Source organism: Frigoribacterium sp. UYMn621 (assembly GCF_040549525.1).
GTDB lineage: Bacteria > Actinomycetota > Actinomycetes > Actinomycetales > Microbacteriaceae > Lacisediminihabitans.
This window is the reverse complement of record NZ_JBEPTM010000007.1, coordinates 1-115343: the sequence shown is the minus strand read 5'-3', so window position 1 is coordinate 115343 and position 115343 is coordinate 1. Positions and strand designations below refer to the sequence as shown.

Annotated in this window: 110 protein-coding genes, 3 tRNA genes and 1 pseudogene (1 of these 114 running past the window's edge); 85 read left to right on the top strand and 29 right to left on the bottom strand. The window is 66.4% G+C overall.

Features of this window, described 5'->3' with window-relative positions:
• On the top strand, positions 1–83 hold the final stretch of the coding sequence (locus tag ABIB54_RS12795; protein WP_354575900.1) for an ABC transporter substrate-binding protein. Its footprint begins 844 nt before the window's first position; the window shows 83 of its 927 coding nt (coding positions 845–927); the start codon falls outside the window, past its left edge; the stop codon is at positions 81–83.
• 32 nt (positions 84–115) lie between these two features.
• Here ABIB54_RS12795 and ABIB54_RS12790 read toward each other — a convergent pair whose 3' ends face one another.
• Positions 116–787, bottom strand: coding sequence for a DedA family protein (locus ABIB54_RS12790; RefSeq protein ID WP_354575899.1), 672 nt, complete (start codon positions 785–787; stop codon positions 116–118).
• Between the two features lie 421 nt (positions 788–1208).
• On the opposite strand from ABIB54_RS12790, the gene ABIB54_RS12785 reads away from it, so the two are divergent.
• The gene (locus ABIB54_RS12785) at positions 1209–1601 is read left to right on the top strand and encodes a type II toxin-antitoxin system VapC family toxin (protein WP_354575898.1); all 393 of its coding nucleotides are present in this window, start codon (positions 1209–1211) and stop codon (positions 1599–1601) included.
• Between the two features lie 261 nt (positions 1602–1862).
• On the opposite strand, the gene ABIB54_RS12780 is transcribed toward ABIB54_RS12785, so the two are convergent.
• Positions 1863–2639 carry an aminotransferase class IV gene (locus ABIB54_RS12780; RefSeq protein ID WP_354575897.1) on the bottom strand — a complete coding sequence of 259 codons (777 nt, stop codon included), beginning with the start codon at positions 2637–2639 and terminating at the stop codon, positions 1863–1865.
• Between the two features lie 11 nt (positions 2640–2650).
• Here ABIB54_RS12780 and ABIB54_RS12775 point away from each other — a divergent pair, with 11 nt between their 5' ends.
• From ABIB54_RS12775 to holA, 5 genes are all read left to right on the top strand, one after another.
• Entirely contained in the window at positions 2651–4006 is a 1356-nt protein-coding gene (locus tag ABIB54_RS12775) for an anthranilate synthase component I family protein (RefSeq protein ID WP_354575896.1), read from the top strand.
• 194 nt (positions 4007–4200) lie between these two features.
• A complete protein-coding gene (gene leuS / locus ABIB54_RS12770; protein ID WP_354575895.1) occupies positions 4201–6798 on the top strand; it encodes a leucine--tRNA ligase in 2598 nt (865 codons plus the stop codon).
• A gap of 101 nt (positions 6799–6899) precedes the next feature.
• A complete protein-coding gene (locus tag ABIB54_RS12765) occupies positions 6900–7520 on the top strand; it encodes a helix-hairpin-helix domain-containing protein (RefSeq protein WP_354575894.1) in 621 nt (206 codons plus the stop codon).
• A gap of 64 nt (positions 7521–7584) precedes the next feature.
• A complete protein-coding gene (locus ABIB54_RS12760) occupies positions 7585–9936 on the top strand; it encodes a ComEC/Rec2 family competence protein (protein ID WP_354575893.1) in 2352 nt (783 codons plus the stop codon).
• 168 nt (positions 9937–10104) lie between these two features.
• A complete protein-coding gene (holA, locus tag ABIB54_RS12755; RefSeq protein ID WP_502917129.1) occupies positions 10105–11094 on the top strand; it encodes a DNA polymerase III subunit delta in 990 nt (329 codons plus the stop codon).
• A 55-nt stretch (positions 11095–11149) separates the two neighbouring features.
• Here the strand turns inward: holA and rpsT are convergent, their stop codons facing one another.
• Both rpsT and ABIB54_RS12745 read right to left on the bottom strand, forming a co-directional pair.
• On the bottom strand, positions 11150–11410 hold the full coding sequence (gene rpsT / locus ABIB54_RS12750) for a 30S ribosomal protein S20 (RefSeq protein ID WP_185200841.1): 261 nt from the start codon (positions 11408–11410) through the stop codon (positions 11150–11152).
• A gap of 139 nt (positions 11411–11549) precedes the next feature.
• Positions 11550–12278, bottom strand: coding sequence for an alpha/beta fold hydrolase (locus ABIB54_RS12745; RefSeq protein WP_354575891.1), 729 nt, complete (start codon positions 12276–12278; stop codon positions 11550–11552).
• A 43-nt stretch (positions 12279–12321) separates the two neighbouring features.
• On the opposite strand from ABIB54_RS12745, the gene ABIB54_RS12740 reads away from it, so the two are divergent.
• The 6 genes from ABIB54_RS12740 (at position 12322) to hemW (ending at position 19907) form a co-directional block, all read left to right on the top strand.
• Positions 12322–13461, top strand: coding sequence for a pyridoxal phosphate-dependent aminotransferase (locus ABIB54_RS12740; protein WP_354575890.1), 1140 nt, complete (start codon positions 12322–12324; stop codon positions 13459–13461).
• Positions 13462–13554: 93 nt separating this feature from the next.
• Positions 13555–13899 carry a hypothetical protein gene (locus ABIB54_RS12735; protein ID WP_354575889.1) on the top strand — a complete coding sequence of 115 codons (345 nt, stop codon included), beginning with the start codon at positions 13555–13557 and terminating at the stop codon, positions 13897–13899.
• Between the two features lie 89 nt (positions 13900–13988).
• Complete coding sequence (lepA, locus tag ABIB54_RS12730) at positions 13989–15839, top strand: translation elongation factor 4 (protein ID WP_354575888.1); 1851 nt, start codon at positions 13989–13991, stop codon at positions 15837–15839.
• A gap of 272 nt (positions 15840–16111) precedes the next feature.
• Positions 16112–17908: an acyl-CoA dehydrogenase gene (locus tag ABIB54_RS12725; protein WP_354575887.1), complete on the top strand. Its 1797-nt coding sequence runs from the start codon at positions 16112–16114 to the stop codon at positions 17906–17908.
• Between the two features lie 92 nt (positions 17909–18000).
• Positions 18001–18669: a DUF1990 domain-containing protein gene (locus tag ABIB54_RS12720; protein ID WP_354575886.1), complete on the top strand. Its 669-nt coding sequence runs from the start codon at positions 18001–18003 to the stop codon at positions 18667–18669.
• Complete coding sequence (gene hemW, locus ABIB54_RS12715; RefSeq protein ID WP_354575885.1) at positions 18669–19907, top strand: radical SAM family heme chaperone HemW; 1239 nt, start codon at positions 18669–18671, stop codon at positions 19905–19907. Before ABIB54_RS12720 ends, hemW begins: the two co-directional genes overlap by 1 nt.
• A 2-nt stretch (positions 19908–19909) precedes the next feature.
• On the opposite strand, the gene ABIB54_RS12710 is transcribed toward hemW, so the two are convergent.
• Entirely contained in the window at positions 19910–20278 is a 369-nt protein-coding gene (locus ABIB54_RS12710) for a DUF4870 domain-containing protein (protein ID WP_354575884.1), read from the bottom strand.
• A 57-nt stretch (positions 20279–20335) separates the two neighbouring features.
• Entirely contained in the window at positions 20336–20704 is a 369-nt protein-coding gene (locus ABIB54_RS12705; protein ID WP_354575883.1) for a DUF4870 domain-containing protein, read from the bottom strand.
• A gap of 241 nt (positions 20705–20945) precedes the next feature.
• Here ABIB54_RS12705 and hrcA point away from each other — a divergent pair, with 241 nt between their 5' ends.
• From hrcA to leuA, 15 genes are all read left to right on the top strand, one after another.
• Positions 20946–21968 carry a heat-inducible transcriptional repressor HrcA gene (gene hrcA, locus ABIB54_RS12700; RefSeq protein WP_354575882.1) on the top strand — a complete coding sequence of 341 codons (1023 nt, stop codon included), beginning with the start codon at positions 20946–20948 and terminating at the stop codon, positions 21966–21968.
• Positions 21969–21986: 18 nt separating this feature from the next.
• Positions 21987–23093: a molecular chaperone DnaJ gene (dnaJ, locus tag ABIB54_RS12695; RefSeq protein ID WP_354575881.1), complete on the top strand. Its 1107-nt coding sequence runs from the start codon at positions 21987–21989 to the stop codon at positions 23091–23093.
• 4 nt (positions 23094–23097) lie between these two features.
• Positions 23098–23826, top strand: a complete 729-nt coding sequence (locus ABIB54_RS12690) for a 16S rRNA (uracil(1498)-N(3))-methyltransferase (protein ID WP_354575880.1) — start codon at positions 23098–23100, stop codon at positions 23824–23826.
• Positions 23827–23870: 44 nt separating this feature from the next.
• The gene (locus ABIB54_RS12685) at positions 23871–24227 is read left to right on the top strand and encodes an HIT domain-containing protein (RefSeq protein ID WP_354575879.1); all 357 of its coding nucleotides are present in this window, start codon (positions 23871–23873) and stop codon (positions 24225–24227) included.
• Positions 24217–25266, top strand: coding sequence for a PhoH family protein (locus tag ABIB54_RS12680; protein WP_502917128.1), 1050 nt, complete (start codon positions 24217–24219; stop codon positions 25264–25266). The genes ABIB54_RS12685 and ABIB54_RS12680 overlap by 11 nt, the downstream gene beginning before the upstream one ends.
• On the top strand, positions 25263–25727 hold the full coding sequence (gene ybeY, locus ABIB54_RS12675) for an rRNA maturation RNase YbeY (RefSeq protein ID WP_354575878.1): 465 nt from the start codon (positions 25263–25265) through the stop codon (positions 25725–25727). Before ABIB54_RS12680 ends, ybeY begins: the two co-directional genes overlap by 4 nt.
• A 7-nt stretch (positions 25728–25734) precedes the next feature.
• A complete protein-coding gene (locus tag ABIB54_RS12670; protein WP_354575877.1) occupies positions 25735–27318 on the top strand; it encodes a hemolysin family protein in 1584 nt (527 codons plus the stop codon).
• A gap of 2 nt (positions 27319–27320) precedes the next feature.
• Positions 27321–28232 carry a GTPase Era gene (gene era, locus ABIB54_RS12665; RefSeq protein ID WP_354575876.1) on the top strand — a complete coding sequence of 304 codons (912 nt, stop codon included), beginning with the start codon at positions 27321–27323 and terminating at the stop codon, positions 28230–28232.
• Positions 28233–28262: 30 nt separating this feature from the next.
• A complete protein-coding gene (locus tag ABIB54_RS12660) occupies positions 28263–29492 on the top strand; it encodes a sensor histidine kinase (protein ID WP_354575875.1) in 1230 nt (409 codons plus the stop codon).
• Positions 29489–30154, top strand: a complete 666-nt coding sequence (locus ABIB54_RS12655) for a response regulator (protein WP_354575874.1) — start codon at positions 29489–29491, stop codon at positions 30152–30154. Before ABIB54_RS12660 ends, ABIB54_RS12655 begins: the two co-directional genes overlap by 4 nt.
• A gap of 97 nt (positions 30155–30251) precedes the next feature.
• On the top strand, positions 30252–31013 hold the full coding sequence (locus ABIB54_RS12650; RefSeq protein ID WP_354575873.1) for an ABC transporter ATP-binding protein: 762 nt from the start codon (positions 30252–30254) through the stop codon (positions 31011–31013).
• Positions 31010–32407, top strand: a complete 1398-nt coding sequence (locus ABIB54_RS12645) for an ABC transporter permease (RefSeq protein ID WP_354575872.1) — start codon at positions 31010–31012, stop codon at positions 32405–32407. The genes ABIB54_RS12650 and ABIB54_RS12645 overlap by 4 nt, the downstream gene beginning before the upstream one ends.
• A 151-nt stretch (positions 32408–32558) precedes the next feature.
• Positions 32559–33863 (top strand): alpha/beta hydrolase, encoded by a 1305-nt coding sequence (locus tag ABIB54_RS12640; protein WP_354575871.1) that lies wholly within the window; start codon positions 32559–32561, stop codon positions 33861–33863.
• Positions 33863–36322 (top strand): phosphatidylglycerol lysyltransferase domain-containing protein, encoded by a 2460-nt coding sequence (locus ABIB54_RS12635; protein WP_354575870.1) that lies wholly within the window; start codon positions 33863–33865, stop codon positions 36320–36322. The genes ABIB54_RS12640 and ABIB54_RS12635 overlap by 1 nt, the downstream gene beginning before the upstream one ends.
• Positions 36323–36485: 163 nt before the next feature.
• Complete coding sequence (leuA, locus tag ABIB54_RS12630; RefSeq protein WP_354575869.1) at positions 36486–38246, top strand: 2-isopropylmalate synthase; 1761 nt, start codon at positions 36486–36488, stop codon at positions 38244–38246.
• 1 nt (position 38247) lies between these two features.
• Here leuA and ABIB54_RS12625 read toward each other — a convergent pair whose 3' ends face one another.
• Complete coding sequence (locus ABIB54_RS12625) at positions 38248–39024, bottom strand: SDR family oxidoreductase (RefSeq protein ID WP_354575868.1); 777 nt, start codon at positions 39022–39024, stop codon at positions 38248–38250.
• Between the two features lie 65 nt (positions 39025–39089).
• Between ABIB54_RS12625 and ABIB54_RS12620 the strand changes: the two genes are divergently transcribed.
• From ABIB54_RS12620 to ABIB54_RS12610, 3 genes are all read left to right on the top strand, one after another.
• Entirely contained in the window at positions 39090–39218 is a 129-nt protein-coding gene (locus ABIB54_RS12620) for a hypothetical protein (protein WP_354575867.1), read from the top strand.
• The gene (locus ABIB54_RS12615) at positions 39215–40213 is read left to right on the top strand and encodes a D-alanine--D-alanine ligase family protein (protein WP_354575866.1); all 999 of its coding nucleotides are present in this window, start codon (positions 39215–39217) and stop codon (positions 40211–40213) included. The genes ABIB54_RS12620 and ABIB54_RS12615 overlap by 4 nt, the downstream gene beginning before the upstream one ends.
• 329 nt (positions 40214–40542) lie before the next feature.
• Positions 40543–41616: an acyltransferase family protein gene (locus tag ABIB54_RS12610; RefSeq protein ID WP_354575865.1), complete on the top strand. Its 1074-nt coding sequence runs from the start codon at positions 40543–40545 to the stop codon at positions 41614–41616.
• Here ABIB54_RS12610 and ABIB54_RS12605 read toward each other — a convergent pair.
• A complete protein-coding gene (locus tag ABIB54_RS12605) occupies positions 41611–42294 on the bottom strand; it encodes a trimeric intracellular cation channel family protein (protein ID WP_354575864.1) in 684 nt (227 codons plus the stop codon). The two genes, ABIB54_RS12610 and ABIB54_RS12605, sit on opposite strands and share 6 nt — an antisense overlap.
• Positions 42295–42349: 55 nt before the next feature.
• Between ABIB54_RS12605 and recO the strand changes: the two are divergent.
• The 3 genes and pseudogenes from recO to ABIB54_RS12590 all read left to right on the top strand — a co-directional run.
• Positions 42350–43072: pseudogene (gene recO, locus ABIB54_RS12600) on the top strand (DNA repair protein RecO); the annotation flags it as partial.
• Between the two features lie 128 nt (positions 43073–43200).
• Complete coding sequence (locus ABIB54_RS12595; RefSeq protein ID WP_354575862.1) at positions 43201–44001, top strand: isoprenyl transferase; 801 nt, start codon at positions 43201–43203, stop codon at positions 43999–44001.
• Between the two features lie 201 nt (positions 44002–44202).
• Positions 44203–45267: a Gfo/Idh/MocA family protein gene (locus tag ABIB54_RS12590; protein ID WP_354575861.1), complete on the top strand. Its 1065-nt coding sequence runs from the start codon at positions 44203–44205 to the stop codon at positions 45265–45267.
• 2 nt (positions 45268–45269) lie between these two features.
• Here the strand turns inward: ABIB54_RS12590 and ABIB54_RS12585 are convergent, their stop codons facing one another.
• The gene (locus ABIB54_RS12585) at positions 45270–46220 is read right to left on the bottom strand and encodes a LysR family transcriptional regulator (protein WP_354575860.1); all 951 of its coding nucleotides are present in this window, start codon (positions 46218–46220) and stop codon (positions 45270–45272) included.
• Between the two features lie 70 nt (positions 46221–46290).
• On the opposite strand from ABIB54_RS12585, the gene ABIB54_RS12580 reads away from it, so the two are divergent.
• The 9 genes from ABIB54_RS12580 to ABIB54_RS12540 all read left to right on the top strand — a co-directional run bounded on the left by ABIB54_RS12580 (position 46291) and on the right by ABIB54_RS12540 (position 55897).
• Positions 46291–47358, top strand: coding sequence for an aminotransferase class V-fold PLP-dependent enzyme (locus ABIB54_RS12580; RefSeq protein WP_354575859.1), 1068 nt, complete (start codon positions 46291–46293; stop codon positions 47356–47358).
• A gap of 473 nt (positions 47359–47831) precedes the next feature.
• The gene (locus ABIB54_RS12575; protein ID WP_354575858.1) at positions 47832–48536 is read left to right on the top strand and encodes an NUDIX hydrolase; all 705 of its coding nucleotides are present in this window, start codon (positions 47832–47834) and stop codon (positions 48534–48536) included.
• A 32-nt stretch (positions 48537–48568) separates the two neighbouring features.
• The gene (nadA, locus tag ABIB54_RS12570; RefSeq protein ID WP_354575857.1) at positions 48569–49879 is read left to right on the top strand and encodes a quinolinate synthase NadA; all 1311 of its coding nucleotides are present in this window, start codon (positions 48569–48571) and stop codon (positions 49877–49879) included.
• Positions 49880–49881: 2 nt separating this feature from the next.
• Positions 49882–51441 carry an L-aspartate oxidase gene (gene nadB / locus ABIB54_RS12565; RefSeq protein WP_354575856.1) on the top strand — a complete coding sequence of 520 codons (1560 nt, stop codon included), beginning with the start codon at positions 49882–49884 and terminating at the stop codon, positions 51439–51441.
• Positions 51428–52285 carry a carboxylating nicotinate-nucleotide diphosphorylase gene (nadC, locus tag ABIB54_RS12560; RefSeq protein ID WP_354575855.1) on the top strand — a complete coding sequence of 286 codons (858 nt, stop codon included), beginning with the start codon at positions 51428–51430 and terminating at the stop codon, positions 52283–52285. Before nadB ends, nadC begins: the two co-directional genes overlap by 14 nt.
• Positions 52282–53424, top strand: coding sequence for a cysteine desulfurase family protein (locus ABIB54_RS12555; protein WP_354575854.1), 1143 nt, complete (start codon positions 52282–52284; stop codon positions 53422–53424). Before nadC ends, ABIB54_RS12555 begins: the two co-directional genes overlap by 4 nt.
• Before the next feature lie 56 nt (positions 53425–53480).
• Positions 53481–54866 carry a glycine--tRNA ligase gene (locus tag ABIB54_RS12550; protein ID WP_354575853.1) on the top strand — a complete coding sequence of 462 codons (1386 nt, stop codon included), beginning with the start codon at positions 53481–53483 and terminating at the stop codon, positions 54864–54866.
• A 219-nt stretch (positions 54867–55085) separates the two neighbouring features.
• Positions 55086–55751 carry a DsbA family oxidoreductase gene (locus ABIB54_RS12545; RefSeq protein WP_354575852.1) on the top strand — a complete coding sequence of 222 codons (666 nt, stop codon included), beginning with the start codon at positions 55086–55088 and terminating at the stop codon, positions 55749–55751.
• 8 nt (positions 55752–55759) lie between these two features.
• Entirely contained in the window at positions 55760–55897 is a 138-nt protein-coding gene (locus tag ABIB54_RS12540) for a hypothetical protein (RefSeq protein WP_290514965.1), read from the top strand.
• A 57-nt stretch (positions 55898–55954) separates the two neighbouring features.
• Here ABIB54_RS12540 and ABIB54_RS17900 read toward each other — a convergent pair whose 3' ends face one another.
• The gene (locus ABIB54_RS17900) at positions 55955–56779 is read right to left on the bottom strand and encodes a DUF2510 domain-containing protein (RefSeq protein WP_502917131.1); all 825 of its coding nucleotides are present in this window, start codon (positions 56777–56779) and stop codon (positions 55955–55957) included.
• A gap of 195 nt (positions 56780–56974) precedes the next feature.
• On the bottom strand, positions 56975–57460 hold the full coding sequence (locus tag ABIB54_RS12525) for an aminoacyl-tRNA deacylase (protein ID WP_354575851.1): 486 nt from the start codon (positions 57458–57460) through the stop codon (positions 56975–56977).
• Positions 57461–57493: 33 nt separating this feature from the next.
• Here ABIB54_RS12525 and dusB point away from each other — a divergent pair, with 33 nt between their 5' ends.
• The 18 genes from dusB to ABIB54_RS12435 all read left to right on the top strand — a co-directional run bounded on the left by dusB (position 57494) and on the right by ABIB54_RS12435 (position 75831).
• Complete coding sequence (dusB, locus tag ABIB54_RS12520; protein ID WP_354575850.1) at positions 57494–58663, top strand: tRNA dihydrouridine synthase DusB; 1170 nt, start codon at positions 57494–57496, stop codon at positions 58661–58663.
• Entirely contained in the window at positions 58656–59894 is a 1239-nt protein-coding gene (locus ABIB54_RS12515) for a deoxyguanosinetriphosphate triphosphohydrolase (RefSeq protein ID WP_354575849.1), read from the top strand. The genes dusB and ABIB54_RS12515 overlap by 8 nt, the downstream gene beginning before the upstream one ends.
• A 67-nt stretch (positions 59895–59961) precedes the next feature.
• Entirely contained in the window at positions 59962–61836 is a 1875-nt protein-coding gene (gene dnaG / locus ABIB54_RS12510; RefSeq protein ID WP_354575848.1) for a DNA primase, read from the top strand.
• Positions 61837–62013: 177 nt separating this feature from the next.
• Positions 62014–63642 carry an ABC transporter substrate-binding protein gene (locus tag ABIB54_RS12505; protein WP_354575847.1) on the top strand — a complete coding sequence of 543 codons (1629 nt, stop codon included), beginning with the start codon at positions 62014–62016 and terminating at the stop codon, positions 63640–63642.
• Between the two features lie 139 nt (positions 63643–63781).
• Complete coding sequence (locus ABIB54_RS12500) at positions 63782–64891, top strand: ABC transporter permease (protein WP_354575846.1); 1110 nt, start codon at positions 63782–63784, stop codon at positions 64889–64891.
• Between the two features lie 2 nt (positions 64892–64893).
• Positions 64894–65958, top strand: a complete 1065-nt coding sequence (locus tag ABIB54_RS12495; RefSeq protein WP_354575845.1) for an ABC transporter permease — start codon at positions 64894–64896, stop codon at positions 65956–65958.
• The gene (locus ABIB54_RS12490) at positions 65955–67640 is read left to right on the top strand and encodes an ABC transporter ATP-binding protein (protein ID WP_354575844.1); all 1686 of its coding nucleotides are present in this window, start codon (positions 65955–65957) and stop codon (positions 67638–67640) included. The genes ABIB54_RS12495 and ABIB54_RS12490 overlap by 4 nt, the downstream gene beginning before the upstream one ends.
• Positions 67641–67642: 2 nt before the next feature.
• Positions 67643–68485 carry an ATP-binding cassette domain-containing protein gene (locus tag ABIB54_RS12485; RefSeq protein WP_354575843.1) on the top strand — a complete coding sequence of 281 codons (843 nt, stop codon included), beginning with the start codon at positions 67643–67645 and terminating at the stop codon, positions 68483–68485.
• Positions 68478–68828: a TfoX/Sxy family protein gene (locus ABIB54_RS12480; RefSeq protein ID WP_354575842.1), complete on the top strand. Its 351-nt coding sequence runs from the start codon at positions 68478–68480 to the stop codon at positions 68826–68828. The genes ABIB54_RS12485 and ABIB54_RS12480 overlap by 8 nt, the downstream gene beginning before the upstream one ends.
• On the top strand, positions 68825–69838 hold the full coding sequence (locus ABIB54_RS12475; RefSeq protein WP_354575841.1) for a D-isomer specific 2-hydroxyacid dehydrogenase family protein: 1014 nt from the start codon (positions 68825–68827) through the stop codon (positions 69836–69838). Before ABIB54_RS12480 ends, ABIB54_RS12475 begins: the two co-directional genes overlap by 4 nt.
• Positions 69835–70827 carry a lactonase family protein gene (locus ABIB54_RS12470; RefSeq protein ID WP_354575840.1) on the top strand — a complete coding sequence of 331 codons (993 nt, stop codon included), beginning with the start codon at positions 69835–69837 and terminating at the stop codon, positions 70825–70827. The genes ABIB54_RS12475 and ABIB54_RS12470 overlap by 4 nt, the downstream gene beginning before the upstream one ends.
• A 100-nt stretch (positions 70828–70927) precedes the next feature.
• A tRNA-Asn gene (locus ABIB54_RS12465) sits at positions 70928–71000 on the top strand.
• A gap of 164 nt (positions 71001–71164) precedes the next feature.
• Positions 71165–72523, top strand: a complete 1359-nt coding sequence (locus ABIB54_RS12460; protein WP_354575839.1) for a sensor histidine kinase — start codon at positions 71165–71167, stop codon at positions 72521–72523.
• The gene (locus ABIB54_RS12455) at positions 72520–73185 is read left to right on the top strand and encodes a response regulator (RefSeq protein WP_354575838.1); all 666 of its coding nucleotides are present in this window, start codon (positions 72520–72522) and stop codon (positions 73183–73185) included. The genes ABIB54_RS12460 and ABIB54_RS12455 overlap by 4 nt, the downstream gene beginning before the upstream one ends.
• A gap of 132 nt (positions 73186–73317) precedes the next feature.
• Complete coding sequence (locus tag ABIB54_RS12450) at positions 73318–73662, top strand: SHOCT domain-containing protein (protein WP_354575837.1); 345 nt, start codon at positions 73318–73320, stop codon at positions 73660–73662.
• A 109-nt stretch (positions 73663–73771) separates the two neighbouring features.
• On the top strand, positions 73772–74692 hold the full coding sequence (locus tag ABIB54_RS12445; protein ID WP_354575836.1) for a sensor histidine kinase: 921 nt from the start codon (positions 73772–73774) through the stop codon (positions 74690–74692).
• Between the two features lie 79 nt (positions 74693–74771).
• Entirely contained in the window at positions 74772–75461 is a 690-nt protein-coding gene (locus tag ABIB54_RS12440) for an AzlC family ABC transporter permease (RefSeq protein ID WP_354575835.1), read from the top strand.
• Positions 75462–75525: 64 nt separating this feature from the next.
• Positions 75526–75831 carry an AzlD domain-containing protein gene (locus tag ABIB54_RS12435; RefSeq protein WP_354575834.1) on the top strand — a complete coding sequence of 102 codons (306 nt, stop codon included), beginning with the start codon at positions 75526–75528 and terminating at the stop codon, positions 75829–75831.
• Positions 75832–75914: 83 nt separating this feature from the next.
• On the opposite strand, the gene ABIB54_RS12430 is transcribed toward ABIB54_RS12435, so the two are convergent.
• Positions 75915–77351, bottom strand: coding sequence for an HNH endonuclease signature motif containing protein (locus ABIB54_RS12430; protein ID WP_354575833.1), 1437 nt, complete (start codon positions 77349–77351; stop codon positions 75915–75917).
• Between the two features lie 90 nt (positions 77352–77441).
• Between ABIB54_RS12430 and ABIB54_RS12425 the strand changes: the two genes are divergently transcribed.
• On the top strand, positions 77442–78743 hold the full coding sequence (locus ABIB54_RS12425) for a hypothetical protein (RefSeq protein ID WP_354575832.1): 1302 nt from the start codon (positions 77442–77444) through the stop codon (positions 78741–78743).
• Here the strand turns inward: ABIB54_RS12425 and ABIB54_RS12420 are convergent.
• From ABIB54_RS12420 to def, 4 genes are all read right to left on the bottom strand, one after another.
• Positions 78729–79511 carry a Fic/DOC family protein gene (locus tag ABIB54_RS12420; RefSeq protein ID WP_354575831.1) on the bottom strand — a complete coding sequence of 261 codons (783 nt, stop codon included), beginning with the start codon at positions 79509–79511 and terminating at the stop codon, positions 78729–78731. The genes ABIB54_RS12425 and ABIB54_RS12420 overlap by 15 nt on opposite strands.
• Positions 79504–79704, bottom strand: a complete 201-nt coding sequence (locus ABIB54_RS12415; protein ID WP_354575830.1) for an antitoxin VbhA family protein — start codon at positions 79702–79704, stop codon at positions 79504–79506. The genes ABIB54_RS12420 and ABIB54_RS12415 overlap by 8 nt, the downstream gene beginning before the upstream one ends.
• A gap of 382 nt (positions 79705–80086) precedes the next feature.
• Complete coding sequence (locus ABIB54_RS12410) at positions 80087–80563, bottom strand: GNAT family N-acetyltransferase (protein ID WP_354575829.1); 477 nt, start codon at positions 80561–80563, stop codon at positions 80087–80089.
• Between the two features lie 19 nt (positions 80564–80582).
• Positions 80583–81149: a peptide deformylase gene (gene def / locus ABIB54_RS12405; protein ID WP_354575828.1), complete on the bottom strand. Its 567-nt coding sequence runs from the start codon at positions 81147–81149 to the stop codon at positions 80583–80585.
• 40 nt (positions 81150–81189) lie between these two features.
• On the opposite strand from def, the gene ABIB54_RS12400 reads away from it, so the two are divergent.
• The 7 genes from ABIB54_RS12400 (at position 81190) to ABIB54_RS12370 (ending at position 88958) form a co-directional block, all read left to right on the top strand.
• Positions 81190–82131 (top strand): DMT family transporter, encoded by a 942-nt coding sequence (locus ABIB54_RS12400; protein WP_354575827.1) that lies wholly within the window; start codon positions 81190–81192, stop codon positions 82129–82131.
• 22 nt (positions 82132–82153) lie between these two features.
• Positions 82154–83404: a glycosyltransferase gene (locus ABIB54_RS12395; RefSeq protein WP_354575826.1), complete on the top strand. Its 1251-nt coding sequence runs from the start codon at positions 82154–82156 to the stop codon at positions 83402–83404.
• 71 nt (positions 83405–83475) lie between these two features.
• Positions 83476–83549, top strand: a tRNA-Ile gene (locus ABIB54_RS12390).
• A gap of 395 nt (positions 83550–83944) precedes the next feature.
• Positions 83945–85723 carry a glycosyltransferase family 2 protein gene (locus ABIB54_RS12385; RefSeq protein ID WP_354575825.1) on the top strand — a complete coding sequence of 593 codons (1779 nt, stop codon included), beginning with the start codon at positions 83945–83947 and terminating at the stop codon, positions 85721–85723.
• Positions 85720–86451 carry an efflux RND transporter periplasmic adaptor subunit gene (locus ABIB54_RS12380; protein ID WP_354575824.1) on the top strand — a complete coding sequence of 244 codons (732 nt, stop codon included), beginning with the start codon at positions 85720–85722 and terminating at the stop codon, positions 86449–86451. Before ABIB54_RS12385 ends, ABIB54_RS12380 begins: the two co-directional genes overlap by 4 nt.
• Positions 86451–88481, top strand: coding sequence for a glycosyl hydrolase (locus ABIB54_RS12375; RefSeq protein WP_354575823.1), 2031 nt, complete (start codon positions 86451–86453; stop codon positions 88479–88481). The genes ABIB54_RS12380 and ABIB54_RS12375 overlap by 1 nt, the downstream gene beginning before the upstream one ends.
• A 117-nt stretch (positions 88482–88598) precedes the next feature.
• On the top strand, positions 88599–88958 hold the full coding sequence (locus ABIB54_RS12370; protein WP_354575822.1) for a hypothetical protein: 360 nt from the start codon (positions 88599–88601) through the stop codon (positions 88956–88958).
• Positions 88959–89102: 144 nt separating this feature from the next.
• Here the strand turns inward: ABIB54_RS12370 and ABIB54_RS12365 are convergent, their stop codons facing one another.
• Positions 89103–90188: a winged helix DNA-binding domain-containing protein gene (locus ABIB54_RS12365; RefSeq protein ID WP_354575821.1), complete on the bottom strand. Its 1086-nt coding sequence runs from the start codon at positions 90186–90188 to the stop codon at positions 89103–89105.
• Between the two features lie 74 nt (positions 90189–90262).
• Between ABIB54_RS12365 and ABIB54_RS12360 the strand changes: the two genes are divergently transcribed.
• The 8 genes from ABIB54_RS12360 to ABIB54_RS12325 all read left to right on the top strand — a co-directional run bounded on the left by ABIB54_RS12360 (position 90263) and on the right by ABIB54_RS12325 (position 98140).
• Positions 90263–90427 carry a hypothetical protein gene (locus tag ABIB54_RS12360; RefSeq protein WP_354575820.1) on the top strand — a complete coding sequence of 55 codons (165 nt, stop codon included), beginning with the start codon at positions 90263–90265 and terminating at the stop codon, positions 90425–90427.
• A gap of 289 nt (positions 90428–90716) precedes the next feature.
• Positions 90717–90920 (top strand): cold-shock protein, encoded by a 204-nt coding sequence (locus tag ABIB54_RS12355; protein ID WP_147784641.1) that lies wholly within the window; start codon positions 90717–90719, stop codon positions 90918–90920.
• A 264-nt stretch (positions 90921–91184) separates the two neighbouring features.
• Positions 91185–92027 carry a DUF1684 domain-containing protein gene (locus ABIB54_RS12350; RefSeq protein ID WP_354575819.1) on the top strand — a complete coding sequence of 281 codons (843 nt, stop codon included), beginning with the start codon at positions 91185–91187 and terminating at the stop codon, positions 92025–92027.
• A gap of 19 nt (positions 92028–92046) precedes the next feature.
• The gene (locus tag ABIB54_RS12345; RefSeq protein WP_354575818.1) at positions 92047–92706 is read left to right on the top strand and encodes a hypothetical protein; all 660 of its coding nucleotides are present in this window, start codon (positions 92047–92049) and stop codon (positions 92704–92706) included.
• 61 nt (positions 92707–92767) lie between these two features.
• Positions 92768–94117 carry a GAF domain-containing protein gene (locus ABIB54_RS12340; protein ID WP_354575817.1) on the top strand — a complete coding sequence of 450 codons (1350 nt, stop codon included), beginning with the start codon at positions 92768–92770 and terminating at the stop codon, positions 94115–94117.
• A 53-nt stretch (positions 94118–94170) separates the two neighbouring features.
• On the top strand, positions 94171–95694 hold the full coding sequence (gene exaC, locus ABIB54_RS12335; RefSeq protein WP_354575816.1) for an acetaldehyde dehydrogenase ExaC: 1524 nt from the start codon (positions 94171–94173) through the stop codon (positions 95692–95694).
• Between the two features lie 93 nt (positions 95695–95787).
• On the top strand, positions 95788–96219 hold the full coding sequence (locus ABIB54_RS12330; protein ID WP_354575815.1) for a DUF779 domain-containing protein: 432 nt from the start codon (positions 95788–95790) through the stop codon (positions 96217–96219).
• 241 nt (positions 96220–96460) lie between these two features.
• Positions 96461–98140, top strand: coding sequence for a bifunctional 3'-5' exonuclease/DNA polymerase (locus ABIB54_RS12325; protein WP_354575814.1), 1680 nt, complete (start codon positions 96461–96463; stop codon positions 98138–98140).
• Position 98141: 1 nt separating this feature from the next.
• Here ABIB54_RS12325 and ABIB54_RS12320 read toward each other — a convergent pair whose 3' ends face one another.
• A complete protein-coding gene (locus tag ABIB54_RS12320; RefSeq protein WP_354575813.1) occupies positions 98142–98699 on the bottom strand; it encodes a PadR family transcriptional regulator in 558 nt (185 codons plus the stop codon).
• Between the two features lie 220 nt (positions 98700–98919).
• On the opposite strand from ABIB54_RS12320, the gene ABIB54_RS12315 reads away from it, so the two are divergent.
• The 3 genes from ABIB54_RS12315 to ABIB54_RS12305 are packed head-to-tail and all read left to right on the top strand — an operon-like array spanning position 98920 to position 100478.
• Entirely contained in the window at positions 98920–99411 is a 492-nt protein-coding gene (locus tag ABIB54_RS12315; RefSeq protein WP_354575966.1) for a DUF3145 domain-containing protein, read from the top strand.
• Between the two features lie 29 nt (positions 99412–99440).
• Complete coding sequence (locus ABIB54_RS12310; protein WP_354575812.1) at positions 99441–100043, top strand: cation efflux transmembrane domain-containing protein; 603 nt, start codon at positions 99441–99443, stop codon at positions 100041–100043.
• A 6-nt stretch (positions 100044–100049) separates the two neighbouring features.
• Complete coding sequence (locus tag ABIB54_RS12305) at positions 100050–100478, top strand: YkvA family protein (protein ID WP_354575811.1); 429 nt, start codon at positions 100050–100052, stop codon at positions 100476–100478.
• Between the two features lie 5 nt (positions 100479–100483).
• On the opposite strand, the gene ABIB54_RS12300 is transcribed toward ABIB54_RS12305, so the two are convergent.
• From ABIB54_RS12300 to aceE, 7 genes are all read right to left on the bottom strand, one after another.
• Positions 100484–101695: a glycosyltransferase family 4 protein gene (locus ABIB54_RS12300; protein WP_354575810.1), complete on the bottom strand. Its 1212-nt coding sequence runs from the start codon at positions 101693–101695 to the stop codon at positions 100484–100486.
• Positions 101692–102927: a beta-ketoacyl-[acyl-carrier-protein] synthase family protein gene (locus tag ABIB54_RS12295; protein ID WP_354575809.1), complete on the bottom strand. Its 1236-nt coding sequence runs from the start codon at positions 102925–102927 to the stop codon at positions 101692–101694. The genes ABIB54_RS12300 and ABIB54_RS12295 overlap by 4 nt, the downstream gene beginning before the upstream one ends.
• Positions 102928–103056: 129 nt before the next feature.
• On the bottom strand, positions 103057–103305 hold the full coding sequence (locus ABIB54_RS12290) for an acyl carrier protein (protein ID WP_185200773.1): 249 nt from the start codon (positions 103303–103305) through the stop codon (positions 103057–103059).
• 41 nt (positions 103306–103346) lie between these two features.
• Positions 103347–104351 carry a beta-ketoacyl-ACP synthase III gene (locus ABIB54_RS12285; RefSeq protein WP_354575808.1) on the bottom strand — a complete coding sequence of 335 codons (1005 nt, stop codon included), beginning with the start codon at positions 104349–104351 and terminating at the stop codon, positions 103347–103349.
• A complete protein-coding gene (locus ABIB54_RS12280) occupies positions 104348–105265 on the bottom strand; it encodes an ACP S-malonyltransferase (protein WP_354575807.1) in 918 nt (305 codons plus the stop codon). Before ABIB54_RS12280 ends, ABIB54_RS12285 begins: the two co-directional genes overlap by 4 nt.
• Positions 105266–105524: 259 nt before the next feature.
• On the bottom strand, positions 105525–106724 hold the full coding sequence (locus ABIB54_RS12275; RefSeq protein WP_354575806.1) for a PucR family transcriptional regulator: 1200 nt from the start codon (positions 106722–106724) through the stop codon (positions 105525–105527).
• 18 nt (positions 106725–106742) lie between these two features.
• Complete coding sequence (gene aceE / locus ABIB54_RS12270; RefSeq protein WP_354575805.1) at positions 106743–109469, bottom strand: pyruvate dehydrogenase (acetyl-transferring), homodimeric type; 2727 nt, start codon at positions 109467–109469, stop codon at positions 106743–106745.
• A gap of 158 nt (positions 109470–109627) precedes the next feature.
• Between aceE and ABIB54_RS12265 the strand changes: the two genes are divergently transcribed.
• From ABIB54_RS12265 to ABIB54_RS12250, 4 genes are all read left to right on the top strand, one after another.
• Positions 109628–110503, top strand: a complete 876-nt coding sequence (locus ABIB54_RS12265) for an aldose 1-epimerase family protein (protein WP_354575804.1) — start codon at positions 109628–109630, stop codon at positions 110501–110503.
• Between the two features lie 78 nt (positions 110504–110581).
• Positions 110582–111055, top strand: a complete 474-nt coding sequence (locus tag ABIB54_RS12260) for a peroxiredoxin (protein ID WP_354575803.1) — start codon at positions 110582–110584, stop codon at positions 111053–111055.
• Positions 111056–111168: 113 nt separating this feature from the next.
• Positions 111169–111244 (top strand) — tRNA-Val (locus tag ABIB54_RS12255).
• 161 nt (positions 111245–111405) lie between these two features.
• Complete coding sequence (locus ABIB54_RS12250; RefSeq protein WP_354575802.1) at positions 111406–112119, top strand: hypothetical protein; 714 nt, start codon at positions 111406–111408, stop codon at positions 112117–112119.
• A 295-nt stretch (positions 112120–112414) separates the two neighbouring features.
• Here ABIB54_RS12250 and ABIB54_RS12245 read toward each other — a convergent pair whose 3' ends face one another.
• Both ABIB54_RS12245 and ABIB54_RS12240 read right to left on the bottom strand, forming a co-directional pair.
• Positions 112415–112942 carry an RDD family protein gene (locus tag ABIB54_RS12245; protein ID WP_354575801.1) on the bottom strand — a complete coding sequence of 176 codons (528 nt, stop codon included), beginning with the start codon at positions 112940–112942 and terminating at the stop codon, positions 112415–112417.
• Between the two features lie 61 nt (positions 112943–113003).
• A complete protein-coding gene (locus tag ABIB54_RS12240) occupies positions 113004–113369 on the bottom strand; it encodes a PASTA domain-containing protein (protein ID WP_354575800.1) in 366 nt (121 codons plus the stop codon).
• A 157-nt stretch (positions 113370–113526) separates the two neighbouring features.
• Here ABIB54_RS12240 and ABIB54_RS12235 point away from each other — a divergent pair, with 157 nt between their 5' ends.
• Entirely contained in the window at positions 113527–113751 is a 225-nt protein-coding gene (locus ABIB54_RS12235) for a hypothetical protein (RefSeq protein ID WP_354575799.1), read from the top strand.
• A gap of 356 nt (positions 113752–114107) precedes the next feature.
• Here ABIB54_RS12235 and ABIB54_RS12230 read toward each other — a convergent pair whose 3' ends face one another.
• The gene (locus ABIB54_RS12230) at positions 114108–114599 is read right to left on the bottom strand and encodes a hypothetical protein (RefSeq protein WP_354575798.1); all 492 of its coding nucleotides are present in this window, start codon (positions 114597–114599) and stop codon (positions 114108–114110) included.
• Positions 114596–114952, bottom strand: coding sequence for a GntR family transcriptional regulator (locus tag ABIB54_RS12225; protein WP_354575965.1), 357 nt, complete (start codon positions 114950–114952; stop codon positions 114596–114598). The genes ABIB54_RS12230 and ABIB54_RS12225 overlap by 4 nt, the downstream gene beginning before the upstream one ends.
• Positions 114953–115343: the final 391 nt, after the last annotated feature.

Genomic DNA, 115343 nt, shown 5'->3' with positions numbered 1-115343 from the left:
TCAACTCCGAAAGCGTCACCGACCAGAAGTCTGCACCGGTCATCGCCAAGGCGTGGCTCACCGACGCCGGCCTGCTCAAGTAGCAGACGCCGCGTGATCTCTCGAAGTGCCCGGGCTACGGCTCGGGCACTTCGTCTGTCTGGGGCTCATCGCGCAGCATGTGCCGGGCCTCGACCCGGGTGACGGCCTTCTTCACGACCAACACGAGCACGAGGAACGCCGCGATGATTCCGGCGAAGAGGAAGCCCGCGAAGTGCAACTGGGTCGCGAGTTGTCGGTAGGACCCCGCGGCAAGCCACCCCACCGAGACATAGGCACCGGCCCAGAGGATGCAGGCCGGCGCCGTCCAGGCCAGGAACTTGCGGTAGCTCATGGTGCTCATCCCCACCGTGAGGGGGATGAGCGCGTGCAGTACCGGAAGAAATCGGGAGATGAACACCGCAGGCCCCCCACGCCGGTCGAGGTAGGTCTCCGCCCGGAGCCAATTGCGTTCACCCAGTCTCCGCCCGATCCGGGAGGCCTGGATGCGCGGCCCGAAGAAGCGACCGAGGGCGAAGCCGATGCTCTCCCCGGTGAGCGACCCCACGATCACGGCGGCGAGAAGCGCCGCGTACTGCGGCCAATCGGCGATTCCGGTGGCCGACACGAGCACTATCGTGTCCCCGGGCACGATCAACCCCACGAGGATCGACGTCTCCAGCAGCATGCCGACACCCGCGATCAGAATCCGAAGCACGGGATCGACGTTGCGAACCGTGTCGAGAATCCAGGTCAGGATGTCGTTCACGATCGAGAGCATAGCCAGCAGAAATGCGATTTCGTCCGGTGTGAGACTGTCAACGCCCTGTGGCGGCGTTCGGTGATCGCTGGCGTCGGTTTCGAGCGGGGCCGGCGTCCTGCATTCGATGGGTGGCGACAGAGATAGCAGGCTGGTGCAACACTTTGACTAGGTGTTACACTCGTCGTGTGCCAACTGTGAGAGCCCGTCATATGCTCACCGAAACGGACGACCTTGCTCGCGCGCTGGATGATGCGGCCTTGGCGTGGCCGGAGTTGCGCGGCGACCGTGGAGCGCTGCTTCGCAAGCTGGTCGAGGTCGGTCGCGCTTCCATACACGTAGACGGTGGCGTCCATGCACTGATTAGTGGCGCTGCTGGCGCGGCAACAGGTGCCTATCCACGAGACTCTAGGGCAACTCTTCTAGCCGAATGGCCAGAGTGATCGTTCTGGACGCAAACGTCCTGATCGCCTTTCTGGATTCCTCAGATCCGCACCATGCGGTGTCGACTGAACTTTTGGAGCGCCACTTCGTCGATGGCTTCGCCTCAAGCGTCCTGACTGTTGCGGAAGCTCTCGTGCACCCAACTCGGGTTGACCGCCAGGATGCCGCGATGACCGCGCTGCTGAGCATCGGTGTTCGGGTGATCCCCCTGGAGGCTACCGACGCCACCGAGCTTGCCCGCGTTCGAAACAGCTACCGACTTCGGATGCCCGATGCTGTCGCCCTCCACACTGCCATTCGCACGGGATCCGAGCTCGCAACTTTTGATGATGCGCTCGTCGCAGCTGCGAGACGAGCCGGAGTTTCACTAGCAAGCTAGCCGCTGATCGCGTGGCCTCGTCTGGTCACATTTTACGAAGAGCGGACTGACTCGTCCGAAGAGTCGACCCGCGAATGCCCTACGCGAGAAGCCCGGAACCGAGTGGACCTGCAGAATCCTCACCAAGTGCTGGTAACTGCCGGAGCAGCCAGCCTCACTTGACTGCTCATGTTCTGGAGTTGCCACGAGATCTCCTCGGAGACGGCTCCTGGCTGATCCGGAGCAGCCAGCGAGACGACGCCCCCATGGCCCCGCGCGGGGCTAGGGGAGGGGTCGTCTCAGGCGGTCGAGGCGGGCGCGCCAGGTCGCCAGGCGACCGGGCAGCTCGGCCGGCGCGGGTCCGTCGATCCAGGAGGTGACGATGCGAATGCCGTGCAGGGCGCTCACCGCCCAGATCTCGCACCCGTCGAGTTCGTCCGGCGTTATCGACTCGTAGTAGACCTCGACGCCCAGTGCGGTGGCGAGAGTGATGACCGACCGGGCCGTGACGCTGTCAACGCGGTCGAGCTCCGGCGAGGGGGCGCAGAGCACGTCCCCACGCCACCAAAGAATCGCGCTGTATGCGCCCTCGACCACGAATCCATCGGCGGACAGGATCACGGCTTCGTCCGCACCGATCGCCTGAGCTTCCGTGCGGATGCGCAGCAACACAGCGGTGTCGGGACCCTTCGTGCCCGGCTCGGTTCTCGGATCAGCGCCCCGGTGACTCGCGAGCCTCACCGACCGCAAGAGCTCGGGGGCGCTGCGCAGCCGGAACACCGCGAGGGCAGCGCCACTGCGTACCTGCACCTCGACCCGGGGGAACCAGTCACCGGATCGCGGAATCGCCGTGATGGAGGCGTTCCAGAACGCGTCCAGATCGTCGATGAGTGCCGCTGCCGCCTCGAAGAAGCGGTGACGATGAAGTTCGAGAGCGAGCACTGAGCCGCCGGTGACCAGCCAGGAATCCGCGGCGGCGATACTCGTGTCGGTCATGTCGCAGTAATCGAGGAGGTGCAGCGCGCCCTCGTGCCAGCGGTAGACGGTCGACTCGCTCATAGAGTTAGGTTATGCGCCACCGGGTCTACGAATCACCCCTGCCCGGCTGGAGCGACCCTGCCGAACTCGCCCGCGCACTTTTCGCGGACCGTGCGTCGGCGGTGTGGCTGGACTCCGGGATACATGCCACGGAGGGCATGAGTTACCTCGGATTCGGATCGCGCTCGCTCACGGCATCCGTCGCCCGGGGCACGGTGACGATCGCGGGCCAGACGATCGCGGGCGAGGTCTTCGATCTGCTGCGGGAGGACCTCGCTCTGCATGAACTGCCTCCCTCGACCGGATTCCGGCTCGGGTGGGTGGGATGGCTGGGCTACGGCCTGGCCGCGCAGACGATGGGCGCGGCATCCGCTCACCAGTCGCGATACGCGGACGCCTCGCTGGTCTTCGTGGACTCCGCGATCGCCTTCGACCATTCGTCGGGATCGGTGACCGTGCTGGGGCTCGATCGCGCGGCCGTCGAGGAGTTGCTCGCAACCGTGCAGGGGTTGAGCACGCCTCCTCTCGTCGCCACAGGCACCGCTCCGCCGCCAGAGGCAGAGGTCGCGTGGGCGGACACCGACGAGGAGTACCTGCGGAAGATCGAGGCCTGCCAGGCCGCCATCGACGTCGGCGATGCCTACCAGTTGTGCCTCACGACCGAGGCGAGGGTGGCGGTCACGCCCGATCCGTTCGAGACCTACCTCGCCCTGAGAGCGGCAAATCCGAGCCATCACGGCGCCTTCTTCCGAGCGGGGGATGTCTCGCTGCTGAGTTCCTCGCCAGAGCTGTTCCTCTCCGTGGCTCCGGACGGCACCATCGAGTCCCACCCGATCAAGGGCACCCGTCGTCGGGGCGAGACCGGGGCATCCGACGCCGCACTCGTGGCAGAACTGCTGGCGAGCGACAAGGAACGCGCCGAGAACCTGATGATCGTCGACCTGATGCGCAACGACATCGCCCGGGTGAGCGAGGTGGGCTCGGTGAGCGTTCCGCGGCTTCTCGCGGTGGAGACCTATGCTCACGTCCACCAGCTGGTGAGCACGGTGCGCGGCCGTCTCGCGCCGGGGCTGAGTGCGGTCGACGCCGTGGTGGCGTGCTTTCCCGCCGGGTCGATGACCGGCGCTCCGAAACACAGTGCGGTCACCATCCTCGACGGCCTCGAGCGCCGTGCCCGCGGCGTCTACGCCGGCGCCTTCGGTTACTTCGGACTCGACGGCCGGGTCGAACTGTCGATGGTGATCCGCAGCATCCTGCTGGATGCGGAGGGAGCAACCATCGGATCCGGCGGCGGTATCACCGCGCTCTCGGTGCCCGCGGAGGAACTCGCCGAGGTCAAGCTCAAAGCGGCCGCTCTGCTCGCGGTGCTGGGCGTCCCTCCGGCTTGAGGTGAACCGCGTGATCGGACGGCGCCGAGACCGGCACGGCTTGCTTATCCACCGCGCCCGGATGGCCACGGTTATGCAGGCGCGGACGGCCTCCATCGGGGGGATGCGGTCGCGCACGGCTGGGTTCGGTACCCTTGGACACGGCCGTGGCTAAATCCGGCCGCCTCTGGTGAATTCAATGAATTGAGACTTTCGTGGCAGAAGACCGCACTGCAGCAGACCCGACTGCAGAGGACCGCACCGCAGATCACGGCCCCCGTTACGACGCCGCTGCGCTCCAGGCCAAGTGGATGCCGCGCTGGGACGAGCTGAAGTCGTTCCGCACCGACGATCCCGACGACAAGCGTCCGCGCAAGTACATCCTCGACATGTTCTCGTACCCGTCCGGGGATCTGCACATGGGACACGCCGAGGCCTTCGCGCTTGCGGACGTGCTCGCGCGCTACTGGCGCCAGCAGGGCTTCAATGTGCTTCACCCCATCGGCTGGGACTCTTTCGGCCTGCCCGCGGAGAACGCGGCGATCAAGCGGGGGGTCGACCCGCGCGAGTGGACCTACGCCAACATCGCCCAGCAGTCGGAGTCGATGAAGCAGTACGCCACCTCGGTGGACTGGGACCGTGAGATCGCCACCAGCGACCCCGAGTACTACAAGTGGAACCAGTGGCTGTTCCTCAAGATGTACGAGAAGGGCCTCGCCTACCGCAAGGATTCCTGGGTCAACTGGGACCCGGTGGATCAGACCGTGCTCGCCAACGAGCAGGTGCTGCCCGATGGCACCTCCGACCGCTCCGGCGCCGTCGTCGTGAAGAAGAAGCTCACACAGTGGTACTTCAAGATCACCGACTACGCCGACCGGCTTCTCGACGACCTCAACCAGCTCGAGGGATCGTGGCCGCCCAAGGTGCTCGCGATGCAACGCAACTGGATCGGCCGCTCCAAGGGCGCGGACGTCGACTTTGTGATCGAGGGCCGCGAGGAGAAGATCACCGTCTTCACCACCCGCCCCGACACTCTCTACGGCGTCACCTTCATGGTCGTCGCGCCCGACTCCGACCTGGCGGCGGAGCTCGTGGCCGGGTCGACGGATGCCGTGCGCGCCAGCTTCACGGACTACCTCGTGCAGGTGCAGAAGACCACCGAGATCGAGCGCCAGGACGCGAGCCGGGAGAAGACCGGCGTCTTCCTCGACCGCTTCGCGGTGAATCCGATCAACGGTGAACGCATCCCGATCTGGGCCGCCGACTACGTGCTCGCCGACTACGGCCACGGAGCGGTCATGGCCGTTCCCGCGCACGACCAGCGCGACCTCGACTTCGCCCGCAAGTTCGACCTCCCCGTGCGGGTGGTGGTCGACACCAACCAGCCCGTCACCGGCGCGATCCCGGTGCTGCCGATCAACCCCGAGACCGGAGAGGCCGAGCTGCCCGACGACCTGCCGCCGCTCGATCCCGCTCACACCGGCGTCGCCCTCACCGGCGAGGGGCGAATGCTGAACTCCGGGTCCCTCAACGGGTTGAGCAAGTCCAACGCGATCAAGCGCATCACCGAGCAGCTGGATGCCGCGGGCAACGGCCGCGCGTCGAAGAACTATCGACTGCGCGACTGGCTCATCTCACGCCAGCGGTTCTGGGGCACGCCCATCCCGATCTTCCACACGGAGGACGGCGAGCTCGTGCCGGTGCCGGAGGACCAGCTTCCCGTACGCCTGCCGTCGACCGAGGGACTCGACCTGCAGCCCAAGGGAGTCTCGCCGCTCGGTGCCGCCGAGGACTGGGTGAACGCCACCCTGCCGGACGGCCGTGCCGTGCGTCGCGATCCCGACACGATGGACACCTTCGTCGACAGCTCGTGGTACTTTCTGCGCTTCCTCAGCCCGCAGGACGACACCCGTGCCTTCGACCCGAGGGAGGCCGATAAGTGGGCTCCGGTGGACCAGTACATCGGGGGTGTCGAGCACGCCATCCTGCACCTGCTCTATGCACGCTTCATCACCAAGGTGCTGTTCGATCTCGGTTACGTGAGCTTCACCGAGCCGTTCAGCGCCCTCCTCAACCAGGGGATGGTGCTCTCCGGAGGCTCGAAGATGTCGAAGAGCCGCGGGGGAGTGAACCTCGGCGACGAGATCTCGGCCCACGGTGTTGACGCGATCCGGTTGACCATGGTGTTCGCCGGTCCTCCGGAAGACGACATCAACTGGGAAGACGTCTCTCCCGCCGGTTCGGCCAAGTTCCTCGCCCGCGCCTGGCGCCTCGCGCAGGATGTCACGAGCGCTCCGGAGATCGAGTGGCGCACGGGCGACCAGGCCCTGCGCCGTGTCACCCACCACTTCCTCGCCGAAGCGCCGGGCCTCATCGAGTCCTTCAAGTTCAATGTCGTGGTCGCCCGTCTCATGGAGCTCGTCAATGCGACCCGCAAGGTCATCGACAGTGGAGCGGGGGGAGCTGATGCCGCGGTGCGCGAAGCCACCGAGACCGTTGCCCTCGGGCTCTCCCTCTTCGCGCCGTACACCGCGGAGGAGATGTGGGAGCAGCTCGGTTACCCGCCGCCCGTCGCGCTCTACGGTTGGCGCAAGGCAGACAAGACACTGCTCGTTGAGACCTCCGTCACCGCGGTGTTCCAGGTCGACGGCAAGGTGCGTGACAAGGCGGACGTCAGCCCCAAGATCGATCCTGCCGAGCTCGAGAAGCTCGCACTCGCATCCGCCGGAGTCGTCCGCGCCGTCGGTGATCGCACGGTGGTCAATGTGATCGTGCGGGCTCCGCGCATCGTGAACATCGCCACCAAGCCCTGACGCGACGGCTCCAGTCCTCTGCCGGGGGAGCGGGGGCCGGATTGTCCCCATCCCCGGCCCCGACGATGAGGTCACGGGCGGATACTTCCTAGCCTTCGGGAATGGATCCGCCCGCCGCCCTCGTCGCGCGCCGACCCGTCCGCGCGCGCGTGGGTGTGGGTGCGGCCATCGTGCTGGTGCTCGTCGGCCTTGGCATCGCGGTGCTCGTGAGCGCGGTGGGCCCCGACGGGGCGACCCAGACCGTCGCGCCCCTCGCGCCTTCGACGCCCGGCGTCAGCGGCGCACCACGGTCCGCCTCGGCAGGCGTGACCATCTACGTGCACATCCTCGGCGCTGTCGCGAAGCCGGGGCTCTACCTTCTCCGCGAGGGGGACCGGGCGGTCGATGCGATCGCAGCCGCCGGCGGCTTCACCCCGAGCGCCGAACAGGCGGGGCTCAATCTGGCGCGGCCGCTCGTCGATGGCGAGCAGATCCTCGTGCCCGCTGTCGGCGAGGCCCCCGTCATCGCGCCGGGGGCGACATCCCCTGGCGGCAAGATCAACATCAACACCGCGGATGAGACGGCGCTCGAGACCCTTCCGCGGGTGGGTCCAGCCATGGCGAAACGCATCCTGGACTGGCGCGCGAAGAACGGGAGGTTCACCGCCCTCGAAGACCTGATGAGCGTCACCGGTGTCGGCCAGAAGACCTTCGACTCGCTGAAGGACCTCGTGACGCTGTGACTGCCGTGACGCTGCGTTTGATGTGACGCTGTGACTGCTGTGACGCTGTGTTTGAAGTGACGCTGTGAACGTCGATCTTCGACTCGCGGTGCCGACCGTTGTCGCCTGGGTGGCCGTCGGGGTGCTGGTGGAAACTCCGCAGCTGCTCCCGGGCGCGGCAATCCTCTTCTGGGTGGCGACCGCCCTGGCCCTGCTGGCATCTCTTGCCACGCGCGGGCGCCGCCCCGCCCTGCTCATCGGCGTTGCCCTCGCCCTTGCCGCCAGCGCGATGCTCACCAGCGTCGCGGCGACCAGAGCCCCGAGTCGTTCGCCGGAGGTGCTGCTCGAGGCGGCAAACGCTGGTCGCTTTGTCACCGCCACGGCGGTGGTCACCGAAACGGTACCGGCACAAGGCCAGGGTGTCGCGGGTAAGGCGATGTTCTCCGCCACGCTGAATTCGGTGACCATCGGAGGTGACACGCTGTCTCTCGATAGCCCGGTCACGGTCTTCGCGGTTCCCTCGCCCACCATGATCGGCATCGGAGCCACCGTGACGCTCGCGGGTACCCTCTCGGCGACGGAGTCGACAGACCAGGTCGCGTTCCGCCTGTTCGCCGATCGCGGAGTGCGCCTCGAGTCCGCCTCGCCCTGGTACCTCGACTGGGCGAATGGTCTTCGCGCCCGGTTCCGGGATGCCGCGGCAACACTCCCGGGCGACGGTGGAGACCTGCTCCCTGGCCTCGCCATCGGGGACACCAGCGCCGTCGGCACCGCACTCGACGGCGCGATGAAGGTGACCTCACTCAGTCACCTGACGGCCGTCTCCGGCGCCAATTGTGCCGTCGTGATCGCTCTGGTCATGCTCGGTGGTGCGTCGATCGGTCTACCGCGGGCCTGGCGGATCGGCCTATCGGTGGTGATCCTCGTGGGCTTCGTGGTGCTGGTCACCCCCGAGCCGAGCGTGCTGCGGGCCGCGGTGATGGCGGCTCTGGTGCTCGCGGCACTCGCCCGGGGTCGTCCGGTTCGCGGCATCCCGATCCTGGCGCTGGCGAGTCTGATCCTGCTGGCGACCGATCCGTGGCTCTCGCACAGCTATGGCTTCATCCTCTCCGTGCTCGCCACCGGTGGACTGCTGACCCTGTCCGCACCGCTCACGCGACTGATGTCGCGTCGGATGCCGCTCTGGCTCGCGGCGGTGCTCGCCATCCCGCTCGCCGCACAGCTGGCGTGCCAACCGGTGCTCATCCTGCTCAACCCGAGCATTCCCACCTACGGCGTGTTCGCCAATGTGCTCGCCGAGCCAGCCGCTCCGGTCGCCACCGTGCTCGGATTGATCGCCTGTGTCCTGCTTCCGGTGCTGCCCGCTGTCGGGAACCTCGTCGCGGCGATCGCGTGGCTGCCGGCGGCCTGGATCGCCTCCGTCGCAACCTTCTTCAGCGGCCTGCCGGGCGGGTCGCTTCCCTGGGTGCCGGGCCCTCCCGGTGTCGCCTCCATCGCGGTCATCACCGCATTACTCCTCGGGGTCGTGCTTGCGCCGCCCGGTCGTCTGTGGCGCAGGTTCGCGTCGCTCGCGCTCGCCCTGGTATTGGTTGGGGTTGGAGGCATCGCGGCGGGTGATTCGCTGCGACAGCGTCTCTCGAGACCCGAGAACTGGCAGATCGCGGCCTGCGACGTCGGCCAGGGCGATGCGGTGCTCGTTCGCAGCCAAGGACAGATCGCTCTCATCGACACGGGTCGCGATCCGAAGCTGTTGCGGCGTTGCCTCGACGAACTCGGCATCTCTCGCATCGACCTTCTGCTGCTCACCCATTGGGACTTCGATCATGTGGGCGGCACCGTTGCCGTGTTCGGGCGCGTCACCCGGGCGATGATCGGCCCGACCGACGGATCTCCGGCGTCGGGCATCGGCGCGCAGCTCGCCCAGCACGGGGCCGTCGTCAGCCAGGTGAGCCAGGGGCTCACGGGCCAGTTGGGCGAGCTCGGGTGGGAGGTGTTATGGCCACGGGCCCGGCTCGGTTCGGTCGAACCCGGAAACGACGCCAGTGTGACGCTGCGGTTCACCGGGATCGGGGAGTGCGCGTCGGGATGCCTCTCGTCTCTCTTTCTCGGCGACCTCGGCGATCGACCGCAGGCTCTGATGATGGCGGCCAATCGCATCGGTCCGGTGGATGTCGTGAAGGTGGCGCACCACGGTTCGGGCGACCAGAACCCGAAGCTCTACGCGGCACTTCACGCGACTGTGGGAGTGATCGGCGTGGGCCTCGACAACGGCTACGGGCATCCGACCGACAGAGTGCTCGGCATCCTCGCCGACAGCCACACTCTTGCGACCCGCACGGACCTCGAGGGGATGGCACTGTTGGCGCCTGCCCCGGGAGGGGGCGTGACAGTCTGGACCGAGCATCCGCTGCCGGAGGGGAAGGGGAGCTCTCACTAGACGGCCCCACAGGCGTGGGCCTGGCGGGGGTCGGCCTGTCGCCCGTCGGTCCGAGCGTCGGTGGGGTCGCAATAAACTGGGGCCGACAGCCCGTCAGGGCGAAGAAGTTCGGGGAGCGCAGTGGCAGGCAGGGCAGCATCGAAATCCGCATCCCCGGCAGGGAAGGCGGTGGTGTCGATCCCGCAGCTGGGCTGGGACCGTGTGCGACCGGCGAACGTCGTGCTCGTCTCCGGCACGGAGGATTTTCTCGCCGAACGCGCCATCCGCCTGCTGCGCGAGATCCTCAAGGCGGAAGATCCGAGCCTCGAGATCAGCGACCTCGAAGCGGATGCCTACGGGCCGGGTGAGCTCATCACCATGGCCAGTCCTTCGCTGTTCGGCGAGCCGCGCCTGATCCGGGTCACCGGCGTTGAGAAGTGCACGGATGCCTTCATCGCCGAGACGCTCCAGTACCTGGAGTCTCCGGCCGACGACACCTATGTCGTGCTGCGGCACGCCGGCGGAGTTCGGGGCAAGAAGCTGCTCGATGCCATCCGCGGCGGGCTCGGCAACGGTATCGAGATCGTCTGCACCGAACTCAAGAAAGACTCCGAGAAGCTCGACTTCGCTGCGGCGGAGTTCGCGATCGAGAACCGCCGCATCACGAGCGGTGCCCTGCGCGCGCTCACCGGGGCCTTCTCCGACGATCTCGCCGAGCTCGCGGCCGCCTGCCAGCAACTGATGGCCGACGCGAGCGAGGAGATCACCGAGGTGACCGTCGAGAAGTACTACTCGGGCAGGGTCGAGACCAACGCTTTCCGGGTCGCGGATGTCGCCATCGCTGGCCGCCGCGGTGACGCGCTCATCCTGCTTCGCCACGCCCTCGCCTCCGGGGCCGACCCGGTGCCGATCCTCGCCGCCTTCGCCAGCAAGTTGCGCACCATGGCGAAGATCTCCGGCGCACGCGGAGGATCCGGCCAGCTCGCCCAGCAGTTCGGACTCGCGCCCTGGCAGGTGGATCGCGCCCGTCGGGACCTGCAGGGGTGGGACGATCGCGGCCTCGGTCGGTGCATCGAACTGCTCGCCGAGACGGATGCCGCGATCAAGGGTGCCGGTCGCGATCCGGTCTTCGTGCTCGAACGTCTCGTCGGCGTCATCAGCACCCGCGGCACCTCCTAGCAGGCACGCAAAAAGCCCGCCACCGCGAACGGTGACGGGCTTCTGACGAAAACGCTTAGAGCGCAGCGACCTGCTTGGCGATGGCCGACTTGCGGTTCGCGGCCTGGTTCTTGTGGATGACGCCCTTGCTTGCGGCCTTGTCGAGCTTCTTCGACGCGAGCGCGAGCGCGGTGGCGGCCTTGGCCGCGTCGCCGGCGACGATGGCCTCACGCGCGGTACGCACGGCGGTCTTGACCTCGCTCTTCACGGCCTTGTTGCGGTCCTGGGACTTCTTGTTGGTTCCGATGCGCTTGATCTGCGACTTGATGTTTGCCAATGTCTAACTTTCTCTGTGGTTCGAACGGTTGAGGGCAGCCGCGAACCGGTTCCAGTGCTGGGGGATCCGGGCTGCGATTCGCGAGACCATTCGGGTACCAAATGTCTCGCGCAAGCCAACCATCAACGATACCAGTGCGTCAGCGATCCGGCAACGCGGAGAGGGAGCGTGTCGGGTGGCGCCCATCGAGGATGCCCAGCAGCAGGCGAGCAGTCTCCATCGGGCGGCGGAAACGGGCGGCAAGGCGCACCCCGCGCTGTCGCACGAGCCGGTGATCGGCCGCGGCGGACAGGAAGGCGCGCTCCTGCATCCGGAACCGGTCGAACTGTCCGTTGAGCAGCCACACCGGCACCTGAAGTCGCGCGAGCGCGGCACCGGTCTCGAGAGCGTCCAGCTGGCGGAGAGTGTCGGCGAAGTGCTCTGAGGGGGCGACGCCGCCGGAGGATCCGGCCCGCACGAAGGTGGAGGATGCCGCACTGCTCACGGCCGCACCGCTGTCGGGAAGCATGTGGTGGGTCGTCGTCGAGGCGATGCGGTAGCTGTCGAGAACCCAGCTGAGCGCCTGGGTGCCACAGCCGATCGCGACGACACCGCCGACAGTGTCGATGAGGGAGCCGCACTCCACGGCGAGATGACCGCCGAGCCCCCGGCCGACGACGAACACCGGCGCGGTCCCGAGGGAGCGCGCCGCGTCCGCAACGGTCACCAGGGACTCGCCGATGGAGAAGGGTTCGCCGATGCGAGTCCCGTGGCCGGGAAGATCGACCGCCACAACGTCATGCCCGTGAGCCTCGAGGATGTCGCGCAGCACCGACCACTCGGCGCTCGAGCCGCGGAGGCCGTGGACGAGCACGACGGGGGTGGGCATTTCACGATGCTAACGGCTCCGGCTGGGGTAATAGCCTGACAGTATGCCGTCACTCTCCCCGCACATCGCCGCCGTTCCCCCGTCCGGCATCCGGCGCATCTTCGAGATCGCCCTCGAGCTCGACGATGTGATCTCCCTCGCGGTGGGGGAGCCGGACCGCGCGGTTGCCGCGCACATCCTCGCGGCGGGCGCGCAGGCGTGGCGCGACGACCTCACGAGCTACTCCGCAAACGGCGGCATCCCGCCGCTGAGAGCCGCCATCGTGCAGAAGCTGGCCCGGGAGAACGGCATCGAGGTAGATGTCGAGCGCGTCTGGGTGACGCTCGGCGCCACGCAGGGCCTGTTCCAGGCCATGCGCCTCCTGCTCTCCACCGGCGACGAGGTGCTCGTGCCCGATCCGGGCTACACCACCTTCACCATGAACGCCCGGCTGCTCGAGGCCGTACCGGTGTCATACTCCCTGCGCCCGGAGCACGGGTTCGCTCCCGATCTCGACGAACTCGAGCGACTCGTGACGGACCGCACCCGTGTCATCATCATCAACTCCCCGTCGAACCCGCTCGGTGTGGTGTTCGACGAGAGTCAGTTGCGCACGCTCCTCGAATTCGCGCGCCGCCATGACCTCTGGGTACTCAGCGACGAGGTCTACGAATATTTCACCTACAGCGCCCCGCATGTCAGCATCGCCAGCCTCGACACCGATGACCGGGTGTTCAGCGTCTTCTCCCTCTCCAAGACCTACGCGATGACGGGGGCTCGTATCGGCTATCTCGTCACCCCGCCCGGACTCGCCGCGGTCATGCGAACGGTTCAGGAGGCATCGATCAGTTGCGTCGGGATGCCCGACCAGTACGCGGCGGTCGCCGCGATCACCGGCGATCACCAGCACGTGGCCGACTCTCGCGAGCACTATCGCGCCAACCTCGAGGCGGCGTGTGCGCTGCTCGACTCCCGTGGCATCCGGTACCAGCGGCCGGGCGGCGCCTTCTACCTGTGGGTGGATGTCTCCCACTCGAGCGGCGGTGACGTCGCGGCCTGGGCCGAACACTTTCTGCTTCACGACCGCGTCGCGGTCGCGCCGGGCAGTGCTTTCGGGCGGTCCGGAGAGGGCTGGATCCGGGTGTCGCTCGCTGCCGACCAGGCCGTGCTGCTCGAGGGTCTCGGGCGACTGCCTGCACCGTAGGGATTGGCCGCGAGCAACCCGGGGGTTAGCCCCATGGTCGCCGGATCCGCTGCTTTCTAGCCTGAAGTGACACCGATCACCCCTGGAGAGAACATGACCACCCCGACCATCGACACCACCCCGACCATCGCCACCACCGCGGCGCCTACGCAGGAAGAGGCCGTTCCGCCCACAGCGGGCGACACCTCCCGAAGTCTCGGGATCACCAGCCTCGTGCTCGCGATCGCCTCGATCGCCTTCGGTTACACGCTGATCGTTCCGATCGCCGCGATCGTCGTCGGTTCGATCGGGCTCAACCGTGAACCTGCCGGTCGCAACTTCAGCACCTGGGGAATCATCGTCGGAGCGGTGTCCCTCGCGCTTCCGGTGCTCGCTCTCGCATTCGGGCTCGCGTTCCTGGCCCCGTTGGGAGCCTTCGCGGCGTTCTTCGGGCAGTAACGACCGCGCGCCAACCGGCGCCCGCATCCCGGTCGACGCGCGTCGTGGGAGAATTGTGCGACCCCACGGTACTGATACGAAGGATTTGCGTGAGCCCCAGAGCATTGAAGGCCCTCGAGCCGGCTTCGACCGACCCCGCCTTCATCCGCAACTTCTGCATCATCGCCCACATCGACCACGGCAAATCCACGCTCGCCGACCGGATGCTGCAGATCACCGGCGTGGTGAGCGACCGCGACATGCGCGCCCAGTACCTCGACCGCATGGACATCGAGCGCGAGCGCGGCATCACGATCAAGAGCCAGGCCGTGCGGATGCCGTGGGAGCTGGACGGCCAGACCTACGCTCTCAACATGATCGACACCCCCGGCCACGTGGACTTCACCTACGAGGTTTCCCGCTCGCTTGCGGCGTGCGAGGGGGCGATCCTGCTCGTGGATGCCGCGCAGGGCATCGAAGCGCAGACGCTCGCGAACCTCTACCTCGCGCTCGACAACGACCTCACGATCATCCCGGTGTTGAACAAGATCGACTTGCCCGCCGCGGATCCGGAGAAGTACATCAAGGAGATCGTCGGGCTGCTCGGGTGCAAGCCGGAGGACATCCTGCTCGTCTCCGGCAAGACCGGTGTCGGCGTGCCGGAGCTGCTCGATCGCGCGACCCGACTCATCCCGCCTCCGGTCGGCGATGCGGCGGCACCGGCCCGCGCCATGATCTTCGACTCCGTCTACGACGCCTATCGCGGCGTGATCACCTACGTGCGCATGATCGACGGGTCGCTCAAGCCGCGCGAGAAGATCATGATGATGAGCACCAAGAGCGCCCACGAGGTGCTCGAGATCGGTGTCAGCGCTCCCGAGCCGACCCCGACCAAGGGACTCGGCGTCGGCGAGGTCGGGTACCTCATCACCGGCGTCAAAGACGTGCGACTCAGCAAGGTGGGTGACACCGTGACGAGCTTCATGAAGCCTGCGACCGTCGCCCTCAAGGGCTATTCCGAGCCGATGCCCATGGTCTTCTCCGGCATCTATCCGATCGACGGCTCTGACTATCCGGTGCTGCGCGAGGCCCTCGACAAGCTCAAGCTCTCGGATGCCGCGCTGGTCTACGAGCCCGAGACCTCCGTCGCGCTCGGCTTCGGCTTCCGCTGCGGATTCCTCGGACTGCTGCACCTCGAGATCGTCACGGAACGGCTCGAACGTGAATTCGGGCTCGACCTCATCGCAACGGCACCGAGCGTGATCTACCAGGTCACGACCGACGATAAGAAGACCGTCACGGTCACCAACCCGAGCGAGTTCCCTGGCGGCAAGATCGCCTCGGTGAGTGAACCCGTGGTGAAGGCATCCATCCTCACCCCGAAGGATTTCGTCGGCACCGTGATGGAGCTCTGCCAGGGCCGTCGCGGCACCATGCAGGGCATGGAATACGTGGGCGAGGATCGCGTGGAGCTGCACTACACGATGCCCCTCGGCGAGATCGTGTTCGACTTCTTCGACCAGCTGAAGAGCCGCACCGCCGGCTACGCGAGCCTCGACTACGAACCGACCGGCGACCAGGATGCGGACCTCGTGAAGGTCGACATCCTGCTGCAGGGTGAGGCGGTGGATGCCTTCAGCGCCATCGTTCATCGCGACAAGGCCTACGCCTACGGCGTGCTCATGACGGAGCGGCTCAAGAAGCTGATCCCGAGGCAGCAGTTCGAGGTGCCGATCCAGGCCGCCATCGGCGCTCGGATCATCGCCCGTGAGTCGATCAGCGCGATGCGCAAAGATGTGCTCGCCAAGTGTTACGGCGGTGACATCACCCGCAAGCGCAAGCTCCTCGAGAAGCAGAAGGAGGGCAAGAAGCGCATGAAGATGGTGGGTCGTGTCGAGGTTCCGCAGGAGGCGTTCATCGCGGCGCTCAGTGGTGACACGGAGACCAAGAAAGAGAAGTAACTCGGCTGCTCGCCGATTTGTCCCTGCGGTGGCTGCATACCTGGCAGTTCGCGCTGTATTCCGCGCCGAGGAGAGCACCAACTGCCAGTTCTCTCCTCCAATGTTCTCTGCTCAACACTGTCGGTGCGGCTCGCAGGCCCGCGGTCCATGCCACTGGGGGACACGTCAGGGAATGGACTGCACGAACAACAAATAGTGTGTCCGCCCACAGTCTTTTGTGAGTCGGCACAGCGTTCGTGACCGAATGACGACGGGCGCAGTACGCTGCGAACATGAGCGATTACCGTCCCCCCGTGTCCGATCTTGCCTTCGTCCTCGAGCACGTGGTGGGGTATCCACAGGTTGCCGCACTTCCCGGCTATGAGCACGCCGATCTCGACACCGTCGTCGGCCTGTTGGAAGACTGCGGCGACTTCATGGTGAAGGTCGTCGCTCCCACCAACCAGACCGGGGATGTCGAGGGCGCTCAGCGCGATCCCGACGGCTCAGTCCGCACTCCGGCGGCCTTCAAGTCCGCCTATCGCCAGTACGTCGATGCCGGGTGGGGCAGCGTGCCGTTCCCGGAGGAGTTCGACGGTGGAGGCTTCCCGTGGTCCGTCGGCCTCGCCATCCAGGAGATGCTCGGCTCGTCGAACATGGCCTTCGCGCTCTGTCCGCTGCTCACGCAGGGAGCCATCGACGCGCTCCTGCACTACGGAGACGACGCGCAGAAGAACACCTACCTGCCCAAGATGATCAGCGGTGAGTGGACCGGCACGATGAACCTCACCGAACCGCAGGCGGGGTCGGATGTCGGGGCGCTCACCACCCGCGCCGTTCCCAACGGCGACGGCACTTACGCCATCACGGGACAGAAGATCTACATCACCTACGGCGAGCACGACCTCTCCGAGCAGATCGTGCACCTCGTGCTCGCGCGTACCCCGGGCGCCCCGGCCGGCACTCGCGGCATCTCCTGCTTCATCGTGCCCAAGTTCCACGTGCACGAGGACGGTTCGCTCGGCGAGCACAACGGCGTCAGCTGCCTCTCGATCGAGCACAAGCTCGGCATCCACGGCGCCCCGACCTGCGTGCTCTCCTACGAGAATGCGACGGGATACCTCATCGGTGAAGAGAACCTCGGCATGCGCATCATGTTCGTCATGATGAACAGCGCCCGGCTTTCCGTCGGCACTCAGGGCCTGTCCATCGGGGAGCGCGCCTACCAGGGTTCGCTCGCCTACGCGCAGGACCGCACCCAGGGCAAGGCGATCGGAGCCACCGTCGATTCTCCGATCATTGACTTCCCCGACGTGCGCCGCATGCTGATGACCCAGAAGGCGTATCTCTCGGCCCTGCGCCGTCTCGTACTGTTCAACGCGGTGCAGATCGACCTCAGCACCCACTCCACCGACGAGGCGGCCCGGGTGCGGGCCTCCGAGATCGTTGGCCTGCTCACTCCGATCAGCAAGTCCTTTGGCACCGACCTCGGTGTTGAGCTCACCTCGCTCGCCCTTCAGGTCTTCGGCGGCATGGGTTACATCGAGGAGACCGGCGCGGCCCAGCACTTCCGCGACGTACGCATCACCCCGATCTACGAAGGCACCAACGGCATCCAGGCCGCGGACCTCGTCGGCCGCAAGCTCGCGGTGCGGAGCGGGGCATCCTTCCTCGAATTCATCGCGACCATGCGCGAGATCGACGCAGAACTCTCCGATGCCGGGGACGCCTTCGAGACGATCCGGGTGCAGCTTCGCACCCAGCTCGACTCCCTCGAGGCGGCGACCGGATGGATGCTGCGCACTGGCCAGTCGGACCCGAACGCCGTGCTCGCCGGCTCGTCCCCGTACCTGCGCATGTGGGGACTCACCGTCGGTGGCTGGCTGATGGCGCGCTCGGCTCTCGCCGGTGAGGCGACCGGCGACGAGGACCTCGCCGACACCCAGCTGGTGCTCGCTCGCTTCTATGCCGAGCAGCTGCTTCCGCAGGCAGCGGGACTCTTCGGTGCGGCCACCGGGGGAGCACGGGACCTGTTCGCCCTGGATGCCGACCAGCTCGCCGGGCGAGTCCGAAGCGGCTCGATCGGCTAGACGACCGTCCTCCCGGGGCATGTCGACGGGCGTGGCGCCGGTAGAATTGCGCCATGCCCGCTTCAGCCGCCTCGACGATCCGGTTGCGTTAGATGCCTGCGAAGTTGCCGCTCTGGGAGCGGCCCGTCACCTACGCGAGCGTCGGAGCGACCCAGTCGGCTGACCTGCTCACCAAGTCACCCTCGGGCTACCGGCCGTTCCGGCAGCGCATGAGAATCGGCCATGGTGACGCGCGCTGGGACTACGCCTGGACCGAGGTGATGTCCTGGGGCATCCAGCGCACGAGCGGATTCCGTGTCGACGTGGCGGATGTTCCGGCCGCGGTCAGCGACCAGACCTACGTACCCGTGGCCTTCGACGAGGCCGGTGCGCCGGTGGCGGACACGGTGCTCGGGGACGAGGTGGTGTTCGGTCCCGACGGCGCCCCGTTCATCGTGCCTGGCGACTCTGTGGTGCTCGAGATCCCCTTCGGGCCGTTCCAGGTGACCGCCCCGGCGCGGGTGGTCTACGTCGTGAACGAAGTGAATCGGCGGGGTTTCGCGTACGGCACACTCCCGGGGCATCCCGAGAGCGGCGAGGAGTCGTTCATCGTGGAGCAGACGGAGGACGGATCGGTCTGGCTGGAGATCAGCGCGTTCTCGCGGCCGGCCAATGCGTTCTGGTGGCTGGTCTACCCGGTGCTCCGCTTCTCGCAGGCCTACTACACCCGGCGATACTTCGAATCACTCTCCGGCACGCTCTCGCCGACCACCGGGGCCTGATGCCGAGCGCGCTTCCGCTCGCCGATCCGGCGCCGTCAGACGGCGCGCTGCCCAAATCCGTCACCGTGGGTGCCGCCGAACGCAACTTCGGGGTGTATCTCCACGTGCCGTTCTGCCGGGTGCGCTGCGGGTACTGCGACTTCAACACGTACACCTCCGACGAACTTCGCGGGGCCAAGCGCACGGACTATGCCGGCCAGGCGATCGCCGAGGTGGCTCTCGCCCGGGGCATCCTCGATCGAGCGGAGCTGCCGAGCAGGAAGGCATCCACCGTCTTCTTCGGCGGGGGCACGCCAACCATGTTGCCGGTCGCCGATCTCACCGCGATGCTCGCCGCGGTCGCCGGGACCTGGGGATTGGCGCACGGCGCGGAGGTCACGACCGAGGCGAACCCCGATTCGGTGGATGCCGCCTACCTCCGATCCCTCGCCGACGCGGGTTTCACGCGCGTGTCTTTCGGCATGCAGTCGGCCGTGCCGCACGTGCTCGCGACGCTCGAGCGCACCCACGACCCCGATCGGGTGCCTCTCGTGGTGCAGTGGGCCCGCGACGCCGGACTGGAGGTGAGCCTCGATCTCATCTACGGCACTCCGGGGGAGTCCCTCGACGATTGGCGAGTGTCGCTCGAGCACGCCATCGCCCAACAACCGGACCATCTCTCCGCCTATTCGCTCATCGTGGAAGATGGCACGAAGCTCGCGCGGCAGATCCGACGCGGCGACGTGGCGCAGCCCGACGAGGATCTGCAGGCGGACATGTACGAGCTGGCGGACGAGCTGCTCGGTTCCGCCGGCTACGGCTGGTACGAGGTCAGCAACTGGGCGCGTGAGTCGCCGGGAGACTTCGCCGAGCACCGGTCGCGGCATAACCTCGCCTACTGGCAGGGTCATGACTGGTGGGGGATCGGTCCCGGGGCGCACAGCCATGTCGGCGGAGTGCGCTGGTGGAATGTGAAGCATCCCGCGGCCTATGCCGACAGGATCGGCGCCGGTCTGTCTCCCGGTGCCGGGCGAGAGACCCTCGATGACGAGACGCGGCGGGTGGAGAGTGTGCTCCTCGGCACGCGGATTCGAGAGGGACTGGTCATCGCCGAGCTCCCGGCGAGTGCGCGCACCGCCGTTGCCGGGCTTATCGGCGACGGTCTCGTCGACGGGGCATCCGCCGTCCGTGGCTCGCTCGTGTTGACCCTGCGCGGACGCCTGCTCGCCGATGCCGTGGTGCGACGGCTGCTCGAGTAGCCCTAGGCCGAGATGAACTTCACGGCAACGGGGTAGGTGTACCACTCACCCCGGTTGGCGGCGACCGCGGCGATGATGCTGAACACGATGTCGAGCACGGCGACGGCCAGGATGATGATCGCGCCGACGAACAGCCACAGGGTGAACAGTCCGACGACGTAGCCGAGAAGAACGGTGAGTTGGAAGTTGAGCGCTGTGCGGGTGTGTTCGCGCACGAACGGACCGCGGTCGCGCAGGACCAGATAACCGATCAGTGCCGGCAGGAAGTGGAAGAAGATCCCGCCGAGGTGAACGAGCATCGCCCAGAGTTTCTCGTCGCTCGGGCTGAATGGCGTCGGCGTCTGGTAGGGGTTCGGCGTGGTTTCTGACATGCGCCCATTAAACACACAAGCCCGGCCGCGCGCGGCCGGGCTTGTGGCGAAAGAGGACTACTTGATGAGGCGGATCGCGAAGGGGTAACGGTACGCGATGCCGTCCTTGGCCTTCAGGAAGCCCATGATCGAGAAGATGATCGAGACGATCGCCGCGGCGAGAGTGATCAGGAATCCGATGACGATGACGCTCAGGATCGATCCGACGATGTACGCGGCCACCATCGTGATCTGGAAGTTCAGGGCCTCTTTGCCTTCACTGTTGGTGAAACGACCACGGTCCTTGAAGACGAGCCAGATGATCAGCGAGGGCAGGAAGCCGATGATTCCCCCGAGGTGTGCGAACGACGCCCACTGGCGGTCCTCGGCCTCGGTGAGGGGCGCGGCCGGTTGCGGTGCAGCCGGCGTGGAGATGGGGTCGGTCATGTGCAGAGCCTTTCGGTGAGCGGATCGATCCTGCGAGCTGGCAAGGAAAGACTTCGGGCGGTGTCTCGCTCGGCCCTCTGTTGAGGGCACTGCACGAGCACATGCATAAGGTAGCGCCCTCCTCGGCATGCATGCAATGCCTTCGTCTGGGTGGGTCACGGTACAATTGGCAGTCTGAACACAGGAGTGCCAAGTGTGGGCAGGGTGACGCAGCGGTGACGGAGAGAGCGGGGTGGTGAGCATGGTGTCGGAGCGAGGCCTGGACGTGCTACGCGTCATCGTGCAGGACTACGTCGCGTCGCGCGAGCCGGTGGGATCCAAGTCGATCGTGGATCGCCACTCCTTCGGAGTGTCGGCAGCCACCATCCGCAACGACATGGCGCTGTTGGAGGAGGAAGAGCTCATCGCGGCGCCGCACACCTCGTCCGGGCGCATCCCCACCGACAAGGGTTACCGCGTCTTCGTGAACCAGCTCGCCGACCTGCGACCGCTCAGCCCGGCGCAGCGCACCGCGATCGAGACCTTCCTCGGATCATCCGCAGATCTCGACCAGGTGCTCGGACGCACGGTGCGGTTGCTGTCGCAGCTCACCAACCAGGTCGCGCTCGTGCAGTATCCCTCGCTGTCGCGCTCACGCATCCGTCACGTCGAGCTCGTGCGCCTCGCCTCGTCTCGCGTCATGACCGTGCTGATCACGGACACCGGCCGGGTGGAGCAGCGCCTGCTCGACGTCTCGGACGAGTTGGAGGAGGGCTTCCTCTCCCAACTCGGATCCCGGCTGAATGCCAGTCTGGGCGGCCTCGGGCTTGCGGAGGCCGCCGAGAAGCTGGCCCAGCTGCCCGAGCAGTTTTCGCCGGCGGAAGCCCCGGCCGTCGGCCGCATCGCCTCCGCACTCATCGAGCAGGTCCTCGCCAACCGTCATGATCGGCTGGTCATGGCCGGAACCGCGAACCTGGTGCGCACCGAGGAAGACTTCAGCGGCAGCATCTACCCTGTTCTCGAGGCGATCGAGGAGCAGGTGACGCTGCTGCGGCTGTTCGGCGAGATGGAACCGGACCAGAACGGCTTCTCGGTGTCGATCGGCAAGGAGAATGCCTCCTTCGGCCTGGGGGAGACCTCGGTGCTGACCACCGGTTACGCGACCTCCGGTGGGGAAGTGTCACGCCTCGGCGTGATCGGCCCCACCCGCATGGACTATTCGAACAACATCGCGGCCGTGAGAGCTGTCGCCCGCTACCTGTCCCGCCTGCTCGGCGAGGACTGAAGACCAAAGGGAATTTGATTGGCTGACCACTACGAAGTACTCGGTGTCGACCGCAGCGCGACGACCGATGAGATCAAGAAGGCGTACCGTCGCCTCGCGCGGGAACTGCATCCCGACGTGAACCCGGGGGCAGATGCCTCGGAGCAGTTCAAGCTCGTCACGCACGCCTACGACGTGCTCTCCGACTCGCAGCAGCGCCAGCAGTACGACCTCGGCCCCCAGACCGGCTTCGGCGGGCAGGGTGGGCAGGGCTTCGGCGGCTTCGGCGACATCTTCGAGTCGTTCTTCGGCGGCGGGCAGACCCGCGGGCCACGCTCGCGCCGCGAACGCGGACAGGACGCCCTCGTGCGAGTGGAGGTCGACCTCGAAGAGATCATCTTCGGCACGACCCGCGATATCGAGGTGGACACCGCCGTGCTCTGCGAGACCTGCGACGGCTCGTGCTGCGCGCCGGGGACCACCCCGGTCACGTGCGACATCTGTCACGGCAGCGGGCAGATCCAGCGCACCGTGCGCAGCCTGCTTGGCAATGTGATGACATCGAGCCCGTGCGGCACCTGCCGCGGCTACGGCACCGTGATCCCCAACCCCTGCCCCACCTGCCAGGGCCAGGGTCGCGTTCGCGCGCGCCGAAGCATCCCGGTCGACATCCCCGCCGGGGTCGACACCGGACTGCGCCTGCAGATGCCCAACCAGGGTGAGGTCGGCCCGGCCGGTGGTACTTCCGGTGATCTCTACCTCGAGATCAAGGTGCGCCACCACGACGTGTTCAGCCGCAACGGTGACGACATCCTCGCCACCCTCGAAGTGCAGATGACGGACGCCATCCTCGGCACCAGGACGACGCTCAAGACGCTCGATGGTGAGGTCGCGGTCGACATCCGGCCCGGCACCCAGAGCGCGGAGGTCATCACGATCAAAGATCGCGGCGTGACCCACCTGCGCGGCAGCGGCCGTGGTGACCTCAAGATCGGGGTGCAGGTGACGACCCCGGTGAAGCTCAGCCACAAGGAGCAGGACCTCATCAAGCAGTTCGCGAGCACTCGCAAGGCCGCGACGCCGACGCTCACGCACTTCCAGCAGGGACTGTTCCAGAAGCTGCGCGACCGGTTCCTCAACATCTGATCGCATGGCCCACTTCTATCTGAGCGAGGAACTGCTCTCCGCGACCGTCGGTGAGCGGATCACGATCGGGGGAGCGGAGGCGCGTCACGCCGTCACGGTGAGCCGCATCGCCGCCGGCGAGTCGATCTCGATCGGCAACGGAGCGGGTCTGATGATCTCGGGCACGGTGGTCTCTGCGGAGCACACCGAATTCGTGGTCGAGGTCTCGGCGGTTCTCGACACCCCTCCGGCCTCTCCGGCGATCTGGCTCGTCCAGGCGCTCGCGAAGGGGGACCGCGACGAGCAGGCCGTGCAGCAGGCCACCGAGCTCGGGGTCGATGGGGTCATCCCGTGGTCCGCCCAGCGGTCGATCGTCAAGTGGGAGGGCGCGAAGGTGCGCAAGGGGCATGATCGCTGGAGCGCGATCGTGAGGGAGGCCAGCAAACAATCGGTTCGGTCATGGGTGCCCGAGGTGGGGGATCTCGCCTCTCTCTCCGTGCTCGTCGCGCTGGCGAAGGTCACACGGATGCTCCTGCTGGAGCCCACCGCGACGCTCGCCCTCAGCGCGCTCGAGCCCGACGATCGGGATGTGGTGCTCGTCGTGGGGCCGGAGGGCGGCATCTCGCCCTCGGAGCTCGCTCGTCTCGAGGCCGCTGGCGCGACATCCGTGCGTCTCGGGGGCACGATCCTTCGCACCTCGACCGCGGGTCCCGCCGCCGTCGCGGTGCTCAACGCGCGGCTCGGGCGCTGGTAGCGAACGCCCATCCGCGGGTCGGCGGCGTCGTTTACCCTTGGAACATGTCGACTACAGCCGAGCCTTCGCTCTTCACACGCATCGTTGCGCGCGAGATCCCGGCGGATATCGTCTTCGAGAACGAGCGGATCATCGCGTTCCGGGACATCGCCCCCAAGGCCCCCGTGCACCTGCTCGTTGTGCCGAAGACCGCGGAGTTCGCCAACGTCACCGAACTGGCCGCAGCGGACCCTGCGCTTCTCGCGGAGGTCGTCGCGGTGGCGCAGCACCTCGCGGACGAGCACTGCGACGGTCACTATCGACTCGTCTTCAACACCGGTGCACGGGCCGGACAGACCATCTTCCACGTACACGCCCACCTTCTCGGTGGAACCCTCACCGAAGGAACCCTTGGCCAGTAGCGATCTCACAGCACCGACTCCCGAAGAGCGGTCCGCACAGCATGTCGTCATCCGTGTCGATGGGGTCGCGATGGTGCGACTGCTCGGCCCGCAGGATCGGCTGCTGAGGACCATCGAGCGGCAGTATCCGCAGGTCTCCGTGCTCGTGCGCGGAAACGAAATCACCCTGGACGGCGATGCCCGTCAGGTTGCCGCCGCAGCGCGGCTGGTGGAGGAGCTGGTGCTGATGGTGCGCAGCGACCGTGAACATGGAGAGAATGTGCTCGACGAACGAAGTGTGACCGAGTCCGCGAAGATGCTCGCGAGAGACCAGCGGGTGAGTCCGGCCGAGTTGCTGAGCCAGGCCATCCTCACCAGCCGCGGCAAGAGCATCCGTCCGAAGACCCTCGGACAGAAGGAATACGTCGACGCGATCGACGAGAACACCATTGTCTTCGGCATCGGCCCGGCGGGTACCGGCAAGACCTACCTCGCGATGGCGAAGGCCGTGCAGTCGCTGCAGCGCAAAGAGGTCGAACGCATCATCCTCACCCGCCCAGCGGTCGAAGCGGGCGAACGTCTCGGCTACCTGCCCGGCAGTCTCACCGACAAGATCGACCCCTACCTGCGCCCGCTCTACGACGCCCTCAACGAGATGATGGATCCGGAGGTCGTTCCCAAGCTGCTCGCCGCCGGCACCATCGAGGTCGCCCCCCTCGCCTATATGCGCGGCCGCACGCTGAACAACGCGTTCATCGTGCTCGACGAGGCGCAGAACACCTCCCCGGAGCAGATGAAGATGTTCCTCACCCGGCTCGGGCACGGCTCGAAGATGGTGATCACCGGCGACATCACCCAGGTGGACCTGCCGGCCGGTGCCAGCGGCCTCCAGCTCGTGACGCGGGTGCTCGACGAGATCGACGAGATCCATTTCTCGCGGCTGACCAGCGAGGATGTGGTGCGCCACAACCTCGTCGGCCGCATCGTCGACGCCTACACCAAGTACGATGCAGAGCGGCAGGCACAGCGCTTCGACCGGGAACAGGGGGGTCGATCGTGAGCATCGAGATCAACAACGAGTCGGTCATCCCGGTGGATGAGGTGGCGTTGCAGCGACTGTCCATCTATGCGCTCGACCACCTTCATGTGCACCCCGACGCCGAGCTCGCGATCGTGCTCGTCGACGAGGGAGCGATGGAACAGCTTCACCTCCAGTGGATGGACGAGCCCGGCCCCACCGATGTGCTCAGCTTTCCGATGGACGAACTGCGGCCGGGCACCGAGGAATCCATGACTCCGGCCGGTCTCCTCGGCGACATCGTGCTCTGCCCCCAGGTCGCGATCTCCCAGGCGGAGACCGCGGGGCACAGCCCACTCGACGAGATGTTGCTGCTCACCACCCACGGCATCCTGCACCTCCTCGGGTTCGACCACGCCGAACCGGACGAGGAAAAGGAGATGTTCGGCATCCAGCGCGAGATCCTGGCCGGATTCGCCCTCGCCGAGCGACGATCGAAGTAGTCTCGCCATGATTCCGCTCTTCGTCAGCGTGGCTGTCCTGCTGGTGATCTTCGGCGGACTCCTCGCCGCGGCCGACGCCGCCCTCAGTGTGCTGTCGCGCGCCGACCTTCTGGAGATCGCATCGACCTCGCGCGCCCGGAAATCCCTCGTCGCCATAGCGGCGGATGTCGGGGCGCACGTGAACGCCGTCAACTTCATGAGGGTGGTTGCCGAGACCACCGCCGCGGTGCTCGTCACGCTCGCGTTCGCTTACGTGTTCACCGAGTGGTGGTGGGCGCTGCTCGCCTCCGCGTTCATCATGACCGTGGCATCCTTCGTGCTCGTCGGGTCGAGCCCCCGCAGCGTCGGGCGGGTTCACGCCCGCGCGGTGGTGCGGGTGAGCGCGTGGACGGTGCACGCGATTCGCCTGTTCCTCGGTCCGGTGGCCGCCGCCCTCGTCGCGATCGGAAACCGGGTCACTCCGGGCAGGACCGCGACCTTCTCATCGGAGGAGCAGCTGCTGAGCATGGTGGATGAGGCCACCGAGCTCGACGTTCTCGAGGAAGACGATCGCGAGCTCATCCACTCCATCTTCGAATTCAGCGACACCGTCGTGCGTGAGGTGATGATCCCGCGTACCGACATGGTGACGATCGACAGCGACGAATCGATCGGCGCGGCGATGGGGCTCTTCCTCTCTCGTGGCGTCTCCCGGGTGCCGGTGATCGGGGTGGATGTCGACGAAGTCATCGGCGTGCTCTACCTGCGGGACGTCGCCCGGCTGAGCTACGAGCGCCCCGCGGGGCTCGACACGGTGACTCTCGACTCGCTCGTGCGCCCCGCCCTGTTCATTCCCGAGTCGAAGAAGGCGGATGACACGCTGCGCCAGATGCAACTCGAATCCAACCATCTCGCCATGGTGGTCGACGAGTACGGCGGCATCGCCGGTCTCGTGACCCTGGAGGACCTGATCGAGGAACTGGTCGGCGACATCTCCGACGAATACGACCACGAGGTGATCGAGATCGAGGACCTGGGCGACGGCCGCTTCCGGGTGAGTGCGCGCCTTCCGGTCGACGAACTCGGGGAGCTGTTCGAGCTCGACCTCGATGACGACGACGTCGATTCGGTCGGCGGGCTGATCACGAAGGCGCTCGGTCGCCTTCCGCTTGCCGGCTCCGTCGCGACCATCTCCGGTCTCATCCTCACCGCAGAACGCACGGAGGGGCGGCGCAAACGGCTGAGCACGGTGCTCGTCGAGCGGGACCAGGCCCTCAGCGATGCCATGGCCGCGTTCAACCCGCCGAGGTCGAAGGAGTCGAAGCCCAAGGAGTCGAAGCCGAAGGAGTCGAAGCCGAAGGAGTCGAAGCCCAAGGAGTCGAAGCCCAAGGAGTCGAAGCCCAAGGAGTCGAAGCCGAAGGACGCGAAGCCCAAGGAGCTCACGGAGCCGAAGCCCCGGGAGCCCGAGGAGTCGAAGCCGGAGTCGAAACCGGAGTCGAAGCCCAAGGAGTCGAAGCCGAGGGACGCGAAGCCGAAGGATTCGAAGGCCGCGGAGTCGGAGCCCGAAGAGGCGAAGGCCACAGTATCCACATCAACAGAAGACGGTGATTGAGCGTGTCGCTGAACAATGACAACCCCTCGGAGTTCCGGGCGGGATTCGTGTCCTTCGTCGGGCGTCCGAACGTGGGCAAATCCACGCTCACCAATGCGCTCGTCGGGGAGAAAGTGGCGATCACCTCGTCGAAGCCGCAGACCACTCGCCGTGCCATCCGGGGCATCGCCCATTACGCGAATGGGCAGCTGATCCTGGTGGACACTCCTGGCATGCACCGCCCACGCACACTGCTCGGGGAACGCCTCAACAGCATCGTGCAGACCACACTCGGCGACGTGGATGTCGTGGCATTCTGCATGCCGGCCGACGAGAAGATCGGCCCGGGGGACCGCTACATCAACGAGCAGCTCGACTCCTTCCCCCGCGCGAAGAAGGTGGCGATCGTCACCAAGATCGATGCCACCTCCCGGCCGCAGGTCGCCGCGCAACTGCTCGCGGTGTCGGAGCTGCGCGACTGGGAGGCGATCATCCCGGTGTCGGCGACCAGCCGTATCCAGCTCGACACGCTCGCGGCCGAACTGATCAAGCTGCTGCCGGTCTCGGAGGCGCTCTATCCCGCCGATGCGGTCACCGAGGAAGGTCTCGAGGCGCGCATCAGCGAACTCGTGCGGGAGGCCGTGCTCGAGGGCGTGGAAGACGAACTGCCGCACTCCATCGCCGTGACGATCGACGACATCATCGAGCGGGACGACAAGGACCTGGTGGAGATCTACGCCAACCTCTTCGTCGAGCGCGACAGCCAGAAGGGCATCATCATCGGTCATCAGGGCTCGAGGCTCGCGGATGTCGGAGCTCGCGCGCGCGCCCAGATCGAGCCGCTCGTCGGCAAGCAGGTGTTCCTGTCGATCCGCGTGAAGGTGGCGAAGGACTGGCAGCGGGATCCCAAACAGCTGGGACGCCTGGGCTTCTAGGGAGTCCGGCTCCAGGGGTACATCGCGAGGATGATTTCCGGCGCGATCTGCCCGGAGTCCTCGCGTGCCGCCTACGGTGGAGGGATGTTCCGCACGCTTCGCCGCTACCAGGTCATCGCCGACGCGGCTTTCGCGGCGGCGTTCCTGCTGCTGCAGCTGGCCAGCCTGTCGAGCGTCGGCAACGTCCTGCCCTCGCTCGTCGTTGCGCTGATCTTCGCCACGGCTCTCGCGCTTCGCCGGCTGAGTCCCGCGCTCGCCCTCGCCGGCGCCTGGGCGGGCGCGACCCTTCAGATGGCGTCTTCGCTCGAGTCTCCGCAGTTCTACGACCTCGCGGTGCTGGCGATTCTCTTCACCACCGCCTCGTACGGCGGTCGCCTGCTGCGCTGGGTCGGGCTCGGCTCCGCGATTCTGGGCTCTGTCATCGCAACGCTCTACCTTGTGCTCTTCAACGGCGGACGAAACCTGCTCGGCAACGTGATGTCGACCCCCTCGATGTTCTCCAGCAGCCTGCTGCTGTTCTTCGGCTGTCTCGCCGCACTCGGGCTGTCCTGGACGCTCGGACTGCTCGCCCGAACCGTGCGCCGGTCGCGGCAGAGCCGCGCTGCCCAGGTGGAGGCCGAACAGGATGTCATCGTCGAGCAGGAGCGCAACCGCATCGCGCGCGACATGCATGACGTCGTCGCTCACTCGCTCGCGGTGGTGATCGCCCAGGCTGATGGCGCGAGGTACGCCCGGGAGTCCGATCCGGAGGCCGTGGATCTGGCGCTCACCACCATCTCCACGACCGCGCGGGAGGCCCTCGGCGACGTGCGCATCCTGCTGGGGCAGTTGCGCCACAGCCAGAGTGAAACACCGCAGCCGATGCTGGGCGATCTCGATGCGCTCGTGGACCAGCTGCGCAGTTCCGGTCTCATCCTGAGCCGGGAGTCCGTGGGCGAGGAGCGGCCACTCGCCACAGCCCAACAGCTCGCCGTCTATCGCATCACCCAGGAGGCGCTCACGAACGCGTTACGTCACGGCGACACCGAACGCGAGGTGCGGCTGATCTTCGCCTGGAAGGCCGATGCGCTGCGGCTGGTGATTTCGAGCGCGGTGAACGCCCCGCGCGCCGGTGACGAAGCCCACCCCGGTGGGCACGGTCTCGCGGGAATGCGCGAACGGACTGTGCTGGTCGGTGGCGTCTTCTCCGCGGGGGTCGACGAAGGGCGATGGGTCGTCACCGCCACGATTCCGCTGAGCCTCGAGGCGGTCAGGCTGTGAGCGTCATCCGCGTCGGCCTGGTCGACGACCAATCGCTCTTCCGCGCCGGCGTGCGGATGCTCATCGACTCCCAGGCCGATCTCGAAGTCGTGGGGGAGGCCGGGGACGGCCTCGAGGCCGTGGCGATGGCCGCCGATACCCGCCCCGATGTGATCCTGATGGACATCCGGATGCCCGTCATGGACGGCATCGCGGCCACCGCCGAGGTGCTCAAGAGAGCGGATGCCCGGGGAGGCGGCCTTCCCCGCATCATCGTCCTCACCACCTTCGATCTCGACGAGGCCGCCACCCGGGCGATCCGTGGGGGAGCAAGCGGATTCGTGCTGAAGGACGCCGACCCCGAGTTCCTGCTCGCGGCGATCCGCACCGTGCATGCGGGCAACGCCGTGATCGCGGCATCGGCCACGCGGGAACTCTTCGAGCACTTTGCGCCGGCCGGGGCGCGGCCAGAGACGCCGGCGGCCTTCGGTCAGCTCACCGCGCGGGAGCGCGACATCTTCCAGCTCGCAGCGCGGGGGTTGAGCAACTCCGAGATCGCGTCGGGCGAATACCTGAGCGAAGCGACGGTGAAGACACACATCAGTCGCATCCTCGGCAAGCTGGCACTTCGAGATCGCGTGCAACTGGTGGTATTCGCTTTCGAGAACGGGCTCAACACCTAGGCGACGGCCAGCGGCCCCGGAACGTCATCCGCTGGATGTACGGCCTCCGCGACCTCCGCCCGATGTCCGCCGCGAGACACGACCGTAGCGTCGGAGTATGTCACTAGATCATTCAGAAGCCGGGCTGGTTGCCCGGGTCTCCCACCTCACCAAGTCCTACGGATCGGCCGCCAACCCGGTCACCGCGCTCGACGACGTCTCGATCGGAATACGCTCCGGCGAGTTCACGGCCATCATGGGGCCGAGCGGATCGGGCAAGTCCACGCTCATGCACATCATGGCGGGCCTCGACACCGCCACCACGGGACAGGCGTGGCTCGGAGACACGGAGATCACCGGCCTTCCGGATTCCGACCTCACCATCCTGAGGCGCCGCCGGGTCGGCTTCGTCTTCCAGGCCTTCAATCTCGTGCCGACGCTCGACGTGCGAGGGAACATCCTGCTGCCCTTCGAACTGGACGGACGTCGGCCCGCCCGCGAGGAATCGGCGTGGATCGAGCGGCTCATCGACTCGCTCGGGCTCGGCGACCGCCTGAAACATCGTCCGCACGAACTCTCGGGCGGCCAGCAGCAGCGCGTGGCCATCGCCCGGGCTCTCGGCACCCGACCCGACCTGGTCTTCGCCGATGAGCCGACCGGCAACCTCGACTCCCGAACCGGTCGCGAGGTGTTGTCCCTGCTCGCCGCCGCAAGCGCCGAATACGGGCAGAGCATCGCGATGGTCACCCACGACCCGATCGCCGCGAGCTTCGCCGACCGCATCCTGTTCCTCGCCGACGGTCGGGTCGTCGACGATCGCCCCCGGTCATCGGCCGAAGAGATCTCCCGCCTGATGCTCACGATGGAGAAGGCAGCATGAGGCGTCCCCTCGCGGAACAGCTTCCGAGCACACTCGTGGCCGCTCTGAGCTCCGCCTTCGGTGTCTGCCTGCTGGAGACCACCGGCGTGCTCGCGCAGGTTCTCTCGGCTGACAGTGTCACCGGGTCGAGCGCCCCCGTCGCGGCCATGTTGCAGATCGTCGCTTCCGTCTTCATCGTCATCGCGGTCTATGTGGGGTCGATCGTCACAGCAAACACCTTCGCCACGATCATCGCCGGGCGAACGCGCACTATCGCGCTCTATCGCCTCATCGGATCGAGTGCCTCGGACCAGCGACGGGCGGTGGCCCGTGAGGGTCTCGTCGTCGGCGCGGTTGGCTCGGTGATCGGTGCCGTCCTCGGCACCGCGATCACGATCGGGCTCGTGAGCGTATCGGTTGCGACCGGAGTTGTGCCCTCCCATCCCTACAGCTATGTCGGCCCGGTGATCGTGCTACCGATCGTCGCGGTGATGCTCACGACGTGGCTCGCCTCGTGGGTCGGGTCGCGTCGGGTGCTGCAGGTCTCGCCGATGCAGGCGACCGGAGGGGCGGTCGAGAAGTCTCTCGACGAGGCGAGCGGCAATCGCCGTCGCAACGTCGTCGCCATCGTGTTGTTCGCGATCGGCGGTGCCCTCCTCGTGCTCGGCATGGTCATCGGTCTCGTCTCTCCGGCGGGTGTGCTGGTCGGAGTGGTCGGCGGGCTGCTCTCGTTCACCGGGCTCGTGCTCGGATCGCAGCTGGTGATGCCGGTCGCGCTGAGAATGACCGGACGGATGTTCGGACGCAGCGCCCCCGCGCGGCTGGCCGCCGAGAACGCCGTTCGATACCCCGAGCGCAGTTCCCGAACGACGATCGGGCTCGTGATCGGCGTCACCCTCATCACGATGTTCGCGGTCTGCGTCGAGACCTACCAGGTGATCATCACCGAAGCGCAGAAGGCGCAGCCCGAGGTGTATCAGGGGGTCGACCAGACGCTGACGGTCACCGTGGTGGTCTTCTCCGTGCTGATGGGCTTCAGCGCCCTCATCGCGGCGGTCGGCATGGTGAACAACCTGTCGATGAGCGTGCTGCAGCGCACGCGGGAGCTCGGACTCCTTCGAGCCCTCGGATTCACGGCCCGGCAGGTGCGCACGATGATCCTCGCCGAGAGCGCGCAGCTGACTGTCGCGGCGGTGCTCGTCGGCCTGGTCCTCGGTACCTTCTACGGCTGGGCCGGTGCCCAGTCGCTGCTCGGCTCGATCACCGGGTCGCCGGGCATCGTGCTTCCCGCGATACCTCTCGCGCTTCTCGCGATCCTGGCCGTTGCCGCTGCAGTGCTCACGCTGGTGGCATCCGTGGCCCCCTCCCGTCGGGCCACGCGGATCGCTCCGGTCGCGGCACTCGCGGTGGAATAGTGAGTTTTGGTCGGCGGTCACAGCCGCCGACCAGCTAAGCGCCCTGTTTTGCTGAGGGCTCTCACAGGGAGGGGCTAAGGCCCGTTTCGGCTCCCGGTGGCGTGCCCATAATGAGCGTGCGCAACTGCTGCGTGTGTGTGAGGGGAACCCGATGTCGCAACAACTGCTCGATCTACGTCTCGAGACGGGCCCCTTTCCGATCGTCGTCTATGCGCTCGCCCTCGTCACTCTCGTGGTGCTGGCCACTCGTCGGCCGGTGCGTCGCTGGCTGCCCGTCCAATTGCTCGGCTTTCTTGCCGGTGCGGGCGTCGGCCTGATTCTCGCCTGGCTGGTGAGTGACGTGTGGAACAGTTTCGGCGTGGCCCTCACCCCGATCACCCGCCTCTGGTTCGCGCTCGGTGTCGGCGGCATCGGCTTCGCGATCGCGGGTCTGTGGCGGGCGCGCGCGTGGCGCGTGGTGCTCGGCAGCACATCCGTCTTCCTGTTCACGCTCGCCGGGGGGATCGGGGTGAATGTGGATGTCGCGGAGTTCCCCACCCTCGGCTCGGCGCTCGGGGTGAATTCGATATCGAAGCTGGCTCTTCCAGCCTCAACGCCCGTACCCACTCCCACGAGAACGGCTCTCGAGACTCTCGCTCAGAGTTGGCATGCCCCGGCAGGCATGCCGAAGGCGGGAACCGTCGGATCCGTCATCATCCCGGCCACGGTCTCGCACTTCGCCGCCCGCAGCGCAGTCGTATATCTGCCGCCCGCCGCGCTGGTCGCGGGTGCGCCGAGACTTCCCGTGCTCGAGATGCTCTCTGGACAGCCCGGAGCGCCGTCGAATCTCATCACGTCCGGAGCGATGGCGACGATTCTCGACCAGTTCGCGGCGGCGCACGCGGGACTGGCTCCGATCGTGGTGATTCCCGACCAGCTCGGAGCGCCCCAGCTCAACCCGATGTGCGTCGATTCGCCGCTGGGCAACTCCGCAACCTATCTCACGGTGGATGTGCCGAACTGGATCACGCAACACCTCCACGTTCTGTCCAACCGTGTCGACTGGGCCATCGGCGGTTTCTCCGAGGGCGGCACGTGCTCGATCCAGCTCGGTGCGAAGTATCGGGGACTGTATGGAAGCATTGTGGACATCGCGGGCGAGCTCGCCCCGCACCGTGGCTCGATTGCGGCCACGATCGCCAGTGCGTTCGGCGGATCCACCGCCATATACACTGCGGCCACTCCTCTCGCACTGCTCGCCGCTGGCGCTCCCTATGCCGACACGCTGGGGATTTTCGTCGCCGGTCAAAATGATGCCCGGTTCGGCGCGGCATCTGTCACCGTCTCGAATGCGGCACAGGCTGCTGGAATGACCATGCATCATGTCGTCTCGCCGGGCACGGCGCACGACTGGAAAACAGTGCAATTCGGCATCCGCACCGCGATTCCGCTCCTGGGCGATCGGTGGGGACTCTAGTGGCACAGTGGATCGCCCAGCGTCGCGTCAGCATCTCGCTTGCCGGCCTGATGCTCGTGCTCGCCTTCGTCACCGGTTCGCTGCTTCGCGGGCCGAGACCCGCACTCAGGCCACTGGTGGGAACCGGTCTCGACGCTTTTCTCGAGGCGCACAACCCGTTCTCGCCCATCACCGCGGTGCTCTTCACCTCGGGGTGGTTCGAACTGCTGCTGTCGATCGCGGCGCTTGTCACCCTCGTCGGGGCCGCCGAACGACTGATGGGATGGTGGCGCACCCTCCTCGCGTTCATCGTCACGGCGTATGTCGGCGCCGGGATCGGAACCCTTCTGCAGGCGGCCGGCCTGCTCGCCCGGGAGGTCTGGGCGGTGCGGATCCAGGAGTTCATCATCTTCGATCCGTTCACCGCGATCTCCGGCACGATTCTCACGGCCAGCGCCTTCGCCGGCCCGCTCTGGCGCCGCCGCGTGCGGGTGCTCGGCTTCGCGGCACTCGTCATCGTGTTCCTGTATTCCGGGCAGCCCTCCGACCTCTTCCGGATCATCGCCGCCCTGGCCGGTCTCGTGTTGGGGATGGTGTTGGCTCGCACCCGGCCGTCCGCCCGGTGGGCGCGCAGTTCTCACTACGAAGCGCGGAGCCTCACCGCGGTGCTGCTGATGATCACCGCCGCAGGACCGTTCGTCAGCATCTTCACGCCAGCGCGCTATGGTCCGCTGCATCCGCTCGGCATGCTGTTCCGCGACCAGTTGCCACGCCTGCAGACCGTGATCCATCATTGCCTCGGGCACACGACCTCACCCGGATGCCACGCGCAGCTCGCTCTCGCCAGCATCAACGGCCCCGGCACCGTCCTGCTCGCCCCCCTGCCGCTCATCGTGCTGATCGTCGCCGCTCTCGGCATGCTGCGGGGACGTCGAAGCGCCGCCCTCATCGCGATCGCTGTCAACGTGTTCCTTGCCCTCGTCGCCGCGTTCTACTACGGGTTCCTCCCGGCGTTCGGAAGCGACGAGGTCGTGTCCGACTACGCCTCCGGGCTCGAGCCCGTGGCCCGCCTGGCCGTCTCGGTGCTCGTGCCGCTCGTGATCGCCGCGCTCATCGCCATCAACCTGCGCCACTTCACCGTGCGGATCCCGCGTCGGTCGATGATGCGGTTCATCGTCACCGTGGTGGGCACCTTCGTGGCGCTCTGCGGCCTGTACCTCGGTGGGGGATGGCTCGATCGGCTCCAGTTCCGCCCGGCACCCACCTTCACCCAACTCCTCCTAGACCTGCCGGACCGCTTCGTACCGGTCGGTTTCCTCCGCCTCGAAACCGTGCCGTTCATCCCGGTGGCGCCGTTCACCCGCATCCTGTACCAGGGGATCGGGCCGGCCTTCTGGCTGGTGTTCATCGCGGCGACACTGCCGCTCTTCTTCTCGGATCGCAACCGCTACAGCTTCGCCGAGCGCGATCGGGCTCGCACTCTGCTGCTCGAGGGCGGCGGTTCCATCGGGCACATGGCGCTGTGGGACGGCAACGACTACTGGTTCAGTGCCGACGGTCGATCTGCCCTGGCCTATCGGGTCGTCTCCGGTGTCGCGCTCACCACCGGCGGCCCCCTCGGCCGACCGGAATTCGCCGCAGAGGCGGTGCGGCAGTTCGCGGTCTTCTGTGACGACAACGGATGGACCCCCGTGTTCTACAGCGTGGACAACGAGTTCCAGCCGCAATTCCAGGCGATGGGCTGGTCGACGATGGTGGTCGCGGAGGAGACCATCGTGCATCCCGCCACCTTTTCCACCCAGGGCAAGAGCTGGCAGGACGTGCGTTCCTCGATCAACCGCGCCGAGCGCCTCGGAGTGCACGCGGTCTGGACCAGCTGGGCAAAGCTCTCGATCGCCCACAGCGCCCAGATCGAGGCCATCTCCGAATCCTGGGTCGCCGACAAGAAACTGCCGGAGCTCGGCTTCACCCTCGGCGGCATGGACGAGCTGCGCGATCCGGATGTCGCGGTGTTGCTGGCCGTCGGGGACGATGACGTCGTCGAAGCCGTGACGAGCTGGATGCCCACGTATCGCGAGGGCGAGATCATCGGCTGGACGCTGGACTTCATGCGCCGCCGCCCCGGCAGCATGAACGGGGTGATGGAGTTCCTCATCGCCTCCGCCGCTCTGCTCATGCAGCAGCGGGGAATCGAGTTCATGAGCCTGTCTGCCGCCCCGCTCGCGCGTCGGGAGTCTGCGTCGGAGGCATCCGACGGCACGGATCGGCTTCTGGCCTTCCTCGCCCGCAGCCTCGAACCGGTCTACGGATTCCAGTCCCTCTTCACCTTCAAACAGAAGTTCAAGCCCGAATTGAAGGCGATGCTCATGGCCTATCCCGATCCCCTCGCCCTCCCGGCGATCGGCGCTGCCCTCGGGCGGGCCTACCTGCCCTCCGTGAGCGTTTCACAGACCGTGCGCTTCCTGCGGGGACGCGGCTAGAGGATTGCCGGTGCGGGCGGTGCTATCCTCGGAATTGTGCTGTTCGGCCTGCTCCTTCTTAGCTGCCGCGACGAGTCCTAACCCAGGCCTCCCTCGTCGCGGAGACTGGTGCTGCAACAGCGCCGTTGGCTGACCATCTCAGACCAAGCGAAAGAGCGAGACAATGAAGAACACACAGTCGGCTTCTGCAATGCCGATCCACAAGTACCGCCCGTATCACGAGACCCTCACCGTCGACCTGCCGGATCGCACCTGGCCGTCCAAGCGCATCACGGTCGCCCCGCGCTGGTGCGCTGTCGACCTGCGTGACGGAAACCAGGCGCTCATCGATCCGATGAGTCCCGAGCGCAAGCGCATCATGTTCGAGCTGCTGGTCCGCATGGGCTACAAGGAGATCGAGGTCGGCTTTCCCTCGGCATCCCAGACGGACTTCGACTTCGTGCGCAGCCTCATCGAGGACGACCTGATTCCGGATGACGTCACGATCCAGGTGCTCACCCAGGCGCGCGAGGCGCTGATCAACCGCACCTTCGAGTCGCTCATCGGAGCGAAGCGGGCCATCGTGCATCTCTACAACTCCACGAGCGTGCTGCAGCGCGACGTCGTATTCCGCACCGACAAACAGGGCATCATCGACATCGCCCTCGAGGGGGCCCGCCTCTGCAAGGCGGCGGAGTCGATCACCGCGGGCACCGAGATCTTCTACGAGTACTCGCCGGAGAGCTACACGGGCACCGAGCTCGAATTCGCGCTCGAGGTCTGCAACAGGGTCATCGCGATCTTCGAGCCCACTCCCGAGCGCAAGGTCATCATCAACCTGCCGGCGACGGTGGAGATGGCTACCCCCAACGTCTACGCTGACTCCATCGAGTGGATGTCGCGCCGCCTCGACCAGCGCGAGAACATCATCCTCTCGCTGCACCCGCACAACGATCGTGGCACCGCGGTGGCCGCGGCAGAACTCGGCTACCTCGCCGGCGCAGACCGCATCGAGGGCTGCCTCTTCGGCAACGGCGAGCGCACCGGCAACGTCGACATCGTGGCGCTCGGCATCAACCTGTTCACCCAGGGCATCGACCCGCAGATCGACTTCAGTGATCTCGACGAGGTCAAGCGCACGGTGGAGTACGTGAACCAACTTCCCGTTCCCGAACGCCACCCCTGGGCCGGGGACCTGGTCTACACCGCCTTCAGCGGGTCGCACCAGGACGCGATCAAGAAGGGCTTCGAGGCCATGGCCGCGGATGCCGCCGAGAAGGGCGTCACCGTTGACGAGCTCGTCTGGGCGGTGCCGTACCTGCCGATCGATCCCAAGGACCTCGGGCGCAGTTACGAAGCCGTCATCCGGGTCAACTCGCAGTCGGGCAAGGGCGGCGTCGCCTACCTGCTCAAGAACGACCACGCCCTCGACCTTCCTCGCAAGCTTCAGATCGAGTTCTCCGGTGTCGTGCAGGCCAAGACGGATGCCGAGGGTGGCGAGGTCACGAGCGCCGAGATCTGGGAGATCTTCCAGGACGAGTACCTGCCGGCCTCCGCGGCGGAGGACAAGTGGGGCCAGTTCGAGCTCGCCTCGACGCGCACGCAGAGCGACATGTCCGGAACCGTCTCGCTACACACCGAGCTGCGGGTCGGCGAGCAGTTCGTGACGACTGACACCACCGGCAACGGTCCGATCGCGGCCTTCCTCAACGTGCTCACCGAGCAGGGCGTCGAGGTCAAGCTCTATGACTACGTCGAGCATGCGCTCAGCGGCGGTGGGGATGCGCTCGCTGCGGCCTACGTCGAACTGAATGTGAACGGCGTGCGTCTCTGGGGCGTCGGCATCGACGCCGATATCTCCACCGCATCCCTCAAGGCGGTCGTCTCGGCCGTCAACCGGGCAGTGCGCGAGGAATCCGGCGATCGGGAGCTGGCCTCGGTCTAGGTCAGCGGGCCAGGGGCCGCCGGGGATGTCGCGCCGCGAGAAACTCGTCGAAAGTGTCGGTCCCGAACGGAGGACCCGGCACGAGATTGTGCCCGGCGGCGAAGGCCGCACCCATGCGGCCGGGGATCCGAAGGGGGGCAAGCGGCCGACGTGAGCCGGTGGCCGCCTTCCAGCGGAGGGCGAGTTCGTGACCCGTGAGCACCTGCGGGCCACCGATGTCGGGAGCGCGGCCCGCGGGATCGGCCGTGGCGAGCTCCACCAGCCGCGCAGCGACCTCATCGACGCCGATCGGCTGAAAGGAGAACGCCGGAAACAGGGTCACCGGCAGGATCCGAGGTTGCGCGGTGAAGAGTCTCACCACGAATGAATGGAACTGCGTGGCGCGCACGATGCTGTGGGGGATTTCTGCGTCGATGATCACCTGTTCCGCTTCGAGCTTTCCGAGGTAGTAGGCCAGCGGGATCTCGGCGACACCGACGATCGAGATGAAGACGATGTGCCCGACGCCGGCGGAACGGGCGAAAGTGGTGAGCAGACGGGTGGCCGCGACATCCCGCGCAGTACCTGTACTTGCCAGGTGTACGACCGTCTCTATGCCGGAGAGGGCTCGACCGAGTCCGCGTCCGGTGAGCAGATCTCCCGACCAGAGACCCTCCGACAGCGCTCCAGCGTCCTCTCGGCGGCTCAGCACGCGCACGTCGTGACCGGCCTCGCGGAGAGCGGCCACCGTTGGCTGTCCGAGTTGCGCGGTGCCTCCGGTGACCAGGATTCTCGTCATGATGCACATTGTGCATCACCGGGGGGCGTGGCGGGCAGGGGCGCGGCCGTCGGTATTCTGGGAGCATGACGCCAGTGGAGTCTCCGCACTTCACCCCTGATCCCACCGCGCTCGCCATCCGCATCATTGGCAACGGTGCGATCGGCCACCTGGCCTGGCGGCCCACCAACCAGACCAAGGGGAATTCTCCGTGAAGCGCATCGGCATCATCTTCGGCGGCGCCAACAACGAACACGAGGTGTCCTGCAGTTCTGCGCGCAGCGTGGCCTCCCACCTCGACCCGGAGCGCTTCGAGGTCGTCCTTATCGGGGTCGACCGCACCGGGCGCTGGCACCGGGTCGACTCGGTGGATGCTCTCGCTGACGCGACCGGCGGAACGCGCCTGCCCCCACTCGAGGGCATCGACGTTGCCTTTCCCGCACTGCACGGGAGATTCGGGGAAGACGGGACCCTCCAGGGTCTTCTCGAGCTGGCCGGGGTGGCCTATGTGGGCTGCGGGGTGCTCTCGAGCGCCCTCGCCATGGACAAGATGCTCGCCCAACGGCTGCTCGAGCTCGCCGGAATCCCGATAATCCCGACCCGGATTCTGGATGCCTCGACCGCGGCAGGCGCGGCCGAGGTCGCCGGCGAACTCGGCTACCCGGTGTTCGTCAAGCCCAATCGATCGGGCTCGAGCGTCGGCGCGAGCCGTGCGGATGGCGGCGAGACGATCGACGCTGCGGTGGCTCTCGCGCTCGAACACGACGATGACGCGCTCGTGCAGCAGATGATCGTGGGCGACGAGATCGCGATCGGAGTGCTCCAGGATCTCGATGGGAGCCTGCTGGTCGCCGCCCCGCTGCGCGTGCTGACCGAGGGGGCCGCCTTCTTCGACTACACCGCGAAGTACACCGCTGGCGGAGGCGCGACCCTCGAAGTGCCGGCGCAGATCCCGGCGGAGTCGACCCGTCGCCTGGTGGAATACGCCAGGCTCGCCTTCACCACGCTCGACTGCGAGGGCCTCGCCCGCGTGGACTTCTTCCTCGGTTCGGATGGCACGATCACCATCAACGAGGTCAACACGTTGCCCGGGCTCACTGCGCTCAGCCAGTATCCGCGCATGTGGCAGGCTGTCGGCGTCAGCTACACGCAATTGCTCAGTCGCCTCATCGACCGCGCTGCGGTCGTCTTCGCCGAGCGACGTCCCTAGGTTCGACCCGGCCTTCGGTTCGACTCGGGCGAACCTCGCCGGGTGCCCGCCGTCGCTGCAGCGGGTCACTCGCGCGAGCGGGCATCGGCGCTGACGCAACGTTCAGGCGCGCTATCTACACTCGTCCCAATGCCGACACAGTCCACTGACGAAAAGACTCAGTCCACTGACGAACAAGAAACGTCCGTTGACGTTCCGCCGAAAGCGGAAGGCACGAATTCTCGACTAGGTGCTCTCGACGGGCTTCGCGGTGTTGCCGCGGTGGTTGTCGTGTTCCACCACCTCTTGCTCATGGCGGACCGGAACTTCGCAGACTCGGTGGTTCTGGGGTGGGTAGCGTGTTCTGGTGGATCTCCCAGACACCACTCAAGCTCCTCACGGCCGGTTCCGAAGCGGTGCTCGTGTTCTTCGTCCTGAGCGGCCTGGTGGTCGCATTGCCGGCGGTCAGATCGTCGAAGTTCCCCTTCATGGGGTTCCTCACCGGGCGGCTGGTGCGACTGTATGTGCCGGTCTGGGTGTCTCTTGCCATCGGAACGGCGCTGGTCTGGTTCATCCCTCGCCACGACTCCGCCATCTCGCCCGGAACTTGGATGGATTGGGGCCAGGCCACGACGATGAGCTGGAGCAAACTGTTCAGCCAGGCGAGCCTCACTCCCGTTTCCTACGACGTGAACAATGTGCTCTGGTCCTTGCGGTGGGAGCTCGTGTTTTCGGTGCTCCTCCCACTTTTCGTAGGGCTCGCTATAGTCGTCGGCCGTCACTGGGGCATCGCATTCGGGGTGGCCTGGATGATCACTACCGTGGGAGTGGTCACGGGCATCGACGCCTTCCGTTATCTTCCGGTGTTTTTCATCGGCACACTCTTCGCGGTCAGGCTGACCGAGATTCGTGAATGGTCTCGGCGCCGGATGCTGGGGGCCCGTGCCCACGCCCGGGGCTTCGTCCTCGTAGCCGGGTCCCTCCTTCTGCTGATCGCTTACTGGCTGTTCGGAACCGGACTTCCGGCCGATTCCGGCGCCACCACGGTGTTGAGTCAGCTCTCGGTGATCGGCGCTGCGGGGCTGATCCTTTCGGCGATCGGCGTCCCGGTCGTGCGCCACCTGCTCGAATCCCGCATGATCCAATGGCTCGGTCGAATTTCCTTCAGCCTCTACCTCGTGCATGTTCCGATCATCGCCAGCCTCACCTTCGCGATCGGTGAGAAGAAGTGGTGGCTCGTGGCGTTGATCGCCCTGCCGACGGCGATCCTCGTTGCGTGGGGCTTCAATCGGGGGATCGAGCGCCCCTCGCATCTCCTGGCGCGACGGGTCGCCCGGCTCGTCACGACCCGCGTGGACTCCCACCGGGAAACACATCAGTCGCAAGTCGAGTCCGTTCGCCCCGCCGGTCAGCCGAGCCTATGAGGGCCCCCGTGTAGAGCGCCGCCGCCATCGAGGCATCCGCTCGAGGCGTCGCTGTTCCGGAAGGCTCCACTTGAAGAGGACCGCGAGCACCCGCACCCCGAAGGTCACGGCGACGCACACCACGGCGGCGACGAACATCGGGACTCCGAGCGCGACGAGGGCGACAAGGGTTCCAGCGCCCGCGACCGCCGCGATGGCATAGAGCGATCCGACGTGCATCAGCGCGATCGGCAGGTTGAGCAGCAGGTCACGAAGGATGGAACCCCCCACGGCCGAGAGCACCCCGACGAAGATCGAAGGGATCTCGGGCAGGCCGAGAGTGAGCGCCTTGGTCGTGCCGATGGCGCAGAAGAGCCCGATGGTGAGGGCGTCGAGGCCCGTGATGACTCGGCCGAGCCGCTGGAACAGGCGCTCGAGAAGCATCCCGAGCAGAGCAGCGCCGACCGCCACGATGAGGTACCAGTTCAGCCGAAGAGCCACCGGCACCTCGTTGAGCAGCAGGTCGCGAAAGAGTCCGCCGCCGGTGCCCGCGGCGATACCGATCAGCGCGACACCGAGCAGATCGAGTCGACGATCGCGAAATTGTGCCGCGAACATCGCTCCCTGCACTCCGCCGACGGCGATAGCGAGGAGATCCGCCCAGAGGGGGATGATGAGGGGGGTGGCATTCACAGTCATTGTTACCACGGCACGGCACGCTGGTTACCCCAGCCGGGACGACGATAATTGGCTGATGCCTCTCTACCGTGACGAAGCCGTCGTGCTGCGCACCCACAAGCTGGGTGAGGCCGATCGCATCGTCACCATGCTCACGCGACAGCACGGCAAGGTTCGCGCTGTGGCAAAGGGGGTGCGCCGCACCGCCTCGAAGTTCGGGGCCCGGCTCGAACCGTTCATGGTGGCCGACGTGCAGCTCTATGAGGGTCGCAGTCTCGACATCATCACCCAGGCCGAATCGGTGGGATCCTACGGCGCCGACATCACCGCGGACTACGGCAGCTACACGGCCGCGAGTGCGATGGTGGAGACCGCCGACAAGCTCACCGAGGGCGAGCCGAGCCTGCAGCAGTACCTGCTGCTCGTTGGCGCCCTCCGGTCCCTCGCCCGGCACGAACATGGGGCGAGCCTCACCCTCGACTCGTATCTGCTTCGAGCCCTGTCGATCGCGGGCTGGTCGCCGAGCTTCGACGACTGTTCGGTCACCGGAGCCCCCGGACCGCATTCCGCGTTCGTCGTGCAGCTCGGTGGAGTCGTCGCGGACGCCGTGGCGCCGCCCGGCGCTCCCCGCCTCGACGCGAAGACCCTTCTGCTGCTCTCCTCGCTGCTGACCGGCGAGTGGGAGACGGCGGATGACGCCGATGACCGCACCCGTTCGCAGGCGAGCGGTATCGTCGCCGCCTACACCCAGTTCCATCTCGACCGCGGGTTGCGATCTCTCGAGCACGTCGATCGCGCGGTTCCTGCCGGTGGTCGAGGAGCGAGCGCCAGCCAGCGTGGCCCACGCGGCCAGTCCGGACAATTCGCAGAATTGGCCGGCGGAGTCGCGGGGAGCCAGACCCCCATCGTCCCCCAGATCGAGGCCTCGTGAGCAAGCCGAAGACCCACCGCGACGCCGTCGACTTCACACCCATCGACTGGACCGGCCTCTACCCACCGAAACTCCCACGAAATGCCGTGCCCGAACATGTCGCCATCGTGATGGACGGCAATGGTCGCTGGGCCAACGGCAAGGGCCTCACCCGGGTGGAGGGCCACAAGGCGGGGGAGGCCTCGCTGCTCGACGTGGTGGCCGGCGCGATCCAGATCGGGGTGAAGCACCTCAGCGTGTACGCCTTTTCGACGGAGAACTGGAAGCGGTCTCCCGACGAGGTGCGTTTTCTCATGGGCTTCAACCGCGATGTACTGCACCGCCGCCGCGACCAGCTGAATGACTGGGGCGTTCGGGTGCGCTGGGCGGGACGGAAGCCCCGGCTCTGGGCATCCGTCATCGACGAGCTGCAGTTCGCCGAGCGGTTGACGGCCGGCAATTCGGTGCTGACCCTCACGATGTGCGTCAACTACGGCGGCCGCACCGAGATCGCGGATGCTGTGCGCGCGATCGCCGACGACGTCGCCGACGGGCGGCTCAAGCCCTCTGGCATCAGCGAGAAGACCATCCAGAAGCGGCTTTACGCCCCGGACCTGCCGGATGTCGACCTCTTCGTGCGCAGTTCCGGCGAGCAGCGCACGAGCAACTTCATGCTCTGGCAGAGCGCCTATGCCGAGATGGTCTTCCTCGACACCCTCTGGCCGGACTTCACGCGCGAGCAGCTGTGGGAGGCGATCGTGCTGTACGCGCAGCGCACCCGTCGCTTCGGCGGTGCGGTCGACGCCCCTTCGGTCTGACGGTCCGGGCTCCTCCGCGACACCCAAAACGCAGGAGTTTCGCCACGAAAGAACCCTCTTCGCCGCGAAACGCCCCTGTGATGGCGAATCTCCTGCGTTTTGGGTGTGTCAGCGGGAGGTCGCCGACGGTGGACGGGAGCCGCTCGCCAGTCGGACCGGTCTTGCGAGTGCCCCGGTTCGGCGAATCGATATTCTGGCCTCATGAGCACCCCCGATTTGAGCGCACCCGACTCCGCCCCTATCCGCACCGGCATCATCGGCTATGGGCTCTCCGGCCGGGTCTTCCACGCCCCGTTCATCGCGGCGAATCCGCGTTTCTCGCTCGACGTCGTCGCCACGAGTCATGCCGGACGGCAGACCGTGGCCCGCTCGCAGCATCCGACCATCGAGACCGTGGACACCCCTTCGGAGCTCGTTTCGCGGGGTCTCGACCTGGTGGTGCTCGCCTCACCGGGTCACGCCCACCTCGAGCAGGGACTCGCGGCGCTGGCCGCCGGATCCGCCGTCGTCGTCGACAAGCCCTTTGCGGCATCCGTCGCCGAGGCCGAGCAGCTCATCGCCGCGGCCGAGGCCGCCGGACGACCGCTGATGGTGTTCCAGAACCGCCGCTGGGACGGCGACTTCCTCACCCTGCAGAAGCTCATCGCGGAGGGCGCGCTCGGCACCGTGCACCGCTTCGAGTCGACCTTCGAGCGCTGGTCTCCCGGCCTCCGCGACCGCTGGCAGGACACCTCGACCAGCGCGCAGGGCGCGGGGATCACCTTCGACCTCGGAAGCCATCTCATCGACCAGGCTCTGCACCTCTTCGGGCCGGCCACCATCGCGGATGCCGAACTCTCGATCCTGAGGAAGGGCGGCGTCAGCGACGACGAGGCATTCATCTCCCTGCTTCACTCCTCCGGCACCCGCTCCCACCTCACCATCAGTCGTTTCGCCGGGCAGAACGGACCGCGCTTTCGGGTGCTCGGCGATCGATCCGCCTTCACGATCTACGGTCTCGACGGCCAGGAGCCCGCGCTCGGTGCGGGAGGATCCCCGACCGACCCGGGCTTCGGAATCGCGTCGGAAGACAGTTGGGGCACGATCGGAATCACGGGCTCCGAGGACTTCCCGCTCACGAAGGTACCCACCGAGGCCGGTGATTATGCCGCGTTCTACCGCGGGGCTGCCGCGGCCATCCGGGATGGCGCGGTGCCGCCGGTCGACCCGCGGGAGGCGCTGGAGACCCTGCGCATCATCGAAGGCGTGCACGGCTTCACCCGCTGACCTCACACAGTCACGAGCCCCCAGTCGTTGCCCTCGAGTTCGTGGAGTACACGGCTGGTGGCCGCGAGACTCGGCACCCGTCTCGCACCCTCGTTGGCGATGAGGTGGATGCTGCGGGCGCTGGCCGGCGAGTGCGAGCGGATCACGGCCCCGGGAGGCAGGGCCGCGGCGACCAACGCGAGACGCGGGAGCATCGCCACACCGAGGCCGCTGGCGACCATATTGATCACCGCACTGGCGTTGTCGGTCTCGAAAGCGATGGCGGGGGCGAAGCCGGCGAGTTCGCAGACGGCGAGGAGGTGACCGCGGCAGCGCGGGCATCCGGCGATCCAGCGTTCGTCGGAAAGCCCGGCGAGATCCACCACCGGCTGGTCGGCCAGCGGATGATCCGAGCCGAGCACCACGACGGTGTCCTCGGTGAAGAGGGTCTCCGAGCCGAGCCCGTTCGCGCTGTCGACGTGGGGGTCTGACCTGTCGCCGGGATAGCTGAAGGTGATCGCGAGGTCGATGCTGCCCTCCCGCAACATCGCCACAGCCTCGGGAGGCTGGGCCTCCACATAGTTCACCCGAAGGCCGGGATGCTGCACGGCCATGGAGGCAAGCAGCCGCGGCACGATGGTGGATGACGCGGTGGGGAAGGCGGCGAGGCGCACGGATCCCGTGCGAAGTCCGGCGAGGTCGGCGAGGTCGCCGGATGCAGCCTCGAGCGCCGAGGCGATCGTGAGGGCGTGACGGGCGAGAACCGTCCCGGCCTCGGTGAGGCGAACCGAGCGCCCGACCCTCGTCACCAACGGGAGGTTGAGGCGAGCCTCCGCGCGCTGCACATGCTGGCTCACCGCGGGCTGGCTGTAGCCGAGCAGTCGCGCCGCCCCGGTTATCGTGCCGCTGTCGGCGATCGCGCGCACGATCCGGATCGTCTGCAGGTCGAGCTGAGGGTCGAAGACGAGAGTCATAACCCGATGTTATTGGTTCTATCGAAAGTATGCCCTTGTCGCATGAATCGTGCCGCGGCATGCTGGACGCATGACCACTGCGACGCGACCCGCCCTTTCGCCCGAACTCCAACGGGCTCGGGCGAGCTTCGAGCCATCCAGTGGCTTCCTCGCCGTCGCTTCTATCGGCATCCCGACCCGCGAGACCGTCGCGGCCCAGAAGGCCGACCTCGACCTCTGGGGCGCCGCCCGTCGTGATCCGATGGACTACGACGCCATAGTCGAACGCACCCGTCGTTCGTATGCCCGGCTCGTCGGCGTGACGCCGGATCGGGTCGCCACGGGCTCGCAGACCTCGGTCATCACGAGCCTCGTCGCGGCGGCCGTTCCCGATGGGGCCGAGGTGCTGAGTGTCGACGGGGATTTCTCCTCCATCGTGTATCCCTTCATGGAGCAGCCCGGTATCCGGCTGCGCACCGTATCGCTCGCCGACCTCGCGGACTCCATCACCGATGACACCTGGCTCGTCGTGTTCTCCCACATCCAGTCGTCAACGGGAGTGGTGGCGGATGTCGCAGCAATCGTCGCTGCGGCGGCCGCCCACAACGCCTACACCTACTGCGACACGACCCAGTCGGCCGGGGTGCACCCGGTGGATGCGTCGCTCTTCGATGCGACCGTGTGCCACAGCTACAAGTGGCTCTGTGCCCCGCGCGGAGTCGCATTCCTCACGCTGAGCGAGCGCTTCCAGGCCCGGCTGCGACCGCTGCAGGCGGGCTGGTACGCGGGGGACCAGGTCTGGCAGTCCTGCTATGGACCGCACATGGAGCTCGCGACGGACGCGCGAGCGTTCGACGTCTCGCCGGCCTGGCCGGCCTGGGTGGGAGCGGAGCCCGCCATCCGAATGTTCTCCGAGCTCGACATCGCCGAAGTCTGGGCGTACAGCAGCGGTCTCGGCGACCTGCTCTGCGATGGGCTCGGCATTCCGCAGCAGCACCAGGCGATCGTGACCTGGGCGGATCCGGATGCCGCGGACCTGCACAAGCTCGTCGCCGCGGGCATCAAGGCCTCCGGGCGAGCCGGTCGCCTTCGCGCGGCCTTCCACCTGTGGAACGACGAGGCGGATGTCGCGGCGGTCGTCGCAGCACTGCGCCCCTGATCGGCCGGCGGGGCTAGCGACCGGCCCTGTCGCGCAACGAACGGTCGCGCAACGATCGGCAGCGGCGGGCGGATCGGCCGTGTCTCCAGCATGCCGTGTCTCCAGCATCATGGGAACCAGAACAGCTGGGCCGGTGAGCGCTCTGCGCCGATCTGCGCTCTGCGTCGGTCTGCACGGAGCTAGGGGGGATTCTCTCCACGGGGCACCGTGATCGCGCCGCACGTTCCTCTTCGGCCCCGCCCCCGCCACCGGCTCTGTCGCCGCCACCGGCCGCCGCCCCCGCCACCGGCTGTGTCGCCGCCGCGGCCCCCGCCGCCTCCGCCGGCTGAGGCGCTGCCGCCACCGGGACTCTGACGCAGCACCCGGGGATCGGAGGCGGACCTCGCTCGATTGAGCCCGCAGCCGTTCCGGGTACCCCGGATTCCCTATGTTAGAGTCACATTGACTGTTACTGGACGAACGGTGAGGTGATCATGGACGACAGCACGCCCCAGCGCGACGCGGCGCCGGTCTCGCTCGCGGTCTCCACGGTGATCTTCGCGCTCAAGGCCGACAGCCAGGGCGAGGCGGCGTCACTGAGGCTGCCCCTCGTCCGCCGCATCCGCGAGCCCTTCGCCAGCCGGTGGGCCCTGCCGGGAGGTCCGATCGATCCGACCGAGAGCCTGGAACGAGCCGCCGGCCGCCACCTTCTCGACACCACAGCCCTCAGCCCAACCTACCTGGAGCAGCTCTACGCGTTCGGCGAGATCGAGCGCTCCCCGGGTGACCGCGTCGTCTCCATCGTCTACTGGGCGCTCGTGCGCTCGGAAGAGGCGCAGCTCGCCGCGGTGGGGGAGAACGTGCGCTGGTTTCCGGCGGACGAGCTCCCCCCGCTCGCCTTCGACCACAACGCCATCGTCGACTATGCCCTCTGGCGGCTGCGCACCAAGGTGGAGTACAGCCGCATCGCCCACGCCTTCCTCGGCGAGACCTTCACCCTCGCCGAGCTGCGGAACGTGCACGAGGCCGTGCTGCGCCGGGCACTCGACCCGGCGAACTTCCGTCGCCAGATGGAGTCCTCACCGGCCATCATCGCCACCGGCGAACATCTCTCGGGCGGGCGCCATCGACCGCCGAAGCTCTATCGCTACAACGGCGCGGTCGAACTCACCGACCGCGGACCGCTTGCCCGTTCCTAACCGCATCACGACTCGACAAACAGGGAGACACCGTGTCATCTGTCGACACCACCATCCAGCTCATCCGCGCCGGAGCGGTCGAGGGGGCCGTCTGTAGCCCGGACCTGGCCGAGGGTCCCTGGGTGTTCGACCGTCTTCCCGAGCCGAGCTACGGCCCGGGCTCGTCGATGGGTGATGTGATCCCGGTGGGGAGCCCGCGCCAGGGGCAGCTGCCCGAGGAGTACCGCACCGCATCGCGGGACCAGCTCGCCGACCGCATCCGTGCCGCCAAGGAGACGCTCGGCGACCGGGTCGTCGTGCTCGGTCACTTCTACCAACGGGATGAGGTGGTGCAGTTCGCCGATTTCGTTGGCGACTCGTTCCAACTCGCGAACGCCGCCCGCTCCACACCGGCAGCGGAGGCGATCGTGTTCTGCGGAGTGCACTTCATGGCCGAGACCGCCGACATCCTCGCTGGCCCGCACCAGTCGGTGATCCTGCCGAATCTCGCAGCCGGGTGTTCCATGGCCGACATGGCCGACATCGACTCGGTGGAGGAGTGCTGGGAGCAGCTCACCGAGCTGTACGGCACCGAGCCGGATGCCGAGGGAAGAGTGCCGGTGATCCCGGTCACCTACATGAATTCCTCTGCGGCGCTCAAGGGCTTCTGCGGGGACCACGGGGGCATCGTCTGCACCTCATCCAACGCGGCGACCGTGCTCGAGTGGGCCTTCGAGCGGGGCCAGCGGGTGCTCTTCTTCCCCGACCAGCACCTGGGTCGCAACACCGCGAAGGCGATGGGCGTGCCGCTCGACCTCATGCCGATGTGGAATCCGCGCAAGCCCCTCGGTGGCAACAGCGAGGCGGCGCTGGCGGATGCCCGCGTCATCCTCTGGCATGGCTTCTGCTCCGTGCACAAGCGCTTCACCGTCGGGCAGATCGATAAGGCGCGTGCCGACTTCCCCGGGGCGACCGTGCTCGTACACCCCGAGTGCCCGATGGCGGTCGTGGACGCCGTGGACGCCGCCGGTTCCACCGACTTCATCGGCAAGGCGATCGCTGCCGCGACCGAGCCAACCACCTTCGCGATCGGCACGGAGATCAACATGGTCAACCGGCTTGCAGCCCAGTATCCCCAGCACACGATCTTCAGCCTCGACCCGGTGGTCTGCCCGTGTTCCACGATGTACCGCATCCACCCCGGCTATCTCGCCTGGGTGCTCGAGGCGCTCGTGCGCGGGGAGGTGCTCAACCGGATCACGGTTCCCGAGCAGGTCGCCGCGCCCGCACGCATCGCGCTCGAGCGCATGCTCGCCGCCCAGCCCGGCACTCCCGTCGCCCCGGCCGACGTGATCGGAGACTGACGATGACCGGGCCAGCGGTGATCGTCGTCGGCACCGGTATCGCCGGGCTCGTCGCGGCCCTGCGCGCCGAGCGCACCCACACGGTCACCCTCGTCACCAAGGCGGAGCTGGGCGAGAGCAACACCCGCTACGCCCAGGGCGGCATCGCCGCGGTGATGTTCCCCGACGACAGCGTCGACTCGCACGTCGAGGACACGCTGGCATCGGGCGCGGGTCTCAACTCGCGCGAGGCGGTCGAGATACTCTGCGCCGAGGGGCCGGAGCGCATCCGGGACCTGCTGGCGCTCGGGGTCGAGTTCGACCGGGAGCACGGTGTCCTCTCGCGAGGCCGCGAGGCGGCGCATTCCCGCGCGCGCATCCTGCACGCCGGGGGCGATGCCACCGGAGCGGGCATCGAGAGCGCACTGGTGAGGGCCGTGCGCTCCTCCGGCGTGCGCATCCTCGAGTTCACCTTCGTGCGCGACCTGCTGGTCACCGACGGCCGCGTCTGCGGAGTCGAGACGGTGGATGCCACGGGCACGGTGTCCCGCCTCGACGCGGATGCCGTGATCCTGGCGAGCGGCGGAGCAGGCCAGCTCTACTCCCACACCACCAATCCCGCGGTCGCCACCGGTGACGGCGCCGCCGCGGCATTCCGCGCGGGGGCGAGGCTCGCCGACGTGGAGTTCTACCAGTTCCATCCCACCTCGCTCGCCGTGCCCGGCAACTTCCTGGTGTCCGAAGCGGTGCGCGGCGAGGGTGCGCTGCTGCTCGACGCTGCCGGCCGCCGGTTCATGGCGGACTGGCATCCGGATGCCGAACTCGCTCCCCGAGACGTCGTGGCCCGCGGCATCGCCCGCCAGATGGCCGCGCAGGGCGGGACACCGGTGCTGCTCGACGCCACCAGCCTCGGTGGCCCATTTCTCGCCGAGCGCTTCCCGGGCATCGACCGGGTCTGCCGCGCTCACGGGTTCGACTGGTCGCGGCAACCGATCCCGGTCACCCCCGCGGCGCACTATTGGATGGGCGGCATCGAGACCGACCTCTGGGGACGCAGCACGCTGCCCGGTCTCTACGCCGTGGGAGAGGTGGCGAGCACCGGAGTGCATGGGGCCAATCGGCTCGCATCCAACTCGCTGCTGGAGTCGCTCGTCTTCGCTTGGCGGTCCGTGGACTCCCTCGGCCTTCCCTGGCCAGAGGATGATCCGGCTGCTGACACTGTTCTCCACTCGCCGGCCACTTCGCCTGGTGAACCCTTCGAGCGCGCCGAGTTGCAGGCTCTGCTCTGGGCAGACGCCGGACTATTCCGCACGGCAGAGGGGCTGCAGCATGCACGCTCTCGCTTGGGCGGCTGGGGTGCGCCGGCCGGCGACTCCTTCGCAGCCCTCGAAGACCGCAACCTGCTCGATCTCGCCCGCCTCCTCGTCGATGCGGCGCTCGACCGTCGCGAATCGAGGGGAGCCCACTACCGCGACGACTTTCCTCACCCCGATGAACGCTTCGCCCGGCACTCCCGGGTGCGGGCCACCCCGCTCCAGTCGGCACTCGCACCAGCGAAGGACACCAGTCATGCTCTCGTCTAACCAGATCGAACCGGTCGTGCGGATGGCGCTCGCCGAAGACGCGCCCTGGGGCGACATCACGTCGGAATCCCTCATCCCCGAGGGTGCCACCGCCACGGCTCGTCTCGTCGCGCGTGAATCGGGGGTCTTCAGCGGGGGAGAGGTCTTCAGGGCGGCGATGCGGCTCACCGATGCCCGCATCCGGGTCGACGGGATGCTGGGGGAGGGTGGCGCCTTCGAGACGGGCGCTGTGCTCGCCGAGGTCACGGGATCCGCGCGCGCCGTACTGCAGGCGGAGCGCATCGGTCTCAACTTCGTGCAGCGGATGTCCGGGATCGCCACTCTCACCGCCCGCTATGTCGCAGAGACGTCCGGCACCGCCGCTCGCATCGTCGATACCCGCAAGACCACGCCCGGCCTCCGGGCCTTCGAACGCCATGCGGTGCGCTGTGGTGGCGGATTCAATCACCGATTCTCCCTCTCCGACGCGGTGATGGCCAAGGACAACCACCTCGCCGTGCTCACCGCGGGCGGGCGCGACCTCACAGAGGCACTCCGCGAGGTGCGCAGCCGCCTCGGGCACACCGTGCATCTCGAGGTGGAGGTGGATCGCCTCGACCAGGTCGAGGCGGTGCTCTCCGCCGGAGTCGACACGATCATGCTCGACAATTTCAGCGTCGAGCAGTTGCGCGAGGGAGTCGCCCTCATCGACGGCCGGGCGATCATCGAGGCCAGCGGCTCGGTCACGCTCGACACCGTCGCGGCGATCGCCCGAACCGGGGTGGACATCATCTCGGTCGGGGCTCTGACCCACAGCGTGCGCTCCCTGGATCTCGGTCTCGACATCGCGGTCGACCGGCCGTGATCTACCTCGACTCCGCGGCGACGACCAGCGTTCGCCGGGAGGTCCTCGAGGCGATGTGGCCCCTCCTCATCGCGGAGTACGGCAACCCTTCGAGCCATAACGAGGCCGGGGTATCCGCCGCGGCAGCGCTCGCGGAGGCCCGATCCCGGGTGGCGGCGGTCTTCGGCTGTCGGCCCTCCGAGGTCGTGTTCACCTCGGGTGGCACCGAGGGGGCGAACCTCGCGGTCATCGGAATCGCTCTCGCCAACCCGCGCGGCCGCCACATCGTCACGAGCGCGATCGAGCATCCTGCAGTGCTCGAGAGTTGCGCCTACCTCGAGCGGTTCCACGGCTTCGAGATCACGCGCCTCGCCGTGGACGGTGACGGGCTGGTCGGGCTGCCAGAGTTCAGCGCCGCGCTCCGTGCGGACACCACCCTCGCCAGCGTCATGTACGCCAACAACGAGATCGGCACCGTTCAACCGATCTCCTCCCTTGCGCTGGCCGCTCATGCGGTCGGCGCGGCCGTGCACACCGATGCGGTGCAGGCTCCCGGATCCCTCCCGCTCCAGGTGAGCGCGCTCGGGGTGGATGCGCTCAGCATCTCCGGTCACAAGTTCGGCGCGCCGAAGGGGATCGGCGCGGTCTTCCTGGCATCCCGGATCGCCGTCGAACCCCTCGTCCACGGCGGAGGGCAGGAGCGCGGCCGAAGGTCGGGCACCGAGAATGTGGCCGGCGCCGTCGGACTCGCGGTCGCTCTCGAGCTGGCGGAACTGTCGCGCGCGAGGGCCGCCAGTCTCGCTGAGGCGCGGGACGGGCTCATCCGCGACATCCTCGCCGCCGTTCCGAGCGCACGACTCACCGGCTCCGCAGGCTCCCGGCTGGCAGGCAACGCCTCCTTCACCTTCGCCGGGACGAGCGGCGAATCGATAGTCCTGGAACTCGAGCGGCGGGGCATAGTCTGCTCGAGCGGGTCGGCCTGCGCCGCCGGGAGCGATGAGCCTTCCGCCGTGCTTCTCGCCGTGGGGATCAGCCCGGAGGTCGCGCAGACCGCCGTCCGATTCAGTTTCACCGAAGCGCTCGGAGCCGAGGAACTGGGTCGCGTCGCGCGCGAGGTGACCCTCGCAGTGGCCGCGATCGGCGCTGGCGGCACAAACTAGGATTGGGGCTTGCCCTGCGACCGCGCACCCAGCGCGGCTGACCTTTGGAGTTCTTCGTGGCCAACGCCTCCCCGCTCGATCCCGTCATCAATCTCGCCAAGCGCCGGGGTTTCGTCTTCCAATCGGGAGAGATCTACGGGGGTTCGCGTTCCGCCTGGGACTACGGGCCTCTCGGCACGGCCCTCAAAGAGAACATCAAACGCCAGTGGTGGCAGTTCATGGTGCAGGGCCGGGACGACATCGTGGGGCTCGACTCCGCGGTCATCCTCCCCAAGCGCGTCTGGGAGGTCTCCGGCCACGTCGAGGTCTTCAGCGACCCCCTTGTGGAGTCGCTACACACCCACAAGCGCTACCGCGCGGATCACCTGCTCGAGGCCTACGAGGAGAAGCACGGCCACCCCCCGGTCAATGGCCTCGCGGACATCAAGGATCCCGAGACCGGGCAGCCGGGTTCGTGGACCGAGCCCCAGAACTTCTCCGGCCTTCTCAAGACCTTCCTCGGCCCCGTCGACAACGAGGAGGGGCTGCACTACCTGCGCCCCGAGACCGCCCAGGGCATCTTCACCAACTTCGCCAACGTGCTCGCGACTTCGCGCCTGAAGCCGCCCTTCGGCATAGCGCAGGTGGGCAAGAGCTTCCGCAACGAGATCACGCCCGGCAACTTCATCTTCCGCACGCGCGAGTTCGAGCAGATGGAGATGGAATTCTTCGTCGAGCCCGGCACCGACGACGAGTGGTTCGAATACTGGATCGACGCCTGCGAGGCGTGGTTCGCCGACCTCGGCATCAGCTCCGACAACATCCGCCGCTTCGAGCACCCGCAGGAGAAGCTGTCGCACTACTCGAAGCGCACCGTCGACCTCGAGTATCGGTTCCGGTTCGCGGGCAGCGAATGGGGCGAGCTCATGGGCGTCGCCAACCGCACGGACTTCGACCTCAAGACCCATTCGGAGGGCTCCGGGGTCGACCTGTCGTACTTCGACCAGACCAAGAACGAGCGGTGGATCCCATTCGTCATCGAGCCGGCATTCGGCCTCACTCGGGCGCTCATGGCCTTCCTGGCCGACGCGTACCACGAGGATGAGGCCCCGAACACGAAGGGCGGGGTGGACAAACGCACGGTGTTGCGTCTCGATCGGCGCCTCTCCCCGGTCAAGGTAGCGGTTCTCCCGCTGTCCCGAAATGAGCAGCTGTCGCCGGTCGCGCGGTCGCTTGCGGCCGACCTGCGCAAGTACTGGAACATCGAGTTCGACGACGCCGGTGCCATCGGTCGTCGCTACCGGCGCCAGGATGAAATCGGCACGCCGTTCTGCATCACCATCGACTTCGACACCCTCGAAGACAATGCCGTGACGGTTCGCGAACGGGATTCGATGGCGCAGGAACGCATCTCGCTCGACCGTGTCGTGGCCTACCTCGCGGAGCAGCTGGTCGGCGCGTAGCACCAGTTTTCAAAAATCCGGGTCTTCCATCGGCGCGTCTGATTCGGGAGACGGTCCTGTCTGCCCGTATCTTCGGAATTGGCCGGAGGTCGGGCGTTCGGGACGACCGTCTCTGCCTGTGTTGCCAGCAATGGCTTTGAGCCCCCGGGTATGGGTACCCGGGGGCTCATTTTTGCTCTCGCTGGGGAATACGCGCCGGGCCGGGGCGTTGCACCGAGGATGAGTGACAGAACCCTTAGCCCCATCAAAGTCGATATCTGGTCGGACGTGCAGTGCCCCTGGTGCTACATCGGCAAGAGAAAGTTCGAGGCGGGAGCCGCCGCCTTCGGAGGCGATGTCGAGGTGGAGTACCACTCGTTCGAGCTCGCTCCCGACACCCCCGTTGACTTCGACGGCAGCCCGGTCGACTATCTCAGCCAGCGCAAAGGGATCCCGGTGCAGCAGGTGACCGAGATGCTCGCCAACGTCACCGGCATCGCGGCCTCTGTCGGGCTGGACTACGACTACGACCACGTGCACCAGACCAACACGGTCAAGGCGCACGAGCTCATCCACTACGCCAAGTCGGTGGACCGGCAGCTGGACATGAAAGAGCGGTTGCTGAAGGCGTACTTCGTCGACGGTCGACACGTGGGTCGCATCGAAGACCTCGCCGACCTCGCGGCCGAAATCGGCCTCGACCGTGCAGAGGTCGTGCGCGTGCTCACGGACGAGACCTATCTTCCCGACGTGAAGGCCGACGTCGCCCAGGCGATCGAGTACGGCATCCAGGGCGTGCCCTTCTTCGTCATCGACGGCAAGTACGGGGTGTCGGGGGCACAGGATGCGACGACCTTCGCTAACGTGCTCGAACAGGTACGAACCGAACGAGAGGCCATCCAGTGACGGATGCCGTGACCAGGCCACTGACGATTCCCCTCACCCTGGTGGGCGATCCGACCGCGGCGGCCTGCGAGGGAGACTCCTGTGCGATTCCCGACCACCACGAGCAGGCCGTGGTGAACCGTCGTCTCGACGAAGACCTGGTGTAACGGGTTCCCGTGGCTTTATCCGCGTGAATTCTGGTCCAAAGCCGCCCTATCGAGGATCTATTGCAGCACAGCAGGATCGACCGAGAACTCTCGGGGGTGCAGCACGTGCGCGGTGAATCGCACCGCCCGCCCGGTGGTGTCGCTAGCGGCACAGTCGAAGCTCGACCCGACGATCGTCACCGGCGCTCCGTCCGGACAGGTGACCGTCCACGACACCGCAGTCTGTCGTTGAAGTTCGGCGGATGCCTGCTGCTCGAGCAGGCGCAGCGACGCGGCATCCATCCGGGCTAGGGCCATCGGCGCGAGCGCGACGGAAGTGAGTGCTGCCGCGGCGAAGATCGTCAGCACATAGACGTTGCCGGGAGCGTTCGCTCGGATGCCCTGTTTCTTCAGAGCAACCCGGCGCGCCACGAAATAAGCGATGGGAGGAAGCAGCAGTATCCACCACGCGGAGGCGGCTCTGAGTCCCCGGGCCCGCAGCACCCTTCTGTCCCAGATCGCGAGGCAGGCCACCAGCGCCAAGAGCGCGAAAAAGGTCACCAGGGGCACGACGGGGGAAGCCACGGGGAGCAGCGAGGCTGAGGCTGTCCGCACTCCGACCGCAACTGCGGCAACGCTTGCGATAAGCCACACACCCCAGGTATTGGCGCTCGGGTGAGGTGGCTGAACCGCATATGCCGGCGGTGCCGCCTCGAGGACCTGGGGAGCGATGGGATCGAAGAGGCCTCCGACTCGCTCGGGTGAAGAGACTGCGTCGCCGATGGGCGCAGGTTGCTCAGGCACCGGAGCGAAATGCTCTGTCCAGGAGGCGCCCGACCACCAGCGAAGTGCACCGGACCCCGCGGGATCGGGATACCAGCCTGCCGCCGGCCCGCCTGCCATAGTCTCTGTCTCGGACACGGAACTGCCTTTCGCTGGGAACCTCCCGAGTCTAAAGAGAGGTGAGCGAAGCTCGCGAGCCCCCCATTCGGGTCGCCGTCGACCGCGGTCAACCGTCACAAACTGCTGTTTCGGAGAGCGCAGACGACCGTCAGTGACGGTTGGGCGGAGAAAGTGAGACGCGGGCGGGTGGATCGGCTAGGCGGTGATGTCGGCGACTGTCGCGCCGTAGGTCCTCAGGAGGTCATCGGCCTCCACGAACGCGCTGTAGCCTGCCTCTCCTGCCCCCATGGCGACCCGCCCGCCGACCATCGAGACGTCGGCGAAGACGGGCCAGGTGGTGGAACTGCCGAGCGGCGTGATGGTGCCGCGCTCAAATCCGGTCGCCTCGAGCGCCAGCTCGGGGGAGGGCAGAGAGAGTTTGTTGACCCCGACCGCAGCCCGCAGCTTCGGCCAGGAGATCTGCCGATCGCCCGGGATCAGCGCGAACAGATATTCGCGGGGCGCTCCGTCCGGCGTGTGCCGACGCACCACGAGCGACTTGACGATCTGCCGCGCCTCGATTCCCAGCAAGACCGCTGCCTGCTCGAGGGAGTCGGCGGCGGGCCGCTCGACCACCTCGATTTCGAGGCCGCGTGCCGTGGCATCCGCCAGCACTCGTGCTCGTCCGGTGGGGGCAGTCACGTCGGGTTCACCTTTGCCTGAGAGAATTGGGGGATGACCATGACAGCCGCTCCCCACAAGAGCGTAGAGAAGAGCCTACAGATCGGGCCTCTCGCGCTCTCTGTGCCGGTCGTGCTCGCCCCGATGGCCGGCATCACCAACACCGCGTTCCGTCGGCTCTGCCGCGAGTTCGGCGCCGGTCTCTACGTCTCAGAGATGATCACCAGCCGCGCCCTCGTCGAGCGCACCGAGGGCTCCATGCGCCTCATCAAGCACCACGAATCGGAGACGACCCGCAGCATCCAGCTCTACGGTGTCGACCCGAAGACCGTGTCCGAAGCGGTCACCATGCTGGTGGCGGAAGACCGCGCCGACCACATCGACCTGAACTTCGGATGCCCGGTGCCCAAGGTCACCCGCAAGGGCGGGGGAGCCGCTCTGCCGTGGAAGCTCGACCTCTTCCAGGAGATCGTCGAGGGCGCTGTGAAGGCCGCCGGGGCCCTCCCGCTCACGATCAAGATGCGCAAGGGCATCGACTCCAGCCACCTCACCTACCTCGAAGCGGGCCGCATCGCCGAGGGTGCCGGGGTAGCGAGCATCGCGCTTCATGCCCGCACCGCGTCCGAGTTCTACAGCGGCCATGCCGACTGGTCGGCGATCGCGACGCTCAAGGAGACGATCTCCGGTGTTCCCATTCTCGGCAACGGTGACATCTGGTCGGGCGCGGACGCGATCCGCATGATGGACGAGACCGGATGCGACGGGGTCGTGGTCGGCCGTGGCTGCCTCGGGCGCCCGTGGCTCTTCGGCGAGCTCGCCTCGGCGTTCGCCGGCGAGTCGGAGATTCCCCAGCCTTCGCTCGGCATCGTCGCCGAGACCCTGCGCCGCCACACCGAACTCCTGATGGACTTCTTCGATGGCGACGAGGATCACGCCTGCCGCGACATCCGTAAGCACATCGGCTGGTACTTCAAGGGCTACCCGGTGGGCGGCGACGTCCGCTCCTCGCTCGCGACGGTGGAAAGCCTGCAGCAGATGGACGACCTGCTCGGTCGCCTCGACTGGAGCCTCCCGTACCCCGGCGCCGATGCCGAGGGCCCGCGCGGCCGCGCCGGAACCCCGAAGCGCACGTCGCTGCCCAACGGATGGCTCGACAGCCGCGAGCTTGCCGATACCCAGCGCGCAGAGGTCGCCGAAGCAGAGATCCACAACAGCGGTGGTTGAGACCTACTCGGACCACGACACCGCTCGTTGGTATCCGGAGGAGCATTCGAGCCGACGCAGCGACTTCGCCCGGGACCGGGCGCGCCTCCTGCATTCCAGTGCGCTCCGGCGTCTCGCGGCCAAGACCCAGGTTCTGAGCCCGGCAGCCGGCCTCGACTTCGCCAGGAATCGGCTCACTCATTCCCTCGAGGTCGCGCAGGTCGGTCGCGAACTCGCGACGAGCCTCGGGCTGGACCCGGATGTGGTCGACACGGCCTGCCTCGCGCACGACCTCGGTCATCCGCCCTTCGGGCACAACGGCGAGCGTGCCCTCAACACCTGGGCCATCGACATCGGCGGATTCGAGGGCAACGCGCAGACCCTCCGGCTGCTGACCCGCATCGAGCCGAAGGTCTTCGGAGCGGACGGCCGCTCCTACGGTCTCAACCTCACCCGGGCGAGCCTCGACGCGAGCTGCAAGTATCCGTGGCCGGAGAGCTCCTCGGTTGGTGATCCCAGCGGTCGGGCCAAATTCGGCTTCTATTCCGACGACGTCGAGGCATTCCACTGGCTGCGTGACGGAGCCCCGGAGCGTCGTCTCTGCATCGAAGCCCAGGTGATGGACCTCTCCGACGACATCGCCTACTCCGTTCACGACTTCGAGGATGCCGTCGTCAGCGGGTACATCGACGTGAAGGCCCTCGGCGCGAGGGTCAACCACGATGCTCTCGTCGATTCGATGTTCGCGTGGATCGGTGGAGAGCTCGACCACGATGAGCTCATCGAGGCCTTCGATCGACTCGACTCCCTCGACGTCTGGCTCGAGGACTGGGATGGCAGCCGGCAGGCGCAGGGCCGGCTCAAGAACCTCACCAGCCAGCTGATCGGGCGATTCGCGGCCGCCGCAGTCCAGGCGACACGCACCCAGGATGGCGGGAGCCTCATCCGTTTCGGGGCGGACATCATCGTGCCACGGGAGATCCGAGCGGAGATCGCGGTGCTGAAGGGCATCGTCGCAGCCTTCGTCATGTCAAAGAACACCCGGCAGCCCATCTACACGCAACAGCGCGAAGTGCTCACCGAGCTCGCCACGACGCTGCTCGCCCGGGGCGGATCATCCCTCGACCCCGGATTCGCGGCGGACTGGAGGGCAGCCACGACGGATGCCGGCCGCAAGCGAGCGGTCGTCGACCAGGTGGCCTCGCTCACCGACCAGTCCGCGATGGCCTGGCACGAGCGCATCGTCGGCTGATCGCACGCTTCCGCACCGGCCCGGCGACGGCCAGATCGTGGTCAGCGGCGCTCAGTAGAATCATCAGGTGCCCGGCCTCATTCGACGAAACGATATCGACGAGGTGCGTTCGCGCATCAACATCGCCGATATCGTCGGCGATTACGTCACGCTCAAGGGTGCGGGAGTCGGCTCGCTCAAAGGCTTGTGCCCTTTCCATGACGAGCGAAGCCCCAGCTTCCACGTGCGACCGCAGGTCGGCCGCTACCACTGCTTCGGCTGCGGCGAGGACGGCGACGTCTTCAGTTTCCTGCAGAAGATGGATCACACGAGCTTCACAGAGGCTGTGGAGCGGATGGCCGCGCGGGTGGGCTACGAGCTCCACTACGAAGACGGCGGCCAGGCCAACAGCGACCATGGCAATCGTGCCCGAATCCTCGCCGCAAACCAGTCTGCTGCCGAGTACTTCGTGTCGCAGTTGGTCACTCCGGATGCTGAGCCCGCCCGGGTTTTCCTGGGTAAACGCGGGTTCGACCCCTCCGCTGCCGAGCGCTTCGGCGTCGGCTTCGCACCGAAGACCGGGCTCACCAAACACCTCAAGACGCTCGGCTACACCGAGGCCGAACTCGTCGCCTCCGGTCTCGTCGGGCAGGGTGACCGCGGCACCTACGACCGGTTCCGTGGGCGACTGGTCTGGCCCATCCGTGACGTGACCGGGCAGACGCTCGGTTTCGGTGCCCGCAAGCTGCTGGATGACGACCAGGGTCCCAAGTACCTCAACACTCCCGAGACGGCCGTCTATCACAAGTCCCAGGTGCTCTACGGGCTCGATCTCGCCAAACGCGACATCTCCCGTGGCCGGCAGGTCGTAGTCGTCGAGGGCTATACCGACGTGATGGCCTGTCACCTCGCCGGAGTCACCACCGCCGTCGCCACCTGCGGCACGGCCTTCGGTGTCGACCACATCAAGGTGGTGCGTCGCGTGCTCGGCGACGTGGAGAACTCCGATACGACCGGCACCGGCGAGGTGGTCTTCACCTTCGACCCGGATGAGGCTGGCCAGAAGGCGGCGAGCCGCGCCTTCACCGAGGAACAGCGCTTCGCCGCGCAGACCTTCGTGGCCGTCGCCCCCGACGGTCTCGACCCCTGCGATCTTCGCCTCGAGCGCGGCGACGATGCCGTGCGCAGACTGGTGCAGTCCAAGAAGCCCATGTTCGAGTTCATGATCCGCCGGGTGCTCGCCGGGCACAATCTCGACACGGTGGAGGGCCGGGTGGCGGCGCTCAGGGCATCCGCTCCCGTCGTCGCCGGCATCCGCGACCAGGCGCTCAACGTGGGGTATGTGCGCAACCTCGCCGGCTGGCTCGGCATGGACCCGGACGAGGTGGGACGTGCCGTGAGCGCCGCCCGCGCCCGCACCCCCGAGATCCCCCGCGAGGTGCGCAGTTTCGGCGAGCCGGAAGCGGCGGCCCCGGTGCTCGAGCAGGGACCTTCTCTGGTGAACCTCCCGATCGATCCCTCGACCCGGCTGGAACGTGATGCCCTCATGGCCATCCTGCAGCAGCCGACGCTCATCGGCCGCGGGCTAGTCGAGCGTGCGAGCCAGGTCGCATTCGCGAACCCCTCCCTTGCGGTCGTCCGCGACGGGGTGATGGCGAGCATGGACCTTTTCGACTCCGCCGAATGGCTCGCCAGGGTCATCGACGAGGTGCCGGCACCCTTCGCGATGCTCGTCAAGGAGCTCGGCCTCGCCCCGCTACCGGAACGCGAGGGGCGTGAGCTCACCCTGTACTGCCAGGCCGTCACCACCGACCTGATCGCCCGCGACCTGCTGCGGCGAAAGGCCGAGCTGCTCGGCCAGTCCCAGCGCACGGATGCCGCGGCAGAGCCCGAGAAATACCGCGCGCTGCAGGTGGAACTCGTGCGAATCGAAGCCGAACGCCGCGCGCTCCGCAGCGAATAGCATCACGCTCGTCGGCGGCACGCCGTGTGTTGCAGATGCATAAACATTCGTCGTTTTGGTCGTCTGCGATTGGTCGCGGGGAGTCCCCGAGTGGTACGAAGGACTCATACAGCCTGGACATCCGTCGTTTCGGCGCGGGTTCACCATGGTCTTTTCCAACAGAGAGGCGTAACGGATATGACATCCGCATCCACGTTCCGCAAGCGATCGCTTGCCGTTCTCGGGGGCACCGCAATCGCGGCGCTCACCCTCGCGGGGTGCTCCGCGGGCGGAGGCTCGAATAACACCTCGTCGGGCGCGACGTCGATCACCGTCGGCACCACCGACAAGGTGACCTCGCTGGACCCCGCCGGTTCGTACGACAACGGCTCGTTCGCTGTCATGAACCAGGTGTATCCCTTCCTGCTCAACTCGAAGCCGGGCACTTCAGAGGTCCAGCCCGACATCGCGGAGTCGGCCACGTTCACGTCCCCGACCGAGTACACCGTCGTGCTCAAGAAGGGTCTGACTTTCGCCAACGGCGACAAGCTCACCTCCTCCGACGTCAAGTTCTCCTTCGACCGCCAGCTGAAGATCGCCGATGAGAACGGCCCGTCCACGCTTCTCGCCAACCTGGTGAGCACCGCGGCACCGGATGCGACGACCGTCGTCTTCACGCTCAAGGCAGCCAACGACCAGATCTGGCCCCAGATCCTGTCGAGCCCAGCCGCGCCGATCGTCGACGAGCAGGTATTCTCCGCCGACAAGGTGACCAGCGATGACGACATCATCAAGGGCAAGGCCTTCGCCGGGCAGTACACGATCAGTAGCTACAAGTTCAACCAGCTCGTGCAGTTCAAGGCGTTCGCGGACTACAAGGGCATGCTCGGCACCCCCAAGACTCCGACGGTGAACCTCAAGTACTACACCGACCAGTCGAACATGAAGCTCGACGTGCAGAAGGGAGGCATCGACGTCGCGTCGCGCAGCCTCTCCGCCACCGACATCGCCGACCTCAAGAAGGACTCGGCAGTCAAGGTGACGACCGGCCCCGGCGGCGAGATCCGTTACATCGTCTTCAACTTCGACACCCAGCCCTTCGGCGCAAAGGCCGATGGTGCGGATGCTGCGAAGGCGCTTGCCGTTCGCCAGGCCGTAGCCGACCTCGTCGACCGCCAGGCGATCGCCGACCAGGTCTACAAGGGCACCTACCTGCCGCTGTACTCCTACGTTCCTGCCGGCCTCACCGGTGCCAACACGGCACTCAAGGGCCTGTACGGCGATGGGAACGGAGGCCCGGACGGCGCCAAGGCCAAGTCGACACTGACCGCCGCGGGCATCACCACCCCCGTCGTGCTGAACCTCCAGTACAACCCGGACCACTACGGTGCGTCCTCGGGCGACGAGTATGCGCTCGTCAAGAGCCAGCTCGAAAAGGGCGGACTCTTCACGGTGAACCTGCAGTCCACCGAGTGGGTCACCTACTCGAAGGACCGCACGAAGGACGTGTACCCGGAGTACCAGCTCGGCTGGTTCCCCGACTACTCTGACGCCGACAACTACCTGTCGCCGTTCTTCGCCGAGGGCAACTTCCTCGGAAACCACTACAGCAACGCCGAGGTCGATTCACTGATCAAGGCACAGGCTGTGGAGACCGACAAAGCCAAGCGCACCAAGGACATCGAGACCATCCAGAACAAGGTTGCAGCCGACCTCTCCACGGTCCCGCTTCTGCAGGGCGCGCAGGTCGCGGTCGCCGGCAAGAACGTGTCGGGAGTCACTCTCGACGCGTCGTTCAAGTTCCGTTTCGGCACGCTCTCGAAGTAACGAGCGAAGGGTACCGCTGTCACGGTAGTGATCAGTACCGGCTAACCTTTTGGTAGCCGTGGCCGGGGGTGGCTCGCGAAAGCGGGTCGCCCCCGGTTCTTCTTGGCGGCACGACGACCCGCAGCGCAGATTGGTGACCATGACGACAACCGTGATTCCGGCAGAGGCAGCGCCGCCGCCTCCGGGCACGAGCGGGGTGCGTTCTCGAAAGAGGAGAGCCGCCGGAGGCAACCAGATCGGCCGCTACATCATCGTGCGGCTGCTGCTGATCATCCCGACAGTTTTCATCCTGGTCACGATGGTCTTCATCCTCATGCGCACGATCGGTGATCCGATCACCGCCGCCCTCGGTGGTCGGCTGAGCGCAGCGCAGCTGCAGGAGCGCATCCACGCGGCCGGCTATGACCGTCCGATCCTCGTGCAGTATTTCGAATACCTCGGGCAGATCCTGACCGGCAACTTCGGCACGACGATCAGTGACAACCAGCCGGTCACGAAGGTGTTGCTCACCTACGGCGGGGCAACCCTCGAGCTCGCGTTCTACGCCCTCATCGTGGCTTTCATCGTGGGGATCCCGCTCGGGATGCTCGCCGCCTACTTCCGCGACAAGTGGCCGGATGCGATCCTGCGTGTCTTCGCGATCCTCTGCTACGCGACGCCGGTGTTCTTCGCCGGACTGCTGCTCAAGCTCGTGTTCTCGGTCTGGCTCGGGGTTCTGCCCGTCTCCGGCCGGGCGTCCACCGGCACCGAACTCGATATCGAACTGCTTCCGCACCCCACCGGCATCTACCTCATCGACGCGATCCAGACCGGAAACCCGGCCGACCTCGCGGATGTCCTCAGCCACGCCGTCCTGCCGGGAATCGCCCTCGGGCTCCTGACCGCCGGGATCTTCCTCCGGCTGGTGCGAACCAACGTGATCGGAACGCTCTCGGCAGACTACGTGGACGCCGCCCGCTCCCGGGGTGTCAGCGAGTACCGTCTGGTGCGCAGGCACGCCTACAAGCCCGCGCTCATCCCGATCATCACGGTCATCGGACTCCAGATCGCGCTGCTGCTCGGTGGGGCGGTGCTCACCGAGACCACCTTCGAGTGGAAGGGCCTCGGCTTCCAGCTTGCGCAGTACCTCGCCGCGCGTGACTTCGTCGCCGTGCAGGGGATCGTGGCGCTCCTTGCCGTCGTCGTGGCGGTCACGAACTTCATCGTCGACGTCATCGCCGCTCTCATCGATCCCCGAGTGAGGTACTGATCATGAGTGTGAACACCGCCGAACACCGCGACGCGCCGCTCGTGAAGCGCCCCCTCTGGGCGCGCATCCCGATAGTGCACCAGGTGCGCCAGAGCGTCGGACTCCAGCGCGGGATGCTCGTCGCCGGACTGACGATCGTCGTGATCTTCCTCCTCACCGCGCTCTTCGCACCGATTCTGGCGCCCTACGGCTTCTCGCAGCTCACCGACGCGAACGGCAACTTCGGCGCCCAGAATCCGCCCTCCTCGACTCACCTCCTCGGAACCACCGTCGGAGGGTACGACGTGCTCTCCCGCGTGATCTGGGGATCGCAGACCGCGCTGTTCGTGATCGTGGTCGCGATCATCCTGTCGATCTTCGCCGGGGTGCTCCTCGGAGTGGTCTCCGGCTACCTCGGAGGCTGGCTCGACCGCGTGCTCGTCGTCGTCTGCGACGCGGTCTACGCCTTCCCGACACTGCTGCTCGCGATCGTCATGTCGATCGTCATCACCGGGGGCAAGTCACAACTCATCGGGGGTGTTCTCGCGGCCGCGATTTCGATCACCGTGGTGTTCATCCCGCAGTACTTCAGGGTGATCCGGGCCGAGACGGTGCGCATCAAGGCTGAGGCGTTCGTCGAGTCAGCGAAGGTGCTCGGCGCCTCCTCCTGGCGCATCATGTTCCGGCACATCCTGCGGAACGCGACCCGCACCCTCCCGCTCATCTTCACCCTCAACGCCTCCGAGGCGATCCTCACCCTTGCCGGGCTCGGCTTCCTCGGTTTCGGGATCGAGCCGACCTCCGCCGCCGAATGGGGGTACGACCTCAACAAGTCGATCTCCGACGTCACCAGCGGAATCTGGTGGACCTCTGTCTTCCCGGGACTCGCGATCGTGCTCGCCGTTCTCGGCATGACCCTCGTGGGGGAGAGCCTCAACGACCTCGCTGATCCGCGCCTGCGCACGCGGCGCCGGGCCGCAGGAAGGGTGCCAGCACCCGCTCCGACCGGAGACAGCGCTCCGGAGGCGAGCACGGATGTGGTCGGCGACCTGGAACTCGAGCCCTCAGAACGGGAGGCTCGCTCATGAGCAGTCTCGTGCGCGGCCAGCAGGCCGTGGGAATCACCGACCTCTCCGTCACCTTCGCAACGGACGGCGGCGATGTGCGGGCCGTCGACGGGGTGACCCTTTCGGTGAATGCCGGAGAGGTGCTCGCCATCGTCGGCGAGAGCGGCAGTGGCAAGACCGTGACCGCCAAGACTATTCTGGGGCTCCTTCCCGAGACGGCGACGGCATCCGGTGTCGTGCTGCTCGGCAGCGACAACGTCGTCACGGTGAGCCACAGCCGCCTGAGGGAGATTCGCGGAACGAGCGCCGCCATGGTGTTCCAGGAGCCGTCGACCGCCCTGAACCCCGTCTATACCGTGGGCTGGCAGATCGCCGAGGGCCTGCGGGCCCACGGCAAGTACTCCCGCTCCGAGGCGAAGGCCAAGGCCATCGAGATCCTCGGCAAGGTGGGGATCCCCGATCCCGAAGAGCGGGTCGATTATTACCCGCACCAGTTCTCGGGCGGTCAGAAGCAGCGCGTGGTGATCGCCATGGCCCTCGTGCTCGATCCCGAGCTGATCGTGGCCGACGAGCCCACCACGGCGCTCGACGTGACGGTCCAGGCCGAGATCCTCGACCTTCTGCGCCGCTGCCGCGACGAATTCGATACCGCGATCGTGCTCATCACCCACAACATGGGCGTCGTCGCCGACCTGGCCGACCGGGTCGCGGTGATGTATCAGGGCAAGGTCGTCGAGGAAGCCGATGCCACGAGCCTGTTCGGCAACCCGCAGCACGAATACACGAAGAGACTGCTCGCGGCCGTTCCTTATCTCGGTTCGGGCACCGTGAAGACCCAGGAGCGGGCGGCAGAGCGGGCCCTCGCCGAGACCGAACCCCCACTCGTCGTCGCGACAGGGCTGGAGATCGAATACCCCGGTCGTTTCGGTCGCTCCGGATTCCGCGCGGTCAACGGGGTGAGCTTCGAGATCGGGGCGCGCGAGGTGCTCGGTCTCGTGGGCGAGAGCGGATCGGGCAAGACCACCATCGGTCGCGCCATCGGAGGCCTCACCCGCATCACCGGCGGCTCGCTGACCGTGCTCGGCCAGGAGATGCTCGGGGTGAAGGAACGCACATTCCGTCCCCTGCGCAGTGACATCGGCTTCGTCTTCCAGGACCCGGCCACCAGTTTCAACCCGCTGCTCACCATCGCCGAGTGTGTCGCCGAGCCCCTCATCGTGCACGGTCGCGCTCCCGATGCCCGTTCCGCCCGCGCGCGGGTCGATGAGCTGCTCGAAGCGGTGCAGCTTCCCCGCGCTTTCGGCGACCGCTATCCGCACGAGCTGAGCGGTGGCCAGCGCCAGCGCGCGTCTCTCGCCCGCGCCCTTGCGCTGCAGCCGAAACTGCTCATCGCCGACGAGCCCACCAGCGCTCTCGATGTGTCCGTGCAGGCCCGCGTGCTCGAACTCTTCGCGGAGCTGCAGAGAGAGTTCGGCTTCGCGGCTCTGTTCATCAGTCACGATCTCGCCGTCGTCGACATCCTCGCCGACCGGATCGCGGTTCTGTACCACGGTGAACTCGTGGAGGAAGGCACCGGAGCCGAGGTGCTCGGCGCGCCGAAGCATCCCTACACCAAGCGTCTGCTCGCCTCGTTGCCCGTGCCGAACCCGGAAGAGCAGGCGAAACGACGCGAAGAACTTCGGATGCTGCGAGCCGCGGACTGACCGTGAGCGCAGCGAATTCGACAGGCCTCGTGGTGGCCGCCCGGGATGTCTCGATGGTCTACCGCTCGAATCATGCCCGGCCGTATCTCGCTGTGCGCGGAGTCACCCTCGAGATCGCCGCGGGCGAGATGCTGGGCGTCGTGGGGGAGTCGGGCTCGGGCAAGTCCACGCTCGCATTCGCGCTGGCGGGCCTCGCCGGGCGCGGTGGGGAGGCCATGCCGAGGATCTGCGGTGGTCAGCTCGAGGTGCACGGCACCCGCCTGCGCCATGTGGGACGCCGTGCCCGTGATCGACTGACGCTGCAGGTCGGCTTTCTGCGGCAGGATGCGGCGGAGCGGCTCAGCCCGCTGTTGACCGTCGCCGAGAACGTGGCCGAGCCGATCTACCAACGCGATCGCCGATTCAGCGTGCGGGAGGCCTCGGATGCCGTGGCGACCGTCATCGACGCCGTGCGCCTGCCGCTCAGCCTGATGAACCGGCTGCCCTACCAACTGAGCAGCGGCCAACGGCAGAGGGTCGCCCTCGCCCGCGCGATCGTTCTGGAGCCGACTCTGCTCGTCGCCGACGAGCCGACCCGCGGGGTGGACGCGAGCGTGCGCGACGGCGTGCTCGACACCCTGCGAGACCTTCATCGCGACCGTGGTCTCACCGCGATCGTGGTGAGCAGCGACCTCGCCGTCCTTTCCCGTATCACCCCGAGACTCGCGGTGATGCAGAACGGCATCCTGATCGGCCTCGGAGACCTCGACACGCTCACGACCGCCCCGGAGAACAAGTACCTCAAGGGATTGGCTCGCTCGCGCGCGGCGCTCGGCAATGCCGAGACGGAGAAGTTCCATGGCTAACAACCCGGACACGGTTCGGTTCATCGAGGACCAGCTCGGCGACCTGAACATCCGCACCCGCATGATGTTCGGTGAGCACGCCATCTACTGTGATGAGAAAGTCGTCGGTTTCATCTGCGACGACACCCTCTTCCTCACCCCGACCGATGCCGAAGCCGCGCTGTTCGAGCGCACGGTTCCCGCGCCGCCGTATCCCGGCGCAAAGGACTATCGCTCCGTGCCGGGCGAGCTTCTCGAAGACCGGGACTGGTTGCAGCGGGCCGTGCAGGCGACGGCGGATGCGCGCCCAGCGCCCCGCCCGAAGAAGTCGCGGCCCACCGGCCAACCCTCCGAGCGCGCGTGAGCCAGCACCGCGGCGTGACGGCCGATGCCGGGCGCATTCTCGATGGCGATCGGCGCCCGGCAGCCGGGCCGGTCAGCATCGTTCCGGCCGCCGCGACCCCCTCCGCGGCGGAAGACGTCTTCGCCCGGGCGGTCACCGCAGGCGGAGGCGAGCTCGTCGATCTCGGCCCGCGGACGCGTGGGCTCATCTGGCTGTCCTACGGGGGCGCGGCAGCGCTCGAGTCCACCCTGGATTCGCACCCCTCTATCGACTGGGTGCAACTTCCCTATGCCGGGGTCGACGTGTTCGCCGAGCTTCTGCGCGCACACGCCGATCACCCGTTTCCCCTGTGGACCAGCGCGAAGGGAGCCTATGCGCAACCCGTCGCCGAACATGCCCTCACCCTCGTGCTCGCCCTGTTGCGGGTGATTCCCGAGCGGGCGAGAGCCACCGGCTGGCCGACCGGTCCTAAAACCGGACGCTCCCTCTACGGACTCTCGGTGCTCATCGTGGGTGCCGGCGGTGTTGCGAGAGAATTGCTTCGACTCCTCTCGCCCTTCGGCGTGAGGGTCACCATCGTGCGGCGCACCACGGACCAGGTCGCCGGTGCCCGACGGACCATCACCGCCGATGGGCTGGCACAGGTGCTGCCGGATGCCGATGTCGTGGTCATCGCCGCGGCATCCACCGCGGGCACCCGGCACCTGTTCGGCGCCCCGGAGTTCGCGGCGATGAAGAACAGCGCCGTGCTCGTGAACATCGCCAGGGGCGACCTCATCGACACCGATGCTCTGGTCGATGCGCTCCGTTGCGGCGAGATCGCGGGCGCCGGCCTCGACGTCACCGATCCGGAGCCGCTGCCGCAGGGGCATCCGCTCTGGACCGCTCCGCACATCCTCATCACACCGCACAGTGCGGATACCCCGGAGATGACGGTGCCGCTGCTCGCCGAAAGGATTCGCGAGAACGTCGCCGCCTTCGTGGGCGACGGCAGTTTCGTCGGAGTCGTCGACCCGAAGGCGGGCTATTGACCATCATCGACCTGCTGGTGGGCGGCTACACCGCCACCATGGGAGACGCGAAGGGCATCTCGCTGCTGCGCTGGCACGGGGATGACGCGCGGATGGAGTTGCTCGAAACGACGCCGACCTCCTCACCATCGTTCCTCGCCTCCGGCCCCGATGGTCTGGTCTACGCGACCGACGAGTACGGCTCCGGCCCGGCCGGGCGCATCGAGGCGTTCCGTCGGGCCGAGGGCTCTCTCCACTCGCTCGGAGGCCAACCGACCAGCGGCGGTTTCCCCTGTCACGTGAGCGTCACGGCCGATCGCCTCTTCGTGTCGAACTACCTCGACGGCTCCATCGATGTCTTCCCGCTCCTGTCCGGAGGCCGCATCGGAGAGCTGATCCAGACCCTGTCGGCGCACGGCAGTGGACCCAACCCGGCGCAGGAGCGGCCCCATGCCCACTCGACCCTCGTGCGGGGATCGACAGTGCTCAGCGCGGATCTCGGCGCCGACCGGGTGCACGTGCACGCGATCGAGAACGGCAGGCTCGTGCGCACGGCATCCGTGACTCTTCCGCCGGGCACCGGGCCGCGGGACCTGATGCGCGTTGCGGGCCGAACGATTCTGCTCGGAGAGCTCGATGGCACCCTCTTCGCCCTCGATGACAGCGGTCAGGTGCTCCAGGCGGCCACGATCACCGAAGACTGGGTCGACGGAGATCACGCCGCGGGACTCGCGATCGACGCGTCCGCCCGTTTTCTCTACACGGGGCTGCGCGGGTCCAATCGCATCGCGGTGATCCGGGCAGGAGACCTCAGTCCGGTGGCGACAGTCTCCAGCGGCGGCGACTTCCCACGACACCTCTGCGTCATCGATGGCGACGTGCTCCTTGCGGCGAACCAGTTGTCGTCGACGATGGCCGCATTCCGCATCGATCCGGTGACCGGCATCCCTCATCCACTCGGCTCGCCGGTGGAGGTTGCATCGCCGAGCTTCCTGCTGCCGGTACTGTAGACACGTCGATTCAGCGTCGAGCACGAGTTGCCCGGGGGATTGCACCGCACGATTTGGTGCAGCGCGTTCCTTTGGTAAAGTGGTCAAGCTGTTTCAGCAATCCTCGATAGCTCAATTGGCAGAGCATCGCACTGTTAATGCGGCGGTTCTTGGTTCGAGTCCAAGTCGGGGAGCTCGATTGCCGCACGGGGCTCCACCCCCTGCGGCATTCGTTGTTTAAGCGGCGGATGCCGGTCCGCCACTACTCCCGGGCCGGTCCGCCACTACTCCCGGGGGAGTAGACCCCGGCCATCCGGCAGCGGATGTCTCGGGCGAGAGCCGCAACTACGATCGATCCATGCCCTTCCACGGTCGTTTCGACAGCGCGGGCTGGACCGAGCGCCGAGCTGGTCTTTTCGCCGACCGGAAATTCGAATCCTGGCACGAGCCCTGGCAGGAGATGGAGGCCAGTCGCGCCCGGCGCCAGAATTCCGCCGGCGCACGCAGGATGCGGCTGATCCTTCCGGTGCTCCTGTCGCTATTCGTGCAGGTGCCGGCGGTCTTCTTCAGTGTGCGGCCGGGTAGCGGCCTCGTTCGCACCGAAGTCTGGACAGACCCGAGGATGCTCCTGATCGCGCTCGGGCTCGCCCTCATCGGTCCGCTCGCCCTGCTCGCCGCCCGTCGCTTCCCGGGTCCGGTCGTGGCCATCGCGGCCGCGGCGGGAGGCGCCGACCTACTTCTGTTCCGCAGCTCCGACCATCCGCCCTACCTGGCCCTCGCCTTCGCCATCGTGTCCGCAGTGGTGCGGGGCGCCCGAAGCTGGGCCTGGATTTCGGTGGCGGCGGCCTGGCTCCTCGCCCTCGCCATATCGCTGTTCACCGGTCTCGATGTCTCACCCCCGCGAATCGCGGCCGTGACTCTCGGAATTCTCATCGTGCTCGGTGTGGGGGAGAGCGTGCGAACGCGCCGGGAGCAGTATGCGGAGATCTCCCGCCGGATCGCCGAACGCAAGCAGTCCGAGGTGCAGGCCGAGCGGGTGCGGATCGCCCGTGAGCTTCACGATGTGCTCGCGCATTCCCTCAGCCAGATCAACGTTCAGGCGGGTGTGGGGCTCCATCTCATGGACAAACAACCGGAGAAGGCCAAGGCGGCCCTGGCGAGTATCAAGGAGTCCAGTAAGACGGCCCTCGACGAAGTGCGTTCGGTGCTCGGCATCCTTCGTGCCGAAGGGGGAGCGGATCCCAGCGCGCCGCTGGTACCGGAGCCCGATCTCTCCCGTCTCGGCGGTCTTGCCGCGTCGATCGCCTCCCAGGGCGTCGCCGTCGATGTGCGCAACACCATCGAGAGCGTCCCGAGCGCGGGCACCCAGCTCGCGCTCTACCGCATCGCGCAGGAGTCGCTGACGAATGTGCTCCGTCACGCCAAGGCGACATCGGTCACCGTGACCGCCCGGGAAGAGGGCGGCTTCTACCTGCTCGAGATCGTCGACAACGGCACCGGAAGCCCCCCACGTCAGGACACCGGAGGCCGTGGCCTGCTCGGCATGCACGAGCGGGCCGAACTCCTCGGCGGCACTCTGAGTGCCGCTCCCGTCGACGGCGGGGGCTTCCGTGTGTACGCCAGAATCCCTCAGTCAGCAGCCGGGGCGAGCTACAGCAGCGCGCCCGACCTCCCGTCCGCCGTCCGCGGTGGACCTTCGCCGAAGGGCACCCCATGATCCGCGTCGCCATCGCCGACGACCAGCAACTCATCCGGGGCGGCTTCCGGTCCCTGCTCGAGGCCGAGAGTGACCTCGACGTGGTGGGCGAGGCCGGCACCGGTGCCGAGGCGGTGGCTCTCGTCACCCGCGAGAAGCCCGATGTCGTTCTCATGGACATCCGGATGCCCGACGGAGACGGCCTGTGGGCAACCGAGCAGATCGTGGCCAATCCCGCTCTCGCCGGCACCCACATCGTGATCGTCACCACTTTCGAGCTCGACGAGTACGTTGCCCAGGCGATCCGTGCGGGGGCCAGCGGCTTCCTGGTCAAGGACACCGAGCCGGAGGAGCTGATCCGTGCGGTGCGGGTGGTCGCGGGTGGTGACGCCCTGTTGTCGCCCGGTGTCACGAAGCGCCTGCTCGAGCGGGTCGCCGGATCCCTCAAAGAGGCTCCGGATACGTCGCAGCTCGCGACCCTGACCGAACGCGAACGGGAGGTACTCGGCCTGGTCGGCCATGGGCTCACGAACGACGAGATCGGTCGAAAGCTCTTCCTCAGCCCGCTCACCGCCAAGACCCACGTGTCGCGCATCATGTCGAAGCTGCTCGCGAGAGACCGGGTGCAGCTCGTTGTCGTCGCCTACGAGACCGGACTCGTCCGGGCGGGGTACCAGGAGTAGCGGGGAGTGCTCCCGGCGCAGTAGCCGAGAGCATCCGCCGGGCAGATTCGCCGGCGCGGTGTCGCGACGAGTGTTGTGTTCACCGGTTCCACCGGCTCTCGCCACCGGAACCCCCACAGAAACGGATACATCGTGTTCGCAACACTCGCCCTCGCGGGCCCTGCGGCCCATTTCGTCGGCCCCTGGGTCGGCGGCTTCGGACTCTTCTTCCTGCTCATCCCGCTGTTCTGGATCGCGCTCTTCGCGGTCGTCTTCTCGATCGCTCGCCGGCGCCGTCGCGCCTGGTTCGCCCAGGGCGGCGGCTACGGTCACCCCGGCTTCGGCGGCGGCCAGTGGGGCCACTGGGGCAATCCGTCCCGGTCGGCCGAGTCGACCCTCGCCGAGCGATTCGCGCAGGGAGACATCGACGAGAAGGACTACCGCGCACGTCTCGAGGTGCTGCGGGCGAACTCTTGGCCGCAGCCGCCGGCCAAGTAGGCCCGGCACCCGCGGACCGGGACGGCAGCGCGCCGATCCCGGTTCGCGATAACCTCGGAGAGACAGCACGCGTTGTCAGTCCCGATGTTGTCAGCCCGAGGAGACCCGAGTGAATACCTGGCTGCAACAGCATTCGATGCTCGTGATGATCCTGCTCACCGCAGCATCCGCGGTATTCCTCGTTCTCACCGTCGTGTTCCTAGTGCTCTGGATCCGCGCCGCACGCGGTCGCCGCCGCCAGTATTTCGCCCGCGTCGATGCCGAGCGGGACAACCTCGACCTCGAAGCATCCCTGCAAGAGCAACTGGGAAAGCTGCGTATCGTGCGCGAACTCCACGAGGTGGCGATCCATTCGGTCTCCACGATCGTGAGCCAGGCGGATGGCGCCCAGTACGCTGCCACCGCGGATGCCGGTGCCGCGGTGCGCGCCTCCGCCACCATCGCCGAGGCGGCCCGATCGACTCTCGCCGACCTTCGTCGTGTGATGACCGTTGTGGGCGGATCGGTCGACGAATCCCTGCCAGAGCCCCGCACCGACATGACTCTCGAGCTCTTCGACCTGATGCGGGACGCCGGGCTGGAGATCACTGTCGTCGAGAACGGCGAGCCCTTCGCGCTCGGCGACGGTCCGCAGCTCGCGGTCTTCCGTATCGTGCAGGAGGCCCTGTCCAATGCGCTGAAGTACGGTGGCGTCGGCACCCAGGTGCGCGTCAGCTCCACGTGGACCGACGAGGGCCTGCAGGTCGTGATCGACGACGATGGAGTGCGCGCCGCCGCCCGCCGCGATGGACTCGACCCCGACAAACTCGCGCAGAGTCGCACCTACACCTTCCAGGACGACCTCGATGCCTTGACCGAGGTGGTCGTCGGACCCGGAATGAGTGAGATGCGGGAGCGTGCGGCCCTGTACCGTGGCATCCTCACGGCGAACATGCTTCCCGGGGTCGGTTTCACGGTGTCGGCGGTGTTCCCTTCGATCCGCTACGACAACGGCGTGCACGGCGTGAATCTGCGCGATGGCCAGGACTGAGCCGGTTCCCTCCGACGACGGTCCAGAGCGAGAAACCGGATCCGCAGCATCCACTGCCTGGAGCGGCGAGGATCGGGCCGTGGCCCGCAGGGGTATCGCCGTCGGTCTTTCCGCCGCGGCCTACGGCATCTCCTACGGGGCCCTCGCCGTCGCCGCCGGGCTCGACGTCTGGCAGACCTGTGTGATGAGCCTCCTCATGTTCGCCGGCGGCTCGCAGTTCGCCCTCGTGGGGGTGATCGCCACCGGTGGAGTGGCCGCAGGGCCGGCTGCCATCGCTAGCGCAGCGATCCTGGGCATCCGCAACGGGATCTACGGAATCCGGGTCGCTCCGATTGTTGGCGCCGGTCGCTGGCGCCGGTTGGCAGCGGCCTGGGTGACGATCGATGAGTCCACCGCCGTCGCCACGACCCAATCCACACTGCGTACCCAGCGGATCGGCTTCTGGGTCACCGCAGTGTCGGTCTTCGTCGGCTGGAATCTCACCTCGCTCATCGGTGCGCTCATCGGCAACGCCCTCGGCGATGTCCGAACGTATGGACTGGATGCTGCCGCAGCCGCTGCCTTCCTCGGACTTCTCTGGCCCCGCCTGCGCCAACTGCAGACGATCGCCGTGGCGACCGCCGCCGCCGTGATCGCCACGGTGACCACTCCGGTGCTGATCCCGGGCCTGCCGGTGCTCGTGGCGGGGGTCGTCGCCGTGATCGTGGGGGGATTCAACTGGTTCGGCAGTCGGAATCCCCAGCCCGAACCCCCGGGGATTCCCACATGACCTGTAACGATATTCGATCGGCGCCACCGGTCAGTGGGCTCCCTCGGCTGACGGGCGACTCATCATGACGCTCTGGCTCATTGTGATCATCGCTTCGCTGACGTGCCTATCCCTGAAGATCGCCGGATACCTCGTGCCTGCATCGTTCCTCGAGAAGCCGGCTCCCGCCCGCGTCGCCAACCTCTTGACCGTTGCGCTGCTCGCCGCCCTGATTGCGGTGCAGACCCTCGGTGCTGGTTCCCGTATCGTCTTCGATGCGCGACTTCCCGCCGTCGCCGTGGCCGCTTTGTTGCTTGCGCTGCGAGTTCCTTTCATCGTGGTGGTGATAGCGGCCGCCGCGACTGCCGCTCTCATCCGCGCGGTCTTCTAGGTGTGACTAGCCACCCTGACCAGCCACTGTGACCAGCCACCCTGACCAGCCCCTCTGACCAGCCACCCTGATTAGCCCCCCGACTAGGCGCTGAGCACCCTCAGGTCGCGAAGGGCGGCACTCTTCGATGGAATGGGCCGTGGCCGCTGTTCCAGATCGACATCCCGAGGAGGAATGAGCCAGAAACCCGCGTCATCCCGAACGATCTCCCAACCGTTGTTGTGCACGAGCAGATGGTGATAGCGGCACAGAAGCACCCCGTCGAGGATGTTCGTCTCGCCCTGATCTCGCTTCCAGTGTCTGGAGTGGTGGGCCTCGCACCAACTGGGAGGCCGATCGCAGTCCCCGAACAAGCATCCGCCCTGTGCCGCGGCGAGGGCGATCCGCTGTCTCTTCGAATACAGCCGCTGTTCCCGGCCCAGGTCGAGGGGTCGCCCGGCTTCGTCGAAGTCGAGCTGAACCGTGCCGGACTCGCAGGCGATGCGCTCGACGGTCTCGATTGAGATCGGGATGTCGCATCCTTCGATCCGGCCGTGGCCGTGCCCCGCCTCGAGCGCGGTGCGCGTCACCAGCACTCGCACCGAAGGCTGTCGAGCTCCCACGATCCGTCGGCTCTCACCCGTCTCTGCTCCCACCGCGATTCGTAGCAGCTGGGTGAACGCGTCGTGCACGTACTGATCGGTGGTGCGCTCGTCCGTGGAGATCGCTGCTGCCCATGCCCTGTCGGCGTCGTCGACGAATCGGACGCCTCCTCGGCGGGGAGAGGTGAGGGTGTCGTAGACGTCGTCCCAGAAAGCCGCGGACTCGATGTCCGGGTCGATGATGTATCTCGAGAGACCATTGGGACGCCGGGTGCGGCGCACCGACCGCTCTTCGAAGGCGGCCCGCTCACGATCCGCGATACCGGTCTCGTCCAAATCGTCCCTCAGGCGGCGGGCCAGACGCAGCAATTCGTCCGCGTCGACGAGTGTCGCCTCGATCACGAGCAGGTGGGCGGCATCGGACAGGGCATCTGCTGTCACAGCACCAGAGCCTTCGGATGGCGCACCGAGCCCGACGCGGATCGCGCGGGCGGCGTCCACCGAGATGCAACCAACGGCAACGGCGGCGCCGACCTCCCGGAACCAGGGCTCGGCGCTCGAAGAGGTCTCGGGTGCAGCGGACTCCCGGGCCATCGTGCCCGCTTGGACGAGTGCGGAGGCGCTGCGTGCGGTGGACCCGGTCTCATGCCTCACGAGGGCCTCCGGCGTGCGGAACCCCTCCCTCTGGGCGAGTCCCGAAAAGCCGAGCTCCCGCCGCGAACGGTGACCGATCTCGCCGGCCACCACTGCGGCGCTCGCGCCGAGTTCACGGGCGAGGTCCGAGAGTTCGCGCTGGATGCGAAGGAGATCGGGGTCGGAAAGAGTGTCGACCGACCGAGCGCATTCGGCGACGAAGCCGACCGCCCGGCGCGCGCCAGCCAGCGACGAATCGAAGTCCCCACCCGGGGACTCGTCGAACACGTCTTCGTTAATTGCCATGTATTCATTCTCTCAGATTCGAATACAGATCAGTCTTACGATTTCAGTGAGATAGGAATATCCTGATCCCCTGATCGAGAGGGGCTCGCCGTGAGTGCCGAAGTGCCTAGCTGCCCCCGCGGTCACGAGCACGCCAGGATCATCCGTGACGGGATCCAGAGTGGTGGCGGACGCAAGAAGCAGCGGTGGCGTTGTGTGCTCCCTGATGGTTCATATCATCGGTTCCTCGGCCTGATGAGCAGGACACTCACGATCGACGGAACCTGCGTGGAATGCGAGAACCACATCGCTCCGCACGAGGGGCCAGTGGCGCCGGCAGAGGGCGAATACCTAGTGCGGGAGATCGCGGGAGCGCTCGTCGATTTGGGTAGAGGGCGGACCTACACAGATGCTGCGAAACGAGTTCGAGCTCGGGCCAACATCGGCAAGACAAGTGTGCCTCGCGATGTCATCAACGGGCAGACCGTCGCGGAATGGATGGCGGACTTCGTTCCCGCAATCGCCTCCAGACACAACCCCACGGAGTGGCCGGCCGTGCTCGTGTTGGATTCACTTCCCTTCTACTGGACGGATCCGCTCACCAAGAAGAGCCTCGCCCTCTATTGCATTTTGGCCGCGTTCGGATATGAGAAGGACGGCTCGAATGGCAGGCTCTGGAAGCTAGAAGCAGCGCCCAGCAGTGATGGACGCGCCTGGGCGGAATTCCTGGGGTCATTGCCCGGAAAACCGGGGTCAATTGTCTGTGATCAGGACAATGCAATTCGGTCGGGCATCGACATTCACTGGGGAGAATGGGCCACGGTAAACCTGGTTCATCACTGCGAATTCCACCTCACCCAGCGGGTTCGAGCCGCGTTCGACAGCGACAAACTCGCCGCAGATGATCCCGCGCGCAAGGTATTCCAAAGAGCCCTGAAATCGCGGGAGCGTTGGGACGAATTCGAAGTCGAGGTCAGAAGCCGATCGCATCTGGTCATGACAAACAGGTGGCTCGACCGTAACGAAACTTGGATGAGGGGACAAACCCAAGGACGATCGAGGATCCCGCCGGTCTACTCAAACAGCGCAGTAGAGCAGCCCCTACGAGAGTTGAAGGCTGTCCTCCGACCGCGGGCGTTCATGTTCCGAAACCGAGCAAGGTTGAACCAGCTTCTCAGCCTCATTCGAATGGCGTATCTGCGCGTCGACAACGCCACCGACTACGCAACGGACATCCGCGCCTATCTGGACGCTCACCACGGCCGCCCCCACCGCACTTACCGAGAGGCCTACGACCCGAATGCCAATGCTGCCGGTGAAAACCTGCTCGCGAGCCTCTGGGCGGAAGAGGCTCAGATCTCAATGCGAGACGCGCGTATCAAGCGGGAGCTGGCGAAACTAGCTCGTCCTTAGGACTGAACGATGGTGCCCCCGGTGTCCGGACGTAAGCACGCAGGGCTTCTTCGCGCGCGGCATGAAAACAGCGCATGAGCCAAATTGAGGCGCGGGTAGCGGGTGTTCCTGGCGACCGGCCGGGCGGCCCAGGATGACTCCTGAGAATGGAGTACTTGCTGGACCGATTCTGTCAACAACCTGACTGAACATCCCGACGAGAAGCTGGTAGTCCACTGAAACGGCGGCCACAGCTGAGGCCTCGGCGTTCTGGTCTGCGGTAATTGACCGCCAGTCCAACGAGTATCCAAAAGTACGAGCCACCTGGCTCCAGAAGAAGCGCTGTGTCCGCCCATTTCCTTCGCGGAAAGGGTGAAGGACGTTGAGGTTGCTGTATTGCTCCGCGAGCCGGGCGATGAACTCATCGCGCGTAACGAATTTTTTGGCGAATGCCCTCTGAATCTCGTTCTCGGCAAACGGAATGGCGTTGTCAAAGAAGGAGACTCCCATGAACTGAAACCCAACGCCAGCGCTCGACTTCGCAATGTCGACGGTCCTTAGTTCACCGGCCCACGCATATATGTCGCCGAAGAGCGACCTGTGAATTGCTCGCCATTCGTTGATGTCTCGCGTGTCCGTAGGCGGATTCTCGCGGAGAACTATCTCGGCAGCGTGGACAAGGTCAAACTCCGCGTCATCAAGTTCAGCTTGGGTGCGCGCACCAATGAGATTCCGGAGGATCCCAGTTTCGGGATCGATGTATGGGTCCGTGAAGGAAAACTCAGCCAACGTTGTATCGAGCCCTGACCCGACGGAGAAGCTCTTGCGAGTCGATCTCCCCGGACACGTACATCTCTGTGTCCAGCTGGGTAGCGGGCGTAACGGAGTGACCTTCGAGCTCAGCGCTGTGCAGGGACTGAGCGGCGCTGTCTGCTCGCTCTTCCTTCGACAGTGAGGCCGGTGCCTCTGGTGCGATCGTCATCTAGTTCATCTCCTAGTCAAAGCTTAACGCGGACAACTGTCTTATGCGCGGCAATGGGGAATTTGTCATCGTCCCGGTGTCCGGTCTATCTCACTGGAATCGTAAAACAGATACAGATTTGAAGGGCTTTGTCAAATCTGCGGATAATCCGTCGGGTACGTCGCTGTGGAGGAGGGGCCGCGCGGACGAGGGCGCCATAGGAGCCCCGACGCAGAAACCAGTATCGGGTCCCGCGAGACCCAACCCGCGAGACGCAACCCGCGAGTTGCAACCCGCGAGACGCAACCCGCGAGACGCAACCCGCGCGACACCCCACCGGCGACACCCCACCCGCGCGACACCCCACCAGTGCGCGCCAACCCCCGCACGCCGTCGCACCGCGTCACCTGACGAGTTGGATCTCCTCGAGATCGTCTGCCGCACTGTCGACCCGTTCCGTTCCTTCGAAAACGAACCCGTTTCGCCGGTAGAACGCATATGCCCGCGGGTTGTCCTTTGCCATCCAGAGTTGCAGGGGATCCTCCCTGCCCGCAGCCTCGAGGAGGGCTTGACCGATGCCCGTGCCATGTTGCTCACTGCGGACATAGATCATGTGGAGGCACAGCTCACGAGCGGGACGAGCTTCGAGACTGCTGCCGACAAACGCGAATCCCTGGATGCGGCTCGATGACTCGGCGACGAACAGCCGGTCGGGAATAGTCTCGCCGCCGAGGATCTTCGTCCACATGGCACTGCGCCGACGAAGGGCGGCGTCGCCAGAGAACTCCGCGGGCAGAAGGTGGCCGTAGGTATCTCGCAACCCGTCCACCTGGATCGCCGCGATCGCCGCCGCCTCGGAGAACCGTGGCTGCCGGATCACCAGATCTGACGCTCGGGCCTCAGCCTTCGAGATCGTCGACCCCCGGCATCCAGCTCAGCCCAGGCTCTCCCCAGCCGCTCTTCTTCACGGCCTTCGCGGCAGCCTTGCTCGCCGCGTGGTCGAGACGGTCGACATACAGCACGCCCTCGAGGTGGTCGTATTCGTGCTGGAAGATGCGGGCGAGCCATCCCTCTGCCCGGATCTCGAATGGATTCTGGTCCAGATCGACGGCACTGAGGATGGCCAGCTCCGACCGTCGAAGCGGGTACCGCTCCCCGGGCACCGAGAGGCAGCCCTCGGACTCGTTCTCCTCATCCGCCGGCCCGATCGGAACCGGACTCACCCACAGGGTGGGGTTGATCGCGACTCCGCGCCACAGCGTGTCATCGTCATCCGTCCAATTGAAGACGAAGAGGCGAAGAGGCACGTCGACCTGCGGGGCCGCGAGCCCCACGCCCGGCGCGGCCTCCATCGTGTCGAACATGTCGGTCACGAGCGCCGTCAGCGAGGCGTCGAACGACGTCACTTCGGATGCTCGGGAGTGGAGCACGGGATTGCCCGTGATTTGAATCGGGAGGACGGCCATTCGCCAAGAATATCGGAGGGCCAGCGGGTAGGGTCGTGGCGTGACGCCAGACCTCAGTGCCATTTCGGACCAGATCTCCCTCACCCCATCCGCGTATATCGGTATCCCGATCGCCCTGGTTGGTGCCGTCTTCCTCGCCCTCGGTGCCCAGTTCCAGCATCGCGGTGTCACCAAGGTCGACAGCCTCACCGAAGCCCCCTCCACCGCAGGCCTCAACCTCGGCCAGCTTCTCCTTCTCCTGCGCCGCCCCTCGTGGGTGATCGGCACCCTGATGCTGGGACTCGCGGTCGTCTTCCAGCTCACCGCGCTCATTTTCGCGCCGCTCATCGTGGTCCAGCCGCTCGGCGCGATCGCCCTGATCATCACGGCCATCGTCAACGCCCGGGTGTCCGGGGTGAAGCTGAAGCAGGATGCCATCCGCCCCATCATCTTCTGCGTCGGAGGCGTCGGACTCTTCGTGACCTTCGCCACCATCTTCGCCAGGTCTAAGGAGATCACCCAGACGGAGCTCGTGACCGTGTTGATCCTGCTCGGCGTGGTCACCATCGCCTTCGCTCTGGGTTTCGCCTTCCTGCGCAAGAAGTTCGGACCCCTGATCTACATCGTGGGCGCCGGCGTGCTCTATGGTTTCGTCGCGACCCTCGCCAAGGTCGTCATCGACCGGGTGCACACAATCATCCTCAACGGCGCCCAGGGATTCGAGTGGCTCACGATCGCGTGCGTCGTCGCACTTCTCGTCGCTACGGTACTCGGCGGCTACTTCGTGCAGACTGCCTACAGCTCCGGGCCGCCCGACCTCGTGATCGCCGGTCTCACCGTGATCGACCCCATCGTCGCGGTGTCCATCGGCATCGTCGTGTTGCAGGAGGCGTCCGGAGCGCCCTGGTACGCGATCCTCGCGTTCGCCGTGGCGGGAGCGCTTGCCGTGTACGGTGTGGTGCAGTTGTCGCGACGACAGCCCGAAGCCGCCGCTAGGCTGTAACCGATGGTTTCAACTGCAAGGGATGCTTAAGACTTTGTCCGACACCCCGCACGACGCCCCGCAGGATGCAAAGGCACCCCTTCGCATCCTGATCGGTGCCGACACCTTTCCCCCCGACGTCAACGGAGCCGCGAACTTCGGCTCCCGACTCGCCGCCGGCCTCACCGAGCGCGGTCACACGGTGCACGTCGAGGCCCCGGCCTTCAACAGCACCACCGGCGCCTTCCTCGAGAAGCACGACGGTGCGGAGTTCGTCGTCCACCGCGTCTACTCCTGGCGCTGGTATCCGCACGACTGGCTGCGGTTCGTGCTTCCGTGGCGCAGCCAGGCCCACGCCGCTCGAATCCTCGACGAGTTCAAGCCCGATGTCGTGCACATCCAGTCCCACATCGTCGTGGGTCGCGGACTCGCGCGGCAGGCCGCGAAGCGCGGCATCCGCGTGATCGGCACCAACCATTTCATGCCCGAGAACCTCATCGACCACACCCGCCTTCCGCAGTTCGCCCGCAAATGGGCGATCGGAGCCGCGTGGAAGGATGCCTCGACCACCTTCGCCTACTGCGAGGCGGTGACCTCGCCCAGCCGTAAGGCCGCAGACTTCCTCGAGACCGAGACAAACCTCGAGCACGTTCATGCCATCTCCTGCGGCATCGACGCGGCGCTCTACACCGCCGACTTCGAGCCACGCACCGAGAATCGCGTCATCTTCGTCGGACGCGTATCGGGCGAGAAACACCTCGATGTGCTCATGAAGGCAATCGCCCTGATCGACCCGGCCCTCGACGTGCAGCTCGAGATCGTCGGCGGCGGCGACCAGATGAACCAGTTGAAGCAGCTCACGCGGGAGCTCGGCATCGACAAGCGCGTCACGTTCACCGGCTATGTGACGGATGAGCAGCTCCGTGCCTCTCTCACCCATTCCACCGTTTTCGCCATGCCCTCGATTGCGGAGCTCCAGAGCATCGCCACGATGGAGGCGATGGCCTCCGGGCTCCCGGTGGTCGCTGCCAACGCGATGGCGTTGCCGCATCTCGTGCACGAGGGGCAGAACGGCTACCTCTTCGAACCGGGTAACGCGAAGGACCTGGCCGACAAGCTGAGCCGCGTGCTTCGATTGCCCGATGCGGAGTTGCGCAGCATGAAGGATGCGAGCCTGCGCTACATCGCGGCCCACGACATCCAGCGCACCCTCAACATCTTCGAGCAGCTCTACCGCGGAGAGAAGGTCACCGATCCGGTGACGGATGCCTCACTCGACGAGCAGGTCAGCTAGCGCTTCTCGCCTCAGTGTCGGTGCCGCGCCAGCCTGTATCGTGGTGACGCACCGTTCCTTTCGGGCGCTGCGGGGCGGTAGCTCAGCTGGTTAGAGCAGCGGACTCATAATCCGTCGGTCACGGGTTCAAGTCCCGTCCGCCCCACCGAACAATCATTGGCATGCACGCCCTCGGCACGCTTGCACCGGTGCGCCGCTCAAGCTGGGATTCCGCCGCGACCCCGTTGAGTGTGTGCGGGCGATGAGACGTTGGATATGCCGGCTGACCGGCAAATACCCCGAAATCACCCCCGCGGGGCTTCATTACAAAGCTCTCATATAGCGGGACATCCGCTCGGTCGGGTGTCTACTGTTGAACAGGCACAATCCGAGAGCGAAGCCCCCAGAAGACCTGACGGTCACGCGGCCCGCACTCGTAGAGAGTGCCTTTTCTATGTGTACGGCGGGCATGGCGCCCCCTGCACAGGCCATCGTCGTCGCCCCGGGCAGCCCCCTGCCACCACGCGTACCCGCGCGCCCTACGGAATGGAGAACAGCACTGTGAGTCAACTCTGGAAGGACAAGCCGTTTCAAGGCGAGCGCCGCAGCGAGTACGCACCGCAGCCCCGCGTCGCCGAGAACGGTGCCGCGAACTCCCCGACCCTCGTACTCTTCGTGCTCATTGCCACGGTCGGAGTGCTCGCCTACACGTTCTTCCTGCTGAACCCGGCCAACCGCGGGGACTGGCTGCCGTACTCGCTGGTCATCACCGCCGAGGTGATCCTCGTAGCGCAAGCGCTCGTCTCCATGTGGACGATCCTGTCCGGGGGCGTCGACCCGCGCGACTTCGCGTTCCACCACTCCCAGGAGCGTCTCTTCGACGCCGCTGCCATCGATAAGGAGGGCACCGAGGCCCATCCCGAGCACTGGGGAGTCTTCCTCGAAGACGCCCGCATCGGCATCGACGTCTTCATCACGGTGTACGGGGAGGATGTCGCCACCATCCGCCGCACGGCCACGGCGGCCATCGCGATGCGCGGCGAGCACCTCACCTGGATCCTCGACGACGGGGGATCGGATGCCGTGCGCGACCTGGCCGCCGAACTCGGTGCGCGGTACGTGCGCCGCCTGTCCAACAATGGTGCGAAGGCCGGCAACGTCAACCACGCCCTCTCGATCAGCAGCGGCCAGTTCTACGCCATCTTCGATGCGGACTTCGTGCCGAAAGAGGACTTCCTCTACGAGACCGTGCCCTTCTTCATCGACAGCAACGTCGCGTTCGTGCAGACCCCGCAGACCTACGGCAACATCAAGAACCTCGTCTCGAGCGGTGCCGGCTTCATGCAGTCGGTGTTCTACCGGTTCATCCAGCCCGGTCGCAACCGATTTAATGCCGCCTTCTGCGTCGGCACCAACGTGATCTTCCGCCGCGAAGCCATCAACGACATCGGGGGCATGTTCACCGACTCCAAGTCGGAGGACGTCTGGACCTCCCTCATGCTGCACGAGAACGGCTGGCGCTCGGTCTACATCCCGGTGACCCTCGCGGTCGGAGACGCCCCCGAGACCGTCGAGGACTACACCAAGCAGCAGTTGCGCTGGGCATCCGGCGGTTTCGAGATCCTGATGCGCCGCAACCCGCTCAACCCGCGCCGCCGTCTCACGATGGACCAGCGCCTGCAGTACACCGTCACGGCCACCCACTACCTGGTGGGAATCACTCCCCTTCTGCTGCTGATGGTGCCTCCGCTCGAGATCTATTTCGACCTCCGGCCGGTGAACCTCACCGTCACCTGGCTCACCTGGTTGCTCTTCTACCTCGGCTTCTACGGCCTCCAGATTCTGCTGGCCTTCAACACGATGGGATCCTTCCGTCCGGCGACCCTCGTCATGGCCACGGTGTCGTTCCCCATCTACATTCGCGCGTTCATCAATGTCTTCTCGGGGCGTGAGCAGAAGTGGCACGTCACGGGAGCGGCCGGCAAACGGGTGTCACCGTTCAACTTCATGATCCCGCAAGTGCTCATGTTCGCGTTCCTGTTTCTCACCTCCATCGTGGCGGTGATGAAGGATGTCGGACACGGCACGATCACCCTTGCCACGGCCTGGAACCTCACGAGCACGCTCGTCTTCGCGGTGTTCATCGGAGCGGCGCTGAAGGAGTCGCACCTCGCCCGCGTCGCGGTGCCCGCCCGGCCCCAACTCAATCCCTCCTTCGCCCGTGTGCCGCGCTCTGCGGCTCGCCCCACAACTCGCGCCATCCCGGTGCACCGAGTCGCGACCGGCAGTGAGGCCGCGACATCCGAAGTCTTCAACTCGAAAGGAATGGTGACCCGATGACCTGGGGAAACCGATTCCGCCTCCTCGGCGGACTGATGCTCGTGCTTGCCATCGTGGCGAGCGCAACCCTCGTGCTCAACCAGCGACAGAACCAGGTGGCCAGCGGATCCGCGTCTCTCGACGCCATCTCCTACTCCGTGGGATCCGACTACTCGGGATCCGTCATCGCGGCATCCGTGAAGGCGGGTGACCAGGTGAAGAAGGGCGACCCGCTCATGACCATCCAGAGCGCGACACTGTTGAGGGACCTCTCGTCTCCGAAGACCTCTCCGGTCAGCACCGCCTATACGACCTCGACCGATGGCACCCTCACCCTCACCGCGACCGAGCCCGGCATCGTCTCGAGCGTGAAGGCACAGGTCGGCGGGCTCGTCGGGGCGGGTCAGCCGCTCGCCACGATCGACCGCACCGGCCCCCTGTTCGTCCTCGCCAAGTTCCGGGTCGATTCCTACGACTTCGCCCGCATCCAGAAGAACGGCAGTGTCGAGATCGTGCTCCCGAACCACCAGCGCATCTCGGGTGTCGTCTCCGACGTCAAGGTGCAGACCGTCGGCGGTAAGGCGGATGCCGAGATCAAGGTCACGAGCAAAGACCTGATCGCTGGCAGCAACGACGGTCTCGTCGAGCCGGGAACTCCGGTGACCGCAATCCTGCACCTCCGCGATGATGGACCGCTTGCCGGCGTGAAGGACTCGTTCTTCTCGCTCCTCGAGCAGATCGGAATTTGATGACCCGCTCCACACAGACCACCCTCCTCCGCACCAGCGGCCTACTCGCGGCCGGCGTGATCGTCTCGCTGGTCGCCGCCTGCAGCGGACCCGGCACCACAGCGGGGTCGCCGAGCACGCACGTGCTCTCCGACAGCTCCATCGGCTCGACCATCGCCAAGCTTCCGCACAAGACCGTCGGCGAGGTCCCGGTCACTCGGCTCGCTCACGGGCTCGTGCCGCCGACGAACCGCTGGTTCTCCGGGCTGGTCTTCGGCGAGCATCCGCTCCCCGTCTTCCCGCTGCCACTCTCCTTCGGTCTGACCGACTCTGGATTCACCTTCGGCCTTCCCGAGGTCACGACCACAGCGAACACCATCACGGGTGGTAATGCTCCCAGCGTGACCATCGACGCGGGAGCGAGCGCCAGTGAGATCACCGGCTACGACGATGCCTCCGTGACCATCGCGCACAAGACGGGCTCCGGCAGCACCCTCGGCTCCACCGTCATCGCCGAGGGATCGCCACTGGTCAGCTTCACCGCAGCCAAGAAGGTCACGCTCACGCTCGGTCAGAAGTTCAGCTCCGCCGGCAAGGGGGTCTACTCCGCCAAGGTCGGAAAGACCACCTACGGGATGCGCACCACCGGTTCCCTGTCGAAGGACGGCACCGCGCTCAGCCTCGTGGATGGTGCGACAGCGGTCTGGTTCCCCGTGCCGTCCGATAGCACCCTGTCAGAGGTTGCCGCCAGTGCGCTCCCGGTCACGGGGGTCACGCTCGACTACAGCAGCGGCGGTTCCACCGCCTCGACAACACTCGCCTATGCGACGGCGAAGGCCGAGAACACCCTGATCGCCACGCTTCCGCACCAGCAGAAATCGATGACCACGCCCCCGTGCACCCTGGGTAGCTATCCGTCGATCTACGGCACCATGAAGCTCTGCGCCGGCAAGTCCCTCTCGTGGACGAGCCCGACGGTCGGGGCATCCGACACGATCGATCTTGGCTCTCTCGACGCGGCCAAGAAGGCGGAACTCACTGCGTCCCTCGCGCAGGATGTCACGAAGACCGCCGCGCTTCCGGCCGACACCTACTTCGGCGGCAAGGCCCTCTACCGGCTCGCGAACCTGCTGATGCTCGCCGATCAGCTGGGCGACACCGCTTCGGCCAAGACTGTCGGCGCGAAGCTCAGCGACGCGCTGCGCGAGTGGACGGACCCGACGCGCTGCAAGTCCAACACGGAGCGCTGTTTCGTCTACGACCCCAAGATGAAGGGCATCGTCGGGCTCGCCGCGTCGTTCGGTTCCGACCAGTTCAACGACCACAACTTCCACTACGGATATTTCCTGTACGCGGCGAGTGTCGCCGCCGCTCACGATTCGAAGCTCCGCACCGAGATCACCCCGGTGATGAACCTCCTCGCGGCGGATCTCGCCTCCAGCGGCGGCTCGAAATACTTTCCCGATCGCCGGGGATTCGACGCCTACGCCGGTCACTCCTGGGCCTCCGGCTATTCGCCCTTCGCCGACGGTAACAACCTGGAGTCCAGCTCCGAAGCGGTCAACGCCTGGAACGGCCTCGCCCTGTGGGCCTCGGTGAGCGACAACAGCCGGTTGAAGACGGAAGCTTCGTGGATGCTGGCGAGCGAAGCGGCATCCGCTCGCGCGTACTGGACCGATGTCGACACCTCCGACCCGGTCTACGCGAACTACACGCATTCGGTCGTCGCTCTCAACTGGGGGGGAAAGCGCGACTACTCCACCTGGTTCAGCGCCGATGCGAACGCCAAACTCGGCATCCAGCTCATTCCGATGAGTCCGGCGAGCGGTTACCTCGGCGGAGATCCGAAGCGCATCGCGAAGAGCGTGAGCGAGGCCACCTCTGGCGACTACAACAAGCAGTTCGGCGACTACCTCCTGATGTATGCGGCGCTCGGAGGGGCAGACCAGGCCAAAACTGCACTGGCGACGGCGAAGGGACTGCCCGAGAAATTCATCGACGATGGCAATTCGCGCAGCTACATGCTCGCCTGGATCATGACCCGCGACTGACCTAGGCGCGGCGCGGCAGCCGAAGGGGCGGGGAGGGCGTGACGAGAGTTATTACGCCTTCCTCCGTATTCGCGCAATGACCTCCTCTTCGCGAGCATTCAGGGCCACGGTAGAGGCATGCAACGTGTTTCGTACGGGGGAGAGTCGTTCATCACCAGTGATGACGGGGCAGCTGCGCTGCTCGATTTCGCAGCATCGGCCGCAATGAGCGGTGTTGGCGAGGTGGTTTCGCTGCCGGTCGTACTCGAGGATGGCCGCGTCGTCTCGGTGAGACTGGTGATCGGGCCATCCAGTGAGCTCTTGACCACCCCGATCGAGACATCGCTCCCGGAGCCGGATACCCGGGATGCTGCGGCCGCCCTTCGCGCGCGGGCCTCTCAGCTCGGCGCCACCAGCGCCCATGCGTTCGGCGGTCCGATCGCGGGCACAGACCTCGACGCGGTGGATCCTGCGACAGGTGACCTCGAACTGTACTGACTCGAACCGAGCTGAGGGAGACGACAGATGCCGAACGATCTGGAATGCCCGCTGTGCGGCGGTGGGTTGGAGCGCCGCGAATCCGAGTGGCTGTGTCTCACGTGTGATGTCACCTTCGTCTGACGGAGGATCGTCCGCGAGACTCTACCAGGAAGTGAACTCGCGATACGCCTCCGCGCTCGCCTCGAACGCACGGGCCTGACCACGGGTGAGACCCTCGAACGGCTCCGGCGTCATCTGCCAGAGCCCCTTCAGGAGAGTTCGTCTCCACGTGCCGATCACGCGCCCGGCAGCGACGATGGTCGGCCGGAAGATGCCGTTGCTGCCCGGCACGACCCTCTCGACGTATTCCGGCGTGAGCGCGGCGGATCGATCGGAGTAGCCGAGCAGGTACTCGTCGAACCCCGGCAATGCGACGGTGCCCACGGCGAGTGGCCGCGAGTGTTCGTCGGAAGTCATCCAATAGTCCGTGCCGTCCGCCGTCACTTCGCAGAGGGCATCGCCGGCCGAGGCGATGCCCCGCCGCACATCCGCAATGGTCAAGCTGCCCCACCACGCGAGATCGGCGATCGTGGCCGGCCCATGACCCGCGAAGTAGCGAACCACACATCGCCGCAGTTGCTCCTCCCGGTCGACGGTGCGTGTCGCGGCGATCCATTCCTCCAGCAGAACCAGTCCCTGCTGTGTCCCGCTCGGTGGCCCCCAGCAGACGATTCCCCGCTCGGCGAGCAACCAGAGGATGTGGTGCCCCCTCTGCGCATCGGTGCGGATGCCCGCGTTCTCGAGCCTCCGCAGAACGGCGTCCCGGGGGAGTGCCCGCCGACCGGCAAGGGCCGTCTCCACCACTGTTCGAGCACGAGACATCGTTTCCTCGTCGAGCTCGAGCCGGCGCTGGCGGGTGCGAGACGCGGCGATGGTGCGTTCCGCCGTCAGGGTGAGGATGCCGCGCAGATCCTCGGCTGCGACCAGCATCAGCGTTCCTCTCAGGGACGACGACCTCACGATGGAGCCGGAGGCCATCGCCGCAAGCACGTCGGAACGGTGTGCCCCCGGCGTGCGCAGGCCGATGCCCCACACCGACTGCGCGAAGTCCTGCGACTGCGTGGCGAACATCCGCCGAACCGTGGAAGCCACGTCTCGCGGGCCGCTCGCATCGGTCGTGATCAGTTGGCACGCGAGTCTGAGACCGAGCAGGTCGTCCTGCGAGATGACGGTGGGTGCCGCAGCCATCGCTTCAGTATGGTGCCAACGACCGACGCCCAGTGGGTGCCCGATCCGCGCCAGAGAGGAGTACCGTGAATCGCATGATCGGATTCATTGTTCTCCTCCTCGTCATCTGGCTCGTCCTCGCCGTGCTCGGCTTCGTCATCAAAGGACTGTTCTGGCTCGCCGTGATCGGAATCATCCTTTTCGTGGTCACCGGGATCGTCGGATATATCCGGCGCGGCGGCAGCCGCTCCAAGGCCTGAAATCCGCACGAATCCGGGCGTGCGGCCGCCCCGAACGTGAACGCGCAGAGAATAAATCGAGACGAATGTGTTCCGTTCTTGTCACACGGGTGCCTAAAACGGGGTGTGTGCACTACAGTTAGCTGTGCAGTTGCAGTACCTCGCACATCTTGAATGCTTGGAGCTCGCCGCGGCGGTTAGCAATAATCGAAGCGAAGAGTGCCATGTTTCTTTCGGGAGCGGACGATGAACACCGCGACGAGCGGGCCCGAAAGTCGGGTTCGCGCGAAGACTCCTGAAGGAGAAAATTATGGCACTAGGAACAGTGAAGTGGTTCAACGCTGAAAAGGGCTTTGGATTCATCGCCCCGGACGACGGAAGCCCGGACGTGTTCGCACACTACTCGGCGATCGCCTCGAGCGGCTACAAGTCGCTTGACGAGAACCAGAAGGTCGAATTCGACCTCGCCCAGGGCCCCAAGGGACCCCAGGCCGAGAACATTCGCCCCCTGTAACTAAAAGTTGGCCGTAGTGGCCGAACTGGATGCAGCTTCGTGCGCCGAATAGGCGCTGTGGGTGCCCTTCCTCACGGATAAGGATGCACACATGCTGTGGGTCTGACCCATCGCAGCTGATACTCCGAAACGAACCGGTCCCGCATTCGTGCGGGACCGGTTTTTTCGTTCCCCCGCGCGGGCGAAGCGGGGAATGCGCGTGCCACGGTCGTCGTTGGCTCCAGTGTGTTCAGCACGGCCAGTTACTTCAGTAAGGATGGAACCATGACCGACACCACCGCCCAGACGGCCGCTCCGACTCCGGAGGAGGCCTATGCGACCTATCACGGTCGGCGTGAACTCTCGGTGGTGCAGCCCACGGGCAGTCTCGCCCTCGTCAACACCCAATGGATCGACTCGTCGCAGACGATCTGGGGAGTGCCGGGCACCTGGGCCCCGTTGCCGAAGGGCGAATCGGGACTGAAGCTGACCGCGGAGGCATCCGACAACATCACCGTCGATGGCCTGCTGGTGGATGGCGAAGCGACGGTGCGGGGCAAGGATGACGAGCAGCCGAGCGCGATCGTGTTCAGCGACTCCGTTACCGGCTTCGTGATCGCGAGCGAAGAGGGCACTTACGCGCTTCGCGTCTGGGACTCGAACTCGGAGGGGATCCGGGAGTTCGGCTCCATCTCGGCCTTCGATTACGACCCCGAGTGGGTGGTGACGGGCACCTTCACCGAGCTTCCGGATGGCACGACCGTGGGGTTCGAGCACCTCAAGGACGACGGCAAGACCCGCGAGCTGCCGATCCCCGGCGAGATCACGTTCTCCAAGGACGGCGTCGACTACAACCTCGCCGCCTTCAAGGCGGGCCGGGCGCTGCAATTGGTCTTCTCCGATGCGACGAGCGGCGACAGCACCTACAGCGTCGGGCGCTTCCTCTTCGTCGCGCCGAATGCGGATGGCACGATCACCCTCGACTTCAACCGGGCCATTCTTCCGCCGTGCGCCTTCAGCTATGCCTTCAACTGCCCGATGCCGCCCCGGCAGAACCGGTTCACCGTGCCGATCGAGGCCGGCGAGAAACAGGTTCTGAAGAAGGACGGTTCGCTGCTGCACGAGTGAGCTGCATTACAGTTGGCGCATGCTGACACCGCGCAGCCTGGGCCGCACCGTAGTCCTTGCCCTGGTGGCGCTTGCGCTCGTCGGGTGCACGCCGGAGCGACCGGTCCAAGTGCCCTCCAGCGCGCCGACCTCTGCGACTCCGTCGGCCTCACCGATCGCGGTGAGCCTTGCCGCCATCCGGATCACCGGAACGTCCCTCACGCTCATCGGCAGCGACAAGTCCGTGCTGCAGCAGCTCTCCTATTCGGGTGACGGGACTCTGGCCGTGGCCGCCCTGAGCAAGCAGACCGGGGAGACCCCGTCGATCGAGACGCTCGTCGCAACCACCTGTTCGAACAGCCAGAAACGAATCAGCTGGGGCGATGGACTGTCCGTCACCTACGTTACCGACGCGGCCTCGGCCGGATCATCCTTCATGGTGAGGTCCGATTCCGCGAAGACGCCCGGTGGGGTGGCCGTCACCACCGCATCCGGGTTCGGAGTGGGGGATCCGATCCAGTCGCTCATCAGCGCGACGCCCGACGTGCGGGTGATCGGGCAGGACACCGCAGGGCAGCTCGGTGTAGAGGCGTTCTTCGATCTCGACGCCAATGACGTGGGGGTGGTGGCCATCTCCGACCCGAAGACCGGCCTGATCCGCTTTCTCAACGCTCCCGTCAGCGTCTCCCAGGACTGTTGACAGCGGGCACGGCTCCGCCGACTAGGATTGCGCAACTCGACCAATGCTGATCGGAGGCGCCGTGACCAGCCCCTGGATGGTCGCGCGCCCCACCGACAGCTCCGAGCGGCAGAGACTCGCATCGGCCCACGACTCCGTGATCGCGACGCGAACGGCCGTGAGCGGCGTTCGACGGCTGGTGCAGGAGTCCTGGCAACGGTCCCTTCAATTGGAGCTGGACCCCGATCATCTCGGCGCGGCCATCGACTTCGACGAGGACGACCTGCACGAGTATCGAAGCGCCCACCCCATGGCGCTTGCGCTCCCGACAATCCACAGCCTGCTGATCCGGCACACCTTCGATGCCGGGCTGATCGTCGCGATCGGGGATGAGGCCGGCCGATTGCTCTGGATCGACGGCGATCGCGCCCTCCGCCGCAAGGCCGAGGGCATGCTCTTCGTCGAGGGGGCCGACTGGTCGGAGCGCGCGGTCGGAACGAGCGCGCCAGGGACGGCGCTCGCCCTCGACCATGGCATTCAGATACAGGGTGCGGAGCACTTCAATCGCATCGTGCACCCGTGGAGCTGCACCGCGGTGCCGGTGCACGATCCGTCCTCAGGCCGCATCCTGGGTGTCATCGACATCACCGGGGGAGCGGATGCCGTGGCACCGGCGACACTTCCTCTGCTGGAGGCTGCCGTGGCGGCCGTCGAGTCGGAGATGCGAATCCGACGGCTGGACGAGCTCAGTTCGCGCCCCCGCCGCTCCGCGACAGTCCTCGCTGCTCCCCGCGCAATCGCGCCGCCCGTGCTGTCGGTGCTCGGCAGCGATGTCGGCCGAATCACCGTCGGGGGCCGGTCGATCGAGTTGAGCACGCGACACTCCGAGATCCTCACCCTGCTCGCCTGGCATCCGGAGGGGCTCTCGGTCGACCGCCTCGCCGGGTTGGTCTATGAGAGGGAGGGATCGATCGTCACCCTGCGCGCGGAGATGGTGCGCCTGCGCAAGGTGCTCGAGCGCATCGACGAGTCGCTCGTGCCCCTGTCCCGTCCCTATCGCCTGCCGGCGCGGCTGGACCTGGACGCCCACCGGGTGCTCGCGTTCCTCGATCGCGGCGCCCACCGCGTAGCGCTCGGGGCCTACGCTGGCGCACTGCTGCCGACGTCTTCGGCGCCGGGCATCGCGGAGCTCCGCCAGGAGCTGAGCCAGCGCCTGCGTGACGCGTTGCTCACCGATGCATCCGCCGAGACCCTCCTCGCCTACGCCCGCACCGACGAGGCAGCCTACGACGCGGAGGTCTGGAGGACATGCCTCCGGATGCTCCCGCCGAAGTCGCCGAAGCGCGCCGCGGTCGTCGCCCGGCTCGAGCGCATCGAAGCCGAACTCGGCGCGCAACAAGTCGCAACCTCCCCGCAACCTCCGCGCTCCTAACCTGCAACGGAGCCCATGGGGTTCTTTTGACAGAGTCGTCGACAGGAGTTGCAATGACCGTCTACGCGGCCCCGGGTACACCGGATGCGAAGTTCAGCTACAAGCCCCGCTACGAGCACTGGATCGGGGGCGAGTGGGTCAAGCCGGTTAAGGGCCAGTACTTCGAAGACATCTCGCCCGTCAACGGAAAGCCGTTCTGCGAGGTCGCCAGAGGCACCGCCGAAGACATCGACGCTGCGCTTGACGCGGCGCACAAGGCCGCGCCGGCCTGGGGCAAGACCAGTGCAACCGAGCGGGCGGCGGTGCTCAACCGCATCGCCGACGTGATCGACGCGAACACCGAGATCCTCGCCCTCGCCGAGACCTGGGACAACGGCAAGGCCATCCGGGAGACGCTCAACGCCGACATCCCCCTCGCCGCGGACCACTTCCGGTACTTCGCCGCCGCGATCCGTGCCCAGGAGGGCAGCTTCGCGGAGATGGACAACGGCATGACGGCCTACCACTACCACGAGCCGCTCGGTGTGGTCGGCCAGATCATCCCGTGGAACTTCCCCATCCTCATGGCCGTCTGGAAGCTCGCCCCGGCGCTTGCGGCAGGCAACGCCATCGTGCTGAAGCCGGCCGAGCAGACGCCCGCGTCGATCCTCGTGCTGATGGAACTGATCGGCGACATCCTTCCCGCCGGAGTCGTCAACGTGGTCAACGGATTCGGTGTCGAGGCGGGCAAGCCGCTCGCGTCGAGCCCGCGCATCCGCAAGATCGCCTTCACCGGAGAGACGACCACCGGCCGGCTGATCCTGCAGTATGCGAGCGCGAACATCATCCCTGCGACCCTCGAGCTCGGGGGCAAGAGCCCGAACGTGTTCTTCAAGGACGTCGCGGATGCCGATGACGCGTTCTACGACAAGGCCCAGGAGGGCTTCGCCCTCTTCGCGTTCAACCAGGGAGAGGTCTGCACTGCTCCGAGCCGCGCCCTCATCGAGAAGCCGATCTACGACAAGTTCCTCGGCGACGCGGTGAAGCGCACAGCCCTCGCGGTGCAGGGCAACCCGCTCGACACCGACACGATGGTCGGAGCCCAGGCGTCGAACGACCAGCTCGAGAAGATCCTGAGCTACATCGACATCGGGAAGCAGGAGGGCGCGAAACTGCTGCTCGGTGGCGAGCGTGCGGACCTCGGGGGCGACCTCAGCGAGGGCTACTACGTGCAGCCGACCATCTTCGAGGGCCACAACAAGATGCGCCTGTTCCAGGAGGAGATCTTCGGACCGGTGCTCGCGGTGACCAGCTTCGACGGCTACGACGATGCCATCTCGATCGCCAACGACACGCTCTATGGTCTCGGAGCGGGCGTGTGGTCTCGTAACGGCAACACCGCGTACCGGGCGGGCCGCGACATCCAGGCCGGTCGGGTGTGGGTCAACAACTATCACGCCTACCCCGCGGGCGCTGCCTTCGGTGGCTACAAGAGCTCGGGCATCGGCCGCGAGAACAGCCGCCTGGCGCTCGACCACTACCAGCAGACGAAGAACCTCCTCGTCTCGTACGACGAGAACAAGCTGGGCTTCTTCTAAACCCGCATCATCCGGTGATCGAGCCTGTCGGCACACTGACAGGCTCGATCACCGGTTTCGGGCGCATACTGAAACCAGATCGAAAGGACACCGATGTCTGTCGTCGAAAGCACCGGAGTGGTCACCGCAACGGTCACCGTTCCCGGCGAGACCATTCCGCGGGTCGAGTTCCTGCCCGTGACCGTCGATCTCCTCCGCGTGCTCTGGGACAAGTACGGGCCGCTCATGATCCATCAGTCCGGCGGATGCTGCGACGGCTCGAGCCCCATGTGCTTCCCCGCCGGCGACTTCCTCACCTCCGACCAGGATGTCCTCCTCGGCCGACTCGACATCGCCCCGGAGGGTGGCGAGCCCCAGGTCATCGACTTCTGGATGTCCGCAGAGCAGTTCGAATACTGGAGCCACACCTTCCTCACGGTCGATGTCGTCAAGGGCAGGGGGAGTGGCTTCTCCGTCGAGTCGCCGGAGGGCGTCCGTTTCATGATCCGCTCCCGACTGATGGAGACCGCGACACCGTTCGCCTAGCCTCCGCGCCGCGCACAACTCATCGCTATCGTCTGGCTGCGTGTTGTGTGCGCGAAATCCATGCTTTCGTCCGCGGACGTCGGCGTGTTGCCGCCGACTTGCCGCGCTCTCGTCCTTTGGCATGGTCTTCTCGCGGGTCAGGACGGCAACACGACGGGAGCGCCGAGAACGGGCCGACTCAATTGCACGGGGCCCGCCTAGCGTCGTCTTCCACGTCGGCGCATCACGGCAGTATGGGAGGGTGCACGTTGTCCTGTTCCCAATCTCCGCTGGAGTCGTCCTTCAGACGGTGGATGATGCGGGAAGCCCCGTCGGGGACGCAATCACCGTCACCGTTGCCGAACTGCCCACGCTCGTCGCCGAGCTGGAGTTGCAGCATCCGCGCTGGGTGTGGGGCGACACGACTCGGTGGTATCCGAGCCTGCTCGCGGCCGGCGTGCGGGTCGAGCGCTGTGTCGATCTCCGACTGTCGCACGCGATCCTGCGCGGCTCCAGCCTGACCGCAGGCTCGAGCCTGGCCGGCGCGCCCGCGAGCTCCTGGGATCGCGGTGCGCTCGAGACGCTCGAGAGGCCCGCTGAGCACACCCTCTTCGACTTCGACGAGATTACGGAGGACGACCGGGGGGAGGATGCCCTCGCCGAGTTCGCCGCGCAACGCGCCGCGATCGCCGGTGCCGATGACCCGGCACGGATCGGACTCCTGCTCGCGGCGGAGTCGGCCGGAGCGCTTGTCGCCGCCGAGATGATGCACGCCGGGCTGCCCTGGCGCGAAGACATCCACAACGCCATCCTGGAGAGTCATCTCGGTGCGCGGCCGGCGCCCGGCGAACGGCCCGCGCGTCTCGACGCGACGCTGCAGCGGCTGCGACAGGCGCTGGAGGCACCAACCCTCAATCCCGATTCACCGTCCGAGTTGCTCAAGGCCCTCGCCGTCGCGGGGCTCATGGTCACCTCGACCCGGTCGTGGGAGCTCAAGAAGCTCACGCATCCGGCCATCGAACCGCTGCTCGAGTACAAGAAGATGTCGCGGCTTCTGACGGCCAACGGATGGCACTGGCTCGACTCGAACGTGCGACAGGGCCGATTCCACCCCGAGTACGTGCCCGGGGGAGTCGTCACCGGACGCTGGGCGAGCACGGGCGGCGGTGGGGCGCTGCAGCTTCCGAAGCAGATCCGCGGCGCCGTCGTCGCCGATCCGGGCTGGACATTCGTGGTCGCGGATGCCTCCCAGCTCGAGCCGCGGATCCTCGCTGCGCTCTCGGGCGATCGCGGCATGGCAGAGGCGGGACGTGCCGGTGACCTCTATGCGGGCATCGTCGCCAGCGGTGCTGTCGAGACCCGGGATGAGGCCAAGGTCGCGATGCTCGGCGCGATGTACGGCGCAACCTCCGGTGAAGGGGGGCGCCTCATGCCCCGGCTGGCCCGGGCATACCCCCGGGCAATCGGCATGGCCGAAGAGGCCGCCCGCGCCGGTGAACGCGGTGAGGTCGTGACGACCCGTCTCGGCCGCAGCTCACCTCCGCCGGGACCGGCCTGGCGTGCCACCCAGGCGGATGCCTACGGCGAGACCGCCACAGAGGCGGAGGCGAGTCGAGCGCGAGGACAGGCGCGCAGCTGGGGCCGATTCACACGCAACTTCATCGTGCAGGGGACCGCCGCGGAGTGGGCACTCTGTTGGATGGCCAACCTGCGCCGCATCCTTCACGACGGGGCCGGCGGCTTGTGGCTCACCGATGCGCCCCACCTGGTGTTCTTCATGCACGACGAGGTGGTGGTCCACACTCCGACAGACCGAGTGGCAGCCGTCGAGGCCGCCATTCGAACGGCCGCGGAGGATGCCGGTCGGTTGCTTTTCGGCGCCCTGCCGGTGACCTTCCCTCTCACGGTTGCAATCGTGGATGATTACGGGGCCGCCAAGTAGCTCAGGGCTTGGCGCGCCGTCCGCGCTTCGGCCGTGCGTCCGACAGGGGGCGGAAGGAGTCGAAGTCGGCAAGCGCGGCGATCGCGGAACCGAGCCAGGCGACCGCGGCCACGGCCTGCGCCTCGCGGGCGACGAGGGCGAGTCGGGCATCCGCGAATGGAGGTTCGGCGGTCGACCGAGTAGCGACGAGATCGTGCTCCCACCAGCGACGGTAGCTCTCCGCGACGGTCTTGGCTGCCACCGGGTCGATGGAGCTCGTGACGAGCACCTGATCGAGCATCTCGGTCCACTCGGGCAGGCCGTCGAGCGCCGGCTCGGTCATCCAGCCGTTCGCGGCCGCTCGGCCGGTCTCGGTGAGGCGATACAGGGGAAGTGAGTCGACGGATGTGCCGGCGGGCTCGACGAGTCCCGAACGGGCGAGCCGTTCCAGTGTGCTGTAGATCTGGCCGACGTTGACCGCGCGACGGTGCGGGGCGCGGGAAGCGAGCTCGGAATGGAGCTGCAGGCCGTAGCCCTCCCCGAGGGATAGCACGGCGAGAAGGCCGTCGCGCACCGACATCCACGCCTCCTCAGGCCGATCAAAACCATGCTGAGTATATATTCGCCTCGGCACTCGGCAATTACACAGTTGTTATTTACCGGAGTCTTCGGCGATAATGGGCAAAACGGCTTGCCGTGTAACTGAATAGCGCAGCACGGAACATTCCGAGGTCGATGGGGAAGTCGCACCTCAACGGAATGGAGTTATCGTGGCTGCACTAACCAATACCAGTGTCGCAATGGCGCGGGGTGTTCTCTTCGTGCACTCCTCTCCACGAGCACTGTGCCCGCACATCGAGTGGGCCGCAGGGGGAGCGATGGATCGCGCCGTGAACTTCCAGTGGGAAGAACAGCGGGTGCTCAAGGGCTCCATGCGCACCGAGTTCTACTGGGAGGGCGCGCAAGGCACCGGCGCCGCCATCGCCTCCGCTCTCCGCGGCTGGGAACACCTGCGCTTCGAGGTCACCGAGGACTCCTCTCCCGGCAGCGACGGCGGCCGGTGGATGCACACTCCCGATCTGGGCATCTTCTTCGCGCAGACCGACACCGCTGGCAACGTGGTGATCCCCGAAGACCGGGTGCGGTACGCGATGGAGATCGCCGGCTCGGACGCCTTCGAGCTGCACCGTGAGCTGCGCCTCGCCCTCGGCCAGGCCTGGGATGACGAGCTGGAGGCGTTCCGTCACTCCAGCGACACCAACCAGGTCGTCTGGCTGCACAAGGTCGGCTGATCCGGCCGATCGCTCGGGGGAGCAATCGCATGCCTTCCCCGATTTTGGACGCCGGAACGCGTCTTCTGCGACGGGGAAGACGTCTCGAATGGATGACGCTCGCCTGGAACGTCGTCGGGGTGGCGGTACTCGCTGTTCTCGCGGTGACAGCGTCCTCGGTCGCCCTGGCCGGGTTCGGGCTGGACAGCCTCATCGAGATCGGCGCGTCCACGGTGGTGCTGTGGGAACTGTCGGGCACGGGCGAAGCCCGGCAGAGGCGCGCGCTGCGGCTGATCGGGATCGCATTCCTGCTGCTGGCCGCGTATCTGCTCACCCAGTCCGTCGCGGCGCTGGTGACCGGTCACCGCGCCTCGCCCGGTGTCGGCGGGATCATCTGGACCGCGGTGACGGCCGTCGTCATGTTCAGCCTGGCGACAGCGAAGGTGCGCACCGGTCGCGCCCTGGGCAACCCCGTGTTGCTCACGGAGGGCCGCGTGACCTTCGTCGACGGAATGCTCGCCGTCGCCGTGCTCCTCGGAATCAGCCTCGACCTCCTGCTGGGGTGGTGGTGGGCGGATCCGGTGGCCGGTTTCGTCATCGTCTTCTACGCGATTCGGGAAGCGATACACATCTTCCGCACCGACGATCAGTGACCGGGGGTGGATAAGGTGGCGGAGTGGGTGCCGGTGGTTCTCGGTGTTGTCGCCGGGCTGCTGCTGGTGTGGCTTGCGCTCGTGCTGTTGCTCTGGTTCGAGCAACGAAAACATCCCGGAAAGGCGACCCTGCTCGACCTCCTTCGGCTGGCGCCGGATGTGGCGAGACTGCTCAGACGACTCGCGGCCGACCGGACTCTCCCCGTCGGGGTGCGGGTCTGGCTTGCGGTGTTGCTGGTGTATCTGGTCTCACCGATCGACCTCATCCCGGATTTCATCCCGGTGCTCGGGTACGCCGATGATGCTCTCGTCGTCGCGATCGCCGTGCGTTTCGCTACCCGTCGGGCAGGGCGAGCTGCCCTCGAACGGCATTGGCCGGGAAACCCCGCCGGTCTGGCCGCAGTTCTCCGCCTGGCGGGCCTGCCGTCCGCTTGAGGGCACTAGCGGCGGTAGACCTCGACGATGCGCTCCACGTAGTTCGTCGGCGAGAACAACTCGCGATCGACGAGCGCTCCCTCAGAGAGCCCGACAAGCAAGGAGGGGTCTTCGACGAGCGCCACGAGAGCATCGGCCAGGCCCGCATCATCCGGAGTCTCCGATAGATAGCCCGAGTTGCTCAGGCCCTCCTTGAGCTTCGGATCGCAGTACAACACGCCACGCTCACGGCTCACGGCTTCGGCAATGGTCATCGGCTGGTTGTCGAACCCCAGGGAGGTGAGCGCAATGGCGGCCGAGGCATCCATCAGCGCGAGCACCTCGTCGTGCGGGAGGGCACCCTGCACCCGGATTTCCGGATGGTTCGCGGCCAGTCTCTTCAGCGCGGGGAGGTCCGAGCCCTCTCCGACGAAGTCAACGGTGAAGCCGTTGTCGGTGCGCGCCAGGGCGGCGATGACGGCCCTCGCGAAGTGCAGCGGACGCTTGACCGGCTCGCAGCGGGCGACCCAGAGGAAGCTCGGGCGGCGCGCCTGTTCGATCGTCAGGGCGTTGGAGGCCACATTCGAGGTCGCGATCGGGTTGGGGATCACCGAGATGGTGCCGGTGACACCGGCGGCGGCGAGGTCTGCAGCCTGATGGTTCGAGGGCGACACCACCTGCTTGGCGCGACGGGCCATGGCGAGCACGAGATTGCGCAGCAGGTTGTCGGTCTTGCGGGGAGTGAACAGGATGTTCGGGATCTTCTCGCCGATCACCAACTGGAGAGCCCAGCGGATGAACCAGGCGACGGATGCCTGCGGCGGTCCCTCGCTCGCCCAGTAGAAGCTGTGCACCGTATGCACGAGTGGGATCCCCATGTTGGCCGCTGCAACATCGACGACGTGCGCGAGCCCGAATTCGGTTTGGACGTGCACCACGTCCACCTTCTCGGAGCGCAGGTACCTCTCGAGTGCGGCCACGCTGCGGGCGTTGTTGGGGATGACGGCGAGATCGAGCACGGGCAGCCGGAACAGCGGCTTCACCAGGAGACCGTCGGCGGACCGCCGGTAGCGCGCTCCCCGGAAACCGCGGGCCGGCGAGACGACGATCACTGTGTGCCCGGCGTCTTCGAGGGCGAGCTTCTGCTGGCGCATCGAGGTCTGGGCGCCCCCGACATAGTCGAAGTAGTAGTCGCTGACGATGGCGATCTTCAGCGGGCCGCCTGGCGCCCCGGTCATACGCTCCGGAAGGCCAGGACGGCGTTGTGACCGCCGAAGCCGAACGAGTTGCTGATGGCGAGCAACGGACCGTCGCCGAGCGAGCGGGGGCTCGTGACGACATCGAGCGGGATCTCCGGATCCTGGTCTGTCAGGTTGATCGTGGGAGGCGCGGTGCGGTCACGGATCGCCAAGATCGTGAAGATCGCCTCGAGCGCGCCGGTGCCGCCGAGCAGGTGGCCGGTCGCGCCCTTGGTGGCCGAGACGGGGATCTGGTCGAGCCGGTCGCCGAACACGGAGAGCAGCGCCTTGTATTCCGCGATGTCGCCCACCGGTGTGCTGGTGGCATGCGCGTTGATGTGAACGACCTCATCCGGCGTTGCGCCGGCCTGCTCGAGCGCCGCATAGACGGCTCTGGCGGCCCCACGGCCCTCGGGATCGGGCGCCGTGATGTGGTACGAGTCGCTCGTGACCCCACCTCCCGCGATCTCGGCGTAGATCCGGGCGCCCCTCGCGAGAGCGTGCTCCTCGGTCTCCATGACGATCGTCGCCGCACCCTCGCCCATGACGAATCCGTCGCGGGCGCTGTCGTAGGGCCGCGAGGCCGTCGCCGGGTCGTCGTTGCGCTTCGAGAGCGCCTGCATGCCAGCGAAGGCCGAGATGGTGAAGGGATGGATCACGGATTCGGTTCCGCCAGCGACGATGACGTCGGCGAGCCCCGCCTGCAGATGGTCGTACGCATTGGCGATGGACTCGGTGCTCGAGGCACACGCGGAGACGTCGGTGCGAGCGAAGGCGCGCGCGTCGAGGTCCATGCTGATGGCAGCGGATGCCGCATTGGGCATGAGCATCGGAACTGTCATCGGAAGCACGCGGCGCGGTCCCTTTTCGCGCAGGGTGTCCCAGCCGTTCAGGAGGGTCCACAGTCCGCCGATGCCCGTCGCGTAGTCCACCCCGAGACGCTCGGGGGCGACCTCGGGTGAGCCCGCATCCTTCCACGCCTCACGGGCGGAGACGAGGGCGAGCTGGGCGGAGGGGTCGAGGCGCTTGGCTTCCTGGCGCTCGAGGAACTCCTCTGGCCGCACGATGGACTCGGCGGCGAAGGTCACGGGAAGGTCGTACTTCTCGACCCAGTCGTATTCGAGGCTGCGGCCACCGGAGGCGCCAGCGAGGAGGGCTGCCCAGGTATCGGGCGCGGTCGCTCCGATCGGCGAAATGGCACCGATTCCGGTGACGACGATCTTCTTGGTCATGGCGGCAACTCTCTGGTGAATAGACGCGGATGGCGTCGTCCGACGGGCGCGGCCAGCCCAGCGAAGAGCGTGGGCTGGCCAGCCGCGTTGGTGGGCCCAGCGGGCCCTGATTTCCGTGCTGGGTGGTACTTAGTCCTGGGCGGCGACGATGAAGCTCACGGCGTCACCGACGGTCTTGAGGTTCTTGACCTCTTCGTCCGGGATCTTCACGTCGAACTTCTCTTCCGCGTTGACGACGATCGTCATCATCGAGATCGAGTCGATGTCGAGGTCGTCGGTGAACGACTTGCCCAGCTCCACCGAGTCGGTGGCGATGCCGGTTTCGTCGTTGATGAGCTCGGCGAGACCGGCCAGTACTTCTTCGGTGGACAATGCCATTGTGTTATCTCCTTGGGGGTGTCGTTTGACCGTTGATTATCTTACGGGAGCACAACGACCTGGGCTCCGAAGACCAGCCCGGCGCCGAATCCGATCTGCAGCGCGAGACCGCCGCTGAGTTCGGGATGCTCGGCGAGCAGCCGGTGGGTGGCGAGAGGGATCGACGCGGCCGAGGTGTTGCCGGTCGTGGCGATGTCGCGGGCGATCATCACCGATTCGGGCAGCTTGAGCTGCTTGGCGAACTCGTCGATGATGCGCATGTTGGCCTGGTGGGGGATGAATGCCGCGAGGTCGGCGGAGGTGATTCCTGCGGCCTCCAGGGCCTGCTTGGCGACCTTGGCCATGTCCCAGACGGCCCAGCGGAAGACGGTCTGGCCCTCCTGGCGGAGGGTGGGCCACTCGGCGGTTCCGTCGCGGAAGTCGGTGAGGGTCGAGTTCATTCCCACGGCATCCGCCTTGGAACCATCGGAGCCCCAGACCGCTGGTGCGATGCCGGGGGTCTCGCTCGGGCCGATCACCACGGCACCTGCACCGTCACCGAGCAGGAACGAGATGGAGCGATCCGTCGGGTCGACCACATCGCTGAGCTTCTCCGCACCGATCACCAGGGCGTAGTGCGCGGCACCCGTGCGGATGAGGGCATCGGCCTGGGTGACCGCGTAGCTGAATCCGGCACAGGCGGCATTGGTGTCGTAGGCCGCTGCCGGGTTGGAGCCGACCCGATCCGCGACGACCGCGGCCATGGAGGGGGTCTGCTGCACGTTACTGATCGTCGCGATGATCACGAGGTCGATCTGGTCGGCCGCGACGCCGGACTTCTCGATCGCCTCGCGAGCGGCATCCGTGGCGAGGTCAACCGCGAGGATGCCGGCTGAGGCGCGGGTGCGGGTGACGATTCCCGTGCGTTGCTGGATCCACTCGTCGCTCGAGTCGATCGGGCCGATCAATTCCTCGTTGGGCACGACACGGTCGCCGCGGGCCGCGCCGTAGCTGTAGATACGGGTGAATTGCGCACCCGTGGTCTGGTTCAGGATGGGGTGGCTCATGACTTCCCGTCGATCAGGTCGAATGCGGCAGAGAGGTCGTCCGGAGTCTTGACGGCCACCGTTGGCACTCCTTTGAGGCCGCGTTTCGCCAAGCCGACCAGGGCGCCGGCCGGCGCGATCTCGATCAGGCCGGTGACGCCAGCGGCCGCGAACGCGTCCATTGTCTTGTCCCACCGTACAGGGGAGGAAACCTGCCCGACGAGCAGCTCGATGAAGGCGGCACCGTTCGTGATGGCCGATCCATCGTGGTTGGTCCAGATGGTGAGGCTCGGATCGTGCTTCGCGATTGCCGCCGCAACGGTCGACAGGTGGGCGACCGCCGGCGACATATACCTGGTGTGGAATGCCCCAGCGACCTGCAGGGGGATCACCCGCGCCCCGGTGGGCGGCGCTTCCTTGAGAGCAGCGAGTGCATCGAGGTCTCCCGCGACCACGATCTGGCCCCCACCGTTGAAGTTCGCCGGTTCGAGCCCCAGCTTCGCGAGCGTCCCGAGCAGTTCGTCTTCCGCTGCGCCGATGACCGCGCTCATGCCGGTGGGTTCGAGGGCCGCAGCGCTGGCCATGGCGGATCCTCGCTCGCGCACCAGAGTCATCGCATCAGTCTCACTGAGGATGCCCGCGGCCGCGGCGGCGGTGACCTCGCCGACCGAATGCCCGGCGACTCCGCCGATCCTGTCGCGGCGCCCCTCGAGCAGTGCGGCGAGAGTGAGGAGGCCCGCGGCGACGATGAGCGGCTGGGCGACGGCGGTGTCGCGGATCGTGTCGGCGTCGGAGGTGGTGCCATGCGCGGCGAGGTCGATGCCCGCGGCATCCGAGAGCGCGGTGAGATGATCGGCGAACCGTGGTTCAGCCAGCCAGGGGGAGAGGAAGCCCGGAGTTTGAGAACCCTGGCCGGGACAGACGACGACGATCATCAGTCCAGTCTGCCGTGTTGAAGCACTTCGAGGGTTGTAGACCGTCACTAAGAAATACCGCACAGCTTGGGCCGATCCCACAGTCCCGATGGGTCGGCGACCGACTCTGACCCGGATTGCCGGTGCCCCGGCAGGTCCTCCGGTCGGGGTGCGGTGCGCGTACAGCGGGCGATTGCGGCCCGGACGGGCCGGCACGCCGCACCGGAGTGTCCGTTTTCGCCCGTCTGCGTGGGCAGCGCGCCGGCGTTCCCCTCGGCGGCTAGCGGCGGCGCAGCGGACCGTCCGGCTCGGCGATCGATCCGATGATGAGAGCCGCCTGCAGGATGAGGGACTCCCGGGCGCCCGTTGCATCCCATCCGATCACCTCGGAGACCCTCTTGAGCCGGTACCGCACCGTGTTGGGGTGCACGAACAGTTCGCGTGCCGTGGCCTCCAGAGACCGACCGTTGTCCAGGTAGCACCAGAGGGTCGCGAGGAGCTCTGTGGAGTGCGCCTGCAGCGGTTTGTAGATGCGGTTGATGAGCGTGGCGCGGGCGAGGGCATCCCCCGCGAGTGCCCGTTCGGGAAGCAGGTCGTCGGCGAGGGTGGGCCGGGGGGCGTTGCGCCAGGATCGGGCGACCGCGAATCCGGCGAGCGCCGCCTTGGCACTGCGGGATGCTTCGACCAGGGAGGGGACCTGGTGGCCGAGCACCAGGTGACCGTCGCCGAAGCCCGGCTCCAGCGCCGACGCGATCTCGAGAAAGGGCGTCAGGGTCGCGTCCGCGGGCTCATCGTCCTGTGGGGTCGGATGAGCGCGCCCGATCACGAGCACGAGCCGGCTTCCCTGCACGCCGATCAGCACGTCGGCATCGAGGTGTCTCGCCGTTCGCCGCAGCATGTCGACGTCGAGCATCTTCGGCGCGGTGCCGACGAGAACGGAGACCTCGCCATGCCCATGCCACCCGAGCGCGGCGATTCGCGACGGCAGTTCGTCGTCGTACTCCCCGCTCAGTATCGAGTCGACGACGAGGGCTTCGAGCCGCGCATCCCACAGCCCGCGAGCCTCGGCCGCGCGGGCGTAGACATCCGCCGCCGCAAAAGCGATCTCCCGGGAGTAGAGCAGGATCGCCTCCCGCACGGTCTCGTCGGCGCCCTTGACGCGGTCTTCCACCACTTCGACGGTCACGCGGATGAGCTGGAGGGTCTGCGTGAGACTCACGGAGCGAAGCAACTCACGGGGAGCCGCACCAAAGACATCCGCCGCTATCCACGGGGTCGACGTGGGGTCGTCGTACCAGTGGATGAAGGAGGTGATGCCCGCCTGCGCGACCAGCCCGACCGCCGACCGCCGCCCCGGCGGCATTTCGCCGTACCAGGAGAGCGTGTCGTCGAGTCGCTTGAGGGTCGCCGTGGCGAGCTCGCCGGAAATCGCCCTCAGCCAGGCGAGCGTCTGTTCCTTTGTCTTGACCGCAGGTGCCATGTCGTCGCGAGCGTCGGGCTAGCTCTCGCCGCCCGCCGTCCCCGTGGTGCCCGCGGTCACATCGTGCAGGCGGTAGCGTTCGATCGCCTGCTGCGGGATGCCCGGGTGCAGTTTGCCCTGCGCGACGAGAGACTCCAGCGTGCGCACTACCAGCGAGGGACCATCGATCTTGAAGAAGCGACGGGCCGCGGCTCGGGTGTCCGAGAATCCGAAGTCGTCAGCACCGAGGGTGGCGAAGTCTCCGGGAACGAAGGGACGGATCTGATCCGGCACCGCGTGCATGAAGTCCGTGACCGCCACGAACGGTCCCTCGGCCCCAGAGAGCTTCTGCGTCACATAGGGTACGCGCTTCTCAGAGTTGGGATTGAGGAAATTCTGCTCCTCGGCGGCAAGGCCGTCGCGACGCAGCTCGGTCCAGGAGGTGACGGACCAGACATCCGCCGACACGCCCCAGTCCTCCGCCAACAGCTCTTGGGCCTCGAGAGCCCACGGCACGGCGACACCGGAGGCGAGCAGCTGTGCCTTCGGTCCCTGCACCGTGCCGGCGTTCAGGCGGTAGATGCCCTTGAGCAGTCCGTCGACGTCGAGGTCTTCCGGTTCTGCCGGCTGGATGATCGGCTCGTTGTAGACCGTGAGGTAGTACATGACGTTCGGGTGCGGATGGGTGCCCCCATACATGCGGTCGAGGCCGTCCTTGACGATATGGCCGAGTTCGTAGCCGTAGGCGGCGTCGTAGGCCACGACCGCCGGGTTCGTCGAGGCGAGGAGGATGGAATGGCCGTCGGCGTGCTGCAGACCTTCACCGGTGAGTGTCGTGCGGCCGGCGGTGGCACCCACGATGAATCCGCGTGCCATCTGGTCTCCCGCGGCCCACATCGCGTCACCGGTGCGCTGGAAGCCGAACATCGAATAGAAGACGTAAACGGGGATCAGCGGCTCGCCGTGGGTGGCGTAGGAGGTTCCCGCCGCGGTGAAGGCCGCGAAGCCTCCCGCCTCGTTGATGCCCACGTGCACGATCTGGCCCTGGGGGCTCTCCTTGTAGGCGAGCAGCTGCTCGCGGTCGACGGAGGTGTACTGCTGCCCGCTGGGGTTGTAGATCTTGGCGGTGGGGAAGTAGGCGTCCATACCGAAGGTGCGCGCCTCATCCGGGATGATCGGCACAATGCGGTGACCGAAGTCCTTGGACTTGAGCAGGTCCTTCAGCAAACGGGCGAAGGCCATGGTGGTGGCGATCTCCTGCTTGCCGGAGCTCTTCTTGGCGATCGCGTAGGCGGAGTCGTCCGGAAGGCTCAGCGGCACGTGCCGCGTGCGGCGCTCGGGGAGGTACCCCCCGAGCTCTGCGCGGCGCTCGCGGATATACTGGATCGCCTCGTCGTCCTCACCCGGGTGATAGTAGGGCGGCAGGTACGGGTTCTCCTCGAGAACCGCATCCGTGATCGGGATGCGCATCGCGTCGCGGAACTGCTTGAGGTTGTCGAGGGTGAGCTTCTTCATCTGGTGCGTCGCGTTGCGCCCCTCGAACGACGGGCCGAGGCCGTAACCCTTCACCGTCTTGGTGAGGATCACGGTGGGCTGGCCCTTGTGCTCTGAGGCCGCCTTGAATGCCGCGTACACCTTGCGGTAGTCGTGCCCGCCGCGCTTGAGTCCCCAGACCTGGTCGTCGGTGTAGTCCTTGACCATCTCCAGGGTGCGCGGGTCGCGGCCGAAGAAGTTCTCGCGCACATAGGCGCCGCTCTCGGCCTTGTAGGTCTGGTAGTCGCCGTCCGGGGTGCGGTTCATCAGGTCGCGGAGCGCGCCCTCGGAGTCGCGGGCGAGGAGTTCGTCCCACTCGCGGCCCCAGATCACCTTGATGACGTTCCAGCCGGCACCGCGGAAGAAGCTCTCGAGCTCCTGGATGATCTTGCCGTTGCCCCGCACCGGGCCATCGAGGCGCTGCAGGTTGCAGTTGATCACGAAATTGAGGTTGTCGAGGCCGTCGTTCGCCGCGAGCTGGAGGGCACCGCGGCTCTCGACCTCATCCATCTCGCCGTCACCGAGGAACGCCCAGACCTGCTGGTCGGAGGCGTCCTTGATCCCGCGGTTGGTGAGGTACTTGTTCGACTGTGCCTGGTAGATCGCGTTGATCGGCCCGAGGCCCATCGACACCGTGGGAAACTGCCAGAAGTCCGGCATGAGCCGCGGATGCGGGTAGGACGAGAGTCCGCCGCCCTGGTGCGACTTCTCCTGGCGGAATCCGTCGAGCTGGTCGGTCGAGAGGCGCCCCTCGAGGAAGGCGCGGGCGTACATGCCGGGGGAGGCGTGACCCTGGTAGAAGACCTGGTCACCGCCGCCGGCGTGATCCTGGCCACGGAAGAAGTGGTTGCTGCCGACCTCGTAGAGCGTCGCGGAGCCGGCGTAGGTGGAGATGTGGCCGCCGACGGAGATGCCGGGGCGCTGGGCGCGGTGCACCATGATGGCCGCGTTCCAGCGCAGCCAGGCGCGGTACCGGCGCTCGAGGTCTTCGTCGCCCGGGAATTCGGGCTCGTTCTCGGGAGCGATCGTGTTGAGGTAGTCGGTGGTCGGAACCATCGGCACTCCGAGGTGCAGCTCCTTCGACCGCTTCAGCAGGCTGAGGATGATCTCCCGCCCGCGTTCATGGCCCTGCGCTGCCACCAGCGCATCGAGGGACTCCTGCCATTCCGCAGTTTCCTCAGGGTCCTGGTCGGTGTGATTCACCGAGTAGGGGTCCTGGTCGTTTACCGTCAACGTCGACCTCGCATCTTTTCCGTGGACAATCCGTGACCCTGGCGGTGACGATCGGGTTGCGACCGTCGCCGGGATGAAGGGCCGTATCGAGTCTAGTTCTCGCTGGCGGCGCGTCCTGCGCATGGTGTGGACTTACCCGCACGGGTAGCGTCTCAGCCATGGTCCTCCACACGATCGACAGCGGCAGCCTCCGGATCACCATCGAGGAGGTGGGGGCCGAGCTGTCGTCCCTCGTCGACCGAGCCGGTCGGGAGTTGCTCTGGCAGGGGCGGTCCGTCTGGAAGCGGCGCGCGCCCATCCTGTTCCCCATCATCGGACAGATGCCGGGCGGGATCTTGCGCTACGAGGGGGTGAGCTACCCGATCGCACAACACGGCTTCGCCCGCGACCAGAATTTCGAGGCATCGGATGCCGATGGGCGCTCGATTCTGTTCACGCTCGTCGATTCGCCGGAGACGAGGGAGAAGTTTCCCTTCCGCTTCCGTCTCGCAGTTCTCTATTCGGTGTCGGATGCGACGCTCACTGTGACGACGACAGTCACGAACACCGACAGCGTGCCATTCTCGGCATCGCTCGGGGAGCACCCCGCCTTCGTCTGGCCGCTGGTGGAGGGCATCCCTCGGGAGGCCCACGTGATCGCGTTCGCGAAGCCGGAACCTGCTCCCATCCGGCGCATCGTGGACGGGCTCGCGCTGGTCGAGTCGCAGCCGACGCCCGTGGTGGGCGACATCCTCACGCTCGACGAGTCCCTGTTCGTCGCAGACGCGGTCATCTTCGACCAGTTGGCCAGTCGGTCGGTGCGCTACTCGGCACCGGGGGCACCCTGCATCATCGTCTCGTTCCCCGATTTCCCGATCCTCGGCGTCTGGTCGAAGGCACCGGGGGAGTTCGTCTGCATCGAACCGTGGTTCGGCATGACTGCCGCACAGGGCTTTTCCGGCGAGTACAGCGAGAAGCCGCACCAGTTCGTGCTCGAGCCGGGTGGAAGCCGTCAGTTCACCTACAGCGTCACGATCGAGCAGCCTGCGCCCTAGGAGTCCACCCTCACCGGGCGTATGCTTGCCAATCGTGTTTACCGGATGTTCACCTCATCCGGAGAATAGGAACTTCACATGGCTCTGGAAAACGACACCCTGGCCCCCGACTTCGAACTCCCCAACCAATTCGGGGAGCACGTCAGGCTGAGCGACTTCCGGCACAAGAAGCCGGTCGCGCTTGTCTTCTTCCCCCTCGCGTTCTCGAGCACCTGCACGAGCGAGCTCTGCGAATTGAGAGACAACCTCTCGCTCTTCAGCGACAAGAGCATCGAACTCCTCGGGGTTTCCGTCGACTCGAAGGCCACCCTTCGCGCCTTCGCGGAAGCTGATGGTTACGACTTCAACCTGCTCGCCGATTTCTGGCCGCACGGAGGCGTCGCGAAGGAATACGGTGTCTTCCTGCCCGAAAAGGGCTTCGCGAATCGAGCGAGCTTCCTCATCGACGTGAACGGCATCATCCGCGCGAGCTTCGTCACGGCACCGGGTGAGGCGCGCTCGATCGCGGCCTACCGTGAGGCTCTTGCCGAACTCTCCCCGGTGACCGTCTGAGCCTCTTCCCGCTTCGAATCCCGGAGCTGCGCAGGATGTTCCCCTGTGCGCGGCCGAGCCGGATGCCTGTACGATATTGATTCGTCGCAGCCGCCCTCGCGGGCGTGCACTGCGGGCCTTTAGCTCAGTTGGTAGAGCGCCACGTTTACACCGTGGATGTCATCGGTTCGAGCCCGGTAGGGCCCACCATAAAAGTGCTGTTCAGGACCATGTTTATTGCAGGGACCGCGTAACGGTGTGTTGGCTCTAAGCGGAGAGAGTTCTGGCATTCTTCGAACGGATCGCACCCACGAGGAACCATGCTGAGTGTCGAACCGTGAGCTGAGACATCTTTCAGTTAGTGTCACGCAATGGACGATTTCCGACGACTGGATGACTTCTCGGATTCGACCGAGGACCCGTTCGGATCGCCGCTCGGCCGACGCGAGCCCCTGACGGTGCGGCGAGAGCCCAGCGCCTTGGTAGCCAAGGCGTGGCATCGAGCAGTCGGAGTATTGCTCCTATTGGGCATCGGGGGCGGATCTCTTGCGCTCTTGCTGAGCATTCTGGTCGTCAACCTTCTGCCCGCCGTGCTTGTGTGCGTTGTGCTGCTGCTCGCCAGTTCGGTGATCGCCTTCCGATTCCGCCACTCCGCACCCGACCTCACTGCGACCCGACTGATTTGGCGGGTAACCCCAACCGCGGGGATGCTTTACGGGATCGGGCTCGGGTTTACCTTCGCATCAGGGAATCCTCAACTGGATACTGTCACCGTGATAGTTCTCGCCGGCGTCGGAGCAATCGCGGGAATGGTCTGCGCTCTTGGCGCTGCCCTCTCATTAGCGGCCGGCCGGTATGCAACTGGTCGGCACGGCAATCAAATCAGTGGGGCCACCGAATTGATAGCGATCGCAATCGGATCGCTCGTCGGGGCTGCCGTTGAGATGGCTTGGATTGTGTCAACTGGGCGGTCCCTAGTGCCTGGTTACATCGCGTTCGGACCAGCGGTGACGCTCCTACTCGTCGGAGCATTTCTTCTTTGGCGCTTGCAGAAATCATTCGGCCGCACTCCATCAGGTCGGTAAAGAGGCGAGACGCACCACGAGCAGGAAGTCGACACGCGCGCCCATCGAATGGGCGCCGCAATTCGTCAGGGATGCCAGTTTGCTCAGTCACCTGTGCGAGGCGAGGCGAGCCGCGCCCATAACCCGGACCTTCAGCGGGCGGATTTCTGCGACATCGCGACAGTAGGCTCGGGGCTGCGCTTCGAGCACAGCGGATGCCCTGAAGCGGGACCATCACCGGGCGGCATTTCCCGCCATCGCGAAAGCCCGCTCTGGAACACTTTTCGGCCTGAGAGGGTGTCCGTAAACGGAACGTCTACCGGTCGGTCGGAGCTGCAACGACGATCGATCGGCACAATCGGTCATAAGGGGTTCTGCCGGTGCCGATGAATAACGGCACTACGTACACGATGGGAAGAATATAGGCGGTCACAGTCAAGGCCCACACCGAAATCGGGACAACTCCTATGCCGCTTGACGTGACGATTTCATAAACGGCGGCATGACCTATCGTCCAGGGAAGCGCAATCTTCAGAGCGTTGCGGGCGATCGCCTGCTGAAAACTCACACGTGCACCGGTGCGTGCACTGACAACCCTCAGACGCCGGGTCCGTTTACCCAACGATCCTTCCTTCGCACCCGACTCAAGTCTCGCCAGCACAAGAGTCACGGGTACGACCAGCACCACTGCCGCCACCAGGTTCAACTCCAGAAGAGGCACCGTCCCGATGATGCCCATCAGGTACAGCGGAATCCCGACAGCCGCCACGACGGCGACCCAAACGAGAATTGCCAACCAATCGACAACCCACGCAAGGAGACGATTCCACGGATGCCGCACCATGCCTGCGACCCTACCGAGAAGGAAGACCCTAACTGCCCGTAACCGGAAGGTCTATCGCTCATCAAACCGGGTTCTGGTCGAGGTCGTCGGTCGGGGTCAGGTCGACGAAATACTCCGGTTCTGCTGTCGCGTGTTCCGAATCGACCAATGGCGCGCCTGGAGAGTTCCGAAGTGCACCGCGTTCCGCTTCGCCATAGCCGACGATCTCGACCGTGACGGAGTCCCACCGGTAAACCTCAGCGCCCGGGCGCGGGTTCTGCGAGGTGATGTAGAACAGGCCAGGCCACGCGATACTGCCGATCGATGGCCCGTCGGGATCGGGGTTAGCGAGTGAAACGCCAAACTCGGCAGCAATGTCCCGGCCGACGTGGAAGGGGAGCCCAACGACATCCGGCACGGTGACGCGATCAGCGAACCTCTCAGTCATGGCAACACGCTACTCGCCGCCCGCAATATCGACACCTTGCGATGGGTTCCACGAAACAAGCTCGCAAGCCGGACGATCAATGCGACAGGTTGGCGGCAGTACAGGTCATTTCGCCGAGTTGCGGCCGTCGGCGAGACTTGTGAAATAGTCTTCACGCATGCGAACCCCTCGTTCAGAAAAGTGGGTCTGGCAGGCGTACGCAAGCCTGGCTGCCGTCGCGATCGCTCTAGTCGCCGCCAGCGCGTTGCTTCGAGAAGAGATCGATGCTCCTTGGGCGCAGATCCTCAGCGCCGTATTGCAGGGCGCGGCTATCTTCCTTGGCGGGCTGGGATCACTTGCCATTCAGAAGCGCCGACGCCTGGCTCCGCCCACCGAAGACTGAGAAGCACACGCACACAGACTTCTGCCGCAGCGTTCACGGGCGGAACGTCAATCGAACAGGAATGGGCCGCAGTCTGCCTTATGGCTCGCCGCCCCCGAACAAACTGCTGCGGTCTCGACTGAGCATATGACCCCGGTCACGCTCGGGCGCGTTCCTCCGGAGCGCCGTCGACCACGAGGCGGATGAACACCGCAACGATCGACGGGTGCGTCACCATTGTCCTGACGCGAACAGGCCGATCACGATGATTACGCCCGTTGCGCCAAGGGTTATCGCCCAGCCCTGCCAAGTTTGGGGACTGATTCCCCAGCCTATGCGTTTGCTACCGAACCAAGGTTTGCGGGGTGCTGGATGCGTCATTGAGGATGGGTGCTTTCTTTGATCAGTGACGAAGGACCTTCTGTCAGATCTTCTGGGAGCGGGCTAGTGATGCTGAGCCAGACATTCTCTCCGGTTTCGATTTCGAGGTGCAGCGCCGGTCCAGCGCGAACGATGTGCCGTGCAGTGCTCCAGGAGGGTCGGATGCCGATTCCGACAATCGCGGCAGCTCCGACCTGCACACATTCGGAGCTCCGCACGGCCGAACTCGAGAAGGATCGCCACCGCCCAAAACCCACTCGGTAGGCCACTTCGTCGCGAGTTGCGACGACCCGCACGTGCACGGTCATCAGTACGAACAGAGCTACCATCGCGGCAATGACGAGGGCGACTACGAGGGTCACACCAACTGGCACACCGCTTGCAGTAAGCACCCCAGCGGCAACCACCACCGTCGCGACGGCGCACCAAATCGACGGACCAACCGCGAACACGTTGCTCGTGTAAGCGCGAATCATCGAGGCTTTCATATAGTTGCTCCCGCGCGCCTCATGAGCTCGGGAAAGTGGTCTGCCGTGTAGCCGAACTCGGCCGCAACTTCAGCAAACTCCCGGGCTGCTTGTAACACCTTGGCGTCGTGCTCGGCGTCGTGACGTACTCGCACACCGCGACCTCGTCGAAATTCCAGCAGCCCCTCATCGCGGAGCGAGCGGTAAGCAGCAAGCACAGTATTCGCGTTCACTCCCAGAACCTGAGCCAGCTCGGCGGAGGACGGCAAGAGATCTCCCGCGGTCAGTTCGCCGTCTACCAAGCCGCGGCGCACCTGGGACGCGACCTGCGCCGCTAGCCCCTGACGAGCATTCGGATCCAATACCCACAACATGATGCTAATGAAACTAGCACCATTGCTTGACGCAGCCAATACGACCACTCTCCGAAGAGAGTTCACTCACCCCGAGATGGCGCCAAAAGCTCAGGCGTCTTTCGGCCCTCACGTTTTAGATGCTCGCAAATCCACGAGGAGACCACTGTGCTGGCGTGTTCGTCAATTGGGGACGACCACCGGGCGGCAGTTCCCGCCATCGCGAGAGCCCGCCCTGGAACACTTTTCGCCCGGATCGGCGGCCCATAAGTGGAACGGTCAGCGGGCGGGGCATGTCGCCCTGCGCCGACACTTGAGGTCACGTCCCGCTGAGTGGTGGAGTTTCTCAACACCGTGCGGGTCAGTTGTTTTAGTTTAGGCGGCGGCGAGTTCTGGGAGGATCACCGCCTCG

Coding starts and splice junctions, on each gene's coding strand:
- ABIB54_RS12785 (WP_354575898.1), top strand. CDS start 1,209: ATGGCCAGAGTGATCGTTCTGGACGCAAACGTCCTGATCGCCTTTCTG.
- ABIB54_RS12780 (WP_354575897.1), bottom strand. CDS start 2,639: ATGAGCGAGTCGACCGTCTACCGCTGGCACGAGGGCGCGCTGCACCTC.
- ABIB54_RS12775 (WP_354575896.1), top strand. CDS start 2,651: ATGCGCCACCGGGTCTACGAATCACCCCTGCCCGGCTGGAGCGACCCT.
- ABIB54_RS12765 (WP_354575894.1), top strand. CDS start 6,900: ATGGATCCGCCCGCCGCCCTCGTCGCGCGCCGACCCGTCCGCGCGCGC.
- ABIB54_RS12745 (WP_354575891.1), bottom strand. CDS start 12,278: ATGCCCACCCCCGTCGTGCTCGTCCACGGCCTCCGCGGCTCGAGCGCC.
- ABIB54_RS12740 (WP_354575890.1), top strand. CDS start 12,322: ATGCCGTCACTCTCCCCGCACATCGCCGCCGTTCCCCCGTCCGGCATC.
- ABIB54_RS12735 (WP_354575889.1), top strand. CDS start 13,555: ATGACCACCCCGACCATCGACACCACCCCGACCATCGCCACCACCGCG.
- ABIB54_RS12725 (WP_354575887.1), top strand. CDS start 16,112: ATGAGCGATTACCGTCCCCCCGTGTCCGATCTTGCCTTCGTCCTCGAG.
- ABIB54_RS12720 (WP_354575886.1), top strand. CDS start 18,001: ATGCCTGCGAAGTTGCCGCTCTGGGAGCGGCCCGTCACCTACGCGAGC.
- hemW (WP_354575885.1), top strand. CDS start 18,669: ATGCCGAGCGCGCTTCCGCTCGCCGATCCGGCGCCGTCAGACGGCGCG.
- ABIB54_RS12710 (WP_354575884.1), bottom strand. CDS start 20,278: ATGTCAGAAACCACGCCGAACCCCTACCAGACGCCGACGCCATTCAGC.
- ABIB54_RS12705 (WP_354575883.1), bottom strand. CDS start 20,704: ATGACCGACCCCATCTCCACGCCGGCTGCACCGCAACCGGCCGCGCCC.
- hrcA (WP_354575882.1), top strand. CDS start 20,946: ATGGTGTCGGAGCGAGGCCTGGACGTGCTACGCGTCATCGTGCAGGAC.
- ABIB54_RS12690 (WP_354575880.1), top strand. CDS start 23,098: ATGGCCCACTTCTATCTGAGCGAGGAACTGCTCTCCGCGACCGTCGGT.
- ABIB54_RS12685 (WP_354575879.1), top strand. CDS start 23,871: ATGTCGACTACAGCCGAGCCTTCGCTCTTCACACGCATCGTTGCGCGC.
- ABIB54_RS12670 (WP_354575877.1), top strand. CDS start 25,735: ATGATTCCGCTCTTCGTCAGCGTGGCTGTCCTGCTGGTGATCTTCGGC.
- ABIB54_RS12660 (WP_354575875.1), top strand. CDS start 28,263: ATGATTTCCGGCGCGATCTGCCCGGAGTCCTCGCGTGCCGCCTACGGT.
- ABIB54_RS12650 (WP_354575873.1), top strand. CDS start 30,252: ATGTCACTAGATCATTCAGAAGCCGGGCTGGTTGCCCGGGTCTCCCAC.
- ABIB54_RS12645 (WP_354575872.1), top strand. CDS start 31,010: ATGAGGCGTCCCCTCGCGGAACAGCTTCCGAGCACACTCGTGGCCGCT.
- ABIB54_RS12640 (WP_354575871.1), top strand. CDS start 32,559: ATGTCGCAACAACTGCTCGATCTACGTCTCGAGACGGGCCCCTTTCCG.
- leuA (WP_354575869.1), top strand. CDS start 36,486: ATGAAGAACACACAGTCGGCTTCTGCAATGCCGATCCACAAGTACCGC.
- ABIB54_RS12625 (WP_354575868.1), bottom strand. CDS start 39,024: ATGACGAGAATCCTGGTCACCGGAGGCACCGCGCAACTCGGACAGCCA.
- ABIB54_RS12620 (WP_354575867.1), top strand. CDS start 39,090: ATGACGCCAGTGGAGTCTCCGCACTTCACCCCTGATCCCACCGCGCTC.
- ABIB54_RS12605 (WP_354575864.1), bottom strand. CDS start 42,294: ATGACTGTGAATGCCACCCCCCTCATCATCCCCCTCTGGGCGGATCTC.
- ABIB54_RS12590 (WP_354575861.1), top strand. CDS start 44,203: ATGAGCACCCCCGATTTGAGCGCACCCGACTCCGCCCCTATCCGCACC.
- ABIB54_RS12585 (WP_354575860.1), bottom strand. CDS start 46,220: ATGACTCTCGTCTTCGACCCTCAGCTCGACCTGCAGACGATCCGGATC.
- ABIB54_RS12580 (WP_354575859.1), top strand. CDS start 46,291: ATGACCACTGCGACGCGACCCGCCCTTTCGCCCGAACTCCAACGGGCT.
- ABIB54_RS12575 (WP_354575858.1), top strand. CDS start 47,832: ATGGACGACAGCACGCCCCAGCGCGACGCGGCGCCGGTCTCGCTCGCG.
- nadB (WP_354575856.1), top strand. CDS start 49,882: ATGACCGGGCCAGCGGTGATCGTCGTCGGCACCGGTATCGCCGGGCTC.
- nadC (WP_354575855.1), top strand. CDS start 51,428: ATGCTCTCGTCTAACCAGATCGAACCGGTCGTGCGGATGGCGCTCGCC.
- ABIB54_RS12545 (WP_354575852.1), top strand. CDS start 55,086: ATGAGTGACAGAACCCTTAGCCCCATCAAAGTCGATATCTGGTCGGAC.
- ABIB54_RS17900 (WP_502917131.1), bottom strand. CDS start 56,779: ATGGCAGGCGGGCCGGCGGCAGGCTGGTATCCCGATCCCGCGGGGTCC.
- dusB (WP_354575850.1), top strand. CDS start 57,494: ATGACCATGACAGCCGCTCCCCACAAGAGCGTAGAGAAGAGCCTACAG.
- ABIB54_RS12505 (WP_354575847.1), top strand. CDS start 62,014: ATGACATCCGCATCCACGTTCCGCAAGCGATCGCTTGCCGTTCTCGGG.
- ABIB54_RS12500 (WP_354575846.1), top strand. CDS start 63,782: ATGACGACAACCGTGATTCCGGCAGAGGCAGCGCCGCCGCCTCCGGGC.
- ABIB54_RS12495 (WP_354575845.1), top strand. CDS start 64,894: ATGAGTGTGAACACCGCCGAACACCGCGACGCGCCGCTCGTGAAGCGC.
- ABIB54_RS12490 (WP_354575844.1), top strand. CDS start 65,955: ATGAGCAGTCTCGTGCGCGGCCAGCAGGCCGTGGGAATCACCGACCTC.
- ABIB54_RS12480 (WP_354575842.1), top strand. CDS start 68,478: ATGGCTAACAACCCGGACACGGTTCGGTTCATCGAGGACCAGCTCGGC.
- ABIB54_RS12460 (WP_354575839.1), top strand. CDS start 71,165: ATGCCCTTCCACGGTCGTTTCGACAGCGCGGGCTGGACCGAGCGCCGA.
- ABIB54_RS12455 (WP_354575838.1), top strand. CDS start 72,520: ATGATCCGCGTCGCCATCGCCGACGACCAGCAACTCATCCGGGGCGGC.
- ABIB54_RS12435 (WP_354575834.1), top strand. CDS start 75,526: ATGACGCTCTGGCTCATTGTGATCATCGCTTCGCTGACGTGCCTATCC.
- ABIB54_RS12430 (WP_354575833.1), bottom strand. CDS start 77,351: ATGGCAATTAACGAAGACGTGTTCGACGAGTCCCCGGGTGGGGACTTC.
- ABIB54_RS12415 (WP_354575830.1), bottom strand. CDS start 79,704: ATGACGATCGCACCAGAGGCACCGGCCTCACTGTCGAAGGAAGAGCGA.
- def (WP_354575828.1), bottom strand. CDS start 81,149: ATGGCCGTCCTCCCGATTCAAATCACGGGCAATCCCGTGCTCCACTCC.
- ABIB54_RS12395 (WP_354575826.1), top strand. CDS start 82,154: ATGCTTAAGACTTTGTCCGACACCCCGCACGACGCCCCGCAGGATGCA.
- ABIB54_RS12380 (WP_354575824.1), top strand. CDS start 85,720: ATGACCTGGGGAAACCGATTCCGCCTCCTCGGCGGACTGATGCTCGTG.
- ABIB54_RS12375 (WP_354575823.1), top strand. CDS start 86,451: ATGACCCGCTCCACACAGACCACCCTCCTCCGCACCAGCGGCCTACTC.
- ABIB54_RS12370 (WP_354575822.1), top strand. CDS start 88,599: ATGCAACGTGTTTCGTACGGGGGAGAGTCGTTCATCACCAGTGATGAC.
- ABIB54_RS12365 (WP_354575821.1), bottom strand. CDS start 90,188: ATGGCTGCGGCACCCACCGTCATCTCGCAGGACGACCTGCTCGGTCTC.
- ABIB54_RS12360 (WP_354575820.1), top strand. CDS start 90,263: ATGATCGGATTCATTGTTCTCCTCCTCGTCATCTGGCTCGTCCTCGCC.
- ABIB54_RS12355 (WP_147784641.1), top strand. CDS start 90,717: ATGGCACTAGGAACAGTGAAGTGGTTCAACGCTGAAAAGGGCTTTGGA.
- ABIB54_RS12350 (WP_354575819.1), top strand. CDS start 91,185: ATGACCGACACCACCGCCCAGACGGCCGCTCCGACTCCGGAGGAGGCC.
- ABIB54_RS12345 (WP_354575818.1), top strand. CDS start 92,047: ATGCTGACACCGCGCAGCCTGGGCCGCACCGTAGTCCTTGCCCTGGTG.
- exaC (WP_354575816.1), top strand. CDS start 94,171: ATGACCGTCTACGCGGCCCCGGGTACACCGGATGCGAAGTTCAGCTAC.
- ABIB54_RS12330 (WP_354575815.1), top strand. CDS start 95,788: ATGTCTGTCGTCGAAAGCACCGGAGTGGTCACCGCAACGGTCACCGTT.
- ABIB54_RS12320 (WP_354575813.1), bottom strand. CDS start 98,699: ATGTCGGTGCGCGACGGCCTTCTCGCCGTGCTATCCCTCGGGGAGGGC.
- ABIB54_RS12315 (WP_354575966.1), top strand. CDS start 98,920: ATGGCGCGGGGTGTTCTCTTCGTGCACTCCTCTCCACGAGCACTGTGC.
- ABIB54_RS12310 (WP_354575812.1), top strand. CDS start 99,441: ATGCCTTCCCCGATTTTGGACGCCGGAACGCGTCTTCTGCGACGGGGA.
- ABIB54_RS12300 (WP_354575810.1), bottom strand. CDS start 101,695: ATGACCGGGGCGCCAGGCGGCCCGCTGAAGATCGCCATCGTCAGCGAC.
- ABIB54_RS12295 (WP_354575809.1), bottom strand. CDS start 102,927: ATGACCAAGAAGATCGTCGTCACCGGAATCGGTGCCATTTCGCCGATC.
- ABIB54_RS12290 (WP_185200773.1), bottom strand. CDS start 103,305: ATGGCATTGTCCACCGAAGAAGTACTGGCCGGTCTCGCCGAGCTCATC.
- ABIB54_RS12285 (WP_354575808.1), bottom strand. CDS start 104,351: ATGAGCCACCCCATCCTGAACCAGACCACGGGTGCGCAATTCACCCGT.
- ABIB54_RS12280 (WP_354575807.1), bottom strand. CDS start 105,265: ATGATCGTCGTCGTCTGTCCCGGCCAGGGTTCTCAAACTCCGGGCTTC.
- ABIB54_RS12275 (WP_354575806.1), bottom strand. CDS start 106,724: ATGGCACCTGCGGTCAAGACAAAGGAACAGACGCTCGCCTGGCTGAGG.
- ABIB54_RS12265 (WP_354575804.1), top strand. CDS start 109,628: ATGGTCCTCCACACGATCGACAGCGGCAGCCTCCGGATCACCATCGAG.
- ABIB54_RS12260 (WP_354575803.1), top strand. CDS start 110,582: ATGGCTCTGGAAAACGACACCCTGGCCCCCGACTTCGAACTCCCCAAC.
- ABIB54_RS12250 (WP_354575802.1), top strand. CDS start 111,406: ATGGACGATTTCCGACGACTGGATGACTTCTCGGATTCGACCGAGGAC.
- ABIB54_RS12245 (WP_354575801.1), bottom strand. CDS start 112,942: ATGGTGCGGCATCCGTGGAATCGTCTCCTTGCGTGGGTTGTCGATTGG.
- ABIB54_RS12240 (WP_354575800.1), bottom strand. CDS start 113,369: ATGACTGAGAGGTTCGCTGATCGCGTCACCGTGCCGGATGTCGTTGGG.
- ABIB54_RS12235 (WP_354575799.1), top strand. CDS start 113,527: ATGCGAACCCCTCGTTCAGAAAAGTGGGTCTGGCAGGCGTACGCAAGC.
- ABIB54_RS12230 (WP_354575798.1), bottom strand. CDS start 114,599: ATGAAAGCCTCGATGATTCGCGCTTACACGAGCAACGTGTTCGCGGTT.
- ABIB54_RS12225 (WP_354575965.1), bottom strand. CDS start 114,952: ATGTTGTGGGTATTGGATCCGAATGCTCGTCAGGGGCTAGCGGCGCAG.